The 111,191-nt window shown below is 58.0% G+C and carries 112 protein-coding genes and 2 pseudogenes (2 of these 114 cut by a window edge); 68 read left to right on the forward strand and 46 right to left on the reverse strand.

Translation table 11 applies throughout. The features are described 5' to 3' along the window. A protein-coding gene (locus SP68_RS12585) for a helix-turn-helix domain-containing protein (protein ID WP_022065814.1) crosses the window boundary here: on the forward strand, window positions 1-559 show its 3' portion. The gene continues 71 nt to the left of window position 1, outside the view; the window shows 559 of its 630 coding nt (coding positions 72-630); its start codon lies off the left edge, out of view; its stop codon occupies window positions 557-559. Between the two features lie 70 nt (window positions 560-629). On the opposite strand, the gene SP68_RS12590 is transcribed toward SP68_RS12585, so the two are convergent. Next, window positions 630-1,838: an MFS transporter gene (locus SP68_RS12590; RefSeq protein WP_040968512.1), complete on the reverse strand. Its 1,209-nt coding sequence runs from the start codon at window positions 1,836-1,838 to the stop codon at window positions 630-632. Between the two features lie 103 nt (window positions 1,839-1,941). On the opposite strand from SP68_RS12590, the gene SP68_RS12595 reads away from it, so the two are divergent. After that, window positions 1,942-2,844 carry a LysR family transcriptional regulator gene (locus SP68_RS12595; protein WP_016161050.1) on the forward strand — a complete coding sequence of 301 codons (903 nt, stop codon included), beginning with the start codon at window positions 1,942-1,944 and terminating at the stop codon, window positions 2,842-2,844. 41 nt (window positions 2,845-2,885) lie between these two features. On the opposite strand, the gene SP68_RS12600 is transcribed toward SP68_RS12595, so the two are convergent. Further along, window positions 2,886-3,773: a LysR family transcriptional regulator gene (locus SP68_RS12600; RefSeq protein ID WP_040968511.1), complete on the reverse strand. Its 888-nt coding sequence runs from the start codon at window positions 3,771-3,773 to the stop codon at window positions 2,886-2,888. A gap of 160 nt (window positions 3,774-3,933) precedes the next feature. Here SP68_RS12600 and ahlK point away from each other — a divergent pair, with 160 nt between their 5' ends. Then, entirely contained in the window at window positions 3,934-4,728 is a 795-nt protein-coding gene (gene ahlK, locus SP68_RS12605; RefSeq protein WP_162499967.1) for an N-acyl homoserine lactonase AhlK, read from the forward strand. A 104-nt stretch (window positions 4,729-4,832) separates the two neighbouring features. Here the strand turns inward: ahlK and tolA are convergent, their stop codons facing one another. The 7 genes from tolA to SP68_RS12640 form a co-directional block, all read right to left on the reverse strand. Beyond that, a complete protein-coding gene (gene tolA, locus SP68_RS12610; protein WP_008804864.1) occupies window positions 4,833-5,261 on the reverse strand; it encodes a cell envelope integrity protein TolA in 429 nt (142 codons plus the stop codon). A gap of 111 nt (window positions 5,262-5,372) precedes the next feature. Next, window positions 5,373-6,515, reverse strand: a complete 1,143-nt coding sequence (locus tag SP68_RS12615) for a M20 family metallopeptidase (RefSeq protein ID WP_032733043.1) — start codon at window positions 6,513-6,515, stop codon at window positions 5,373-5,375. Continuing rightward, a complete protein-coding gene (locus SP68_RS12620; protein WP_032733042.1) occupies window positions 6,515-7,270 on the reverse strand; it encodes a glutamine amidotransferase in 756 nt (251 codons plus the stop codon). Before SP68_RS12620 ends, SP68_RS12615 begins: the two co-directional genes overlap by 1 nt. Before the next feature lie 14 nt (window positions 7,271-7,284). After that, a complete protein-coding gene (locus tag SP68_RS12625; RefSeq protein ID WP_040968510.1) occupies window positions 7,285-8,364 on the reverse strand; it encodes a phosphotriesterase family protein in 1,080 nt (359 codons plus the stop codon). Window positions 8,365-8,367: 3 nt separating this feature from the next. After that, a complete protein-coding gene (locus tag SP68_RS12630; protein ID WP_016161045.1) occupies window positions 8,368-9,369 on the reverse strand; it encodes an ABC transporter permease in 1,002 nt (333 codons plus the stop codon). 18 nt (window positions 9,370-9,387) lie between these two features. Then, the gene (locus SP68_RS12635) at window positions 9,388-10,134 is read right to left on the reverse strand and encodes an ATP-binding cassette domain-containing protein (RefSeq protein ID WP_004198552.1); all 747 of its coding nucleotides are present in this window, start codon (window positions 10,132-10,134) and stop codon (window positions 9,388-9,390) included. A 380-nt stretch (window positions 10,135-10,514) separates the two neighbouring features. Continuing rightward, window positions 10,515-11,537: a LacI family DNA-binding transcriptional regulator gene (locus SP68_RS12640; protein ID WP_004190069.1), complete on the reverse strand. Its 1,023-nt coding sequence runs from the start codon at window positions 11,535-11,537 to the stop codon at window positions 10,515-10,517. Window positions 11,538-11,882: 345 nt separating this feature from the next. Here SP68_RS12640 and SP68_RS12645 point away from each other — a divergent pair, with 345 nt between their 5' ends. After that, a complete protein-coding gene (locus SP68_RS12645) occupies window positions 11,883-12,836 on the forward strand; it encodes an ABC transporter substrate-binding protein (RefSeq protein ID WP_004190071.1) in 954 nt (317 codons plus the stop codon). Between the two features lies 1 nt (window position 12,837). Here SP68_RS12645 and SP68_RS12650 read toward each other — a convergent pair whose 3' ends face one another. Beyond that, a complete protein-coding gene (locus SP68_RS12650) occupies window positions 12,838-13,710 on the reverse strand; it encodes a PfkB family carbohydrate kinase (RefSeq protein ID WP_040968509.1) in 873 nt (290 codons plus the stop codon). A 26-nt stretch (window positions 13,711-13,736) separates the two neighbouring features. Between SP68_RS12650 and SP68_RS12655 the strand changes: the two genes are divergently transcribed. The 6 genes from SP68_RS12655 to SP68_RS12680 all read left to right on the forward strand — a co-directional run bounded on the left by SP68_RS12655 (window position 13,737) and on the right by SP68_RS12680 (window position 20,680). Beyond that, window positions 13,737-14,582 (forward strand): BtpA/SgcQ family protein, encoded by an 846-nt coding sequence (locus SP68_RS12655; RefSeq protein ID WP_004176161.1) that lies wholly within the window; start codon window positions 13,737-13,739, stop codon window positions 14,580-14,582. Next, window positions 14,582-15,226 (forward strand): TenA family protein, encoded by a 645-nt coding sequence (locus SP68_RS12660; RefSeq protein WP_002904912.1) that lies wholly within the window; start codon window positions 14,582-14,584, stop codon window positions 15,224-15,226. The genes SP68_RS12655 and SP68_RS12660 overlap by 1 nt, the downstream gene beginning before the upstream one ends. A gap of 377 nt (window positions 15,227-15,603) precedes the next feature. Next, complete coding sequence (locus SP68_RS12665) at window positions 15,604-17,214, forward strand: ABC transporter substrate-binding protein (RefSeq protein ID WP_008804870.1); 1,611 nt, start codon at window positions 15,604-15,606, stop codon at window positions 17,212-17,214. Beyond that, window positions 17,192-18,154 carry an ABC transporter permease gene (locus tag SP68_RS12670; RefSeq protein ID WP_008804871.1) on the forward strand — a complete coding sequence of 321 codons (963 nt, stop codon included), beginning with the start codon at window positions 17,192-17,194 and terminating at the stop codon, window positions 18,152-18,154. Before SP68_RS12665 ends, SP68_RS12670 begins: the two co-directional genes overlap by 23 nt. Then, a complete protein-coding gene (locus SP68_RS12675; protein ID WP_012968221.1) occupies window positions 18,147-19,010 on the forward strand; it encodes an ABC transporter permease in 864 nt (287 codons plus the stop codon). Before SP68_RS12670 ends, SP68_RS12675 begins: the two co-directional genes overlap by 8 nt. Next, window positions 19,007-20,680 (forward strand): dipeptide ABC transporter ATP-binding protein, encoded by a 1,674-nt coding sequence (locus tag SP68_RS12680; protein WP_012968222.1) that lies wholly within the window; start codon window positions 19,007-19,009, stop codon window positions 20,678-20,680. The genes SP68_RS12675 and SP68_RS12680 overlap by 4 nt, the downstream gene beginning before the upstream one ends. Before the next feature lie 184 nt (window positions 20,681-20,864). Here SP68_RS12680 and SP68_RS12685 read toward each other — a convergent pair whose 3' ends face one another. From SP68_RS12685 to SP68_RS12700, 5 genes and pseudogenes are all read right to left on the reverse strand, one after another. After that, the gene (locus SP68_RS12685; RefSeq protein ID WP_022065821.1) at window positions 20,865-22,403 is read right to left on the reverse strand and encodes a DHA2 family efflux MFS transporter permease subunit; all 1,539 of its coding nucleotides are present in this window, start codon (window positions 22,401-22,403) and stop codon (window positions 20,865-20,867) included. Window positions 22,404-22,413: 10 nt separating this feature from the next. Next, entirely contained in the window at window positions 22,414-23,592 is a 1,179-nt protein-coding gene (locus SP68_RS12690) for an HlyD/EmrA/EmrK family protein (protein ID WP_022065822.1), read from the reverse strand. A gap of 15 nt (window positions 23,593-23,607) precedes the next feature. Continuing rightward, window positions 23,608-24,063, reverse strand: a complete 456-nt coding sequence (locus SP68_RS12695; RefSeq protein WP_012541719.1) for a MarR family winged helix-turn-helix transcriptional regulator — start codon at window positions 24,061-24,063, stop codon at window positions 23,608-23,610. A 120-nt stretch (window positions 24,064-24,183) separates the two neighbouring features. Next, window positions 24,184-24,746, reverse strand: a pseudogene (locus tag SP68_RS29205) (transposase family protein); the annotation flags it as partial. A gap of 498 nt (window positions 24,747-25,244) precedes the next feature. Next, window positions 25,245-26,030, reverse strand: coding sequence for a MipA/OmpV family protein (locus tag SP68_RS12700; protein ID WP_012968225.1), 786 nt, complete (start codon window positions 26,028-26,030; stop codon window positions 25,245-25,247). Between the two features lie 124 nt (window positions 26,031-26,154). On the opposite strand from SP68_RS12700, the gene SP68_RS12705 reads away from it, so the two are divergent. The 4 genes from SP68_RS12705 (at window position 26,155) to SP68_RS12720 (ending at window position 32,392) form a co-directional block, all read left to right on the forward strand. After that, complete coding sequence (locus tag SP68_RS12705; protein ID WP_022064721.1) at window positions 26,155-26,850, forward strand: response regulator; 696 nt, start codon at window positions 26,155-26,157, stop codon at window positions 26,848-26,850. Next, window positions 26,847-28,043 (forward strand): sensor histidine kinase, encoded by a 1,197-nt coding sequence (locus tag SP68_RS12710; protein ID WP_040968508.1) that lies wholly within the window; start codon window positions 26,847-26,849, stop codon window positions 28,041-28,043. The genes SP68_RS12705 and SP68_RS12710 overlap by 4 nt, the downstream gene beginning before the upstream one ends. A 78-nt stretch (window positions 28,044-28,121) precedes the next feature. Beyond that, entirely contained in the window at window positions 28,122-29,270 is a 1,149-nt protein-coding gene (locus SP68_RS12715) for an efflux RND transporter periplasmic adaptor subunit (RefSeq protein ID WP_022064719.1), read from the forward strand. Next, window positions 29,267-32,392, forward strand: coding sequence for an efflux RND transporter permease subunit (locus SP68_RS12720; protein ID WP_022064718.1), 3,126 nt, complete (start codon window positions 29,267-29,269; stop codon window positions 32,390-32,392). Before SP68_RS12715 ends, SP68_RS12720 begins: the two co-directional genes overlap by 4 nt. Here the strand turns inward: SP68_RS12720 and SP68_RS12725 are convergent. Beyond that, window positions 32,328-33,281 (reverse strand): helix-turn-helix domain-containing protein, encoded by a 954-nt coding sequence (locus tag SP68_RS12725; RefSeq protein ID WP_032730996.1) that lies wholly within the window; start codon window positions 33,279-33,281, stop codon window positions 32,328-32,330. The genes SP68_RS12720 and SP68_RS12725 overlap by 65 nt on opposite strands. 408 nt (window positions 33,282-33,689) lie before the next feature. Between SP68_RS12725 and SP68_RS12730 the strand changes: the two genes are divergently transcribed. From SP68_RS12730 to SP68_RS12775, 10 genes and pseudogenes are all read left to right on the forward strand, one after another. Further along, window positions 33,690-34,583, forward strand: a complete 894-nt coding sequence (locus tag SP68_RS12730) for a transporter (RefSeq protein ID WP_040968507.1) — start codon at window positions 33,690-33,692, stop codon at window positions 34,581-34,583. 60 nt (window positions 34,584-34,643) lie between these two features. Beyond that, window positions 34,644-35,126 (forward strand): group I truncated hemoglobin, encoded by a 483-nt coding sequence (locus tag SP68_RS12735; RefSeq protein ID WP_040968506.1) that lies wholly within the window; start codon window positions 34,644-34,646, stop codon window positions 35,124-35,126. Between the two features lie 136 nt (window positions 35,127-35,262). Further along, window positions 35,263-36,777: an amidase gene (locus tag SP68_RS12740; RefSeq protein WP_012541727.1), complete on the forward strand. Its 1,515-nt coding sequence runs from the start codon at window positions 35,263-35,265 to the stop codon at window positions 36,775-36,777. A gap of 24 nt (window positions 36,778-36,801) precedes the next feature. Next, window positions 36,802-37,409: pseudogene (gene nthA, locus SP68_RS12745) on the forward strand (nitrile hydratase subunit alpha). Between the two features lie 15 nt (window positions 37,410-37,424). Continuing rightward, a complete protein-coding gene (gene nthB / locus SP68_RS12750) occupies window positions 37,425-38,078 on the forward strand; it encodes a nitrile hydratase subunit beta (RefSeq protein ID WP_012541728.1) in 654 nt (217 codons plus the stop codon). After that, entirely contained in the window at window positions 38,075-38,542 is a 468-nt protein-coding gene (locus tag SP68_RS12755) for a nitrile hydratase accessory protein (protein WP_023322614.1), read from the forward strand. Before nthB ends, SP68_RS12755 begins: the two co-directional genes overlap by 4 nt. Next, a complete protein-coding gene (locus SP68_RS12760; RefSeq protein ID WP_008804893.1) occupies window positions 38,539-38,748 on the forward strand; it encodes a CbtB domain-containing protein in 210 nt (69 codons plus the stop codon). Before SP68_RS12755 ends, SP68_RS12760 begins: the two co-directional genes overlap by 4 nt. 10 nt (window positions 38,749-38,758) lie before the next feature. Beyond that, window positions 38,759-39,514, forward strand: coding sequence for a CbtA family protein (locus tag SP68_RS12765; RefSeq protein WP_008804894.1), 756 nt, complete (start codon window positions 38,759-38,761; stop codon window positions 39,512-39,514). 6 nt (window positions 39,515-39,520) lie between these two features. Next, entirely contained in the window at window positions 39,521-40,108 is a 588-nt protein-coding gene (locus SP68_RS12770) for a histidine phosphatase family protein (protein WP_023340136.1), read from the forward strand. A 182-nt stretch (window positions 40,109-40,290) separates the two neighbouring features. Next, window positions 40,291-41,760: an alpha/beta hydrolase gene (locus SP68_RS12775; protein WP_012968232.1), complete on the forward strand. Its 1,470-nt coding sequence runs from the start codon at window positions 40,291-40,293 to the stop codon at window positions 41,758-41,760. 52 nt (window positions 41,761-41,812) lie between these two features. Here the strand turns inward: SP68_RS12775 and SP68_RS12780 are convergent, their stop codons facing one another. Continuing rightward, on the reverse strand, window positions 41,813-42,688 hold the full coding sequence (locus SP68_RS12780; RefSeq protein ID WP_008804897.1) for an NAD(P)-dependent oxidoreductase: 876 nt from the start codon (window positions 42,686-42,688) through the stop codon (window positions 41,813-41,815). A 112-nt stretch (window positions 42,689-42,800) separates the two neighbouring features. Next, window positions 42,801-43,685, reverse strand: a complete 885-nt coding sequence (locus SP68_RS12785; protein WP_012541733.1) for a LysR family transcriptional regulator — start codon at window positions 43,683-43,685, stop codon at window positions 42,801-42,803. Window positions 43,686-43,796: 111 nt separating this feature from the next. Here SP68_RS12785 and SP68_RS12790 point away from each other — a divergent pair, with 111 nt between their 5' ends. Further along, window positions 43,797-44,540, forward strand: coding sequence for a sulfite exporter TauE/SafE family protein (locus tag SP68_RS12790; protein ID WP_012541734.1), 744 nt, complete (start codon window positions 43,797-43,799; stop codon window positions 44,538-44,540). A gap of 5 nt (window positions 44,541-44,545) precedes the next feature. Here the strand turns inward: SP68_RS12790 and SP68_RS12795 are convergent, their stop codons facing one another. Then, entirely contained in the window at window positions 44,546-45,244 is a 699-nt protein-coding gene (locus tag SP68_RS12795) for a GntR family transcriptional regulator (protein WP_012541735.1), read from the reverse strand. Between the two features lie 255 nt (window positions 45,245-45,499). Between SP68_RS12795 and SP68_RS12800 the strand changes: the two genes are divergently transcribed. The 7 genes from SP68_RS12800 (at window position 45,500) to SP68_RS12825 (ending at window position 52,941) form a co-directional block, all read left to right on the forward strand. Then, the gene (locus tag SP68_RS12800; RefSeq protein ID WP_016161017.1) at window positions 45,500-47,038 is read left to right on the forward strand and encodes a PTS transporter subunit EIIC; all 1,539 of its coding nucleotides are present in this window, start codon (window positions 45,500-45,502) and stop codon (window positions 47,036-47,038) included. Between the two features lie 11 nt (window positions 47,039-47,049). After that, window positions 47,050-48,378: a 6-phospho-alpha-glucosidase gene (locus SP68_RS12805; protein ID WP_022066174.1), complete on the forward strand. Its 1,329-nt coding sequence runs from the start codon at window positions 47,050-47,052 to the stop codon at window positions 48,376-48,378. A gap of 731 nt (window positions 48,379-49,109) precedes the next feature. Next, window positions 49,110-50,555 carry a sugar porter family MFS transporter gene (locus tag SP68_RS12810; protein WP_022066173.1) on the forward strand — a complete coding sequence of 482 codons (1,446 nt, stop codon included), beginning with the start codon at window positions 49,110-49,112 and terminating at the stop codon, window positions 50,553-50,555. Next, window positions 50,545-50,988: a PTS mannitol transporter subunit IIA gene (locus SP68_RS12815; protein ID WP_008804904.1), complete on the forward strand. Its 444-nt coding sequence runs from the start codon at window positions 50,545-50,547 to the stop codon at window positions 50,986-50,988. Before SP68_RS12810 ends, SP68_RS12815 begins: the two co-directional genes overlap by 11 nt. 432 nt (window positions 50,989-51,420) lie before the next feature. Beyond that, the gene (locus tag SP68_RS12820) at window positions 51,421-51,660 is read left to right on the forward strand and encodes a hypothetical protein (RefSeq protein ID WP_012541738.1); all 240 of its coding nucleotides are present in this window, start codon (window positions 51,421-51,423) and stop codon (window positions 51,658-51,660) included. A 24-nt stretch (window positions 51,661-51,684) separates the two neighbouring features. Beyond that, a complete protein-coding gene (locus SP68_RS28340; protein WP_012541739.1) occupies window positions 51,685-51,825 on the forward strand; it encodes a hypothetical protein in 141 nt (46 codons plus the stop codon). Between the two features lie 189 nt (window positions 51,826-52,014). Further along, the gene (locus SP68_RS12825) at window positions 52,015-52,941 is read left to right on the forward strand and encodes an alpha/beta hydrolase (RefSeq protein ID WP_022066172.1); all 927 of its coding nucleotides are present in this window, start codon (window positions 52,015-52,017) and stop codon (window positions 52,939-52,941) included. 33 nt (window positions 52,942-52,974) lie between these two features. On the opposite strand, the gene SP68_RS12830 is transcribed toward SP68_RS12825, so the two are convergent. After that, on the reverse strand, window positions 52,975-54,630 hold the full coding sequence (locus SP68_RS12830) for a putative bifunctional diguanylate cyclase/phosphodiesterase (RefSeq protein WP_008804907.1): 1,656 nt from the start codon (window positions 54,628-54,630) through the stop codon (window positions 52,975-52,977). Window positions 54,631-54,926: 296 nt separating this feature from the next. Between SP68_RS12830 and SP68_RS12835 the strand changes: the two genes are divergently transcribed. From SP68_RS12835 to SP68_RS12865, 7 genes are all read left to right on the forward strand, one after another. Beyond that, window positions 54,927-55,175, forward strand: a complete 249-nt coding sequence (locus SP68_RS12835) for a hypothetical protein (protein WP_008804908.1) — start codon at window positions 54,927-54,929, stop codon at window positions 55,173-55,175. Window positions 55,176-55,485: 310 nt separating this feature from the next. Next, complete coding sequence (locus SP68_RS12840) at window positions 55,486-55,704, forward strand: ParD-like family protein (protein ID WP_002904808.1); 219 nt, start codon at window positions 55,486-55,488, stop codon at window positions 55,702-55,704. Then, window positions 55,685-56,467 (forward strand): type I methionyl aminopeptidase, encoded by a 783-nt coding sequence (gene map, locus SP68_RS12845; protein WP_008804909.1) that lies wholly within the window; start codon window positions 55,685-55,687, stop codon window positions 56,465-56,467. The genes SP68_RS12840 and map overlap by 20 nt, the downstream gene beginning before the upstream one ends. A gap of 260 nt (window positions 56,468-56,727) precedes the next feature. After that, window positions 56,728-57,843: a serine hydrolase domain-containing protein gene (locus SP68_RS12850; protein WP_040968505.1), complete on the forward strand. Its 1,116-nt coding sequence runs from the start codon at window positions 56,728-56,730 to the stop codon at window positions 57,841-57,843. Then, window positions 57,830-58,174 carry a hypothetical protein gene (locus SP68_RS12855; protein ID WP_012968238.1) on the forward strand — a complete coding sequence of 115 codons (345 nt, stop codon included), beginning with the start codon at window positions 57,830-57,832 and terminating at the stop codon, window positions 58,172-58,174. Before SP68_RS12850 ends, SP68_RS12855 begins: the two co-directional genes overlap by 14 nt. 28 nt (window positions 58,175-58,202) lie before the next feature. After that, a complete protein-coding gene (locus SP68_RS12860; protein WP_004205916.1) occupies window positions 58,203-58,736 on the forward strand; it encodes a DUF2975 domain-containing protein in 534 nt (177 codons plus the stop codon). 2 nt (window positions 58,737-58,738) lie between these two features. Continuing rightward, window positions 58,739-58,945 carry a helix-turn-helix domain-containing protein gene (locus SP68_RS12865; protein ID WP_004205917.1) on the forward strand — a complete coding sequence of 69 codons (207 nt, stop codon included), beginning with the start codon at window positions 58,739-58,741 and terminating at the stop codon, window positions 58,943-58,945. 159 nt (window positions 58,946-59,104) lie between these two features. Here the strand turns inward: SP68_RS12865 and SP68_RS12870 are convergent, their stop codons facing one another. Beyond that, window positions 59,105-59,392, reverse strand: a complete 288-nt coding sequence (locus SP68_RS12870; protein WP_008804913.1) for a type 1 fimbrial protein — start codon at window positions 59,390-59,392, stop codon at window positions 59,105-59,107. Window positions 59,393-59,837: 445 nt separating this feature from the next. On the opposite strand from SP68_RS12870, the gene SP68_RS12875 reads away from it, so the two are divergent. The 5 genes from SP68_RS12875 to SP68_RS12895 all read left to right on the forward strand — a co-directional run bounded on the left by SP68_RS12875 (window position 59,838) and on the right by SP68_RS12895 (window position 66,108). Further along, a complete protein-coding gene (locus tag SP68_RS12875; RefSeq protein WP_012968240.1) occupies window positions 59,838-60,401 on the forward strand; it encodes a fimbrial protein in 564 nt (187 codons plus the stop codon). A 77-nt stretch (window positions 60,402-60,478) separates the two neighbouring features. Beyond that, window positions 60,479-61,174: a fimbrial biogenesis chaperone gene (locus SP68_RS12880; protein ID WP_008804915.1), complete on the forward strand. Its 696-nt coding sequence runs from the start codon at window positions 60,479-60,481 to the stop codon at window positions 61,172-61,174. Window positions 61,175-61,189: 15 nt separating this feature from the next. After that, window positions 61,190-63,691, forward strand: a complete 2,502-nt coding sequence (locus tag SP68_RS12885) for a fimbria/pilus outer membrane usher protein (RefSeq protein WP_040968504.1) — start codon at window positions 61,190-61,192, stop codon at window positions 63,689-63,691. Next, window positions 63,679-64,683 carry a fimbrial protein gene (locus SP68_RS12890; protein ID WP_008804917.1) on the forward strand — a complete coding sequence of 335 codons (1,005 nt, stop codon included), beginning with the start codon at window positions 63,679-63,681 and terminating at the stop codon, window positions 64,681-64,683. Before SP68_RS12885 ends, SP68_RS12890 begins: the two co-directional genes overlap by 13 nt. 132 nt (window positions 64,684-64,815) lie before the next feature. Next, the gene (locus SP68_RS12895) at window positions 64,816-66,108 is read left to right on the forward strand and encodes a glycoside hydrolase family 10-like protein (RefSeq protein WP_016161010.1); all 1,293 of its coding nucleotides are present in this window, start codon (window positions 64,816-64,818) and stop codon (window positions 66,106-66,108) included. A gap of 16 nt (window positions 66,109-66,124) precedes the next feature. On the opposite strand, the gene SP68_RS12900 is transcribed toward SP68_RS12895, so the two are convergent. From SP68_RS12900 to SP68_RS12920, 5 genes are all read right to left on the reverse strand, one after another. Further along, on the reverse strand, window positions 66,125-67,447 hold the full coding sequence (locus tag SP68_RS12900; RefSeq protein ID WP_008804919.1) for a type II toxin-antitoxin system HipA family toxin: 1,323 nt from the start codon (window positions 67,445-67,447) through the stop codon (window positions 66,125-66,127). Beyond that, a complete protein-coding gene (gene hipB, locus SP68_RS12905) occupies window positions 67,447-67,713 on the reverse strand; it encodes a type II toxin-antitoxin system antitoxin HipB (protein WP_008804920.1) in 267 nt (88 codons plus the stop codon). Before hipB ends, SP68_RS12900 begins: the two co-directional genes overlap by 1 nt. A 265-nt stretch (window positions 67,714-67,978) precedes the next feature. Further along, complete coding sequence (uraH, locus tag SP68_RS12910) at window positions 67,979-68,305, reverse strand: hydroxyisourate hydrolase (protein WP_008804921.1); 327 nt, start codon at window positions 68,303-68,305, stop codon at window positions 67,979-67,981. Further along, window positions 68,302-68,802: a 2-oxo-4-hydroxy-4-carboxy-5-ureidoimidazoline decarboxylase gene (uraD, locus tag SP68_RS12915; protein WP_008804922.1), complete on the reverse strand. Its 501-nt coding sequence runs from the start codon at window positions 68,800-68,802 to the stop codon at window positions 68,302-68,304. The genes uraH and uraD overlap by 4 nt, the downstream gene beginning before the upstream one ends. After that, on the reverse strand, window positions 68,780-70,159 hold the full coding sequence (locus SP68_RS12920) for a nucleobase:cation symporter-2 family protein (protein ID WP_032730340.1): 1,380 nt from the start codon (window positions 70,157-70,159) through the stop codon (window positions 68,780-68,782). The genes uraD and SP68_RS12920 overlap by 23 nt, the downstream gene beginning before the upstream one ends. A 345-nt stretch (window positions 70,160-70,504) precedes the next feature. On the opposite strand from SP68_RS12920, the gene hpxO reads away from it, so the two are divergent. Then, window positions 70,505-71,659, forward strand: a complete 1,155-nt coding sequence (gene hpxO, locus SP68_RS12925) for an FAD-dependent urate hydroxylase HpxO (RefSeq protein WP_040968503.1) — start codon at window positions 70,505-70,507, stop codon at window positions 71,657-71,659. Here the strand turns inward: hpxO and hpxR are convergent. Beyond that, window positions 71,640-72,563: a LysR family hpxDE operon transcriptional regulator HpxR gene (hpxR, locus tag SP68_RS12930; RefSeq protein WP_038422542.1), complete on the reverse strand. Its 924-nt coding sequence runs from the start codon at window positions 72,561-72,563 to the stop codon at window positions 71,640-71,642. The two genes, hpxO and hpxR, sit on opposite strands and share 20 nt — an antisense overlap. 125 nt (window positions 72,564-72,688) lie before the next feature. Between hpxR and hpxD the strand changes: the two genes are divergently transcribed. Next, window positions 72,689-73,726 carry a molybdenum cofactor-independent xanthine hydroxylase subunit HpxD gene (gene hpxD / locus SP68_RS12935; protein ID WP_004148366.1) on the forward strand — a complete coding sequence of 346 codons (1,038 nt, stop codon included), beginning with the start codon at window positions 72,689-72,691 and terminating at the stop codon, window positions 73,724-73,726. 11 nt (window positions 73,727-73,737) lie between these two features. Beyond that, window positions 73,738-74,712: a molybdenum cofactor-independent xanthine hydroxylase subunit HpxE gene (gene hpxE, locus SP68_RS12940; RefSeq protein WP_023322602.1), complete on the forward strand. Its 975-nt coding sequence runs from the start codon at window positions 73,738-73,740 to the stop codon at window positions 74,710-74,712. On the opposite strand, the gene SP68_RS12945 is transcribed toward hpxE, so the two are convergent. Beyond that, entirely contained in the window at window positions 74,689-75,927 is a 1,239-nt protein-coding gene (locus tag SP68_RS12945; RefSeq protein WP_023340123.1) for an MFS transporter, read from the reverse strand. The two genes, hpxE and SP68_RS12945, sit on opposite strands and share 24 nt — an antisense overlap. Window positions 75,928-76,032: 105 nt before the next feature. Here SP68_RS12945 and SP68_RS12950 point away from each other — a divergent pair, with 105 nt between their 5' ends. After that, window positions 76,033-76,977 carry an AraC family transcriptional regulator gene (locus SP68_RS12950; protein ID WP_008804928.1) on the forward strand — a complete coding sequence of 315 codons (945 nt, stop codon included), beginning with the start codon at window positions 76,033-76,035 and terminating at the stop codon, window positions 76,975-76,977. 9 nt (window positions 76,978-76,986) lie between these two features. On the opposite strand, the gene SP68_RS12955 is transcribed toward SP68_RS12950, so the two are convergent. The 3 genes from SP68_RS12955 to SP68_RS12965 form a co-directional block, all read right to left on the reverse strand. Further along, the gene (locus tag SP68_RS12955) at window positions 76,987-77,742 is read right to left on the reverse strand and encodes a VOC family protein (RefSeq protein ID WP_012541755.1); all 756 of its coding nucleotides are present in this window, start codon (window positions 77,740-77,742) and stop codon (window positions 76,987-76,989) included. 177 nt (window positions 77,743-77,919) lie between these two features. Further along, window positions 77,920-78,231 (reverse strand): cupin domain-containing protein, encoded by a 312-nt coding sequence (locus tag SP68_RS12960; RefSeq protein ID WP_004205936.1) that lies wholly within the window; start codon window positions 78,229-78,231, stop codon window positions 77,920-77,922. A gap of 21 nt (window positions 78,232-78,252) precedes the next feature. Further along, a complete protein-coding gene (locus SP68_RS12965; RefSeq protein ID WP_002904643.1) occupies window positions 78,253-78,516 on the reverse strand; it encodes a VF530 family protein in 264 nt (87 codons plus the stop codon). Between the two features lie 283 nt (window positions 78,517-78,799). On the opposite strand from SP68_RS12965, the gene SP68_RS12970 reads away from it, so the two are divergent. Genes SP68_RS12970 through SP68_RS12985 form a run of 4 tightly spaced genes read left to right on the forward strand, consistent with a single transcriptional unit; the run spans window position 78,800 to window position 82,102 of the window. Then, window positions 78,800-79,828 (forward strand): isopenicillin N synthase family dioxygenase, encoded by a 1,029-nt coding sequence (locus tag SP68_RS12970; protein WP_016161003.1) that lies wholly within the window; start codon window positions 78,800-78,802, stop codon window positions 79,826-79,828. A gap of 23 nt (window positions 79,829-79,851) precedes the next feature. After that, window positions 79,852-80,658 (forward strand): MetQ/NlpA family ABC transporter substrate-binding protein, encoded by an 807-nt coding sequence (locus SP68_RS12975; protein ID WP_002904638.1) that lies wholly within the window; start codon window positions 79,852-79,854, stop codon window positions 80,656-80,658. After that, a complete protein-coding gene (locus SP68_RS12980; protein ID WP_008804932.1) occupies window positions 80,655-81,446 on the forward strand; it encodes a methionine ABC transporter ATP-binding protein in 792 nt (263 codons plus the stop codon). Before SP68_RS12975 ends, SP68_RS12980 begins: the two co-directional genes overlap by 4 nt. Beyond that, complete coding sequence (locus SP68_RS12985) at window positions 81,443-82,102, forward strand: methionine ABC transporter permease (RefSeq protein WP_004217626.1); 660 nt, start codon at window positions 81,443-81,445, stop codon at window positions 82,100-82,102. The genes SP68_RS12980 and SP68_RS12985 overlap by 4 nt, the downstream gene beginning before the upstream one ends. 10 nt (window positions 82,103-82,112) lie before the next feature. Here SP68_RS12985 and SP68_RS12990 read toward each other — a convergent pair whose 3' ends face one another. Next, the gene (locus tag SP68_RS12990) at window positions 82,113-83,171 is read right to left on the reverse strand and encodes an NAD(P)H-dependent flavin oxidoreductase (protein ID WP_022066158.1); all 1,059 of its coding nucleotides are present in this window, start codon (window positions 83,169-83,171) and stop codon (window positions 82,113-82,115) included. Window positions 83,172-83,260: 89 nt separating this feature from the next. Here SP68_RS12990 and SP68_RS12995 point away from each other — a divergent pair, with 89 nt between their 5' ends. After that, window positions 83,261-84,106, forward strand: a complete 846-nt coding sequence (locus SP68_RS12995) for a LysR substrate-binding domain-containing protein (protein WP_008804934.1) — start codon at window positions 83,261-83,263, stop codon at window positions 84,104-84,106. Here the strand turns inward: SP68_RS12995 and SP68_RS13000 are convergent. Continuing rightward, complete coding sequence (locus tag SP68_RS13000; protein WP_023322597.1) at window positions 84,103-85,260, reverse strand: YbfB/YjiJ family MFS transporter; 1,158 nt, start codon at window positions 85,258-85,260, stop codon at window positions 84,103-84,105. The genes SP68_RS12995 and SP68_RS13000 overlap by 4 nt on opposite strands. A gap of 208 nt (window positions 85,261-85,468) precedes the next feature. On the opposite strand from SP68_RS13000, the gene SP68_RS13005 reads away from it, so the two are divergent. Next, window positions 85,469-85,894 carry a VOC family protein gene (locus SP68_RS13005; RefSeq protein ID WP_040968502.1) on the forward strand — a complete coding sequence of 142 codons (426 nt, stop codon included), beginning with the start codon at window positions 85,469-85,471 and terminating at the stop codon, window positions 85,892-85,894. Window positions 85,895-85,932: 38 nt separating this feature from the next. Here SP68_RS13005 and SP68_RS13010 read toward each other — a convergent pair whose 3' ends face one another. Next, window positions 85,933-86,379 carry a VOC family protein gene (locus SP68_RS13010; RefSeq protein WP_008804938.1) on the reverse strand — a complete coding sequence of 149 codons (447 nt, stop codon included), beginning with the start codon at window positions 86,377-86,379 and terminating at the stop codon, window positions 85,933-85,935. Between the two features lie 229 nt (window positions 86,380-86,608). Between SP68_RS13010 and SP68_RS13015 the strand changes: the two genes are divergently transcribed. The 5 genes from SP68_RS13015 to SP68_RS13035 all read left to right on the forward strand — a co-directional run bounded on the left by SP68_RS13015 (window position 86,609) and on the right by SP68_RS13035 (window position 90,115). Beyond that, a complete protein-coding gene (locus SP68_RS13015; RefSeq protein ID WP_008804939.1) occupies window positions 86,609-87,796 on the forward strand; it encodes an MFS transporter in 1,188 nt (395 codons plus the stop codon). A 216-nt stretch (window positions 87,797-88,012) separates the two neighbouring features. Then, window positions 88,013-88,303 carry a hypothetical protein gene (locus tag SP68_RS13020; RefSeq protein ID WP_008804940.1) on the forward strand — a complete coding sequence of 97 codons (291 nt, stop codon included), beginning with the start codon at window positions 88,013-88,015 and terminating at the stop codon, window positions 88,301-88,303. A 202-nt stretch (window positions 88,304-88,505) separates the two neighbouring features. Then, window positions 88,506-89,267 (forward strand): trans-aconitate 2-methyltransferase, encoded by a 762-nt coding sequence (gene tam / locus SP68_RS13025; protein ID WP_040968501.1) that lies wholly within the window; start codon window positions 88,506-88,508, stop codon window positions 89,265-89,267. Window positions 89,268-89,423: 156 nt separating this feature from the next. After that, window positions 89,424-89,744 (forward strand): carboxymuconolactone decarboxylase family protein, encoded by a 321-nt coding sequence (locus SP68_RS13030; RefSeq protein WP_008804942.1) that lies wholly within the window; start codon window positions 89,424-89,426, stop codon window positions 89,742-89,744. After that, window positions 89,735-90,115 (forward strand): tautomerase family protein, encoded by a 381-nt coding sequence (locus SP68_RS13035; protein WP_012541763.1) that lies wholly within the window; start codon window positions 89,735-89,737, stop codon window positions 90,113-90,115. The genes SP68_RS13030 and SP68_RS13035 overlap by 10 nt, the downstream gene beginning before the upstream one ends. A gap of 210 nt (window positions 90,116-90,325) precedes the next feature. Here SP68_RS13035 and SP68_RS13040 read toward each other — a convergent pair whose 3' ends face one another. From SP68_RS13040 to sad, 7 genes are all read right to left on the reverse strand, one after another. Next, a complete protein-coding gene (locus SP68_RS13040; RefSeq protein WP_040968500.1) occupies window positions 90,326-90,772 on the reverse strand; it encodes a GNAT family N-acetyltransferase in 447 nt (148 codons plus the stop codon). A 255-nt stretch (window positions 90,773-91,027) separates the two neighbouring features. Further along, a complete protein-coding gene (locus SP68_RS13045; protein WP_023297591.1) occupies window positions 91,028-92,479 on the reverse strand; it encodes a tagaturonate reductase in 1,452 nt (483 codons plus the stop codon). Window positions 92,480-92,592: 113 nt separating this feature from the next. Next, a complete protein-coding gene (locus tag SP68_RS13050) occupies window positions 92,593-93,123 on the reverse strand; it encodes a GNAT family N-acetyltransferase (RefSeq protein WP_032735551.1) in 531 nt (176 codons plus the stop codon). A gap of 77 nt (window positions 93,124-93,200) precedes the next feature. After that, window positions 93,201-94,625 carry a GGDEF domain-containing protein gene (locus SP68_RS13055; RefSeq protein WP_008804947.1) on the reverse strand — a complete coding sequence of 475 codons (1,425 nt, stop codon included), beginning with the start codon at window positions 94,623-94,625 and terminating at the stop codon, window positions 93,201-93,203. Between the two features lie 114 nt (window positions 94,626-94,739). Further along, on the reverse strand, window positions 94,740-95,108 hold the full coding sequence (locus SP68_RS13060) for a DUF4186 domain-containing protein (protein WP_040968499.1): 369 nt from the start codon (window positions 95,106-95,108) through the stop codon (window positions 94,740-94,742). Beyond that, complete coding sequence (glsB, locus tag SP68_RS13065) at window positions 95,108-96,010, reverse strand: glutaminase B (protein WP_223168521.1); 903 nt, start codon at window positions 96,008-96,010, stop codon at window positions 95,108-95,110. The genes SP68_RS13060 and glsB overlap by 1 nt, the downstream gene beginning before the upstream one ends. A gap of 105 nt (window positions 96,011-96,115) precedes the next feature. After that, a complete protein-coding gene (sad, locus tag SP68_RS13070) occupies window positions 96,116-97,501 on the reverse strand; it encodes a succinate-semialdehyde dehydrogenase (RefSeq protein ID WP_023297590.1) in 1,386 nt (461 codons plus the stop codon). Window positions 97,502-97,607: 106 nt separating this feature from the next. Between sad and ptrR the strand changes: the two genes are divergently transcribed. Then, entirely contained in the window at window positions 97,608-98,486 is an 879-nt protein-coding gene (gene ptrR / locus SP68_RS13075; RefSeq protein WP_008804951.1) for a putrescine utilization regulator PtrR, read from the forward strand. Here ptrR and SP68_RS13080 read toward each other — a convergent pair. Next, entirely contained in the window at window positions 98,440-98,922 is a 483-nt protein-coding gene (locus SP68_RS13080) for a GNAT family N-acetyltransferase (RefSeq protein ID WP_008804952.1), read from the reverse strand. The genes ptrR and SP68_RS13080 overlap by 47 nt on opposite strands. A gap of 145 nt (window positions 98,923-99,067) precedes the next feature. Here SP68_RS13080 and SP68_RS13085 point away from each other — a divergent pair, with 145 nt between their 5' ends. Continuing rightward, the gene (locus SP68_RS13085; RefSeq protein WP_040968498.1) at window positions 99,068-100,012 is read left to right on the forward strand and encodes an L-lactate dehydrogenase; all 945 of its coding nucleotides are present in this window, start codon (window positions 99,068-99,070) and stop codon (window positions 100,010-100,012) included. Between the two features lie 14 nt (window positions 100,013-100,026). Here the strand turns inward: SP68_RS13085 and SP68_RS13090 are convergent, their stop codons facing one another. The 3 genes from SP68_RS13090 to dtnK are packed head-to-tail and all read right to left on the reverse strand — an operon-like array spanning window position 100,027 to window position 103,004. Then, window positions 100,027-100,788: a DeoR/GlpR family DNA-binding transcription regulator gene (locus SP68_RS13090; RefSeq protein WP_012968265.1), complete on the reverse strand. Its 762-nt coding sequence runs from the start codon at window positions 100,786-100,788 to the stop codon at window positions 100,027-100,029. A gap of 1 nt (window position 100,789) precedes the next feature. Further along, the gene (locus SP68_RS13095) at window positions 100,790-101,776 is read right to left on the reverse strand and encodes a D-threonate 4-phosphate dehydrogenase (protein ID WP_012541770.1); all 987 of its coding nucleotides are present in this window, start codon (window positions 101,774-101,776) and stop codon (window positions 100,790-100,792) included. Next, the gene (gene dtnK / locus SP68_RS13100; protein ID WP_040968497.1) at window positions 101,769-103,004 is read right to left on the reverse strand and encodes a D-threonate kinase; all 1,236 of its coding nucleotides are present in this window, start codon (window positions 103,002-103,004) and stop codon (window positions 101,769-101,771) included. Before dtnK ends, SP68_RS13095 begins: the two co-directional genes overlap by 8 nt. A 175-nt stretch (window positions 103,005-103,179) precedes the next feature. Between dtnK and SP68_RS13105 the strand changes: the two genes are divergently transcribed. The 6 genes from SP68_RS13105 (at window position 103,180) to SP68_RS13130 (ending at window position 109,026) form a co-directional block, all read left to right on the forward strand. Next, complete coding sequence (locus SP68_RS13105; protein ID WP_040968496.1) at window positions 103,180-104,328, forward strand: iron-containing alcohol dehydrogenase; 1,149 nt, start codon at window positions 103,180-103,182, stop codon at window positions 104,326-104,328. A 13-nt stretch (window positions 104,329-104,341) separates the two neighbouring features. Continuing rightward, on the forward strand, window positions 104,342-105,226 hold the full coding sequence (locus SP68_RS13110; protein ID WP_008804958.1) for a dihydrodipicolinate synthase family protein: 885 nt from the start codon (window positions 104,342-104,344) through the stop codon (window positions 105,224-105,226). 76 nt (window positions 105,227-105,302) lie between these two features. Then, a complete protein-coding gene (locus SP68_RS13115) occupies window positions 105,303-106,712 on the forward strand; it encodes a sodium:solute symporter family protein (RefSeq protein ID WP_004151621.1) in 1,410 nt (469 codons plus the stop codon). A gap of 3 nt (window positions 106,713-106,715) precedes the next feature. Beyond that, the gene (locus SP68_RS13120; protein ID WP_016160991.1) at window positions 106,716-107,882 is read left to right on the forward strand and encodes a sialidase family protein; all 1,167 of its coding nucleotides are present in this window, start codon (window positions 106,716-106,718) and stop codon (window positions 107,880-107,882) included. Continuing rightward, window positions 107,879-108,352 (forward strand): NanQ anomerase/TabA/YiaL family protein, encoded by a 474-nt coding sequence (locus SP68_RS13125; protein WP_008804960.1) that lies wholly within the window; start codon window positions 107,879-107,881, stop codon window positions 108,350-108,352. The genes SP68_RS13120 and SP68_RS13125 overlap by 4 nt, the downstream gene beginning before the upstream one ends. Beyond that, the gene (locus SP68_RS13130; RefSeq protein WP_004183978.1) at window positions 108,349-109,026 is read left to right on the forward strand and encodes an SDR family NAD(P)-dependent oxidoreductase; all 678 of its coding nucleotides are present in this window, start codon (window positions 108,349-108,351) and stop codon (window positions 109,024-109,026) included. The genes SP68_RS13125 and SP68_RS13130 overlap by 4 nt, the downstream gene beginning before the upstream one ends. Before the next feature lie 63 nt (window positions 109,027-109,089). On the opposite strand, the gene SP68_RS13135 is transcribed toward SP68_RS13130, so the two are convergent. Then, window positions 109,090-109,881 (reverse strand): PhzF family phenazine biosynthesis protein, encoded by a 792-nt coding sequence (locus tag SP68_RS13135; protein ID WP_012968269.1) that lies wholly within the window; start codon window positions 109,879-109,881, stop codon window positions 109,090-109,092. A gap of 201 nt (window positions 109,882-110,082) precedes the next feature. Here SP68_RS13135 and SP68_RS13140 point away from each other — a divergent pair, with 201 nt between their 5' ends. After that, window positions 110,083-111,191 carry the 5' portion of a sugar transporter gene (locus SP68_RS13140; protein WP_008804962.1) on the forward strand. Its footprint extends 91 nt past the window's final position, so the window shows 1,109 of its 1,200 coding nt (coding positions 1-1,109); the start codon lies at window positions 110,083-110,085; the stop codon falls past the right edge of the window.

A 111,191-nucleotide genomic window follows, 5' to 3' on the forward strand; every position in this document is an offset into this window, starting at 1 on the left:
TTGCACACCACGTAAAACTGAAAGAGGGGAGCAACTGGATTTCAAGGTGAACGGCCAGGGGGTGTGTTACTTGATCCTCGAGGGAACCGTAGCGGTTTATCGCCGAAACGATAACATGATGCTGTCCACTGCACGCAGTCCCGCCGTGTTTGGTCTTGCCAATCTGACGGATATTTACTTCGATGACTATATCAAAACCATAAACCCCTGCCTGATTGGCGAGATCTCCACCGCTCGTGTTAATGACATTATTAAAGAAAAATCGTTATGGGGACTGCTCTCAAAGCAACTGATGTTTGTGTATGGCCGACTATACAACAACGTGATGCCGCAGGGCGCTCCTACCGCGTATGAAATGATCCGCCAGCAGTTGCTCAATCTCATAGAAGAAGATGAGAGTTATCGCGCGGCAGTCACAGCAGAACTCTACATACGCGAGAAAACCCATCTGTCTCGCAGCGGTGTCATGCGTATTCTTGCGGATTTAAAAACGGGTGGTTTTATCGAAATGGAGGAGGGAAGACTCATCAAAATCCATAAGCTTCCCGCCAGGTACTAAATAACGCCCCTCATCTCAATTTAGCGACCACACCTGGGTTTTAAATGTCCAGGGCAGGGCGCGCCCTGTTCTACTCAGTGGTGAAACGATCGGGCTCGAACGTACGTTTAGCCAGTTTCTTTTGCAAAACGATGACAATAATTGGGGTTCCTGATGCGGTAATTGCACATACCGCCAACAGCATGTCCATATTTTGTAGCGCCATGCGATGGTCGGGTAACAAAAAAGCAGACAGGAAAAATGCGGCAGTTGTCATCAGATACATCATGGATGTCTGTAATGAAGAGAATCCCGCTCGTTGCTTGTTATCAGGAAACTGAATCGTCACCGCCGACGATGACACCAGACGACTGTAAGCTGCGCCGAGAAATAACGTAATAAATAGCGCTGGATGCGGATAGCCCATCAGGGGTATCAGTAAGCTCAGGATAAAAACGAGGGTCGACCCGGTCGCCAAACTCAAAGCAGAAACACGAGAGGTTAATGCGCCTGTCATTCTGGTAGACAGATACCCCGCCAGGCCCCCGCCGAAGAACAACCAGGGCAGCAGACCTTGAGAAGCCCCCAACAGCTGCGTCATTAATGGCGCCAGGACAGGAATGATCAGCATTGGACTAAACTGTACCAGCGCATTACCGGAAGCAAACAGTAAAGTATCTACATCGAGGGGCAGCGCGTGGGACGTGTCGAAAGTGACGGGATCCTGAGGGATGATGGAGACGATCAGTGGCAATGCCAACCAACACAGTGTACAGATTAACCACAACGCGACATGCCAACCGTAATGAGTACACAAAAATAATACAGCGGGCATCCCCACGATGCTGACCATCGAAAATGACGCAATCACCGTCGCCAACATTTTTCCTCGCAAGTCAGCCGGCGTGTGGTTTATCAAAATAGTGATCCCCACCCCCATTGTCGTACCGCCAACCAGTCCTGCGAAAAAGCGCAATGTAAGAAGAAGAGGAAAACTGGTGGTCAATGTCGTCAACAGTGTCGCCATGGCTAGCAGTACCATATTAGCGATTAAAAAACGTTTCTTATTGCAACGGTCAACCCAGTAAAAGGCGATAATTCCCGACAGGACGGCTCCAGATGTGTACATACCGGATACATAGCCTGAGAAGGTGACGGGAACAGCGAAATCTGCAGCCATAAATGTAAAAACAGGGCTGAACATCATATATTCCAGCGCATTAGTAAACTGGACAAAAGCGATTACCATAGCAATCCGAATGAGCGTCTTTTGATTAAATGTTGTGGTGACCAGTGGCATAGCAAGCGACCTGTGGATGAAAGATATCCTAGCTTAACTGCTATCAAACTTGTCGATTAGGTGGTAAAAATGGCACTCATTATTATCATATGTGGGATAGTTGATGCGGCCAGTTCTTGACTTTAATGCGCTGAAAATCTTCATTGCTGTGGTGGAACGAGACAGTTTTGTCGGGGCATCGAAAGCCCTGGAAATGCCGACATCAAATGTGAGCCGTTGCATTTCTCAGTTAGAAGACAAACTGAACCTTCAGCTCATTGAGCGCAGTACCCGACATATGAAACTCACACAGGCGGGGCATCTACTCTATACCCGGGCGAAGCCATTACTGGAAGCACTTGAGCAAACTGAAACCGAATTAACGTTGCGACAAATGCAATTCAAGGGGCCATTACGTATCTGTATTCCCAATGAAATCGGTCCTGTATTGCTGGGCTCTGTTGTTGCTGATTTCGCCTGTCAGCATCCGGACCTGGAGATAAGTTGCGTCACAAATTTGTCGGGTTATGAATCCCTGCGAGATGATCTGGATTTAGCTGTCATTGTTAGCCGTGGTCAGATGGATGACAGTGACTACATCGCCCGTCATCTGGTGACGATCCCTTGCACCATCGTTGCGGCCCCCTCCGTCATCCAGCGTTATGGCACGCCTTCTCGAATACAGCAATTTGAAGAGTTACCCTGTATTACAACGGTGAATGCGCTTAAAGGCGCTCCCTGGCAGTTTGTGAATAAAAAGGGCGGATTCGAGACGATCAAGGTTAACGGTCGTTATCGGGTCAACAGCGGAGAGATGGCAGGGCGGGCGGCCATCTCAGGTGCCGGTTTTGCCATCCTGTCGAAACAAGCCTGCCAACCCTATATTGATGATGGGCGGTTAATCGAGATTGAATTTGAACAATCGGCAGCCCCCTTGCAATTGTTCGCTCTGTATTCAGATCGGCGTTACTTGCCGGCAAAAACAAGAGCGCTTATTGATTTCATGCATCAGAGATTGAGTCATTAACAAGAGGCCATCTTCAGCGCGCCAGGGAGGCGCTGTTCTATTCAGCCGGCCGGCTCAAGCAACAAATCTCTGAGATAGCCCTCCAGCAGGGAGGCACAAATTCGCGTTTCATACGACATCATCCCAGCTGGTGGATGGAGCAACCAGGCACTAAATGGCGGGATCGGATAGTGGCTTAAGAGGGGGATGAGCGCGCCGTCTGCCATTTCTTTTCTGCAAACCGGACTTTGCAAAACACCAATGGCATGTCCCGCTAATAACCAGGAGAGGACACTCCGCCAGTGCGTGGACTGAAATTGAATATTGACGGGAACATTAATGAGTTGATCTTCGGAAGCGATCAATTGAATGCGATTACTGGCGAATACACCGGAAACAGCAGCAAATGGATAATCTGTCAGCGCTTCCGGCGTGTCAGGATGACCCATTTTCGCCAGCAGAGCCGGAGAGGCCACTAGCACTCTGCGCACGGCGCCAAGCGGACGTGCGACAAAAAAGCCTTCGGAGACATCACCTAACCTCAGTGATAAATCGACCCCCTCGGTGACGGGATCGATGACGCGGTCGTTAAAAATGACATCGACCTGCAGCTCCGGATGCTCGTTCTGAAGCTGCAACAATGCAGGCATCAGCAGGCTTTCTCCGGCGGAATAGGGCGCGGCAATACGGATTTTGCCTTGCAGCCCCTGATTTTCCTCATTCACAGAAAGAGCATGCTCTGCCGCCTGAACGGCCGCTTTGCTTCGCTCGTAAAACACGTTACCGCTGTGCGTTAGAGACATGTTACGCGTGTTGCGCCTAAGCAAACGTGTCCCAAGATGTGCTTCCAGTTTTTCTATTCTTTCACTCACGGCGGGCTGGCCAATGCCGAGATCACGGGCTGCAGCCGACATGCTGCCCCGTTCAACCACCCTGATAAATATGCGCATTGCTGAGAAGAGATCCATTCACCAATTATATTGGCTTTACCGATAAATGTAAGTGGGGACAGGCATCTACTGCTTTCCTGCGAAATGATGAAAAATCCAGACTCAAGGCCTGAGTCAGGCTAAATTTCAATCTATTTAATTGATTTATTGGTGGAAAATAATGATGCCAGAGATAAAGCTTTTCATGTTCCAGTCAGGAACACAGCATTGTCGATATCAGCATATCCGGATGAATCAGGGCGTGGGAGAGCATTATGAGATCCCTGTTCCCTGGTTTCTGCTGACCCATCCGGATGGGTTTACGCTGATTGACGGCGGTCTGGCTGTCGAAGGATTGAAAGATCCCAGTGGTTATTGGGGAAGTGCTGTAGAGCAGTTTAAACCGGTGATGTCAGAAGAACAGGGCTGTGTGGAACAACTTAAGAGGATTGGCATTGCTCCTGAGGATATCCGCTATGTGGTCCTGTCCCATTTGCACTCTGATCATACGGGAGCAATTGGTCGCTTCCCCCATGCTACGCATGTTGTCCAGAGGCAAGAGTATGAATATGCCTTTGCCCCTGACTGGTTTACGTCAGGAGCCTATTGCCGACGCGATTTCGATCGTCCCCAACTTAACTGGCTTTTTCTGAACGGGTTGTCCGATGATCACTATGACCTTTACGGTGATGGCACGCTGCAGTGTATTTTCACCCCAGGGCATTCACCGGGCCATCAATCTTTTCTTATCCGCTTACCGGGTGGTACAAATTTTACGCTAGCGATTGATGCGGCTTATACCTTAGATCATTACCATGAGAAGGCGCTCCCGGGGCTAATGACGTCTGCTACTGATGTCGCTCAGTCAGTGCGAAAGCTGCGTCAGCTTACCGAGCGATATCATGCGGTATTCATACCCGGCCACGATCCTGAAGAATGGAAAAAAAACAGGCTTTCGCCAGCCTGTTACTATTGAATCATTCCTCGCTGATCGCCAAAAAGCGTCTGTTAAACAGGGCTGTCAGCTTATCTTGTTCGAAATGGCCCTGGTGATGGCCGGGGCCATTTCTGCCGGCAAGCTCAGGGCTTCACGTCCAGCACGACATGACTGAATGTTTGATAGGTTTTTTCGTCCGGCGCGGGCGGGATGTTGGCTTTTTTCAGCGCGGACATCACCTGCGCGCAGAATGGCCGATCGCCGCTCTCGACCGTCGGATCCTGCACTGTCCCGTCACGCTGTAGCGTAAAGCGCACCGAGCATTTTTGCCCTTGCCAGGAGGCCGGCTGGTCTATGTTAGCGAAGATAGCCGCCTGGATCCGCGCCAGATAGCGTGAGGCATTGGCCTGGGGTGAAGTATCGGAACCCGTTTGATAATCGCGAAGTATCTTATCCACTTCAGCCGATATTTTAGCGTCTTCGGCGCTGTCCGGCGCAGAAGCACCACCCGAGCAGGCGGAAAGAAGTAAAGAGAGGGTGCAAACGAGCACAGCGTTGGTTTTCACGGACATGCTAAGCCTCCTTGCTGGTGGGGATACCGTCGTGTACGAGGCGGTTATCCTCTGTTATTCCGCGAAATTATTCAAACGCTGAATGCATGGCACGCGCTTTCAGTGACAGTGTCACTCATTTTTTACTTTCGTCGCGGGCGGTGATGCCATCCAGTCGCGAATAATGTCACCGTATAGCTGTTCTGCCTCCGCCAGTCGGCTGAGCAGGCAGTACTCGTCGGTTTGATGCGCCATCGACGGCTCGCCGGGGCCGAGAATAATACAGGGCGGATCGCCCAATGCAGGCAGCAGCAGCGAGGCGTCGGTAAAGTAGGGCACCACGCGCGGCGCAATCGGCTCAGCGTGCAGCGGCTGACAGCGTTGGTAAACCTGCTTAATCCACGCGTGATCCTCCCGGCTGAGGACGGCGGGCAGGTCGACCAGCGTGGAGACGGTGACGCTTTCGCCAAGCAGCGTCGTCAAGCGCTCCCGGATAGTGGCGTGCTGTAAATTGGGCGCGCTGCGGATATCGACATCAAAACGCGTGCGGTCCGGTACGGAATTAATATTGAGTCCGCCTTCTATGCGTCCGACGTTGAGGGTGGGTTGCTTCATTAGCGGATGCGGCGCGCCTGGCGAAAAATGCTGAATCTTACCCAGCGCATCCGCCGCAAGATAGATAGCATTGATCCCCAGCTCCGGCATCGCGCCGTGGGCGGTTTTCCCCCGCGTTTCGCAGCGTAGCCAGAGCGCGCCTTTATGGCCGATAACCGGATAGTTGGCGGTGGGTTCACCGACGATCAGCGCGCCCACCTCCGGCAACGTTGCGGAGGCGATCAGCGCCCGCGCGCCGTCGCAGCCGGTCTCTTCTCCGCCGGTTATCAGCAATACCGCGCCGCGTCCGGCGAGGATCGCTTCCCGCTGATGAACGCAGGCGACGGCAAACGCCGCTATCGCCGCTTTCATATCGCTGGATCCGCGGCCATAAAGACGCCCGTCTTCCATCTGCGAGCCAAAAGGATCGTACTGCCAGCGGGCATTTCCCAGCGGGACGGTATCCAGATGTCCGGTAAAGGCCAGCGGTTTACCGCTCTTCGCCCCGGGCAGGCTGGCAATAAGATTGCAGCGTCCCTCGCCGAACGACGACAGCGAAACCTCAAAACCGCTCTCGTCAAGCCAGTCGGCGAAGAACCGCATGCAGTCGGCTTCGCTGCCCGGCGGGTTGATGGTGTTAAAGCCCAGCAGCTGCCGGGCGAGCTCAAGGGGCGTGGTCATCAGCGGCGTTCCGTCAGCCAGTCGAGGCAGTTAATCCATAGCTGGCGATAGCCGGGCCATTTGGCAAACTCTTCCGGCAGCCAGTGCGCCGACATGTCGCTGGTCCACACCAGTGAGCGACCCTGCTGATATTCGCGAACAGCCAGTAGCGGATGATCGGTACCGGCCACGGTCGCCAGCAGTTTGCCTTCCGGGTGCATTTCAACTTCGTTATAGCCCAGCAGCCACGGCCATTCGCCCGGAATATCGTTAAACAGGGGGTGAGACTCCGTCACTTCGGCATAGCAGCCTTCCGGGGTTTCAATGCGATCGTCCCAGGCCAGGCAGCGTACCGGCAGCACTTTCTCCACCGCGGTATGGCGGTAGCGCGCGCCGCCGTTGATTCCCTGGAAGCTGTAATAGCCGCCGATCATCATCAGCGCCCCCCCGCCGGCCACGTAATCATGCAGGAGCGTTAAACGGTTGGCGGTTCGGCGGCTCTTCAGCCAGGTGTCCGGATGCAGCAGCAGCGTATTGGCGCCAATGTCCGAGAGAATAATCGCATCCCACTCCTGCAGCGCTTCCAGCGTCAGCGGAAAGTCGGTCGCCGCCGCGTGGGCGGGCATATAGGTAATGGCATAGGGACTGTCGGCGAGCGCGGCCAGAAAGTCCGTTGCGCCGGTGTGCCAGGTGGCGGTGGCAAACTGGTCGAAGCCTTTAACGTGCGTTGACGTGCTGGTCCAGGACTCACCGACCAGTAAGATTTTTTTCTGCATGATGACGTTTCCTTTTATCCGCCAAAGACCCGCTGGGGGTTTCCAATCATTAAGGTTTCAAGTTGTTCGCCGCTGACGCCGTGGCGCCGCAGACGGGGAACAAAATGCTTGAGTATGTAGCCATAACCGTGGCCGCCGTAGCGGGTGAGCATGGTTTTCAGGAAGACGTCCTGCGACAGCAGAATTTGCTGGATGTAGCCGTCGTCAATCAGCTCGCGGATCGCGCGGGCGTTCTCCTCGTCGGAGGGCGACTGCGCCGACTCGTCGGCGTAGTAATAGCTCATGCCAATCATGTCGTATTCGAGAAACGCCCCGCGCTGCGCCAGTTCGCGCTGGTAGCGCTTATCGGCAAAGCTGGGATTCATATGGCACAGCACGGTATGGCGTAAATCGGCGCCTTCCTGCTCGAGAATATCCAGCACCCGATGGCCCAGCCGCTCCCAGCCAGGCAGATGGACCTCGATCGGCACGCCGGTCGCGGCGCTGGCCCGACCCGCAGCGCGCAGGGATTTCTCCTCATCCGGCGTAAAGCGGCTGGAGATACCGATTTCGCCGATAAGTCCGGCGAGCACCTCCGGTTTCTCCTCCGCGCCGCCAAGATCGTAAATCAGCCGTTCGGTCAGCTGTTCGACGCTGCTGATTTTTACCCACTCAGGGTGCGAAGGTTCCAGATAGAGCCCGGTCCCCATAATGATATTCAGACCGGTCAGACGCGCGATGCGCGCCAGCGCTTTCGGATCGCGGCCAATGCCGATATTGGTCGGGTCGACCACCGTTTCTCCGCCAAGGGCTCGATATTTAGTCAGCTCGTCAATCGCAACGTCGACATCAAACAGCTGACAGTTATCGCGGCTCATCAGCGGGTTGAGCGACAGTTCGCCAAGGTTTTCCATTTTCACCGGCATTTCGGCAAGACGGCGATCGCTGCAGCAGCAGGGCGGCACCCATTTGCCGGAGGCATCCAGCAGAATATGCTCATGCATCAGAGTAACGCCCATTTCGTTAATCGGTAGTGGGCCAAGCACAGTCATTACGTAACCGCTGCTGACGCCAACCGGCAGCGGGGAGGGATGGCGAAAAATTGATCCTTTCATCAGCTATCCTTTTGCCGCGGAGCGCGTCGGGTTGAGAATGCGGGTGTTCAGCCAGATAGCCAGCAGGATAATGGTGCCGGTGGCTATCTGGGTGTAAAACGGCGAAATATGCGACAGGATCAGCCCGTTCTGAATGACCGCAATCGACAGCGCGCCCAGCAGCGTGCCAATAATAGTCCCGAAGCCGCCAAACAGACTGGTGCTGCCTAGCACAACGGCAGCAATGACCTGCAGTTCAAAGCCTTCGCCCTGGTTGGAAGAGCCGCTGCCGAGGCGTGCGGTAATGATCATCCCCGCCAGCGCGGCGGCCATTCCGCTGATGATATAGACCTTCATGGTGACCGCTTTGGTGTTAATGCCGCTGCGCCGCGCGCCTTCGGCGTTGGCGCCGATAGCGGTCACGTAGCGGCCAAAGCGCATATGGTTGAGAACGATATGCCCGATCACCAGTATCATCATGCCGATCAGCGCGGGCATGGGGATACCAACTACCCACGCGCGTCCGATAAAGGTAAACAGGCTGTCAGCCGGCACCGGAATCGAGTAGCCCTGGGTGACCAGCAGCGCGATGCCGCGAACTACGGCCAGGGTGGCGAGCGTGACGATGAACGCCGGAATGCCTTCATAGGCAATAAAGAAGCCGTTGATGGCGCCAACGAATCCGCCGAGCAGCAGGCCGCCGAGGAGTACCACCGGCCACGGCAGCCCCCAGTTATTCAGAGCGATAGCGGAGAGCGCGCCGACCAGCGCCAGGGTGGAGCCTACCGACAGATCGATACCGCCGGTGGTAATGACCAGAGTCATTGCCGTCGCAACGATCAGCAGCGGGGCGCTCTGACGGATAATGTTGAGCCAGTTGGTGCCGGTGAGAAAGTTGCTGGTGATCAGCGAAAACACCACGCAGCAGAAGACGAAAAAGAGCGCGATGCTGACCACGCCTGAGTGGTTATGCAGCAGGCGGCGCGGCAGCGAATGCTGGATCATGCGGGAGCTGCTTAAGTTCATGATACTCATCCTGTTACCTCAATGTGCTGCCGCAGAGCGGGCGGTGAATTTTTCGCCCACAATCAGGTTAACGATATCGCTCAGGCTGGTGTCGGACACCCGTCTGTCGGCGACGTTCGTACCTTCATACATCACCATGATCCGGTCGCAGACCAGGAACAGGTCCTGCAGGCGGTGGGTAATCAGAATCACGCTCACCCCGCGAGCGGAAACGCGGCGAATGAGTTCCAGAACCGCTTCAACTTCCGCGACGGCCAGCGCGGCGGTGGGTTCATCCATAATCAGCACTTTCGGGTCAAAGGCCGCGGCGCGGGCGATGGCTATAGCCTGGCGCTGGCCGCCGGAGAGATTTCGCACCAGCAGGCGAGTATCCGGAATGGAGATCCCGAGCCCTTTAAGCATCTCTCTGGCATCGGCGTGCATTTTGGCCTCGTCGAGAAAGGGGATGCCGAGGACCGATTTCATCGGCTCACGGCCCATAAACAGATTGCCCGCGACGTCGACCGTGTCGCAGAGCGACAGATCCTGGTAGACCATCTCGATATGGCAACGGCGCGAATCGGCCGGATTCGTAAACTGTTGCTGTTCACCGTCGATACGAATCGTGCCGCTGGAGGGGATCACCGCGCCAGAGAGCACTTTGGTCAGGGTGGATTTCCCCGCGCCGTTATCGCCCACTAAGCCCAGCACTTCGCCCGGGGCCAGCTCAAGGTTGACTCCGCGCAATGAGCGTATCGACCCGTAGGTCTTGGTGATATTGATCATCTCTACCCTTGGCGGGGTAGTTTGTGGCTGCTGCATCTGATAACTCCCATCGCTGTGGCCGGGAAAATGTTCGCCATCCTGCGGGAGGGACTCTATCCGACACGGTTTACAATCTAGTAAACCGGTTTACCTGCGGAATAGAGCACTCGCCAGGGCAGTCAGGACAAACGCTATGTAAGATATTTGTTCGCCAGTAAGAACATTGCAGCATCCGTGCCAGGGCTGGAACCACACAGCAGCCCTGTAACTTAACCTTATGTATTCAATACACTTAATTGAATACAATCCGGTAAACCGGTTTACTGATTATAGTGAATAAATTGTTAATTGATCGTTTTTTGCGCCAAAAGCGGGCGCTTTTGCGCCATTTTGGGACGGGCTTAACAGATCTTGATCGAGTCGCGGCCAATCCATTCAACCGGCAGGCGGGTTTCCGCAGGGATGTCCGGATCGTCGTTTAGCAGGCGCATCATGATGTTCACCGCGGTACGGCCCAGTTCGCGGGCGGGCTGACGGATAGTGGAGATCCGCGGCTGGGTAAAATCGGCGTAGTTGGCGTCATCGAAGCCGACTAACGAAAGCGCCTCCGGCGCCTGGAGCCCGCTGGCGCGCAAGCCATCGAGCAGGCCGAGCACCAGATAGTCGCTGGCCGCGAAGACGGCGGTGGGGCGAACCGGTTGGCTGAACAGGTACCGCAGCGCCTGCTGGCCAAACTCGCGCTGGTAGTCGCCATACATCACCCATTCGGGCGGCCAGCTCAGGCCCGCTTGCTCCATCGCGGTGCAAAAGCCCTGATAGCGCTCACGGACGCTCATCAGCTTGTCCGGGCCACCGACGAAAGCGATATGGCGATGCCCGGCGGCGATCAGTTTTTCGGTGGCGATCCGCCCGCCCTGGACGTTATCGGCAAACACTTTCGGTACCTTACTGCCGGGAATATCTTCATCCAGCAGGACAATGCGTTCGTGACGCTGGACTTCCTTGCGCAGCAGGCCATTATCGGGGCGGTTGGTGGTGAACAGCAGACCGTCGACCTGGCAGGTATCCAGCCAGCGAATGAACTGGCACTCTTTTTCCGGGTTGTTGCGGGTGATACACAGCACCAGGCTGTAGCCGCTGGCAGAAGCAGCCTCTTCGGCAGCGTCGGCCAGTTCGGCAAAGAAGGGGTTGGTAATATCGGGAAGCACCAGGCCAAGCGTTTCGCTGCCGCCTTTGCTAAGACGGCGTGCCAGGCTATTGCCGCGATAGTCCAGTTCGCGAATGGCGGTTTCGATGCGGTCGATGGTGTCCTGCGGCAGCACAATACTGTTGTTCATATAGCGCGACAGGGTCGCCTTCGACAGCCCCGCCAGCTTTGCCACATCGGATAACAATACGCGTTTTATACTCATTTCCTGCGCCATTTCTGCCAGAATCGGCTATCTGTAACATAGTTAAGCGCGGTGGATACAGCAATTTCTCTGCGAACAATCACCAAAAATAAATGCTTGACAAATTTTAATCAGCAGAGAATTGTATAGGCAGTTTACCGCATCATCCGGGAAGTCATTCCCAACCCCGTTTAAGTTATTCCAGTCGCGCACCGACACGGACCGGTTGCCGGGATGACATTAAGCAGGTATCCGCCGAACGTTCAATGATTGTTCTGGCGATATAGACGATATTTGCCCGCCAAAAAAATAATCCTTCTGCGTTCGCATGCGGCGCGGAACTCTGCTGGCTATCAACTATTCCCGACGAGGATACTGATGATGTTATTTCACACCGGAAAACTGCGTTTCCTTGCTGTCGCCACGACCATGCTGGCATCAATGAGTTTTATTTCTGCCGCCAGCGCTGCCGGTCCGACTTATGCGCTGGTACAAATCAACCAACAGGCGCTGTTCTTTAATCTGATGAATAAAGGCGCACAGGATGCGGCCAAAGCCAGTGGCAAGGATTTAGTTATTTTTAACTCTAACGATAATCCCGTGGCGCAAAACGACGCGATAGAAAACTATATTCAGCAAGGCGTTAAAGGCATTCTGGTTGCTGCTATCGACGTTAACGGGATCATGCCAGCGGTTAAAGAAGCCGCCGCCGCAAACATTCCGGTGATTGCGATTGATGCCGTATTACCGGCCGGGCCACAGGCAGCTCAGGTCGGCGTTGATAATATTGAAGGCGGCAGAATTATTGGTCAATACTTCGTAGACTACGTGCAGAAAGAGATGGGCGGCCAGGCGCGACTGGGTATTGTCGGCGCGCTGAATTCGGCCATTCAGAACCAGCGGCAGAAAGGGTTCGAAGAGACGCTGAAAAGCAATCCGAAGATTACTATCGCTAACGTGGTCGACGGGCAGAATGTGCAGGATAAAGCGATGACCGCGGCGGAAAACCTGATCACCGGTAACCCGGATCTGACAGCGATTTATGCCACCGGCGAACCCGCGCTGCTCGGCGCTATCGCCGCCGTAGAAAACCAGGGGCGGCAGAAAGATATTAAAGTCTTTGGCTGGGATCTGACGGCGAAGGCGATTTCCGGTATGGACGGCGGCTACGTCACCGCCGTACTGCAGCAGGACCCGGAAAAGATGGGCGCCGAAGCCCTGAATGCGCTGAACAGCATCACGTCGGGTAAAACCGTGCCGAAAACCATTCTGGTTCCGGCGACGGTGGTGACCAAAGCGAACGTCGATTCATACCGTCCGCTGTTTAAGTAGGTCAGCGCGCGCCGTCCGTGGTTAACAGGGCGGCGAGCTCATGGCTGCCGGGAAACGCTCTGAGCGTCCCCCGGCGGCTAACGGTAATGGCGGCAGCGCGACTGGCGTGCGCCAGCGCCAGCGCATCCGGCGCGACGCCGCGCAGCAGGGCGGAGGCCAACATGACGGCGAGGAACGTGTCGCCCGCGCCGGTAGTATCAAGCGCCTCGGCGGGCACGGCGGGACAAAACTGACGCTGGCCCTCCTGGACCAGCCAGGCGCCTGCGGCGCCCTGGGTAATCACTAAGGTTTTCACCCCGTATGGCTGGAGCAGCTCGGCCTCGGATTCATTGACCACCGCGATGTCGATGAGCGGCCACAGATGGCAAAAGTCAGGATTGACAGGTGAGGGGTTGAATACCGTCGTCATGCCGCGGCTTCTGGCGTACTGGAACAGCGCCCGCGTTTTATCGAGGGAGAAATTGCCCTGCTGTAGCAGAATATCGCCAGCGACGGCATCCGCCATATGCGGAATAATTTCATCCAGGCTGAATGTATCGGCCGCCGCCGTAGTGGTAATGATGGCGTTGTCGCCATCAGCGCTATTTAAAATAATCGAGGTATCGCTATGTTGATTGAAATGGCCGTCGGGTAGTAGCGTCAGTGGTTCATTTTTTATCTGCTGGCGGATCCACGCGCCGTTGCTGTCATTTCCCGTGGCGGCAATTAAACGCGTCTCTATTCCGCAGCGGGATAATATAATCGCCTGGTTCGCGCCTTTACCGCCGATATCCTGCGACACTTTAACGCCGTGAATGGAGGCTCCTTTTTTCGGTATATCCGGAATGGACCAGGTTTCATCTACGGTAATATTACCAGTAACGTAAACACGCATAGTGTTCCCTTAACAGGATGGATAAGATGGTTGCTATCTCAGCAGAAAAAACGAACGCAATACAAGCTATTTTTTCACGAAGCAAGGCTGTTATTGGTGTTATTCATTGTGACCCATTTCCTGGCTCGCCAAAATATCGAGGAAAATCAGTCTCTGATATTGTTGAACGTGCACTTCGCGATGCTGAAAATTATATTTCAGGCGGTGTTCATGGTCTGATTATTGAAAACCATGGCGATATTCCTTTCTCTAAACCTGAGGATATCGGCCATGAAACCTCAGCGCTGATGGCGGTCATTACCGAGAAAGTTCGTGAACGTTTTGCTGTGCCGCTGGGCATTAACGTTCTGGCTAACGCGGCGATCCCGGCAATGGCGATCGCCCTGGCGGGAGGCGCCGATTTCGTCCGCGTAAACCAGTGGGCCAACGCCTATATCGCCAACGAAGGATTTATAGAAGGGGCGGCCGCTAAGGCGCTGCGCTACCGCAGTATGCTGCGCGCTGAACATATTCGCGTTTTTGCCGATAGCCACGTTAAGCACGGTAGCCATGCCATTGTCGCCGATCGTTCGATTCAGGAACTGACGCGCGATGTCGATTTCTTCGAGGCTGACGCGGTGATCGCCACCGGCCAGCGTACGGGCGATAGCGCCACGATGGCGGAAATTGACGAGATCCGCGCGGCGACGGAACTACCGCTCCTGGTGGGCTCCGGGGTGACACCGGCTAACGTGAAGCAGATCCTCGGGCGGACTCAGGGGGTCATTGTGGCCAGTACAATGAAGGTCGATGGCGTCTGGTGGAACGATGTTGAGCTGGCCCGGGTGAAACATTTTATGTCGGTCGCGCAGGCCGCGCTGGAGGAAGCTTAATGGAAGCGTTTAGCGAACGCCTGCTGCGCGAACATCAACCGGCGTGGCAGGCGATGCAGCAGCACCCGTTTGTGACTGATATCGAACAGGATCGTCTGCCGACAGTCGTCTTCAACCGCTATCTGGTGTTTGAGGGCAACTTTGTCGCGACGGCGATCGCGATTTTTGCCCTCGGGGTCAGCAAAGCGCCGGGTATTCAACAGCAGCGCTGGCTGATTGGCGTGCTGAATGCCCTGGTTGATATACAGATCGCGTGGTTTGAACAGGTGTTGTCAGCGCGGCAGATCGATCCCGCTGAGTACCCGGATGATTTGCCCGGGGTACGGCGCTTTCGCGACGGTATGCTGCGGACCGCCCACGAGGGCAGCTATGAGCAGATTGTGACCCTGATGTTCGGTGCGGAATGGATGTACTATTTCTGGTGCCGACGGGCGAGCGAACATTATCAGAGCGATGCTGATTTACGACGCTGGGTGGAAATGCACGCGGAGGACGAATTTTATCAGCAGGCTCTCTGGCTAAAAAACGAACTCGACCGCTGCGCCATGGCGCTGAGTGAAGACGAAAAGCAGGCGTTATCGGCGCTTTACGGCGAGGTGCTGCAGTGGGAAATTGATTTCCATCACGCGGCGTACGAGGAGTAGCCGCGAGGTGGATCACAGGGGGCGCCGGACGCGGCGTCTCCTGAATACGGGTTATATCTCGACGTTCTGCGTCTTGTTGGCGAAACTTAGCATTACCGTTAATGCCGATTCTTATTTCACATTTTTATCTTAATAAAGTCGGAGGGTTAATTTAGCTGCCTTCTGACTCTTTTGAGAGAAATTATAGAGGACGAGCATTTATGTTATTTTATTCGGGCCTGTAGCTCGGGGCTCTCTTTTTTCTTTTCTTCCCACCTGAAGAAAAAGCTATTTTCAGAAATAGATATAAATTATCCATCGTTACTCGACGGCGGCTCTCCCCCTACAATGGACTTTAATTGCCAGATATTTAACAAAAACCAGGCCAAGGAAAAGGGATGAAACGAAGCATTTATTCACAGAACAGTTTATTGCGCATCAGTCTGCTTTCCGCGCTAACGCTTACTGCCAGCTTCACCACTCACGCACAGGATAAACCTGTCGCGGGGGGTGTGCTGACGGTCGCTCTGGGCAGCGATACCCCGATTATTGACCCCTCTATTACCGCTTATTCCGTCACCGCTCTGGTTACGCGTAACGTGGTGGATTCTTTGGTCGGCCAGGCGGAAGATAACAGCTTTACACCATGGCTGGCGGAACGCTGGGAAATTAAAAACAATAACCGCGAATACACCTTCCATCTTCGCAAGGATGTGACTTTTAGTGATGGCACGAAACTGGATGCTGCGGCGGTAAAATATAACTTTGAACGCATACTCGATCCGAAAACCACCTCCAGTTACTCCAAATCGTTGTTGGGGCCGATTGACGCGATCACTACGCCAGATGAGTACACCGTGGTGATCCGCTATAAAACGCCTTTCGCACCGCTGCTGCAGGGGCTGAGCTTGCCGTATCTCGGTATTCAGTCACCGGCTTATCTGCAGAAAACGGCGAATACCAGCAATACCGTGGTCGGTTCCGGTCCCTTTATCCTCGAATCGTTTGTCAAAGGCAGCGGGAGTAAACTCAGCAAGCGCGCCGATTACAACTGGGGTCCGGGCTATGCCACCCATAAAGGCCCGGCATGGCTGGATAAGATCGAATTTAAGTACCTGCCGGAGTCAGCGGTACGTCTTGGCGCGCTGAATAGCGGGCAGGTACAGGTGATCGATGCCATTCCGCCGGTGAATTATGCGCAGGTAAAAAATAACCCGAAGCTGGATGTGATCACCAGGGAAAACCCCGGCGTTCCGCGCGTCCTTTATTTGAATAGCGACACAGGGATCTTCAGCGACCTGAAAGTGCGGCAGGCCTTCCAGAGCGCCATCGATCGCACTACTGCCGTTAAAGCCGCGTTCTTTGGCATCCTGAAACCTGCCGACAATATTCTTGGACCCGCTACGCTGGATTACGATCCGGCCATTGCCAGCCAGTGGGGGTTTGATCTGCAAAAAGCCCGCCGTCTTCTGGATGAAGCCGGCTGGCAGCAAACCGATAGCGAAGGCTACCGGGTAAAGGAGGGTAAACGCCTTACTGTGCAATTTACCTACTCTTCAAACGATGTCGAAGCCGCTGACGTGACGCTGTTCCAGGCAATTCAATACCAGGTAAAACAAGCCGGTTTTGAACTGAAACTCGATCCGGTGGATTCAGGCATTCTCAGCAGCCGCACGGCGGCTAACCAGTACGATATTATCTCGAACTATTTTGTTCGCCCGGAGCCGGACATCCTGCGTACCGTTTTTCACTCCAACTATATTCCGCCGAAGGGGAACAACTTCAGCCGCGTTAAAGCGCTGGATAGCCAACTGGAAACCGCTGTCGGTGCCAGCGAAGCCGAGCGTAAACGCATCTACTATGCCATCCAGCACCAGATTATCGATCAGGCCTGGGCGGTGCCAATTTACATCCCGGCATATCAGTTAGGGAAAGCCAAACAGGTGCAGGGCATTAGCTGGGCCACGAACGCGAAGCCGAATTTCTATGATGTCTGGATCCAACGCTAAGCTGCTGGCAGCAGGCAAGCGCCTGCTGACCATTTTCGCCGTGTTGTGGGGTGCGGCAACGCTGACCTTTGTTGCGGTAAAACTGATCCCCGGCGATCCTGTGGCAATTCTGATAGGCAGCGCCAACAGCGTTGTGGATGATAGTTTTCGCGAGACACTGACCCGCCAGTTCGGCCTGGATAAGCCACTGTGGTGGCAATATTTGCGCTACTGTGGCGAGGCGCTGACGGGCAACCTTGGCGTGAGTTATCAGTATCGCCAGCCTGTTGTGCAGGTGATTAGCGCAGCGTTGAAAGAGACGGTGCCGCTGGCCGTCAGCGCCCTGGCGCTGGCACTGGTACTGGCGGTATTTAACGCATTACTGACAGCCGGACGTCATCCGCGTCTGCGGTCTCTGCTTGCCGGGTTGGAGCTGATGCTGCTTAGCACACCGGTGTACTGGATCGGCATCGTGTTGTTGAGCATTTTCAGTTTCAAACTGCAATGGTTTCCGGTGACCGGTAACGATGGCTGGATCGCCCTTGTGCTGCCGGTGGTGACGCTCAGCCTGCCGCTGGCTGCGACACTCAGCCAGGTGCTGCGTGATGGGCTGGAGGAGGCGCTTTCGCAGCCGTTCGCCATGACCGTGCGTACGCGAGGGGTGAGTGAAACTGCGCTGCGCTTACGGCATGCGTTGCGCCATGCCTCGCTGGCGGTGTCGACGCTGACGGGGACGCTGCTGGCCAGCGTATTAGGCGGCTCAATTCTGACCGAAACAGTATTTGGTCGGGCGGGGCTGGGGCAAATCACTCTCGGTGCGATTGAGAACCGAGACATGCCCCTGGTGCTGGGGGTGGTGATGTTCTCCGCGCTGTTGTTTGTGGTGATTAACCTGCTGATTGATACCCTTTATTTACTGATCGATCCCCGTCTACGTCTGCGAGGGCATGCTGATGAGTGATCTTTTACTGCGGGTGGCCCGCCGCGACGGGGGGCGCTATCGTAACCCGTGGCTGGCGCCGGGTACCAGCATTCCGTTGTTACTGGTGCTACTGCTCGTGGTGGCGGTGTTTTTTCCATCGCTATTCACGCCGTACACCCCCGAACAGATGGATTTCAGCGCGATTTTGCAGCCGCCGGACCTCAGACACTGGTTCGGTACTGACCAGTTGGGGCGTGATGTGTTTACCCGCGTGGTGTATGGCACCTCGCTGTCGCTGAGCATTGGGGTCGGCGCGACCCTGATTGCCAGCGCGGGCGGTATTGTGCTGGGGACACTGGCAGGTCTTGCGCCCAGGGCGGTACGGCAGTTACTCGTACGGCTACTGGACATTATGCTGGCGTTCCCCGATTTGCTGTTGGCGCTGCTGGCTATCACGGTGTTGGGGCGTGGGCCAGAGAATACCCTGCTGGCGGTCGGACTGGCCGGCATTGCTGGCTATGCCAGGCTGGTGCGCGCGCAAGTGTTGCAGGTCAGGTTATCGGGGTATGTGCAGCATGCGGTGGCGTTGGGGGAGCCGCCAATGGTGATTATTTTGCGCCATATTGTGCCCAATACGCTGCGCCCGCTGCTGGTACTGGCAACGGTGGGGATAGGGTATTCCATATTATCCGCCTCGGCCCTCAGTTTCCTTGGACTTGGGGTGACTCCGCCGACGGCGGAGTGGGGCGCATTGCTCTCTGAGGGACGTAATTTTCTCGATAGCGCCCCATGGGTCAGCCTGCTGCCCGCCAGCGTTGTCGCGCTGTCGGTGATTGCCATTACGCTGCTGGGCCGACGTGTTCAAACCCTTATTGCCAAAGGCGGGATCGCATGACTTCAGAGACCTTCCAGCAACCGCTGTTACAGGTGGCGCAACTGAGCGTCAGCTTCCCCTCGCCGCAGGGGCTGATTGAGGCGGTTAACGCCTTATCGTTTGACGTGCATGCCGGTGAAGTCCTGGCTTTGGTAGGCGAGTCCGGTTCGGGTAAATCCGTCACGGCCCGGACGCTAGTCGGGCTGGCGGGGGCAGGGGCGGCTGTTCGCGCCGAGTCCCTGATATTGCATGGGCACGATGGCCTGTCGCAGAATTTACTGGCGTGCGATGCCCGCCGTTGGCAGCAACTACGCGGGCGCGAAATTGGTTTTGTTTTGCAGGATGCACTGACCTCGCTTGACCCGCTGCGCCGGATTGGTCAGGAAGTCGCGGAGCCGTTGTTGACGCACCGCCTGGAACGGGGGGCGGCAGTTCGCGAACGCGTGGCGGAGCTGTTAACGCAAACCGGCATCCCCGATCCGCATAACCGGATGGCGCAGTACGCACATGAACTCTCCGGTGGCTTGCGCCAACGAGCGCTCATCGCGTCGGCGCTGGCGGCGGGGCCGCGATTACTCATTGCCGATGAACCTACTACCGCGCTGGACGCCACCGTACAAAAACAAGTTTTGAATGTATTCAGGGCCCTGGCGGATGCCGGGCATGGCGTGCTGCTGATCACCCATGATTTATCGGTGGTGGCGGATATTGCCGACCGTGTGGTGGTGATGCGGCAGGGCAAAGCAGTGGAGAGCGGCAAGGTGCGACAGGTGCTGCATGCGCCGCAACACCCTTATACCCGCCGTCTGCTGGCGGCCATTCCCTCTGCCGGTACGCGTGGGACGTGGTTAACAGGAAACGATCCGCTGGGTCAAACGGTAGTGCGGGAGAACATCAGTACTGACAGCACCACACCCGTGCTGGCTGCCGATAACGTATCACTGGCGTATGTTCTGCCGGATGGCCGTCGCTTGCAGGCCGTCAATCAGGTGACGTTAGAGGTCGCGCAGGGCGAAACTCTGGGCATTGTGGGCGAATCCGGTAGCGGGAAGACCACGCTAGGCAAACTGGCGCTGGCGCTGCAGGCACCGCAACAGGGCGAGATCCTTCTCGCTGGGCAACCATGGAGCAGGCTGACAGAACGTCAGCGGCAGCCGTTGCGGTCGCGTATCCAGACGATTGTGCAGGATCCGCTGGGTTCATTTAATCCGCAATATAACGTGGCGCAATTGCTGCAACAGCCTCTGCGCCTGCATACGACGCTCACAGCCGCGGACCGGTTGTCACGTGCGCAGGCGTTGCTGGCGCTGGTTGGTTTAAGTCCTGATCTGCTGACGCGACGTCCGGCCACGCTTTCCGGTGGGCAGCGGCAACGTATCGCCATCGCCCAGGCCCTGGCCTGCGAGCCGGATATTCTGATTTGCGACGAGCCGGTGTCGGCGCTGGATGTCACCACCCAGGCGCAAGTGTTGGATTTGCTGGTAGCGCTGCAACGCCGTTTGCATCTGTCAATGCTGTTTATCTCTCATGATCTGGGCGTGGTGCAGCATATGAGTCATCGTATTGCGGTGATGAAAGACGGCGAGGTAGTCGAAAGCGGCAGTGTGGATCAAATTTTTCGGGCGCCACGCCACCCGTGGACTCGACAATTGTTATCAGCTGTTGGGCAGACGCCGTTGCGATATAACTGAGCAGTAAACGTCAAACACCGTTATCAGAAATGGGGTCATGTTATTCAACACTCTTATCATCTCCAGAGCCCGTTCCAGGCGGTCTTACGTGATAGAGGGCAGGGAAGAGGCACTGGCCCGGCGCTCGATAGTGCCATCCGTACGCAGTGCTCGTTCAGCTAAGTTTGCCTATGTGAATTTCAGTTTAGTGACCTGCTGCGGGGGCGCCTGGCATACCCGATTTCACGAACGGCGGGCGGGTGAACCAGATGATGATAATCAGCGCCATAAAACCCCAGCCGAGCACCCAGAAATAGTCGATTGTCGACATCATGTAGGCCTGCTGGGTAACCACCTGGTCAATCATCGCAAGATGCTGCTGCGTCGGGCCACCCATCTTATTTACGTAATCCATAGCCGCTGGGTTGTACTGTGTCACGCTCTCGGTCAGATTCGCGTGGTGGAAAACTTCACGTCGCTGCCAGATCCATGTGGTTAACGATGAGGCAAAGGAGCCGCCGAGTACGCGAAAGAACGTGGCCAGTCCTGAGCCTTCCGCCACTTCGTTACCGTGCAGATTCGACAGCACAATGGTGGTCAGCGGCATGAAGAAGAAGGCCACGCCAATCCCCATAAACATCTGCACGCTGGCGATGGTGCGGAAATCCACGTCAGTATTGAACTGCGCGCGCATCAGACAGGATGCCCCCATTGTCAGGAATGACACTGAGCATAAAATTCGCAAATCCACTTTGGTGGCGTAACGTCCGATGACTGGCGTCAGCACCAGTGGTAAGAAGCCCATCGGCGCAGCGGCGAGACCGGCCCAGATAGCCGTGTAGCCCATCTGGGTCTGCAACCACTGCGGCAGAATAATGTTGATGGCAAAGAACGCGGCATAGCCCAGCATCAGCGCCAACGTGCCGATGGCGAAGTTGCGGTCTTTGAACAGCCGCAGGTTCACAATCGGGTGACGTTCGTCCAGCTCCCATATCACAAAGCAAATCAGGCTGATCGCCGAGACAATAGACATCACGATAATGGGCGTAGAAGAGAACCAGTCTTCGTCGTTGCCCTTATCCAGCACCACCTGCAGCAGGCCCACGCCAAGCACCAACAGCGCGATGCCACTATAGTCGACAGGCGATGACTGCGTTGTTTCTTCACGCATGCGCAGCTGCGACCAGACCACGATGGAGGCGAAAATCCCAATCGGCACGTTGATGTAGAAGATCCACGGCCAGGAGTAGTTATCGGTAAGCCAGCCGCCGGTGATAGGCCCCACGATAGGCGCCACCACGGTCACCATCGACAGCAGCGCCAGCGCCATGCTGCGTTTCATCGGCGGGAAGATAACCAGCAACAGCGTCTGACACATCGGGAACATCGGCCCGGCGAAAAAGCCCTGCAGCGCACGGAAGATGATGAGCTCCGTCATGCTGTGGGCGAAGCCGCACAGAAATGACGTCAGGGTAAAGAACATCACCGAGGCGATAAACAACCGCAACTGCCCGAATCGGCGGGTAAACCAGCCTGTCAACGGTAGAGCAATAGCGTTACACACCGCAAAAGAGGTGATAACCCATGTCCCCTGATCGGCGCTAACGCCCAGGTTGCCGGAGATAGTCGGCAGCGCCACGTTGGCGATGGTGGAGTCCAGCACCTGCATAAAGGTCGCCAGCGACAGGGCAAGCGTCGCCAGAAACAGGCTGGGGGGCGTAAAGGCTGCCTTCGGCTCTGACATAGCTTCTCTCTTAGCGCTGGGCTACAGCGCTGGTGTTGTCATGAAGGATTTTCGCCACCAGTTTATCGGCTGCTTCCATTGGCGTTTCATACACATCGGTACGGAATCGCGGCTGTTCGACGGTTTTTTGTGGCAGAAGGTGACCACCCTGATTGCGGATATCCACCTCAGCGTTCATCGACAGACCCACACGCAGCGGATGCTTCTGCATGTCATGTGGATCAAGCGTGATGCGTACCGGCAGGCGTTGGACGATTTTGATCCAGTTGCCGCTGGCGTTCTGGGCTGGCAACAGTGAGAATGCGCTACCGGTACCAATGCCGAGACTTTCGATGGTGCCGTGATATTTCACGTTATCGCCATAGAGATCCGCATTCAGCTCTACTTTTTGCCCAATGCGCATGTCCTGCATTTGGCTCTCTTTAAAGTTGGCATCCACCCACACTTCATTCAGCGGCACGATGGCAAGCAGCGTGGTGCCGGAGGTGACACGCATCCCGAGCTGCACAGCACGTTTAGCGACGTAACCACTGACGGGCGCAACAATGGTGCTGCGGGAGTTATCGAGATAGCGTTGGCGCAGCGTCGCAACGGCGGTTTTGACTTCAGGATGGTTATCCACCACGGTGTCATCAACCATCGCCTGATTGGTTTTGAGCGCTTGCTCTGCAGCCAGTAAATCGCTTTGCGCGCTGGTCACGGCATCACGGTAGTGCGCCAGATCTTCCACCGCAATGGCGCCGGAACTGACAATTTTTTCCCGGCGCACGTAGTCACTTTTCGCTGTTTGCAGGGCTACTTTTTTGGCAGCAACTTGTGCACGGTAGTTGTCGGCAGTGCTATAGAGACCACGCACCTGACGCACTGTGCTGGCGAGATTGGCTTCAGCCTGCTGCAGGGCGATGGCGGTATCGCTTGGGTCCAGCAGAACCAGGGGCTGGCCTTTTTCGACATAATCGCCTTCATCCACGGTCACCTGAGTCACGGTACCGGTGATTTGCGGTGTCAGGGTGACCTGATTTCCGTTGACGTAAGCATCGTCGGTGCTCTCGTAATAGCGGGCGTAAAGCAGATACCAGGCCAGACAGCCTCCTGCCGCGAGGATCAGGATCAGTAATAAAATGGCGAAGTTTCTTGTACGCTTGCCTGGGCGCTTGTCAGAGGGAGGCGCGTTATTTTCCATAGACATAACCGGTGACCTTAATTAGCGATGGGGGGCCGTGAATTCATCGGGCAGCATTTTGATAAGAATATCTGCGAGCTGCCGGGATTCTTCGGGCGTCAGACGCGCCGTTAAGTCCGCGAGGATGGTATTCAGTGCTTCATTCTGAAACGTATTGCACAGCGTCTGACCTTTTGCCGTCAGGGCCAGGATCACCTGGCGCTTGTCGTGCGGATTCGGGCGGCGCTCGATCAGGTCGTTCTTCACCATACGTGCAACCATACGGCTCATTGCCCCGGTATCCATCTGCAGGCTCTTGCAGATTTCTGCCGGGCTGGTGTTACCTTTAAATATATTAATCAATACCTTAAATTGCGGTGCGGTAATGCCGCTGTCGGCAAAGTAATGGCCGATAAGCAGGTCCTTAAACTGGTTTGCCAGATGGAACAGCAAACCCAGATGCAGGTTTTTATGGGAAGAGTCGATTGGGGTATTCATGATAGCTGCCTGGTCAGTAATTAACATGATAATTACTGCCTGGTCACCAATTGTCAAATTAGGTCAACAGAAAGCACACATATTGACAAATGGAGGAGGGCGATAAGCGAATTACGATCACTCGAACCCGTGATGCCCGCAGACATCAATTTGGATGCGCTCTGGGGTACAGGCCCGACGCAGGCGTGATTGATGTACGCGCGGCCGTAACTTGCCAGGGTTCCCTGAACCAGTCGGTGTCATCAGCTGGCGTACTGTCGGACCAAAATCAGCGTAATGTTCGCGGATAGTACGCAGTGCTCGTTCAGCGAGGCCCGGCATGAGTTGCCGGTTGCCAGGCTGGCTACGACGACGGTTAACAAGTGAAAGCGGCCCATGTTCACGATAGCGCTCCAACAACCGTCGGCAGTGTCTGTCAGATATCTCAAGCGGATAATATTGAGTACGTACCGGGCAAGACCATCAGGTCGTTGGTTATTGCTGGGTTTTCAACGACGACGGCTAGCCATACCCAGCGGGCCAGATTCACGGTAACGCGACAGAAGGCATCGGCACAGGCTGTCAGATATGCTCAGGCGCTGTGTGGCCATCAAGTGTAGTCAGACGTCGAACGATAACGTCCTAATAACTTTGAGTCGGTTAACTTTATCCAAAGCAAAAAACTCCGCCGCATGAGCCGTCATCAGAATCTATCGATGCTGAATCTACGAGTACTTATCCAGGAGAAAACCTAACAACTTAGCCACCACAATATGAGTGCGCATAATGTATATTATGTTAAATATGATATCAGGGCGCGTAATCCCCCCATAGCGCCAACTCTTCCCCATGAAATCCATAAACACCATCTTGTCATTCAGCGGCTGCTGACACGTTTGGATATGGCCCCTTCCATCACGTGCCGCTCTCACTCAGGGGACTCTGATGCCGACCGTGAACGACGTATACGAAAACCTCCCGGCGGACCAGCTATGGCGTTTTGGCATAAACTCCTCCAGCACGCATGTGGCGCTCTCGACCGTCGTTGGGTTCTTTAGCCGAACGCACGCCGGTGACACGAGGACCGCACCAGGTCTTCCGGCGCCGTTAACATCATGTCTCGTTTCTGGTTCCGTATCTGCCAAACAATGCCGACTCACTCAATGCTAACCCGGCAAACCGCACGCCGCGCTTTCTCCGCCCTAAAATGTCCAGATGACAGCTGCTGTCAGTGCCGCCTCGTTACGTCGTAACACGATCGGGCTCTCATTTGCATGCTCCCCAAGCCAGGTATAGTCAGCGCTCAGGAGCGTACCCCAGTGGGCATCAAACTGGTGGCTCCAGGTCAGACTGTTGTCTATGCCATAAAATCCCCCCGGTGCTGAATAGCGGCTATAACCTGAGCGCTGGCTCTGCTGCGGATCCACCCCATACCAGGTATTCAGGTAACGGTTGTCGCCAAACAGGGCCGCCGTCTGAAAGGCGACCGTGTCATGGTCAGTTTGTACAGGGAGCAACGTCAAGGATGCCTGGTAGCTTACCCCCTGGCTGTCCGTTAAAGGCAGCGTCGCTTTACCTTCAACACTGAGCCACGAAAGCGCCTGCCAGCCGACGGCAAGGGCCGTGTTCAGGGAGGCGTCAATGTCTCCCATCCCTTTCAGATTATTTGCCCCTGCCCGCCAGCTGGCGTTTTTATCCGCCCTACCCAGATCGTATCCCAGCGTATGTTCGAAGTACCAGCCGCTGGCGTTCTGCAGGTCATATCCCACCCCTTTCTGCGTATCAATAAAAAATGCGCCGTTACGCCCCTGAAGTACAGGAACCACCTGCCATACCTGCTTGTCTGAACCTGAATATCGCGGAGTGTAGTGGCCTCCCAGCCCAATGGTGAAGGTGCCGGAGGAAGTGTCATCATTTGCTTGTACGCAGGATGTCATGGCCGTCAAAAGCGGTACGGTCATATACAGGGCTTTTTTTATCGCTATCATACTGTTCTCCCCACAGACGCCGGCTTCTCCTGAGGCAGGAGCTGCCACAAAATGTTGGCGCAGTATGATTTGGCAAAATCAATGAATCGTCGGGATAGTGTTAAGAAACGGTCAAGGTGAACGGATGTTGTCCAGAAGAGTGCTGATTATTGAAGATGACGCCGATGCGGCTGGCGTGCTCGAAGCCTATTTACGCCGTGAAAATTACGATGTCGTCATTACCGGAGACGGTCTTTCCGGGCTGGATATGGCGCACCGGTGGAAACCCGATCTGATCCTGCTGGATGTGATGCTTCCGGGGCTTAACGGCACCGAAGTCCTGGCTGGCCTGCGCCGTAAAAATGATGTTCCGGTGATCATGGTGACCGCCATGGGAGATACTCCCGATCGTATTGGCGCCTTGCGCTATGGCGCTGATGATTATGTTGTTAAGCCTTACCATCCGGGAGAAGTTGTGGCTCGGGTGCAGGCGGTACTGCGCCGCAGCAATCAAACAGAAACAAAGGAAGAGATCCTTCGCTGGCAATCGCTTGAAGTGAATGTTACGGCCATCGTGGCGAGCATTGTCGACGGGGACACCACACCGCGCACGTTGGATCTGACCCCAACCGAATTTTCACTACTGACCACGCTTATGCGCTCTCCTTCACGTCCTTTTTCCCGCCAGCATTTACTGGAGAACTGTTTGCCGGAAAGTGAAGCCCTGGAGCGCGTGGTGGATACCCATATTTATAACCTGCGTAAAAAACTCGAGGCGGCGGGTATTTCCGGCGTGCTGGTTAACGTTCGCGGCGTAGGCTACAGGTTCAGACAACCATGACAAAAACCCGCTACTCCTCCCTGTGGCGCTGGATTTGCGCACGTATATTAGCGCTGGCCATCGGAAGCGTAATTGTCATTGCGACCTGTATGTGGCTACGTTATGCGGTGCAGAATTACTGGAACCTGGGCAGAATGCCGGTATCGGTCCGGCAAGAGTTTCTTGCGCTCAGCCAGAACCCGCAGGCCAACCCGGCGCGCTTCCATCAAATCGTCGATACCTGGTGGGGGTTGAGTTATTCAACCCCATCCATCGCCTCGGCGGACTGGGTCACCGTGGCGTTACTGGTCCTGGTCATGATCCCTTTTATTGTGGTGATGGGATTGCGATATGCCAGGCCACTGGCGCTGCAGTTCAGCCGGCTGCGTGATGCGGCAAAGGACGTCGCCGAAGGGCAATTTGGCCGCCAGGCTGAGCTCATCAGGAATGCGCCGGCTGAAATGGTCAGCTTTGCCAGTGACTTTAATGCCATGACGGGGAAACTGGCCCGCTATGAAAAAGAGTTACGTACCTCTCATGTGGCCATGGCGCATGAACTTCGCTCCCCCCTGACTGCCGCTATCGGACGTTTGCAGGGCATGCTGGATGGCGTGTTTGATGCCAGCCCGGAACAACTGGCAATGGTAATGAAACAGCTTCAGCACCTGAATCGCCTGACCGATGAACTTCATCTGCTCTCGCTGTCTGATGCCGGGAATTTGGTGCTGGAAAACGAACCCTTTCGTCTGGATGAGCTGCTTAAAGAACGGGCGACATGGATCATGCCCCAGGCTGATGCACATCGTTTTACAATCAGGCTTCATCATTCTCAGGCGTGTCCCTTCAAAGGCGATACGTTCCGTATGGGCCAGGTTTTCACCATTCTTATGGAAAATGCCCTCCGTTACGGGCGTGATGGCGGTTATCTTGATGTCACGCTGCACTACGCCAGCGGGCAATATTGCCTCGAATTTCGCGATGACGGTCCGGGGGTATCCTCCCAGTTCCTGCCGGAAATGTTCAACCGTTTTAGCCGGGAGGAGCAGTCGCGTGCCCGCCACTCCGGCGGCAGCGGTCTCGGTTTGTCGATTGCTCGCGCGATTTGTCAGGCCCATGGTGGCAGTATCAGCGCGTCGTTACCTGAAACCGGCGGACTCGCAGTCACCCTTTTGTTACCCTGGACGTCGTCTGAGATGGAAAATAGCGGCTCTTGATAATACCTTGACGAAACGTCGAATCTTTCTCGACTAAGCGCGCATTTAATAACGCCATCACCTTTATGGAGCGGCGTTATGTCAGATGAATTTTTACTCTCCCTCCGCCACAGTCTGCACCATTTGTACGACGTGGCGCGCACCCTTTCCTGGCTGCACTTTCTCCCCCTGACCATTCTTTCGGTAGTGATTTTTCTGCTGCCCGGATGCGGGGACAACCAGGGTAATACGACTGATCCTGTGCGAACGGTGCGCTACGTTGTTGTTGGCTCAGCGCAAACCCTTCCCGCGCTGGAAAGAACCGGAGAGATCCATGCGCACGATGAAACGATTCTGAGCTTTCGTACCGGCGGCCGGATAGTGACGCGTAGCGTCGATATTGGCGATCGGGTCAATGCAGGGCAACTGCTGGCCACGCTTGAAAATACAACCAGTCAGAATCAGCTCGATGGCGCACAGGCTGATTATGAAGGAGCCAAAGCCTCTGCTCAGGTTGCTGCACTTAACGTCAACCGAATGCAAAAGCTTATGCCAACAGGCGCGATTGCCCGCACGCAGCTCGATACCGCCCGCGCAGACTGGCTTGTCGCCCGCGCGCGTTTAAAAAACAGCGAGTCCGCGTTGCGTAATGCCCGGGAAAGCCTTGGCTGGACGCGTCTGATTGCGCCGCGAAGCGGCGTGATCACCGAAGTAAGCGCCTCTGCGGGTCAGGTGGTCAATGGTGGTCAGTCGGTGTTGACGCTGGCGACCGGTGAAGCCCGCGATGTGGTGTTTGATATCGCTAAACCCGAGGCGATCCCGCCACAGGAACAGGCTGGCTTGCGAGTTTCCCTCCTCAGCGACCCGTCGGTGCAAGCGTCCGCCGCGGTAAGAGATATTAGCCCGCAGGCCGATCCTCAGACCCGCACATGGCGCGTCAGGGCTACCCTGCAAAACCCACCGCTGGCAATGGCGCTAGGCGCCAGCGTCACCGTCACGTTACCCGCAACGGGTCCGCATGGATACGCCCTTCCCGCTTCAGCGCTGAGCCGCGTCGACGACAAACCGGCGGTTTATGTGATTAACCCACAGTCGCAGGCGCAGCTTCGCGTGGTGGTACCAGCATACTATACCGCCACCACGGTCATTATCTCCGGCGGCCTTGAACCAGGCGACCGGGTGATTACCGCCGGCGTGAGTAAATTACGCTCCGGCGAGCCGGTGATTGCCGGGGAGTGCGAATCATGAAACCCGTATTGAATGAGAAATTTAACCTGTCCTCCTGGGCGCTAAATCATCAGCAGATGGTCAGTTTCTTCATGCTGCTGATCATTGCTATGGGCGCGTTCTGTTATGAGAACCTGCCACGTAACGAAGATCCGGCGTTTACGATTAAAACGGCCGTTGTTTCTGCGCAATGGCCCGGGGCATCCGTAACGGATACCACCCGACTGCTGACCGATACGCTGGAAAAAAAGCTGCAGGAAACCCCTTGGCTTGATTATCTCGAAAGTGAGACCCGCGCCGGGAGCTCCGTTATTCATGTCAATCTTCGTGACGATACCCCGCCGCAAAAGGTGCCGGATATCTGGTATCAGGTACGTAAGAAAATGCAGGATATTGCCCCCTCTTTGCCAGAAGGCGTTCAGGGCCCCGCCGTCGACGACGAGTTTGATGACACGTACGGTACGATCTATGGCTTTATACCTGAGGGCTATACCCTGCGGGAGGTCCGGGACCGTGTTGAGACAATCCGCCGGGAGCTCATGTCGTTACCGGATATCGGAAAAACCAGCCTGCTGGGTGAGCAGCAGGAACAGATAGTCCTCTCTTTTTCTCCAGCGCGTCTGGCAGGTATGGGGTTGAACATCCAGCAGGTAGCGGATGCCCTCAGAGCACAAAATGCGGTTGTCCCGGCAGGTATGATCCGCACCGGACAGGAAAATATGGCGATAAAGGTCAGCGGGGAACTGACTTCTGAAGCGAGCTTACGTGCCGTCACGCTGCATATTAACGATCGTTACCTTCCTCTGACGGATATTGCCACCGTTAGTCGGGAAAACGCCGAGCCTCCCCAGCCGGTTTACCGGGTCAACGGCAAACCCGCCATCGGGCTGGCTATCTCGATGGCGCCGACCGGTAATATGCTGCGTTTCGGCGCCGCGCTGAATGCAAAAATGCAGGCCATCAGCGTCACGCTGCCGCACGGTATTGAGATGGTCAAGGTTGCCGATCAATCAGCGGTGGTCAGCGACGCCGTAAGCGGGTTTATCCGGGTGCTTATCGAAGCCGTGGCGATCGTCCTGGCCGTTTCGTTTGTATCGCTGGGTTTACGAGCCGGATTGGTAGTGGCTGCGGCCATTCCACTGGTTCTGGCCATGACCTTTACGGGAATGATGCTGGCAGGAATAGGTCTGCAGCGTATTTCTCTCGGCGCATTGATTATCGCGCTGGGTCTGCTGGTCGATGACGCCATGATCACCGTGGAAACCATGGTCTCTGGTCTGGAAGCCGGGGATTCCCGCCGGCAGGCGGCGACCCGGGCTTTTAAAACGACCGCATTTCCGATGCTGACGGGCACCCTTGTGATGATTGCCGGGTTTATTCCCGTGGGATTTGCTGCGTCCAGCGCCGGTGAATATTGCTTTTCCCTGTTTGCCGTGGTGCTCATCGCCCTGCTGTGCTCATGGGTTGTCGCGATCCTGTTTTCACCGTTAACCGGGACGTGGCTGTTATCTGACAACATCAGACAGAAGGCGAAAGGTCCTGGACGGATGGCCCGCGGATACCAGTGGCTACTGCGCAAGGCGTTGCGTCACCGCTTCGCCACCGTGTGTCTTGCTCTCATTGCGCTTGGTCTGTCCGTTTACGGAACAACCTTTATGCAGGGGGAGTTTTTCCCCGCCTCCGACAGGCCAGAATTGCTGGTAAGCCTGACGCTACCGGCAAATGCCTCGCAGTCGGAAACGCAAAATACGGCTGAAAAGCTGGAGAAGGCCCTGGCAGGCAACCGCAACGTTGAGCGCTTTTCGACATACGTTGGGTCGGGAGCGATCCGTTTTTACCTGCCTATGGATGTGCTTCTGGCAAATGAAAATATCGCCCAGATAGTGGTGGTGGCTAAAGATCTTAAAGCGCGGGATCGTCTTCATCGACAGTTAAACAGGATACTGGCTACGGGCTTTAGCGACATCATCACGCGCGTATCACCCCTGGAACTTGGGCCCCCCGTCGGCTGGCCAGTGAAATACCGGGTGAGTGGGCCAGATTATCTGAAAGTCAGGTCGATCGCGAACCGCCTGAGCGATGTCATTGGCCGGTCCCCCTCCTCTCGCGAGGTTAATCAGACGGCAGGCGAACCGGAGAGAGTCATTACCCTCAAGGTCAATCAGACCGCAGCCCGGGCTGCGGGCGTGTCGTCAGAAAGTCTGGCCCGGATGCTCAATACCGTCTGGTCCGGCAGTATAGTCACGTCGGTTCGCGATAATGACCGCCTTGTCGATGTGGTGCTCCGGGCCAGGGACAATGAGCGTCTTAACCTTGCCACCTTCTCTTCGCTGACTATTCAGGGGAATGACGGTAAACAAATCCCCCTCAGCGCCTTTGCCACGCCAGTCTGGGGCGTGGATGATCCGGTTATCTGGCGTCGACAGCGTTTGCCTTTCATCACCGTGCAAACTGACCTCGCCCCGGGACTTCGCGCCGAAGCAGTATCCGCAGCGTTGCGACCTGCGGTAGACAGGTTGCGCGCGGAACTGCCTGAAGGCTACAGCATTGAAGAAGGGGGCGCGGTTGCTGAGTCTGAAAAAGGTAATAGTTCGGTCTATGCGATTCTGCCGGTGACACTGGTCATCATGCTCTTGCTGTTGATGCTCCAGTTGCGCAACTATTCCCGTATGGCGTTGGCTATACTGATGGCCCCGTTTGGTTTACCGGGTATCGTGCTGGCTATGTTGCCTGGCGGAACACCAATGGGATTTGTCGCTCTTCTTGGCGTGATTGCGCTCGCTGGCATGATCATTCGTAACGCCGTCATACTGATTAGCGAGGTTGACAGCAATCTTGCTCAGGGAATGGCAAGCGATGCCGCTATTATTGCGGCCGCAGAGCATCGTGCGCGCCCCATCTGCCTGACTGCCTGTGCCGCCATTCTGGGAATGATCCCCATCTCTCATCAGGTATTCTGGGGACCGATGGCCTATGCGATTATCGGGGGACTACTGGTTGCCACGCTGGTTACACTGACCGTTTTACCGGCATCGTTTAGCCTGTTGTTACACCTGAGAATGACGTCCTCAGGCGAGTTTACTGCTTCTTCGGCAGCAGAGAGCGAGGAGAAATGCCGAAGGCTTTGCGGAAGGCATGGCTGAAATGAGAGAAATCAGAGAAGCCGAAATCCAGCGCCGCCTGGGACACGCTACTGACTCGTCCGCGTTCGATAGCCTCTCGGCTCGCCTGCAGCCTCTCCTGCCAAATCACTGCCATCGGCGTTTTTTTATGGCGGGCGAAAGCACGCGTGACGGTGCGAACGGAAACGTGGTGCGCCCGTGCCAGGCTTTCGATGTTCAAATCGGGATCGACAAGTTGCCGCCGGATGTAGTTCATCATCCGGGAATACAGATCGCGCTCAACACCAACGTTGTTCAGGTCCTGTAGCTCCAGGCTCAGTACCAGTAGATCCAGCAACGTCTGGGAGAAGCGGCCGGAGATATCCGCTGTGTTCAGACAGGCGGGCATCGCTGCCGCCTGACGCAGCATTTCGCGCAATGGGATCACGCCCGGGCGGCGGTCGTCGAGCACCATCGCGGTGAGGTGTTCGACCCCAGGTAAATGACAGCTCAGCAAATGGCGGGGGATCCGCACCAGATGATTATCGCGCCCGCCAAGACTGAAGCGGAATGTCTGGGCGGCATCGTAGAGCACCAGACTGTCCGCTGCCAGCGTCGCCTTGCGTCCCCCCTGTTCAAGCTGACCGTATCCATCCTGCATATACCCCAACCACAGATCGTCGTCGGGGCCCTGGCGCAAATAACGTGCCGTGCGATCCCAGCTGTGTAGCGGCGCGGACAGTGAACACATATCCACCAGACCCACTCCACGTACCGTCAGCCGTGCATCAAAGTCGACCCCAGCCAGAGGGGCGCTGGCGGCTGGAATACAGTGGCGTAACACTACGTCGTTCCAGTACTCGAAGCGGCGCGACTCGGTAACGCCAACGGTTGAATAGTGGAGACTGCCCGCAGACTGCATGCTATTCATCATCATTCACCTCGCGCCGGGTATTCCGCCAAAACGACAGAAACGTTTCCGCAGACAGCAACTATCATGCCAACGAGCTAATACGCCCTCTTTCAGTTACGCCGATCGGCGCTAAGTTACCGGGAACTATCACTGAAAATCCGCGCCCCCCCTTTTCTGCTGGCATATAGGGCGTCGAATAGCGGAACGACAAAACGTGGAACCGCACCCTAAACGTGCGGCGTCTGCACTATGGCGGACCATCACACGACGAGGGGCAGGCCCGCAACCGAATGTCCCTTCCAGCCAAACGACTGTCCTGCTGAAGCAAGTACGCCGCAAATTTCTCCCTAGTATCAGTAAGCGTAAGGTCTTCCGGCCACACCGTGCTCCGGACATAACACGACATCAGACAAGAGGGGGAACGTCATGACTTTCAGTAACGCTACGTTTCGCACCAGCCTGGCCGCCTGCACACTGTGGCTGGCAACCGGCCCGGCCCATGCGGTCGATCTCAATTCGCAGGACCTCATTCCCGCCCCCGCCGGCACCGATGCCGTTCTGGGATATTTCACCTACGCGACGAGAGATAGCTTCACCCCCACCGGGGGCGGTGAACTTAAGCAAGAGACCGGGCTCGACTCCTTCGTCAGCATCTTTCGTTACGTTCACTACATGGACGTCGGTGGCTTTACGGTTGCGCCGCAAGTGCTGCTGCCTTACGGACGCCTTTACAATGGCTCACTAAACGGCGTTCGACTTGATTCAGCCGGCGGCCTGGGCGATCCCATCCTTGCCGCGCCGGTCTGGCTGGTCAACAACCCCAGCACAACCTTTGCCATTGTGCCTTACCTGTACCTCCCCGCGGGCTCCTACGACGCCGGACGCACGCTAAACGTCGGTGAAAATCGCTGGAAGTTCGACCTTCAGCTCGGCGGCGTGCAGCAGCTGGGTAACGGTTTCGCCACCCAACTTTCCACGGACGTGATGTGGTATGGCGTCAACGACGACGCCTCGGGCATCGGCACCGGTCGACTCAAGCAGGACAACACCTATCAGTTTCAGGGCTGGGTGACCTGGACGCCGCCCGCCGATAAGAGCTGGACCCTGGCCGCCGGTTATTCCCAATACTGGGGCGGCAAACAGCAGCTTGACGGTATCGAGAACGGACAGGCGACGCGCGTCGATCAGGTCAGGCTGGAATTATCGAAATTCGTCACCCCCACGGTGCAGGTACAGGGTCTGCTCCAGCGCGACCTCAACGTCGATGGCGGTTTTAAGGAAGATCTACATACCACCCTGCGCGTGATGAAACTGTTCTGATGCGAATCGGCACAGAGACATCCCCAGACTCACTACTCACCCGCAACGGAGAAATCCATCATGACCGATCAGCAGCAAAAACCCACACTTTATGAACGTCTCGGTGGTTATGACGCCGTTTACGCTTTCGCAGGAGAAGTGTTGAAGACCTGTATGAAGCATCCCGATATCGGCCATATCTGGGCGCACGTATCCGAATCGTCGTTCCAGAAAGAGCATATCAACTTTGTCGATTTTCTGTGCAAGCACTGGGTCGGCAACACGGTCTACCGGGGACGAGATATGGTGACCGCGCACCGCGGAATGGGGCTGACCGAAGTGCACTGGAAAGCCGTATTCGAGGCTATTGATGAATGCTACGAGAACTTCAACGTTCCGCAGGATATCCGTGAAGAGGTTACCGCATTCCTGACCCAGTTCAAACCCGCCGTCATCGGCAGCCCTTCATACCGGGATGTGGTACTCGCGCACCCTGACATGGACGTCACCAAAGGGATGAAAAGCGTCGGCATTCACTGGCCGAAAACAGATAAACCGTCTTAACCGAGGAAGGACATCCGCGCAACAGGCGGGTGTCCGTCTCAGCCAAATGACTGACCTGCACAACCATGTAGTGATGACATTTCGGGCTTATGTTGAAGGCAGGTTGCATTGGCAAACACCATATAAAGGGAACTCCATGGCTATTGAACGTCCTACCATTGAACAGCTGCAAGCGCTCGCCAGTCGGCTAAACATACGATTGACGCCTGCACAAGCCGAAGAATATCTGGCGCTGATGCAGGCCAATTTCGACGCCTATGATCTCATCGACGCCCTGCCCGACGAGATCCCCGCGGTGCACTACCCACGCGCCGCCGGCTATCGTCCTGAAGGCGACGAAAACCCGCTTAATGCCTGGTATTACAAGACCGAGGTGACAGGTGCAGCAACCGGTAAACTGGCCGGCCGCACCGTGGTGCTCAAGGACAACATCGCGCTGGCTGGCGTACCAATGATGAACGGCGCCTCGACGCTGGAAGGTTTCGTCCCCCTCTACGACGCCACCGTTGCCACCCGACTGCTGGATGCCGGCGCGACTATTCTCGGCAAAGCCACCTGCGAGCACTTCTGCTTGTCGGGAGGCAGCCATACCTCCGATCCGGCGCCAGTGCATAACCCGTTGCGCCGCGGCTACTCGGCCGGTGGCTCATCTTCTGGCAGCGCCGCTTTGGTCGCTTCCGGGGAAGTCGATTTGGCCATGGGGGGCGATCAAGGGGGCTCGGCGCGTATTCCCGCCGCATGGTGTGGCCTCTATGGCCTGAAACCGACCCACGGTCTGGTGCCTTATACCGGCATCATGCCGATCGAAGCCACTTTCGACCATACCGGGCCGATGACCCGCAGCGTAAAAGACAATGCCTTAGTCCTTGAGGTCATTGCCGGCGCGGACGGATTGGACCCACGTCAGTATGCTCCCAAAGTGGAAGCCTATACCGAGGCGCTCGGTAAGGGAGTCCGTGGCTTAAAGATCGGCATTATGGCCGAAGGTTTTCAGTTGCCGAACCTGGATGCGCGAGTCGCGGAGAAAGTTCGCGCTGCCGTCGCCCGTCTGCAGGAATTGGGCGCGACGGTCGGCGAGATTTCGGTACCGGAGCATAGCCTGGCGGGGGCGCTCTGGTCCCCTATCGGCTGCGAGGGGCTGACCGCGCAGATGATGCATGGCAACGGCATGGGCTTTAACTGGAAAGGACAATATGACGTAGCGCTGCTGGACAAGCACGCCCAGTGGCGTGACAACGCCGATGCGCTTTCCCCATCGCTGAAGATATGCATGTTCGTCGGCCAGTACGGGCTGGAACGCTACCATGGCCGCTACTATGCCAAGGCGCAGAATATCGCGCGTCGCGCGCGTGCGGGCTATGACCGGGCGCTGGCGGACTTCGACCTGCTGGTGATGCCCACTGTACCGCTTGTCGCTCAGCCATTACCGGAACCTGACTGCTCCATTACCGAATACATCTCCCGCGCATTTGAAATGATCGGCAATACCGCGCCGCAGGATATTACCGGCCATCCGGCAATGACTCTCCCTTGTGGGCTGGTCGACGGCTTACCGGTAGGAATGATGTTGGTAGGACGCCACTTCGCCGAAAGCACCCTTTATCAGGCCGCCGCCGCATTTGAAGCTTCCGGCGACTGGCGGATGTTTTAACCCTTAACTATCGGGAACCATAAAATGAGCCATCAACACGACCACGACCATACTGAACCGCCGGCGGACATCGAGCTACGCGTCCGGGCGCTGGAATCCCTGCTACAGGAGAAAGGACTGATTGACCCGGCGGCACTGGATGAACTGATTGACACTTATGAGCACAAGGTCGGCCCCCGTAACGGCGCGCAGGTGGTCGCTAAAGCGTGGAGTGATCCGGAGTATAAACGTCGGCTGCTGGCGGACGCCACAGCCGCCATCGCCGAGCTGGGTTTCTCCGGCGTGCAGGGTGAAGACATGCAGGTAGTGGAGAACACGCCGGACGTGCACAACGTGACCGTCTGTACATTATGTTCCTGCTACCCCTGGCCGGTGCTGGGTCTGCCACCGGTGTGGTACAAATCGGCCCCCTATCGTTCGCGTATCGTTATCGACCCGCGCGGCGTTCTGGCCGAATTCGGGCAAACATTCCAGAAAGTAAAGAGGTGCGCGTCTGGGACAGCAGCGCGGAACTGCGCTATCTGGTCCTGCCAGAACGTCCGGCGGGTACCGACGGCTGGAGCGAAGCGCAGCTGATCGAACTGGTCACCCGCGATTCCATGATCGGCACCGGCCTGGTCGCCGCGCCATAATAAGAGGAGAAAACCATGAACGGGATACATGATCTGGGCGGTATGCACGGCCTCGGGCCGATCCTCAACGAGGAAAATGAGCCGTATTTCCATCATGAATGGGAGCGCCGGGTATTTCCGCTGTTCGCCTCGCTGTTCGTCGGCGGACATTTCAATGTGGATGAATTCCGCCACGCCATTGAACGCATGGATCCAGCCCACTACCTGGAGGCGAGCTACTACGAGCACTGGTTGCACGCATTTGAAACGCTGCTGCTGGAAAAAGGGGTGATCACCGCCGATGAACTCTGGGGTGGCTCGACCCCTGCCCCCTGCGCTCCGGGCACGCCGGTGCTGACGCAGGACATCGTGGCGATGGTTGTCAGTACCGGCGCCTCCGCGCGCGTCAGTCACGATATTGCTCCCCGCTTTAAGGCCGGAGACCGGGTTCGGGCAAAAAACATCAACCCAACCACCCACACCCGCCTGCCGCGTTACGTGCGCGGGAAAATCGGCCGTATTGAGACCGATCATGGCGTGTTCATCACGCCGGACACCGCGGCGCACGGTCTGGGCGAACATCCTCAGCACGTCTACAGCGTCAGCTTCACCGCGCTGGAACTGTGGGGCACGCCGCGCCCGGACAACGTGTACATCGATCTGTGGGACGACTATCTGGAGGAAGCATGAGCATTGCGACACAGCATGATTACGCCGCCGTCGGGTTACCCCGCGACGAGGAGGGGCCGGTTTTTGATAAGCCCTGGCAGGCGAAAGCATTCTCCCTGATCGTCCATCTGCACCGGGCGGGGCTGTTCCCGTGGGCAGAATGGGTACGGACGTTCAGCGAAGCGATCAAGGCGGCTCCGGCGCAACCCGGCGAAAGTGTGAACGATGCCTACTATCGCCAGTGGGCGACAGCAATGGAGAACATGATCACCGCCCTCCACCTGACCGCACCGGATGACATTGGCCGACGGACCCAGGAATGGCGACTGGCGTATATCAACACGCCGCATGGTCAGCCGATCGTCCTGGCCAATGCCAGCTGTCCGCCGGCGCATAACCACCACTCGCTTCCACTCGGCGTTCCGGTCACGGTGAGCCCGGCACAATCTTCCATCAGCCAAATTAACAACGGAGTCACATCATGAGCGATATTACCCTTACCACCAACACCCCGGCCACTCCGATACCGGTCGCGGCGCTGTTGCCCTGGGCACTGTTTACCACCCTGCTGGCACTGTTAGCGATCTATTTCGTCGGTGCGGAACAAGGTGCGACGTCGATGTTTTCCGGCACCCAGGTGCATGAATTCTTCCACGACGCACGACATCTGCTGGGTTTTCCCTGCCACTAAGGAGGCGGACATGATTGGGAAACTATTATTCAAGGGGATGATAGCAGGCATACTGGCTGGACTGGTGGCATTTGCTTTTGCACACCATTTCGGCGAGCCGCAGGTCGATCGCGCTATCGGGATTGAAGAAAGTCTGGCCACTCATTCACACCAACACAGCGCGTCGGCTGACGGCGGTGAAGAAGAGGTGTTTAGCCGTCAAACCCAGTCTGGGATCGGGCTAATGGCCGGCATGGTGCTGTTCGGCGCAGCGCTGGGCGGCGGTCTGGCGCTGAGTTGGGCCTTTAGCTATCAGCGCTTCGGACCATCGAACCCGCGTCTGTTAGCGTTAGGCCTGGCGCTGGTCGGCTTTCTGGTCATGAGCCTGATGCCTGGTCTGAAATACCCACCCAATCCGCCCGCGGTCGGTAACCCGGAGACCATCGGCTATCGTACCGAACTGTACTTCGTCATGATGTTGCTTTCCATCGGCATCGTCATCGCGGCCGCGTGGTTATCACATCAGCTAATACCGCGCCTCGGTAGAGGGAATGCGATGATGTGGGCAACGCTGTTCGCGGTGGCGCTGATGCTCGTGGTTTGTGCCCTGATGCCGACAGTGAACGAAGTGCCCGAACACTTCCCGGCGGACCTGCTATGGCGTTTCCGTATCAGCTCCTTCGGCACGCACCTGGTGCTCTGGAGCGTCATCGGTGTGGCGTTCGGTGCCTTAGCCGAACGCACGCCGGCGACAGGTGTGCAGCGCCCAGCCTTCCGCCGCGGTTAACACATCATGAGAGCGTCGCTAACGTTGATTTGTCAGGGAGAAACGGCAGCGTCCCGAGGTTCACATTTCCCCTGTGATGACCCTCTGGAGGCGCGGGAATGGCAGCGGGCGCGTCAGTTACAAAGCCGTGTCGCCCGTTGTCACCGCGTCTGGATCTCCCCGGAGACCGCCGCCCGACAAACTGCCGCAGCGCTCTCTTTACAGGGTACCCCGGTGATGGAGCTGGCGGAACCCGACTACGGCATCTGGGCCGGTCGGCCAGTACGTGAGGTGATGACGCAAGACGCCGACGCTTTCCTGGCCTGGCTGGAGGGCGATCCGCCGCCGGGCGGAGAGTCACGTGCTCAGTTGCTGGCGCGCTGTGGCCGTTGGCTGGCAAAACACGTCGATATTCCAGGCCGACACGGTGTAATTGCGTCTGCCTCCACTATCCGTGCCATGATCCTCAACGTTCTCGGCGCCCCACTTCACTCATTTGCACGTATCGACGTTCACCCGCTCAGCATCACCGAGTTGCGCAGTGACGGACGGCGCTGGAATTTTTGTTTATTAAGAGATGACATAAAGGGCGAATGTTCGACGCTGTCCCGCTGAAGCCGTCAGCCAGTAAGCGCCTTTGGCCATTGATGGATCCCTCCACTGGTCTTGCATCGCTAAACCCAATACCATAGGACCGCTCAGCGCGCTTCACGCCCCGTCCTGCGTAAAAAAGTAAATCTCCCTGACCATGTTTATTTATACTCAGAAAACATGTCATTAAGAAAGGAAGCTACGCGTTGAAATGGGTAACCTGGTTAAAACGTATCGTGTTGTCCCTGCTGCTGTTGATCGTTGGCGCTCTGGGACTACGCCTTTATGACATTCAGCGCGGACCCGAGCTGCAGCTCTGGCATACCTGGGTTCCGCATGAGATGGACGCGGATGAAATCGACAATGCTGACTGGAACGATTACATCAACAAAGAGAATGCGCTCTTCAGTGAGGTAAAACGCCAGGTTACCGATAAGCTGGACGCTGAGCAGCAAACCGAACTGAATCGTTACTATAGTCACAGCCCCATCTATCCGGACTCGTTTCCAACCAACTGGAATCGGTCATATATCATGATGCCGGATGGCAAACCGAAAGGCGCCGTGGTGTTGCTGCATGGTCTGACAGATACCCCCTACAGCCTGCGGCATATCGCTGAAAATTACCGGCAACAGGGGTATGTCGCCATCGGTATCAGATTACCGGGCCATGGGACGGTTCCCGCCGGGCTGACCGATGTGGACTGGCAGGACTGGCTTGCCGCCACGCGCCTTGCGGTGAGAGAAGCGAAACGACTGACGGGTAATGATGTGCCCCTGCATATCGTCGGATTTTCCAACGGCGGCGCGCTGGCAATGAAATATTCGCTGGACGCGCTGGATAATGCCGAACTGGCAAAACCCCAGCGGGTGATCCTGATTTCTCCGATGATCGGTATTACCAGCTTCGCGCGTTTTTCCGGCCTCGCTGGCTGGCCCGCGTTTCTTCCCGCCTTCTCGAAAGCCGCATGGTTAAACATCATGCCCGAGTTTAATCCGTTCAAATATAACTCGTTCCCGACGAACGCCGCCCGGCAGTCCTTCCTGCTGACCAAAGCGCTGCAAAAGCAGATAGTGACTGACTCGAGAAATCACAGACTTAACAGCTTACCGCCGGTATTGACCTTTCAGTCCGTTGTGGATTCAACGGTCAGTACGCGGGCGATCGTGACGGCGCTGTATAACCGTTTGCCGGAAAATGGCAGTGAAATTGTCCTCTTCGATTTGAATCATGCCGTCAGGTTTAATTCATTATTACGCCGGACGTCTTACACCGCGCTGGCGCGGTTGCTGCCCGCGCCGCCACGCGCTTATCAGACCACGATCATCACTAACGCGAATTCAGCCAGTACCGATATGGAAATCCGCACAACACCTGCCGGGAAAACAGACACCACAGTGGAAAAGCTGCAGGGAATGCGCTACCTGCCGGACGTATACTCCCTTTCTCATGTCGCGCTCCCCTTCCCGTTAAGCGATTCGCTGTACGGGCGCTATCCCCATCCGCTGAATCAATATGGGATCAGCCTCGGCACTTTTGCTGCTCGCGGCGAGCGTTCGGTGCTGGTTGTGGGTCTGGACTCGCTGATGCGTCAGTCTTCCAATCCGTTCTTTCCCTATATGATCAAGCGCATTGACGAAGGGATCGACACTCGCCCGGCTCTCTCCGGGAAATAACTCTTCTCTGGATAAGTGGCCACCACGGCCACTTTTTCCTGAGGATGCGGTACTACGCTTTCGCCGACGTCGACAGCCACTGATATACCGCTGACAAATCCTGTCCGGCATATCCCGCGTCCGCCGCCTGCTGCCACAGTTCGGCAATGTTATCCAGCCCCGGCATGGTGTGCGGCTCGGCCAGGGATAGCGCCAGCCGGGCATCTTTCAGCGCATGCGCCAGTTGCATCTGCGGCGCGAATTGCTCGCTGGCGATGGCATCCAGTTTCACTTTGACATACGGTGCGGCCAGCGGGCCGCCTTCCAGAGCGCTCCAGAGCTGGTCGGGGGTAAAGCCCAGCGTCTTCGCCAGCTGGGCGCTTTCCGCGATGCCCTGCATCATCGAAATCAGCCAGGCATTGAGGACCAGCTTCATTTTCTGGCTGTTGCCGGCCTCGCCAAACCACTGCGTCCCGCGGGAGATAGCCGCAAACACCTGTTCGGCAGCGGCACACTTTTCACGATCTCCGCTGGCGAGCACCAGGATCTGCGCCTTCTCCGCCGGGGCTTTGGTCCCTGAAACCGGGGCATCGACGAAGGTCATCGCCGGCTGAAGCGCCCGCAGCAAGGCGATAGCCTCCTGCGTCTCCGGCAGGCCAATGGTGCCCATCTGACAATAGATCGCCTGCGGCTGACAGGCTGGCGCTATTTGCGCCAGTACCTCGAGGGTAGCCTGACCGTCGGCGAGCATACTGATGATCACCTCGGCATCAGCGACCGCCTGCTGCGGCGTGGTATGCAGGGATAATCCCTGCGCCTGTAAATCTTCGCCGCGTGCTGGCGAACGGTTCCAGCCTGCGACGGTAAAGCCCTTCTTCAGCAGATTGCTGGCAAAAGCATGTCCCATGGCGCCGAGTCCCAGCACCGCGACCTTTGGTAATGTACTCATCTTGTCTGTCCTGATTCGCGTGTTAATAAATGTCGGACGTCTACTATCGCATCTCTGACACGGATGTCAGTAGCAATAACCGCCATAAAAAGTGACGCTGTCACTCATGGTCTCACGGCTGTCGGAGCCACGCCAGCAAACGGCGCATCGCTGGCGTCAGCCGGGCATCATCCTGATAACACAGACACAGGCGGCGCTGTGCCCAGCGATCCTGCAGCGCGATGACGGCAAAACGGTAGCGCTGCTGGTAGCGTTCGGCAATGACGCGGGGCAGGATCGCCCCGCCGGCGCCGTGCGCCACCATCTCGCAAAGCCCTTCAAAATGGCTCATCCGGACCCGGACGTTTAGCGCCTGGCCGAGCCCGGCGGCATGTTGTTCAATATGCTGCTGCAGTGCGCTGGTCTGGTAGAGGGCGACCAGCGGCTCGTTGATGACCGCCGCAAACGCCACTTCATTCGCGCCGGCCAGAGGGTGAGTCGGCGGCACAATCAGCACCAGGGGATCATCGGCGACAGGATCCAGATGCAGCGGCCCGGGGTCGACCGCATCGGACACCACTCCAGCCTGCGCCACACCCGCCAGAATGCTGCTGACGATATCCGCGCTGGTGCGCTCTTCGGTGTCGATCTGCACCGCCGGATGCGCTGCCATCCAGGCGGCGAGCTTGCCCGGCAGAAAAGCCGACATCGCCGAGGTGTTGGCGAACAGCCGCAGCGTCCCCTGCTGACCGCGGGCGAAGGCGCTCATCGCCTGGCGCAGACGCTGCTGCTGCGCAAGAAGCGGGCGTGCATGGCGCGCCAGTACCTCCCCGGCCTCAGTCAGCGTCACGCCGCGAGCATGACGCTGCAACAGGGGAACACCGACCTCTGCCTCCAGCTTGCGCACTCTTTCGCTGGCGGAGGCCAGGGCGAGATGGGCCATGGCGGCCCCACCGGTAATACTGCCGCTATCCACGATGGCGATAAACAGTCGCAGATCGGCCAGATCCATCCGCATCACACCCTCCCCACCCTTCGGTTTTCCCGTAGTCTTAGGGCAACATACCGCATTGTGGCTTTAGCCACCAGTGGTTTCAATGTCACTTTCTATCCTGAAAAGTGAGCCATGATGTTCGATCTCCACATCTTTTATTTACTGCTGATCTTTATCGCCGCCGGACTGGTCAAAGGGGTGACCGGCATGGGATTACCCACCGTGGCGATGGGCCTGCTTGGTCTGCTGATGCCGCCGCAGGCCGCAGCGGCGCTGCTGGTACTTCCCTCGCTGTTAACCAATCTCTGGCAGTTGCTGGCTGGCCCCGCGCTGGCGCAGATTGTGCGCCGCCTCTGGCTTATGATGACCGGGATTATTATGGGAACGCTGGCGGGGTCGTCACTGCTGATCAGCCTCAATCCTCGGTGCTCAGCGCTGGCGCTTGGCACCGTGTTGATAGCCTATGCCGGGTATGCGCTCTGTGGCCCGGCGTTGCAGGTTTCCGCCCGCGTGGAGAAGTGGCTGTCGCCGCTCATGGGCGGTCTGACCGGCGTTATCACCGGGGCGACCGGGGTATTTGTTATTCCGGCCGTTCCCTGGCTGCAGACGCTGGGCTTTCGTCGAGACGAACTGGTGCAGGCTCTGGGGTTGTCGTTTACCCTCTCCACCCTGGCGATGGCGGCCGGCCTCTCCCTGCACGATGGCTGGCATGCTGATTCGCTGCTGCTGTCGGGGCTGGCGCTGTTGCCCGCGCTACTCGGCATGTGGCTGGGACAGTGGATCCGCTCGCGTCTCAGCCCGCGACGCTTTCGTCAGGGCTTTCTGCTGTTCCTGCTGGCGCTGGGAATGGAGCTGATCGCCAGGGGATGGCTGACCTGAATCCGCTAGCGGCGGGTAATGTGCTTCACGTTGTACTTACTGGTGTTCTGGTAGATCTCTGAGAAATCGACGATCGCCCGGTTTTGCGCATAACTCACCGATTGCACCCGCAGCAGGAGGCTGTTTGGCGCTACCTGCAGCAGCTCGGCCTGCTCGCGGGTCGCCAGCACCGGCGTATAGCTGCGGTGGCTCTCGATGATGGTGATATGACACTCTTTTTTGAAATAGTTGAATTTAGACTGCTCGAGGTTACCCACGCTGAGCCAGGGAAAGGTGGCGAATGGAATATAGCTGTTTTCCACGAGGATCGGGACCTCATCAATCAGCCGCAGCCGCCTGACGTAGTAAACTTTTTCCCCCGGCTGGATCTTTAACTGCTGGGCGATGGCCGGAGGAGCATCAAGCAGCGTGAATTCAATGACTTTGTTACGGTAGTTGGTGACGCCTACCACCTGCATCTGGTAGTTAAAGCCCTCCAGTTCTCCCCCGTGATAGTTACTTTTACGCACAATGCAGGTTCCACTGCCGTGCCGCCGCGCGATCAGCTTTTCCTCCTCCAGTAGCGCCAGCGCTTTGCGCAGCGTCATCACCGAGACCTGCAGTTCCGCAGCGAGCGCTTTTTCGCTGGGCAGCATATCGCCGACGGCATAGTCGTCGCTGTTGATGCGGGCCTTCAGTTCAGTGGCAATCTTTTTATAAATCACTTTTAGATGTCTCGCTAAGGTGGCGCTCGTCAAACAGCTAAGCGAATAATTTAATGTAAATAAAAGATTATTTTTACATTGCAGCGAAAATTTCAACACTAACTCATCTATAAATCTCGCCATATTTATATATCTGTCCGACAACAATATATATGACTTTCATCACAGATGGCCCTTTTCCTGCTCGGGATCCCGGTGGTCTGCTCCTAGTCTGATAAGCCTATTCATCAGGTCTGCGAAGACGAGAGGACAACCATGATTGGCGTGAAAAAGCTTCAGGACTTTTCCAAAGCAATGATCGGGCCGGTGCTATATCTGCCGGCTATCGGCCTGTTGATCGCCCTGTTCAGCATGACCACCAACCGGCTGTGGGTGGATGAAAGCAGCGCGCTCTACCTGTTGGGGAAATTCGTCTCCAGCATGCTCTGGGCGCTGATGAACCATCTCGGGTTTCTGTTCTGCCTTGGGCTGGCCAGCGGCCTGGCGAAAACCCGCAAAGCCGAAGCGGCCTTCGTGGCGGCGATGACCTGGCTGGTGTATCTGGCGGCGAACAATAGCTGGCTGACCCTGACCCATCGCCTGGCGTCCGGTGCCACCAACGCGCAACTGTACGGCAGTGGACAAACCTTTATCTTTGGTTTTCAGGTCATTGATATGGGCGTGTTCCTTGGGATTATCCTTGGCTGCGCCGTCGCCTTTGTCCACAACCGCGTGGTCGGCATTGAGTTTCGCGGCGCGCTGTCGATCTACGGCAACAGTAAGCTGGTGCTGATCGTGATGCTACCGCTGGTTGGCCTGTTTGCTATCGCCACCGTCTATCTCTGGCCGGTGGTTGAGCTGGGCATTTCGGCGCTGACCGGCTTTATGAAATCCTTTGGCGCCATCGGGGTCTTCCTGTACGGTTTTCTCAACCGGTTCCTGATCCCCACCGGGTTGCATCATCTTATCTGGTCACCGTTTGTCTTTACCTCGATCGGCGGACAGCTGCTGATTGATGGTCAAACGGTTATTGGCGCCAAGCCTATTTTCCTTGCCGAAATCGCCCGTCATCCCATCGGGGCGCTGAGTGATTCCGCCCGGTTTTTAACCTACGGGATGGTGAAGATCTTCGGCACCGCCGGCATGGCGCTCGCCTTCTACCGTACGGCGAAACCGGAGAATAAGCAGCGGCTTAAAGTCACGCTGATCCCCTTAATTGTGACCTCCGTTCTGGTGGGGATCACCGAACCTTTTGAGTTTCTCTTTATCTTCACCGCCCCGCTGCTGTGGCTTATCTACTCCCTGCTGGACGGTTTGTTCCAGATGCTGGCCTGGCTGCTTCACGTGCGGGTCTGCGCCACCAACGGTCTTATCGATTTTGTCGTCTATAACCTCCCTGCCGGCGCCAGCGTGACGCGCTGGCCGGTATTTGTCGCCCTCGGCCTGCTGGAGACCGCCACCATGTACCTGGTCGGCACCTTCTGTATTACCCGTCTGCGGATGCTCACCCCTGGCCGTGAAGCGGCTGCCGATGCGGAGCCTTCCGAGCAGACGGGCCAGGCAAGCGAGATTGCCGATAAAGGTACGCTGGTGATTGCGGGACTGGGCGGAAAAGAGAATGTCTGCGTAGTGGAAAACTGTTTTACCCGTCTGCGGGTCGATGTGCGCGACCCCGCCCTCATCCAGCAGTCGCTGTTGAAAGAGAGCGGCGGGAGCAGCGTGCTGATTAAAGGCAACCATGTCCAGGTGATCTATGGCCTGGGGGTTAACAAAATTCGAACGGCGGTCAACGCCAGTCTGGGTGTTACTGAATAACGAGGTGGTAAATGAAAGATAACTTTGTGGTCACGATTGCCGGCGGCGGCAGTACTTATACCCCTGGGATTGTGATGATGTTGCTGGAAAATATGTCGCGCTTTCCCCTGCGGGAGATCCGTCTGTACGACAACCATCGCCAGCGTCAGAAAACGATCGGCGACGCCTGCGCTATTCTGGTGGCAGAACGCTTCCCGCAGGTGAAGTTCAGCTATACCACCGATCCGCAGGCGGCCTTCACTGACGTCGATTTTGTGATGGCGCATATTCGCGTCGGTCTGTATGAAATGCGGGAAAAGGATGAAAAGATCCCGTTAAAATATGGCGTGCCGGGACAGGAGACCTGCGGTCCGGGTGGGATTGCCTACGGCATGCGCTCCATTGCCGGGGTGCTGGAGCTGGTCGATTATATGCAGCAATACGCTCCGAACGCCTGGATGCTCAACTATTCCAATCCGGCGGCCATCGTCGCGGAAGCCACCCGTCGCCTGCGACCCGACGCGCGCATCATCAACATCTGCGATATGCCGGTGGCTATCGAGGGGCTGTTTGCCGACATCCTCGGCCTGCCGTCGCGCAAGGCGCTGAACGTCCGCTACTATGGCCTGAACCATTTCGGCTGGTGGACCCGTATCACCGATAAAGCCGGTAACGATCTGATGCCGGCGCTGAAGCGTCACGTGGCGGAACAGGGATACAGCAGTCCAAAAGAAGATTTTCAGCATAAAGCGCCAAGCTGGATCGAAACCTTTAAAAAGGTGAAGGATGTGTTTGCCCTCGATCCGTCGACACTGCCTAACACCTATCTGAAATACTACCTCTATCCTGACTATGAGGTGGCGCACGCCGATCCAGAATTTACGCGGGCGAACGAGGTGATGGCCGGACGTGAAAAAGAGGTCTTCGATATGGCCCGGGAGATTACCCGTCGGGGCACGGCGGAAGGCGCGCATTTTCATGCCGGGGCCCATGCCACCTTTATCGTCGACCTCGCCTGCGCCATCGCTTTTAACACCCAGGAGCGGATGCTGTTGATCGTTGAGAACAACGGGGCGATCGCCAACTTTGATGAGACGGCGATGGTGGAAGTCCCCTGCCTGGTGGGCGTCAATGGCCCGGAGCCGCTGTCGATGGGGAAAATCCCGTCGTTCCAGAAAGGGTTGATGGAGCAGCAGGTGGCGGTCGAAAAGCTGGTGGTTGACGCCTGGGTTGAGGGTAGTTACCAGAAACTGTGGCAGGCCATCACGCTATCGAAAACGGTGCCCAGCGCCGCGGTGGCGAAAGCCATCCTCGATGAACTGATCGTCGCCAACGAAGGCTACTGGCCCGCACTGCACTGATCTTTTTCGTGATGGGTAAAATGCAGAGGATCCCCCTTCTCTGCATTTTTACCCAGCGTTCCCGCCGGCCACACATTCATCCTATAACCTCCCCCACGGGCTTTCTTCCCCTCCAGACCGTTGCCAGAAGGCCGCCATCCTCGTTTTACCCTGATCACAGTAATGAAATATAAATTCTATTCCAGGATATTATGGCGTAAAAATGTGATCTGCGTTGTATTCTTTGATTTACATTAACCTACTGAAAACAACATCATTATTACCGGCCTGTAAATTTAACCTGGTTTTCATGGGGATATGCTCCCTCCATCCTTTGTGATTGGCTTCATGCATTTACCATTCTGCAACACCAATTTGAAATTAAATTTTCATAATGTGATCTTGTAGCATTCTCATTCCATTTCTTTGTGCCATATTCTTATCACGATAAATCGCCGCAACGACAGCAACGTGCCACACCAGGGCGCTGTCCACCGGCAGACGTCGGCGCTGCCGACGCACTGAAGACCGCTAACCCGAAAAGGAGAACGGATATCGACTACATCCATGTCAACACCAAGCCGTAAACCTCTTTGACCGCCATTGCTGAGCGTACCCTGCCTTGTGCTTAGCAATTACACAAAGAAGAAAAATCATTTAGTTCAGTTAGATACGACAACACAGGCGTAATAAATCCTGACTGGGGAGATGTATTTTTATCTTGTGTCGTTCAATAAAATAAAGGGACTACCATGTCATTTATAACAAACCTGAACCAGCAACAGAGAAAACGACTTCATCAGATCACCTTAGTGGCCACCTTCGGCGGCCTGCTTTTCGGTTACGACACCGGCGTTATCAACGGCGCCTTTTCCTCACTGAAGCAGTACATGGCGCTGACCCCGACTACCGAAGGGCTGGTGATGAGCGTCCTGCTGATCGGCGCCGCGCTGGGCAGCGTGTTTGGCGGCAAGTTTGCCGACTTCTTCGGCCGGCGCAAATATTTACTCTTCCTCTCTTTTATTTTTCTTATCGGCGCCCTGCTTTCCGCCGCAGCTCCCGATATCACCACCCTGCTGATTGCCCGCGCCCTGCTGGGCTACGCCGTCGGCGGCGCGTCGGTCACTGCCCCCACTTTTATTTCGGAAGTGGCGCCTACCGAGATGCGCGGTAAGCTGACCGGCCTGAATGAAGTCGCCATCGTCATTGGCCAGTTGGCGGCGTTTGCCATCAACGCGATCATTGGCATCATCTGGGGCCATCTGCCGGACGTCTGGCGCTATATGCTGCTGGTACAGGCCATTCCCGCTGTCTGCCTGTTTGTTGGCATGTGGCGCGCGCCGGAAAGCCCGCGCTGGCTGATCAGCAAAAATCGCCACGAGGAAGCGCTGCATATTCTCAAACAGATCCGCCCGGCGGAACGCGCGCAGAAGGAGTATGACGACATCTCCACCCTGATCAAAATTGAAGCCGGCAATAAGTACAGCGCTCAGGGCACCTTCACGACTATCCTCAAAACGCCATGGATCCTCAAAATTTTGCTGGTCGGTATTACCTGGGCCGCGTTGCAGCAAACTACTGGGGTTAACGTCATTATGTACTACGGCACGGAAATTCTGAGTGCCGCCGGCTTCTCAGAACGTACCTCGCTGATCTGTAACGTGCTGAACGGTGTCTTCTCCGTCGGCGGTATGCTCATTGGCGTGCTGTTCCTTGTCGACCGTTTCAAACGTAAGACGATCATTATCTACGGCTTTGCCATTATGGCCACGCTGCACCTGATTATCGCCGCTGTCGATTACACCCTGGTGGGCGATCTGAAAGCCACCGCCATCTGGCTGCTGGGCGCGCTGTTCGTCGGTGTGATGCAGGGTTCCATGGGCTTTATTACCTGGGTGGTATTAGCTGAGCTGTTCCCGTTGAAATTCCGCGGGCTGTCGATGGGGATCTCGGTATTTTTCATGTGGATCATGAACGCGGTGGTCAGCTACCTGTTCCCGCTGCTGCAGGCGAAACTGGGCCTTGGGCCGGTCTTCTTCATCTTCGCAGCCATCAACTACTTAGCGATTCTGTTCGTGGTCTTCGCCCTACCGGAGACCTCCAATAAATCGCTCGAGCAGTTAGAAGAAGAGCTGTCAGCGAATCATGAGGGTAAAAAATCTACGCGTCTCACCAGGGAGGTTGGCTATGATCGATAACATCACGCTGGATAATCTGCATATCGGCTGCAAGGCCAGTAATAAAGCGGAAGTGATCGCTATGATTGGCGCGGAGTGTAAAGCCAAAGGATATGTGAATCAGGAGTGCGTTCACTTTCTGCTGGAGCGTGAACATCAGGTTTCCACTTTTTTGGGGAATGGCATCACCTTGCCACATTTGCCGAAATCCGCGACGGATATCATTCTCAAAACCGGCATTGAGATCTTTCAGTTCCCTGATGGCGTTATCTGGGATCGCAGCAACGTGATGTTTATTGCCATCGGCGTCATCGCGAAAGAAAAAGAGCATATTGATGTGCTCAAAGAAATTGCCTCGATATTTAGCGATGAACTGATCGCTAACGCGCTGTCATTAATTTCAGACAAAAATGACTTCCTGAAAATTCTGCAACATAATGCCTTGCCTCATTAGGTATGACGCCAGCCGGAGCCTTGGCTCCGGCTGTTTCAGACCACTCCCGCAAGCGGCCAGCGGTGAATAGTGAATAGGTTTTAATTTAGCTGGTGATAGAGCCACATAAAATAATAACAATGGAAATTACCGTCATATTGTTAAATGGGCCATGGAGAATATTTCACTGCCACAATAAATTTTAAAAAACACCTATAAAAACAAGTGATTTCGTTTTTTTTACCCACCATTCTCTACGCCTTTCCATTGCCATGCTGCGATCGCTGCATGCCAGTGATTACTGCGCTATTCCATTAATTTTGATTTATATCAATACCTCGTCGGGCATTAAGCTGCATTTTACAGCGCGATTATTTTGGCAAGGTGTATACGACATTGGTTTTACGACTTGGATATTTCTTTAGCCGTCCCTCAAGCCTGTGGGGATGGTTGATGTGTAACGCGCTTAACGGCATCGCGATTGTGCTTTGCTTTCGCGCGATAAGCATCGTGACGGGCTTTAGCGAAGTGGTCTGGCAGGTCATCATCACGCTGGCTATTATTATATCAACCTGGTACAGCGCTAATTATTTCGCTGCGCTGGAAGCTCGACGCGATAAACGACGCTTTATGCTGCTGGCCTGGGTGGTCATCACCATTCTGTTAAATTTCATTCACCTTGGCGGTGGTTAACGCTGTTAATGCAAGGATCATCTCATGACGCTGGCGATGCTGTGGGTGCTTATCAGTCATCATAAAGGGCTGACGCTGTTACTGATCGTGGTTATTGCGCTGGTGCTTATTGCGCTCATCCCGCTGGTAAAAAGGCTGTTGCGTAGCATCAACGGCGATCCCTGACCGTGTCCTGATGGCCGCCGACAGGCGGCCATGTATCCTGCGTTTTCGCTTCGCCCCCCCACCAGCCCCGTCCGGTATCCCACGCAGATCCAAAGCGCACAAAAGAAATGAGAACCATTATCAAACAAGCTGTGTTACCGTGTCAGCCCAACAAAATGACAGCTCAAAGAATACAGGGGGTTAGACAAGGTGAAGCGGAATTCAAGGAGCATCCGGGCGCGCGGGCTGCTGACGCTGGCGGTTGGCGTGCTCTTCTACAGTAGCGGTAGCACCGCCCGACCGGATCTTCAGCCGCTGGGGCCAAACATCGCCGATAAAGGGTCAGCGTACTATCATTTTACGCAACGTCAGTATGACTCCGCCGATGGCGAACGCCACTACCGGGTGTGGACTGCCGTGCCGGACAAAGCCCCGCCCGCCGCCGGCTATCCTGTGCTGTATATGCTGGATGGTAACGCGGTGATGGATAAGCTTAACGACGCCCTTCTGCAGCAGCTCTCCGCCGGCTCCCCGCCGGTGATCGTCGCTATCGGTTACCAGACAACGCTGCCCTTCGATACCGCCGCCCGGGCCTGGGATTACACTCCTCCGCTAAAGGCCTTCAAACCGCAAGTCGGGAAACCCGCGCTGCCGCCGCGAAAAACCGGAGGTAATGACCTGTTTCGTCAGTTGCTGACCGAAACAATGGTGCCGCAAACGGAAGCTCACCTGAAAATAGATCCCCACCAGCGCGCGATCTGGGGCCACTCCTACGGCGGGCTGTTTGTGCTCGACGCGTGGCGGAAGACCTCGCTGTTTCATCTCTATTATTCGGCCAGCCCGTCACTGGGCCAGGCGCAGGAATCTCCTCTGAAGGGCAGCGAAGCCTTAAGCGCCACCGCCTTCTCCGGGAAATCGCTGTATCTGCTGGAAGGTGATGGCAAAGCTGCCCGGGAACCCACCGGCCACGTGGCTTCCCTGAGTCTGTTGCGACACACTCAGCAGCAGCTGGCCGACAAAGGCCTGACGGTGGCTTTCTGGCGCTACCCTGGTATGACGCACGGTCAGATGTTTGACGTCTCGCTGCAGTCGGCTCTGCTGCATCTTTCCGGGCAGGCTCCGCTGGCGCATCAGTAATGACGCAGCGCCCACCCGCAGCCGGTGGGCGTATCAGGACGACGGAGGCAGGTGTTTAATATCCACCGGCTCGCCGAACAGAAAGCCTTGCATCTCGTCACACCCTTCCTCTTCGAGGATCTGCAGTTGCCCGGCGGTTTCCACACCCTCGGCGATAAGCGGCGTATTAATTGAATTTCCCAGCGAAATGATGGCCCGCACGAATGAGCGGACCTGGGGATTACTCTCCACATCAAGCATAAAACTTCGGTCGAGTTTAATCACGTCGAAATGGAAATCGCGCAGCATGCTCAGGGAGGAGTAGCCGGTACCGAAGTCATCGAGTGCGATGCTGATCCCCATTTTTTGCAGATGATGCAGGACGCTAAAGGCCAGCTGCTTATTGATGATGAACGCCGTCTCCGTCACTTCAAACTCAAGCAGGCTGACCGGATAGGCGGTACGCATCAGGATCTCGCGGACTTTTTCAATAAAGCTGCGGTGACGCAACTGCACCGGCGAGATATTGACCGAAACTTTTCTGTTGAGACCCTTTTCCAGCGATTCGTTACACACCTGCTCGAGCACCCAGTAACCTAAGGGCACGATGGCGCCGCTCTCTTCGGCGATGGGAATAAACACGTCAGGCGGGATCGGCCCCAGCTGCGGATGCTGCCAGCGCAGCAGCGCCTCGTAACCGGTGATCCGGCGATCTTTGATGTTGCGGATAGCCTGATAGTGGAGCGAAAATTCTCCTGCGTGAATACCGCGCCGGATGTCGGCGGCCATCATATTGCGCTGCCGCGTCTTGTCATCCATTTCACGTTCGTACCAGCAAATCTTGTGGTCGAGACTGCTCTTTGCCCGATACATGGCCAGATCGGAATTGCTCAGTACCGTGTTAATATCCGTACCGTCCTCCGGGTAGACCGAGATGCCAATGCTGGCGGAGAGAACCACTTCCGTCGCGGCAAACGTCTGCTTACCGCTGAAGCAGTGCCAGAGGCGCGCAGCAAAGGCATCCACTTCACCCTCATCGGCAAAAGGTTTAACGGCCACAAACTCATCGCCGCCAAAGCGCGCGACCATCTCCTCCTTCTGCAGCGTTTTCAGCACGGCGCCTGCCACACGCTGCAGCAGCTGGTCACCAATCAGATGGCCCTGCAGGTCATTAATCTCTTTAAACTTGTCTAAATCGATGGTGAAAATGGCAAAGCGGCGGGCATCATTACCGGTGATCAGCTTTTCCACCCGCTCAAAGAACTCCACCCGGTTAGGTAAACCAGTCAGCGCATCGTAGCGCGCCATCCATGCGATGCGGTCATTAATCGCTTTTTGTTCACTGATATCGCGGGTGATTTTGGCAAAACCCAGCAGGGTGTTCTGCTCATCGCGGATGGTATCGATCATGACATGCGCCCAGAATCGGGAGCCGTCTTTGCGGTAACGCCAGCCTTCCCCTTCGAACTGCCCGCTACGCAGGGCGATTTCCAGGTTTTTCGCCGGTACACCGGAGAGTTGCTCAGCTTCGCTATAGAAGAGACCGAAGTAGCAACCGATGATCTCGTCGCTCAGGTACCCTTTTGCCCGGCGGGCACCTTCGTTCCAGCTGATGACCGTACCGTCAGTGCTCAGCATGTATATGGCATAATCTTTAACACTTTCAATAAAGTGACGATAGGCGATATCCGTCAGGTGATCGTTACTCATGGTACAGCGCTCTCTGTGGCTCGGTCGTGGCAAAACGCACTAGATATAGCAGAACAACGCCCATGATGAATACAAGGTTAAGACGTTTTGTTGCCGCCTTTCTGGCCCTGGCAACCGCAGATAGCGCGCCAGACAGCTCTGTTAAGCGTAGTGGAATCCACTGCGCCGGGTAATGACAATCTGACGATTTTTGCACTTAGGTCGCCCACTAATAGTTACTTTTATTGATTAAAAAGTTTGATTGAAAGAATAAATAAAAGGAGTAATGTTAATAATACTTTCTATGGAGGTTAAATATGTTGCGTGATTATTTAAAAGTGGAAAAAGAAGACCAGCTTGTTGAACAACAGAGCCGTCATGACAATAGCCAGCATTATTCTGCGGTGACTGAATGGGTTATTTTGAGTAAAGATGGTCAGCGTAAAGGTCGGGTATCCCTGTTCGACCGTTTCACCACCCGCCGCTCCTGGAGCGACAGCTTTCGCATTACGCAGTTCGATAATGCGGGTAAAGTGGTGGTGGATAAACTCACTGACGCGCTGTAACTCCCCCGGATTCCCGGCCTGACGGGAGAATATTCATACGCAAAATTAACACCTGCATTAAATATATTGATGCGCCGCGCTTCGCCGCCGTCATGTTATTTTCATTCTGCATACCGATAATCTAATGGGTATTTTCGCCATGGTGAATGGCGCGAATGATTAACCCGAAAAAAATGCTGAAAATAAGCCCGCTGGTCGGGCTTTTTTGCGTGGGCCTCTCGCCTCCCCCCCGGTCACGACACAAAATGCCCATGACATCCCGTGCCGGTCTGTATACGATGCATATACGAATCATATATGGACTGTCTCTATGGGAATCGTCAAAATCTCCGATCTATTGCACGATGATATTCGTGATGCCAGCAAAGCTATGTCCCGCTCCGTCAATGCCCAGGCGGAATACTGGATCCGTCTGGGCATGATGAGCGAGCTCTACCCCGAGCTTAACCACCAGCAGATCAAACTGCTGATGCTGAAATCCGGCTCTGACCGTCTGCTGGAGGTAATCAATGCCATCAATAATCATTAAAACCGCCGATGAACTCGCACGTCAGCGCCATGCCGGCCAGCTGCTGGCGTCGGTGTTTGATATGCTGGATACCTTTATCGTTCCCGGCGTAACGACGATGGCGATTAACGATCGAGTGGAAGATTTTATCGTCAACCAACTGCATGCCCGCCCGGCCAGCAAGGGGCAATACGATTTTCCCTATGTGTTGAACACCTCCATTAACGATGTGGTGTGCCACGGGATCCCCAAAGCGACCGAACATCTGCGCGCCGGGATGATTGTTAACGTCGATATCACCCTGGAGAAAGCGGGCATGATTGCCGACTCCAGCAAGATGTACCTGATAGGCGACGTCTCCCCGCTGGCCCGCCGGCTGGTAAAGACCACCTATGAAGCGATGTGGAAAGGCATTGAGGTGGTGAAACCTGGCGCGACGCTGGGCGATATTGGCCACGCTATTCAGCGCTGGGTCGAGGACCATGGCTACAGCGTGGTCAGAGAATATTGCGGTCACGGCGTCGGCCAGGAAATGCATGAGGAACCGCAGGTGCTGCATTACGGCCGCCCCGGAGAAGGCGCCGTGTTGCGCGAAGGAATGGTGTTCACCATTGAGCCGATGGTGAACCAGGGCGACAGCCGCATCAAAACCAAAAAAGATGGCTGGACGGTCGTCACCCGCGATAAAAAACTCTCCGCGCAATGGGAGCACACCGTGGCCGTCACCGCCAACGGATTTGAGGTGCTGACGCTACGCGACGACGAGCAGTCGCGGATCCGCTAAGTTTTCTTCTCCCGGCATAGCCGACATTTCTCGCTGGCGAGTACCTCTCTTCGTCAGCGCACTTTATTCCCTGGCCTCTATTGCCCCCCGCGTTCTCCACACCGCGCCGGGAGTGTCTGCTTTACTCCTCATAAAGTTAATCATAAAACGATAAATATTTATTGTAAAACGATAAACACCAGGCTAACCTGCGCTCACTTTAACACCAGGGAGAAGCGGTATTCCCTCACCTGGATGTCGTACCGCGTTAAGGAGAAAACATGCGCTGGAACCGCTATCGCCGGGACAGACAGATCATTGCCGCCGTGCTGGTTTTTACCGTCATCGTGGCGGCGGGGATCGCCCTGCAGCCCGGCTTTCATCCCCCCAGCTCCCGGACGACGGGGGATAAACAGCTGGTCTCGATATTAACGCCCCTGCTTCATGGTGCCCGCGGACAGGTCGCCGCAGCGCTGATTACGCCTCAGGGGGTGCGCTACGGTCTGTGGGGGAGCGAGTATACGACACAGTATGAGATCGCCAGCCTGAGCAAAACCATGACCGCCAGCCTGCTGCTGGAGGCTATTCGCCGCGGCGAAGTCACCGCGCAGACGCCGGTGTCGGCGCTGGTCCCGGAGATTGTCAGCCCGGTGCGGGATGTTACCCTGGAGCAACTGGTTTCTCACCGTTCAGGACTGCCACCGCTCACCGCGTCGGTTGGGCAGCGGCTGGCTATTCTGAGCGATATTGCCCGGCGGCAGAATCCCTGGCGCTACGATCGACCCGCGCTGATCGCGATGATGAACCAGGCCACCCTGCAGCCGACGAAATGGTTTGATTATTCCAACGCCGGGTTTGCCCTGCTCGGACTGGCGCTGGAGCGGGCGTCCCATCGCGATTTTGCCACACTGATGGCGCAACGGGTCTTTACCCCCGCCGGAATGCAGGGCGCGGAAGTGGCCCGGCACAATACTCCAGCCTCGCCGACGTTTACCATGGGCTGGTCAGCCCCTGGTTTCCCTCAGCAGCCATGGGTGATGGACGCCTTCGCCCCCGCCGGCGGCGTCCGCGCCACGATTGTCGATATGGCGAAATATGCCCAGGCGCTGCTGGCAGCAAACCTGGCGGGCAGTGAAGGTATGCACTCCCTGTTCGCCACCGATGATCCCGATTCCCGGGTGGGTTATGCCTGGTTCACTACCCGCGTCCGCGGACGGGAGATCGTCTGGCATGACGGGCAGAGTGGCGGCTTTGCGGCAATGATGGCCTTCGACCGACAGCGACAGACCGCGGTAGTGATCCTCTCCGATACCGCCTGGCCGGTGATCGGACCTGCCATCAAGCTCTTACTGGCTGCCACCCCTGATGAACAGGAGGCGCGTAATGAACGGAATTGACATCCTCTGGGCGCTGTTAACGCTGTTGTCGGTGATCCTGTTTATTTCCGGCGACTGGCTGGCGCAGCGAAAAATACGCCTGCTCAATTATGTTTTGCTGGCGACCGGGGTTATTTATCTCGCCGAGGTTTTCCAGACCCTGCAGAATCTCGGCAAAATGGGCTACCTGTTTCGGATGCTGACCTGGACCATCCAGGCGTCGTTCATCACCCTCAGCCTCTACCGCGTCTGGACCCGTCCGTGGTTTGCCAGCCGTCGTCGCGGCGTCCGGGCGATGAGCGTTGTCTTCGCCGTGGCCCTTATGTCATGCCTGGCGCGGCTGGTGCTTTAATTATTCTCATCAATCAGGAAGGTAAATTGTGAAGCAATCCAGAACCCGGCTGAGTCTGGCTATTATTAGCGGCATACTGCCCCTCTTTTTTATGCTCGCCCTGATCGTGCCGCTGTGGATTTTCTTTACCGGCGAACGATATTTTCTTTCCACCCTGCTGCACTTTGCTGAAGTGCCGTTAACCGACAACCCGGCCCAGGCGCCGGGGATGGCGAGACGTTTGCTGCTGCTGGCCCTGCTGTATCTTCCGGCCGGGCTGTTCGCGTTCGCTATCTGGCAGGGCATGAAGGTAACCCGTAGCGTCCGCCAGCGCAGCGTGCTCAGCCTCTCCCTGGCGCACAGCGTTCGTTACATCGCTCTGGCCATGGTGGGCATGGGGATCCTGTTGCCGGTGTGCCGCTTTCTGATCCCGCTGCTCGCCTGGTGGCCGCAGCCTTATTATCAGGTGGTGTTTCTGCTCAGCGACGGGGTGCTGCTTCTGACAGGAAGCTTGCTGTTTGTGACATTTCACGCCATGCTCCACGGGATCCGTGCTGAAGAAGAGAATAAGGAGTTTATTTAACGATGGCTGTGGTGGTGAATCTGGACAAACTGCTGGTGGAAAAAAAGATGACGTCCAGGGCGCTGGCGGCCTTTGTAGGCATTACCGAACAGAACCTGTCGCTGCTCAAGTCGGGAAAAGTCAAAGGCATCCGTTTTGATACCCTGTCCCGCATCTGCGAGGCGCTGGAATGTCAGCCCGGTGATATCCTCGCCTGGGAACCCGACTGAGGCGATACTCTGCTGTCGGACGACGGCAAGGATTGTTTTCATGAAATGTACTCTACGTGCGCGTCACCCCAGTAGTCACTGCTGACGCGCGCTGAAACCGCCCAACGCGTTACCCTTTACGTCCTGCATCCGCTTACCCTTCACCGCGTTTTTCTTACCTTAGCGATAGCGAATAATGACATCCGCTTCACTGTGCTGTGCATTTCGCCAGTGGAGACTGACCTCACCGCGATCATCCGGCATGGCATAGCGAGGGGGGTTGTCTGTCAAGGCGACCTGTTCCGGTGAACGGTGCTGGCACGAAACATCGATACGATTGCGCTGCGGCGCGATAAGACAGGCCGGATTGATGACACGTCCCGAAAAATGAACCTGACCGGAGAGCGCAGCAGACGACGCCAGCGGTGCCAGACACAGACATATTAGAGCGAGACGGAGCGGAGACATAGCAATCTTCCTTGATAGCGAGTGACACTGCGCGGCACAGAATCGTTCTGTGCCATCCAACCTGCGGCTTCCTGCCGCGATCTTCACGCTACGGCAAAATAGCGGCAGCGTAAACGATTATTCTGCCCTCTCCGGTCAACTGCCGGGAATAACAGCAACTTTTTGCCAGAACTTTGCCAAAACAGGCGTCCCCGGGAAATAATACATTCTGTATATAGAACCCAATTACAATATTAAATGAGATTATACTTACACCAAAAAATAAAGATTGTTACAGCTTAACACACCTTATCCATGGGCCTTTACGACGTTCTCCGTATAATCCCGCCCCCGACGGCAGTATACATTAGTGATGCTTACCGTTTTTTGTGAACAGAAATAAAAAACATGCATTAAAAATGTTAAACGATTTAATTAACTTGTGATTATTTAATAAGGTTTGAGTATGAAAGAAAAAGGCACCCTGCTGGTTGTGGGTTCACTGCTGGCCTTCAGTCTGGCTACTGTGACCCCCGCCCGCGCGGCGGGCACACTGAATTTCACCGGTAAAATTATTAACGAGTCGTGCCAGATCGCCAACAACGGTGGCGATGTGAATGTCGATTTTGGCAACGTCGATATGTCGGCGCTGAAATCACATGAAGCGAAAACCGCAGAAACACCGTTTACCATCAACCTGACCGGCTGCCCGCTGGCGCAGAATATCAGCATTAGCCTGGAGGGTACCCCGGACACCAATGCTAACGGCACCAGCGCCGCCGTGCTGGCGCTCTCCGATGCCGCGGATACCGCCAAAGGGGTGGGCATTGAAGTCTTCTCTTCCCCTGACGGCTCAACGGAAGGCACTCAGTTGACCTTTGACAAACAGAGCAAAACGGCGGTTTCGCAAGCCGACGAAAACGGTGATATTGCCTTTAATTTTATTGCCGATCTGAAGAGCGATTCCTCCCTGGATGTCACCGCCGGCAATATTAATGCCACGGCCAATATTGATATTGTATATGAATAGAATGTGCTGATTGCCGCTTTTACCGAGGGCAGCATCCCCTGCCCTTATTTTCATTCCTCGTGACCGGATCCTCAATTATGCAGTGTTATAAAATGGCTTTTTTCCTGAGCCTTCTCTTTTGTCCGCTCCTGGCGTCTGCTGCCGGGGTTGCCATTGCCGGCACGCGTGTCATTTATAATGAACAAAGTCATGAGGCCGACATCACGGTAAAAAACACCAATCCTCACGATCCGGTACTTATTCAGAGCTGGGTAGACGATCTGGCTGATAATAATAAATCACCGTTTATCGTCACCCCGCCATTGTTCCGTCTGGATGCCGGAGACAGCAACGATTTGCGCGTGTTATTAACCTCGGCGCAACTGCCAAACGATCGGGAAAGTTTGTTCACCCTGAATATCAAAGTGATTCCTGCCAATACCGCGCCGGCTGGCGAGAACATTCTGCAATTTGCTATTAAGAATCAACTTAAGCTCATTTATCGCCCGGCAGGACTCCCGGGCTCGGCGCTCGACGCGGCGCAGCACCTGCGCTGGCACGTCAGTGGCAACCACCTGCAGGCGGAGAATGCCTCCCCCTATTATGTGACTATCACCACGCTCACCTGCGCGGGCCAGAACCAGAAAACACCGCTTGAGCACAGCGTGATTGCCCCTCACAGCCGTGAAGAGTACGCCCTGCCCGGCGAGGCCTGCACCCGCCAGGTGAGCTGGCGCATTTTGGATGATTTTGGCGCTGTGCAGACGTTTAGCGCTCCCGTTTCGGCGCACTAAAAGCCTGATGTCGCGATGCGCCACGGCCCGGCTCATACCGTTACCGTCGTCAGCCTCTCCATCCTGCTGGGCGGACAGAGCGCGCCCTTGCACGCCCAGGCGACCTTTAATATGGATCTGCTGGAAAAAAACGACCATTTGCCGGCGGTGGATCTGCAGCGCTTCAATCAGCAAACGAGCCAGCCGCCTGGCGACTATCCGGTCAGCTGGCAGGTCAACGGCGTCACCCTGGATGCCCGTAAGATCATCACGTTTCGCCAGAATGACCGCGGGCAGCTGACGCCCTGCCTTAAGCCGGAAGATCTGCTGCAGGCCGGTGTTAATCCGGCCGTGCTATCCCAGGCGTCCGGCGCAACCTCCCGCTCATGTCCCGAACTCGCCACGCTGTTGCCGGGCAGTACGGTCAATTTCGATTTTGCCCATCAGCGGCTGGCAATGACCCTTCCCCAGGCGCTGATGACGCGCCAGGCGAGGGATAATGTTCCTTCTGCGCTGTGGGATGAAGGTATCAGCGCCTTTCAGAGCAATTACCGCTATTCAGGCGCCAGCCAGCGTACCCGCGAGGGCAACACTGAGCGCGATAACTATCTGATGTTGAAAAGTGGCGTGAACGCCGGCGCCTGGCGCCTGCGCGCCAGCAACAGCCTGACCGCCAACAGCGACGATAAGCCCCACTGGACCACCAGCGGCGCCTGGCTTGAGCGCGATCTGACGCGCTGGCGGAGTGAACTGACGCTCGGGGATACCTTCACGTCGGGCGATGTGTTCGACGCGGTACAGTTTCAGGGAATTGCCCTCGCCTCCAGTGATGCGATGCTCCCGGACTCGCAGAAAGGTTTTGCCCCGACCATCCGTGGGATAGCCAGAACCAACGCCCAGGTCACGGTTCGGCAAAATGGCTACGTGCTGTATCAAACCTACGTCACCCCTGGCGCGTTCGTGATTGACGATCTTTATCCCACCGCCAGTAGCGGCAATCTTGAGGTTGCCGTCAAAGAGTCGGATGGCGAAATCCGCCGCTTCACCCAGCCGTATGCATCGGTCACCAGCATGCAACGCGAAGGCAGCCTGAAATACAACCTGGTCGCCGGGCGCTATCATAGCGACGATGCCAGCCAGCGGCCGTTGATGATGCAGTTGTCGCTGATGCGCGGGTTCGCCCACAACCTGACACTGTTTGGCGGACTGCAGAGCGCGGCGCAATACCATAACCTCTCGTTCGGCGCGGGACAGGGGCTGGGTGATGCCGGGGCGCTCTCGCTGCAGCTGTTAAACGCCTGCGACCAGCACCAGCAGGATCCGATCGATGGCCGGGCCTGGCAGCTCCAGTACAGCAAAGGTTTTGAACGTCTTGGCACGCAATTCACCTTCACCGGCTGGCGTTATTCGCATCAGCGCTATGCCACGCTGAGCGAGGCGTATTCCAGCCCGGATCCCGACGCCGACTCGCGGGATAACGACAACAAAAAAACGACCCTGCAAATCACCGCCAGCCAGAGCCTGCCGTACGATATCACCCTCTATCTGAGTCTCGACCAGGACAGCTACTGGTCAGGGGGCGCCCCACAGCGTACCGCCAATATGGGGATCAGCAGCCAGGTTCACGGTATCGCGTGGTCGCTCAGCTACAGCGATGCGCACAGTAGCGACGGAGAAGAGGAGAATGACGAGCCGCATTCCGATAAAGTGGTGACGTTGTCACTTTCAGTAGCACTGAGCCACCTGCTACCGGGGAGCTATGCCGGCTATACCCTGACCTCCTCCCGCCACAGCGCCGACAGTCAGATGGTCAGTCTCAATGGCACCATGCTGGATAATCACGCGCTCAGCTACGCCGTCAGCCAAACCCTCGATCAGCAAAACGGGCACAGCGGCAGCCTGACGGCCGGCTACAGCAGTGGAAGAGGCGATCTGAATATCGGCTACAGCCGTGACTCGCAGGCCACTCGCCTGAACTACGGCGCCAGCGGGGGTATCCTGATTCACCGCCACGGGGTGGTCTTTACGCCGGAAATGAATGGCGCTGTCGTCCTGATTGACGCCGGTGGCGCAGGCGGTGTGACCCTCGCCAACCAGAGAACCATCGCCACCAATCGCGACGGGTACGCCGTGCTGCCCTTCGCTACCGCCTATCACCGCAACGACGTCGCCCTCGACAGCCACTCGCTACCGGAGAATGTGGATCTGGATAACAGCACCGTGACGCGGGTGCCCACTAAGGACGCGGTGGTGCTGGCGCGTTTTCACACCCACGTTGGTTATAAGGCGCTGTTTACGCTGCAGTCGCAGGGACAACCGCTGCCCTTTGGCAGCGAAGTGCGCGCCAAAGACACCAGCAGCATCGTTGCCAGCGAGGGTCAGGTGTACCTCGCCGGCCTGGCGCCGAAAGGCACCCTGTATGCACAATGGGGGCCAGGCCCTCAGCAGCACTGTACTGCCCGCTACGATCTCACCCCGACGCTGGCGCAGACACCCCATCCACTCATTTTACAGCAGACGTTAACATGTCCTTTTTAACTCTCCTGCGTCGGGCCACCCTGACGCTGTTACTCGCCCTGTTACCCCCCGCCAGCGGATGGGCCTGTACGCCGGTGTTTGTCCGCGGCCAGGCCACCACCCTTCGGCTGAACGTAGGGCAACTCACCGTGCCGGCTGACGCCAGACCGGGCACCCCGCTGTATCACAAAAGTTTCGCCTGGAACCGCCTTAGCGACGGCGGCGAACAGTGGATCCGCTGTGCGGACGACCCGCGTGGGCTGTCGCCGCTACAGCTGAACAGTTTGCTGTCCGGGGGAGCGACGCGACCGACGGTTTATCAAACCAATCTCGCCGGCATTGGCGTTCGCGTATCGCTGCGCGCTATCGGCGGCTATGGCGGTTTTCCTGACCGGCCGACGCCCTCGCCGTTTAGCCAACGGGTGAACAATCCGGCCATATTGCCTGATGCGGTGTGGAAACTGGGCTATTTCCGCCTGACGATTGAGCTTATTAAAACCGGTCCCGCGGCGACACCGGGCGAGCTTGAGTATCACAGCGAGCACTTTTTAATGGCAGAGCATACCCCGCTGGCCGCGTTAGACTTAAGCGGCAGGGTCAACACCGCGGGATGTTCCGTGAATGACGCCACGCCAGCGCTGATTAAGCTGCCCGCCGCGATGCTTGACCACTTCGGCGGCGTCGGCAAAACCACCGGCGACACGCCTTTCGCGCTGCAACTGGATTGCAACAGCGCTGTGACTATTTCCCTGCGTGTTGACGGCGCGGAGCCCCTCACCGCCCGGGGGCATGGCGTTCTGCGCAATGACGCCACGGACGATCGGGCGCAGGGTATCGGTGTGCAACTGCTTTACCATCGCCAGCCGGTTTCCCTGAATCATGAGATGACGCTGGGCAGCGCGAGTGCGGGCCGGTTTATCCTGCCGCTCACGGCCCGCTACTACCAGACCCGTCCCCGGATCACCGCCGGTCAGGTGTCGGCCGTCGCGACCTATACCTTACATTATGACTAGGCGATGGCGAACCGACGGATGAAGGAATTGCTCTGACCCACGAATCGTAAGAGAATAGCCGCTACACGCGACGATCTGATTACACGGGAGTTCATCATCAGCCATTCTCGTCGATTCCCCTTAGCCAGCAAAGTGGCGCTGGCCGGTGCGGCCGTCATTGCCGTGGGCATGCTGTTCAGCTGCACCAGTAAGGCCCCTAAATCCCTTGTCACGGCACCGAACACTACCGCCGTCAAAGCCAGCCAGACGCACCGGGAGCCGGTACGCGGCGTGTGGCTCACCACCGTGTCGCGCCTTGACTGGCCGCCGGTCGGGTCGATTATCGCCAGCACGCCGGAAAGCCGCATCACGCAGCAGAAGCTGGCGCTGATCGCCAAACTCGATAACCTGCAGCGCCTGGGTATCAACACCGTCTTTTTCCAGGTGAAACCCGACGGCACGGCGCTCTGGCGGTCGGACATTCTGCCGTGGTCCGATATGCTGACCGGCAAAATCGGCGAATACCCCGGCTACGATCCGCTGCAGTTTATGCTGGATGAAGCGCACAAGCGCGGTATGAAGGTTCACGCATGGTTTAACCCCTATCGTGTCTCAGTTAACACCAAACCGTCGACCGTTGCCGAGCTGAATAACACCCTCACGCAGGTGCCGGCCAGCGTGTTCGTCCTGCACCGTAACTGGATCCGCACCGCCAGCGATCGCTTTGTCCTCGACCCGGGCATTCCCGAAGCACGGGACTGGATCACCAGCATCGTCGCTGAAGTGGTGCAGAACTACCCGATTGACGGCGTGCAGTTCGACGACTATTTCTACACCGAAACCGCCTCTTCCCCGCTTAACGACAATGAAACCTTCCGCCGTTACGGACAGGGTTACGCCTCGAAGGGCGACTGGCGCCGGCATAACACCCAGCAGCTCATAGCCCAGGTTTCCACTACTATCAAAAAGCTCAATCCGAACGTCGAGTTTGGCGTGAGCCCGGCCGGGGTGTGGCGCAACCGCTCGCACGATCCGGCGGGGTCCGATACCCGTGGCGCGGCCGCCTATGATGAGTCCTATGCCGATACCCGCAGCTGGGTGCAGCAGGGACTGCTCGACTACATCGCGCCGCAGATCTACTGGCCGTTTGCCCGCGATGCCGCGCGCTATGATGTGCTGGCCAACTGGTGGGCCGAGGTGGTTAAGCCGACGCATACCCGGCTGTATATCGGCGTGGCGCTGTACAAAGTGGGTGAGCCGTCCAAAAATGAGCCTGACTGGACGGTGGATGGCGGCGTGCCGGAGCTGAAAAAGCAGCTCGACCTCAATGAAACTCTGCCGCAGATCCAGGGCACGATCCTGTTCCGCGAAAATAACCTCAATCAGCCGCAAACCCGGCAGGCGGTCAACTATCTGCGCAGCCGCTGGGGGCAACCGCAAAGCTAACCGCCAACCGGTTCTGCTATAGCGCCTGCAGCCCTTGCTGCAGGCGGGCGTGCAGCTTCAGCATATTTTCCGTAATGGCCCGCCAGACGTGGGTGGAAAAGTCCGCCGGCAGCGTCCGGCGAGCGCTTTCGATTGCCTGCGGCACATGCCCGGCAAACTCCTGGAGGATCGCCAGCATCTGCTCCCCAGGAAAGTTCACCGCTTTGGCGGTTGCCAGAAAATGACGCGGATAGATAGCGTTAATCTCTGTTTTCCGCCCTTTTGTGGCATTGAGCCCCATCGACAGCTTCAGGTCGCGCAGATGCAGTCCCGTGCCTCCCAGCACCGGAAACGCCGAAATGATGTCGTAGAACGGCGTTAGACGGTAGCTGCCACCGGGCAGCAAAAAGAGCGAGAAGTTCTTCGCATGCCCGTCCGTTGCCCCAACCAGCCACTGAAAAACCATGAATTTCATAAAGTCTGCGCGATCTTTCAGGGCTTCACTGGAGCCCAGCAGAAAGGCCATGATTGCCGCAATACCCGGCCCGCCGTCAGATTCATATTTCATCGACGACGGGATGCCAAAGGCCTGACACAGATCCTCCTGCGGCAGACGCAGCAGCACCCGTCCCTCCTGCGCCCAGCGCCGGTCAAAGCGGGTCACCGCCAGCGCGCGGATCCGCGGCGTGGTGATAATCTCTGCCTCCGGCACCGCCAGGCCCAGTTCCCTGGCCAGCGCCAGGCACAGAAACTCGTTATCCACGCTTTCACGCAGATCCAGCGTCGCATTAGGCTGCTTTATCTCGCCGATGGGCAGTTTAATGATATGCGTGGTCGGCGTGGTGCCCTGCGGAATACACCAGTGCCCGCCCATCCGCAGCAGCGCCGTTTTCTCCTGGGCGCCGGCCACCGAGATACGGAAATCATCCTGGCCGGTAATCATCCCGAGAGGGATATCCGACTGGTAGGCGGTCAGCAAAGCGGTGAGCTGCGCCTCATCCAGCGTCTGCCAGCGCAACCCCTCAAGGTGCGCCTCTTCCCCCGGCGGTAGCAGAGTCACCGCCCCTACGCTATCCCGTCCCACTTCGGCCAGCAGATCGAACGGCTGCTTCGAGCGCGCCTGATAGCGCCTGACGATCCGATCGCGGACCTGCGGGCTGTCGGGCAGCAGATTATCAAAATAGTGATACACCGCGTCGGCGGTGATATTGCCATACTGCAGCGGCAGCGAGAGGGAGAGCGGTCTGGCGCGCGGGCTGCGCAGCCACTCTTCGTCATAGCGAAAACTGTGCGCCCCGTTAGCCTGGCGGGTTAAGGTGCCCACGCGCACATTGTTCATCCAGGTGGTAAGCGTCGCCATTACCAGTCAAGGTCCGTGTTGTTATCGGGAGCCGGCGCCGTCTCTGTGGCTTTGGCGTTCAGCGTCATCACCACCCCTAGCGACTGGAGGATCTTAAACAGCGTGGTTAAGGTGGTTTTGTCGGGGTGATTTTCAAAATTGGACAGTGTGGCCTGCTTAATGCCGATCCGCCTGGCCAGCGCATCCTGGGTCCAGTGGTTCTGCTGGCGCAGCAGCTTCAGATAATTGGCCAGCTGCACGGGACTGTATATCTGCGGGGAATTCATCGCCTTGTTCCTCACCATCATTTATCCCCCTATCGGGATAAATTTGGTTTTATACCCTGCAGGGGATAATGTCAAGATTATACCCTGGTGGGGATAGGTGGGTGATTATCCTTGAGTGGGGATAAAACAGGAAGGATGGTGGCCAGAGACACCTTTACATGCCCGGTGACGGCTGCGCCTTACCGGGCCTACGAGCTGTCTCTGCCCGCGCCGTAACGATCCAGGCCGGGCAAACGCAGCGCCGCCCGGCATCGGGCAGCCGGGTTTAGCTGCCGCGGTAGGTCGACCACCCGCCCGGGGCGATGAGAAACGGCAGATGGAAATGGTCATCTGCCGCCTCGCCGATAACAAAATCAATCTGCGCCCGGGTAAAGACGCTCTCCCGCCCGGCGCGGGCAAACCACGCCCCGGTTTCCGCCGTTAAGCAATAGCTCCCCGCCGGCAGCGGTGCGGCGCTAAAGGTGGCGATACGCCCCTGGGCGTTGGTCACCAGGGTCACCAGCGTCTCGCCCTCCCGACTCAGGCTGACCGTCACGCCTTCCGCCGGCCTGCCGGTGGAAATATCCAGAATATGGGTGCTCAGGGTACTCATTCGCCAATCACTCCTTCCAGTCTTAACATCGTAATCTCTCGCAGCTGGGCAAGCGCCTCAGTCACTTCTTCGTCGGCGGTATGCTGCAGTCGGCGCGTCAGCGCCTGTAAAATCGCTTCGCCGCTGCGCCCTTTGGCGCGGATTAAAAACACCCGGCCAAAACGGGCCTCGTAGCGGGCATTGCCCTCCTGCAGGGCCTGCGCGAGCCGCTCATTCTCGCTGTCCACCGCCGACTGCTCCTGGCGCGACAGCGCCGCGTGCGCCTGGCCGCCGGTCGGCTTTTCACCGATCCGCGGATGGGCGCTGAGCGCCGCGTTCAGCTCGTCCTCTCCCCAGTAATCCATCGCCTCACGGGCGGTCTGCAGTAGCGCATGACGGCTGGCAAAAGGTCGCAAGTTCACCAGCGTCTCGCCCCAGGCCGGGATCGCCACGCAGGGGGCCAGCAGCCCCACTGCCTCATCTTTACTCAGGCCGTTAAACTGACTCAGCGCGATCATCCTGACTCCTTATCGTTTTCGTCGCCGCCTGCTCCTGCGGCAGAATAAGGTTCAGCGCTATCGCTACCAGCCCACCGCTGGTGGCCGCCGAACCGAACAGATCGCCGACCATCGGCGGAAAATGGCTGAGAAACGCCGGCACTGACTCCACGCCAAGGCCAGCACCAAACGCCAGCCCCACAATCAGCACATCGCGACGGCTCAGCGGGGTCTGGGTAATAATCCGGATCCCGGCCGCCACTACACAGCCAAACATCACCATCGTGGCGCCCCCCAGCACCGGCGCCGGGATCTGCCGCAGCAGTTCGCCCACCGGGGGAAACAGTCCAAGCAGGATCAGAATCACGCCAATGTAGCGTCCGACATAGCGGCTGGCCACCCCGGTCATCTGGATCACGCCGTTGTTCTGCGCGAAGGTGGTGTTCGGAAAAGCACAGAGCATGGCGGCCACCATACAGCTGACACCGTCCGCCAGGATACCGCCCTTCAGCCGGTTACGAAAAGCGTGATCATCAATAGACTGTTGCGAAATCAGCGAGTTGGCCGTCAGATCGCCCACCGCCTCCAGAATACAAACCAGCGACACCAGGGCGACCGGCAGAAATATCGCGCTGTTAAACTGAAAGCCGAACGGAAACAGCGTCGGCAGGCGAAACAGAGTGTCGCCCAGGCTGTGAAGATGGAACTGACCGCTCAGCCCTGCCGCGACGCAGCCCACGGCAATGCCCACCACCACCGAGGAGAGACGCAGCCAGCGGTTTTTGGCGCAGCTCAGCAGGACGATAACCCCGAGGGTGCCCGCCCCGAGTGCGATGTTGCTCATGCTGGCGAAATCCTCGGCCTTTTCCCCACCGCACCAGTTGATGACGCTGACTTTGATCAGACTGATGCCGATCAGCGCAATCACGCTGCCGGTGATAATGGGGGTAAAGATTTTTTTCAGCGGCTCAATAAAACGGCTGACAATCACCGGCACCAGAGCGGCGACAAAGTTAACGCCAAACAGCATTGCCATCATATCCTGCGGCCCGCCGCCCTGCGCTTTTACCCACATCCCTCCGGCCACCGTCACGCCGAGGAAGGCGAAGCTGGTGCCCTGCATGCAGATCATCCCGGCGCCAACGCCCCCTACCCGATTGGACTGCAGAAAGGTGCCAATGCCCGAGGCCAGTAGCGACATACTGATGAGATACGGCAGCCAGTCGCCAAGCCCGAGGGTAGCGCCGATGATCAGCGGCGGCGTGATGATCCCCACCAGGCCCGCCAGCACATGCTGGAGAGCGCTGAAAAAGGCCGGAAGCGGTGGGATCCGCTGTTCAAGGCCGTAAAGCAAGCCACTGTAATGTTCGTCAGACATGGTGTAATCCCATAGCAAAGAGAAGTGCATGGGCTAGTGCACAAAGCAGGCCAGAGACGACAAAAGCGACCAGAAAATTTCATTAATGCTGCAAAATCATTAACTTAAATTACTCTATTTACCTATACCTCCCCACCGATGCTGAACCAGAGTGATGAAACGATAGATTCTCAATGCGACATTGAGAAACTTTTGATTCATAAAAAGGCAACCAATACGTCACATTGCACCGATGCGGTGCGTCATGACCTGTCTCTGTGCCTCTGGCAGGCGGTTTTCCTCCCTCCGGCGAACTGGTACGCAAATTGCTGTAGTCAGTCACAACATCGGGAGAAGGAGAAAAAAATGAAAGCAATCGTGATTGGGGCCGGCATCGGCGGCTTAAGTGCGGCAGTGGCGCTCAAACAGTCGGGGATCGACTGCGACGTCTATGAAGCGGTGAAGGAGATCAAACCGGTCGGCGCGGCGATTTCCGTGTGGCCCAACGGCGTGAAGTGCATGGCCCACCTCGGCATGGGCGACATCATGGAGACCTTCGGCGGGCCGCTGCGCCGGATGGCGTATCGTGATTTCCGCAGCGGCGAGAACATGACCCAGTTCAGTCTCGCCCCGCTGATCGAACGCACCGGCAGCCGCCCCTGCCCGGTCTCCCGGGCAGAGCTGCAGCGGGAAATGCTGGATTTCTGGGGACGGGAAAGCGTGCAGTTCGGCAAACGCGTCACCCGCTGTGAGGAAGATGCCGACGGCGTGACGGTGTGGTTTACCGATGGCAGCAGCGCCAGCGGCGATCTGCTGATTGCCGCCGACGGCAGCCATTCCGCACTGCGTCCGTGGGTGCTGGACTTTACCCCGCAGCGCCGCTACGCCGGGTACGTCAACTGGAACGGTCTGGTGGAAATAGATGAAGCGCTGGCGCCCGGCGACCAGTGGACCACCTTTGTCGGCGAAGGCAAGCGCGTCTCGCTGATGCCGGTCTCCGCCGGCCGGTTCTATTTTTTCTTTGATGTGCCGCTGCCGGCGGGTCTGGCGGAGGATCGCGACACTCTGCGCGCCGACCTCAGCCGCTACTTTGCCGGCTGGGCGCCGCCGGTGCAGCAGCTTATCGCCACCCTCGACCCGCAGACCACCAACCGTATTGAAATCCATGATATCGAGCCGTTCAGCCGCCTGGTGCGCGGCCGCGTCGCGCTGCTCGGCGACGCCGGACACAGCACCACCCCGGATATTGGCCAGGGAGGCTGCGCGGCGATGGAAGATGCGGTGGTGCTGGGCGCCGTTTTCCGCCAGACCCACGATATTGCGGCCGCCCTGCGCGAGTACGAGGCCCAGCGCTGCGACCGGGTTCGTGACCTGGTGCTGAAGGCGCGCAAGCGCTGCGATATTACCCACGGGAAGGATATGCAGCTCACCGAAGCCTGGTACCAGGAGCTGCGCGAGGAGACCGGGGAGCGCATTATCAACGGCATGTGCGACACCATCCTCAGCGGGCCGCTGGGCTGACCGTCGCCATGGATTCAATCACCGCACTCAGCGTCTGAATGGCCATTTGCGCGGGCCGCGAAAGCTGACGCGAGGGCGCGGTACACAGCGCCAGGGTCAGCGGTCGCAGCAGCGTACTGCGCAGCGAGATAAAGGCCAGCTGTCCGCGCTGGACTTCGTCCAGCACGTCGAGCAGGCTGAGGAGCGTCACGCCGCTGCCGCGCAGCACCAGCGACTTGATGAGCCGGATATCATTGCAGCTGATGGTATTCTCCGGCGCAAAGTCATGGTGGCGATAGAGGAGCGCCACCCGCTCATGGACGATCAGCGGCGCGCCGGGCACGATATGCCGCTCCAGGCTGAGCTCGCCCAATGACAGCGCTTTCGCCCCCGCCAGGGGGTGGTCCGGGCGCATCACAATCCCCACCTCCAGTTCGGCAAAGGCCAGCACGCTGAGTCCGGCCTGCCCCTGCGGATCGAGGATCAGGCCGACGTCCAGGTCCGCCTGACGCACTTTCTGGCTGACGGTGTGGCTGTCCGCCACCTGCAGATCCAGCTCCAGCCACGGCCAGCTGGCGATGATCTCCGCCAGCGCGGCGGCGAAGCCCCCTTCCGCCAGCGCCTGCACCATCCCAACGCTGACGCTTCCGCGCTTCATCCCCTGCAGCTCATCAAATTTCTGTCGGGTCTGACGAAATTCCTTCTGCCAGCGCAGCAGATTGTCATACAGCAGTTCACCGGCGGTGGTCATCCGCAGTCCCTCCGGCAGGCGCTCGAACAGCGGGGTGCCGAAGGCCTCCTCGGCCTGCAGGATCTGGCGGTTAATTGCCGAGGCGGAGATATGCAGCTGCTCGGCGGCCCGGCGCAAGCTGCCGCAGCGGGCCACGGCGATAAAATAGTGGGCGAAACGGGAAAAAGGACTCATGGCACCTCTGTACTCTTTTTTGCAACAGCAGAGTGAATTAATGGTGATGGATGTGAACACCCTAATATGACAACAATAATCTCACAACAATAAAACAATCACCGATGTGAGCAGGAAGAGAAATCATGAAGACAATCACCCCCACGCCCCCCGCCCATTGCACCTTTGATCCAGAGGACTGGCTGCGGCTGGCCCGCTGCTGGCACCCGGTGGCCCGCGCCTGCGATATTACCGGCGCCCCGGTGAAAGCCACCCTGCTGGACGAACAGCTGGTTATCTACCGTATTAAAGGCCAGGTGGTGGTCGCCCGCGACGTCTGCCCGCACCGCGGGGTGCCGCTGACCCTGGGGTTTCATGAAGAGGAAGGCATCGTCTGCCCCTATCATGGCCTGCGCTTTGGTGAGGATGGCCGCTGCAACCGTATCCCCTCCAGCCCGGGGCAACCCATTCCGGCCAAACTGCATCTCACCAGCTTCGCCGTGGAGGAGCGCTACGGGCTGATCTGGACCTGCCTGGCCTGCGATCCGGACAATCCGCCGCCGTTACCGACCATGCCGCACTGGGACGACGCGGGATTTCAGCAAATCAACTGCCCGGCCTTCGAGGTGAAGGGATTTGCCGGCCGCCAGGTCGAAGGCTTTCTCGATGTCGCCCACTTCGCGTGGATCCACACCGACACCTTCGCCGATCCGGACAACCAGCAGGTGCCGGACTATACCCCGCAGGAGACGCCGTTCGGCTTTGTTGCCGACTACTGGAGCTCGGTGGGCAATTACCCGGCCAGCTCCGATTTCCGTGCGCCGGAAGGGTTCCAGTGGCTGCGTCACTTTGAAATGCATCTGCCGTTCACCGCTACGCTGACCATCCATTTTCCCGCCGACGCCAGGCTGGTGATCATGAACGCCGCCTCGCCGGTGTCGTCACGGGTAACGCGGATGTTTGCCCCTATTGCCCGCAATTTCGACCTGCACGTGCCGGTGGAAGACGTACATGCGTTCAACCTGCGGGTGTTCGAAGAGGACCGCCTGATGGTAGAAACCCAGCGTCCGGAGCGGCTGCCGCTGGATCTGACCCTTGAGGCGCATATTCCGGCAGACCGTAGCTCCATCGCCTACCGGCGTGGGCTGAAGAAAATGGGTTTTGGCGATTTCTTTCTGGTATGAGTGGAGGTCATATGCGCGACATATTCCCCGTGGTGGTCGATGGCCTGTGGCGTCAGGGCGCGAAAAATCTGGCCGTTCGTCTGGTGAGCGCCGAGGGGCAACCGCTGCCGGCGTGGACACCCGGCGCCCATATCGATCTCCATCTTCCCTGCGGGCTGATCCGCCAGTACTCCCTGACCGGCAGCCCGGCCGAACGGGATCACTATCTGCTCTGCATCGCCCGCGAGGCGCAGTCCCGCGGTGGCTCAGGCTATGTCCACGACACCCTGCGCCCGGGACAACCGCTGATGATCTCTGCCCCGCGCAACCACTTTCCGCTGCACGAGGGCGGCCATGTGGTGCTTCTCGCCGCCGGGATCGGCATTACGCCGCTGCTGGCGATGGCCCACGCCCGGGCGGCGTCCGGCGCCAGCTTTACGCTGCACTATTACGTTAGCCGTGCGCAGGAGGCCGCCTTCGCCACCGAGATCGCCCGCCAGCTAACCGGTGGAATCTGCCAGATCCACTGCTCAGACGAGGGGCAGAGTCCGCGCCAGCGGCTGGCGCAGGATCTGGGGGCTCCGGACGCCGACACACGGGTCTACTTCTGCGGTCCGCCAGGATTTATGGCCCGGGTTCGCGATACCGCGCGGGCGGCCGGATGGGAGGAGGCGCAATTGCACAGCGAAGCGTTCCAGCCGCCCGCCCCGACGGCAGCGTCGGCGGCGGACGGAACCTTCACCATCACCCTCGCCTCCACCGGGGAACGCTGGCCGGTCCCGGGGAACAAAACCATCGCCCAGGTGCTACAGGAGCATGGCGTCGCGGTGCCGCTCTCTTGCGAGATGGGGATCTGCGGCGCCTGCCTGACGCCGGTGCGGGAGGGAACCGTCGACCACCGGGATACCGTGCAGTCGGAGGCGGAAAAACAGGCCGCAGAGCAGCATATTGCGCTGTGCTGCTCCCGCAGCCTGTCGGCCAATTTAGTTATCGATCTCGCGGGATAAGCGGCCCGTCTCCGGCCGGTCAGCGCTGGCAACCGGTTTCACCCGCACGGCGGCGAAGACAATCACCATCGCGCTCAACAGCAGCAGACCGCTGCCGGTGAAGACGCCGCTGGCGCCGTGCAAATCAAACACCGCCCCGCCGCCGGCGGCCCCGGCGCTGATGGCCAGCTGAATAGAGGCGACCAGCAGACCGCCCGCGCTTTCTGCTTCATCCGGCACGGTGGTGGCAAGCCAGGTGGACCAGGCCACCGGCACCAGACCGAAGGCAAATCCCCACAGGGCGACCAGCAGCCCGTCCAGCATGGTCAGATGGCCAAACGTCACCATCAGCAGCGCCAGAACGCTCATCATCAACGGCACCAGCGCCAGGGTCAGGCGCAGGCTACGGCTCAGCAGATAGCTCGCCACCGAGGTGCCGATAAAGTTAGCGATACCGAAGCCGAGCAATATCAGCGAGACCCCTTCGACACTGGCCTGCGCCACGGTCTCAAGGAACGGCCGCAGGTAGGTAAAGAAGGCGAAATGGCCGCTAAAAATCAGGATTGTCGCCAGCATGCCGCCCAGCATACCGGGACGGCGCAGCACCCTGAACAGCGTGGAGAAGGTCCCGACGCTCTCCGGACGCATGGAGGGCAGCACCCACAGTTGCCAGAGCAGCGCCAGCAGGCTGGGTATCGCACAGAGAATAAATACGTTGCGCCAGCCGATCAGCTCGCCAAGATAGCTGCCGAGCGGCGCGGCTACCACCGTAGCGACAGACACCGCGGAAAAGATGATCGCCAGCGCCTTCGGCACATGGGCCGCCGGCACCAGACGCATCGCCGTGGCAGTGGACATCGCCCAGAAGCCGCCGATGGCGACCCCCAGCAGCAGACGGCCCAGCAGGAGAAACGCCAGCGAATCGGCAAAAGCGACCATCAGGCTGGAGACTATCTGCAGCACGGAAAAGAACATCAGCACCCAGCGGCGATCGATATTGCGGGTGGCGGTGGCGATCAGCAGGCCGGTGACTAACGCCACCAGCGCCGTCGCGGTGACCGCCTGTCCGGCCATCCCTTCACTGACCCCGAGGCTGCTGGCCATCGGCGTTAACAGGCTGGCGGGCAGAAACTCGGCCACGATCAGGCCGAACACCCCGAGGGCCAGGGCATAGACGGCGCGCCAGGCAGGTTTGGCGGGTGACAAGCTCGCGTCAGCAGCTATGCAGGAACTCATATACATCTCTCCAGGTTTATTAACATCCTGGTCATCTTAGGGACTTACCTTTGGACGATATATGATGCATACTCTTCAGTTATTGATTATTCGTCCGGAATTACCATGAGCCAGCCTGGCATCGACCTGACCAGCGAACTGTTGCGCGGGATGCGCCTCTCCGGCGTTAACTACCGGCGCATCGAAACCGCACGCCCGTTCGGCGTCGGCTTTAGCGCCGTGGCGGGTAAAGCCCAGTTCCATTTCATCAGCCGCGGGCCGGTGCTGCTGCGCATGGCCAGCGGAGAACAGTTCACCCTCGAGAGCGGCGATGCACTGTTTATTCCCAACGGCGACGGGCACGCCCTGCTTTCTGATCCGCAGGCCACGGTGGTCAATGTGGCCCAGCTGCCCAGCGAAACGGTGTGCAGCACGGTAAGCTGTATCAACGCCGGCGGCCGCCCGGATTGCCCGGAGCGCGCCGTCATTTTCAGCGGTTGTATGGATTTTGAGCTCGGCGGCATGCAGCCGCTGGTGAAGGCCATGCCCGAGGTGATGCGGGTCAGCAGCCTGCTAAACACCTGGCCGGAGATCCAGCCGCTGTTGGTAGCGATGGAGCGGGAATCCCTCACCCGCCAGGTAGGCTATGCCGGGATCCTCGCCCGGCTGGCGGACGTGGTGGCCGCGCTGATTGTCCGCGGCTGGGTAGAGTGCGGATGTGGCAACGCCACCGGTTGGGTACAGGTCCTGCGCGATCCCCGGCTGGCAAAAGCGATCTATGCCATGCATCAGCGCCCGGGGGTCAACTGGAAAGTGGAAGATCTGGCGCGTGAGGCGGGGCTTTCACGCTCGCTGTTCGCGGAACGTTTTCTCGCCGCGACAGACACCACCCCCGCCCGCTATCTGACCGAGCTGCGTATGCGGCTGGCGGTGCAGTACATCACCCACGAAGGCCAGGCGCTGGAAACGGTCGCCTTCAGCCTCGGGTATCAATCGCTGGCGGCCTTCAGCCGGGCCTTCAAACGCATCACCGGCCAGCCGCCGGGGGCCCTGCGCGCCACGGCACGCTAGATTCAGCTTTTATGTAAAGCGATACACGCCGTTGCCGACGCGAAAGCGCTGCCCCTTAAGCGCCGGGTTGGCGACGCGAAACACCAGTTCGGTCAGCTGGTTAGCGGGTCCTTCGCGGAAAGTAAACCACTGGCCGCCCACGTCCAGTCCCTGCTCCCCCTGTGGCGGGAAGCCCAGCAGCGCCTGCCAGCGATCGCGTACCGCCTGCGGATTGACCACCTCGAACACCGCCTGCTCAAGCGCAATGTCGCCCAGCGGGTGCGGCACGTCCAGTTCCTGAGCGCGCAGCCGCGCCAGCCGGGTGGTATCGTCTTCTCCCCACTGCAGCACAAATGGATAGACCAGCCCGTCAGTGTCGCCATCGATGGTGAAGATCCGCCAGCGGATGATATTGCCCTGCGGATCGTTGCGCTGACCATCGACAATCGGTGATACCGCCAACCCCTTGCGACGCAACTGGTCATGAGTGGCCTCGATGTCGTCGCTGCGCAGCGCCACCCGAAACAGCGCTTCGTTCTCCGGCAGCAACCGCTCGGCATCCCGCGAAAGCAGGAACCTGTCCGTCGCGGCGCGCAGTTCGTCCGGGTCGGAAATGGCGAGGAATTCGATATAGGTCAGGCCAAAATAGCTCAGCGCATTGCGGGTTCCCCACCCCGGATGTCGCCCTCCGGCCACCGCCCGCAGCTGCTGGTCGGCAAAGGTCTGAATGGCCGCGTCCGGCTGATTCACAAACTGTACTGCGTGGTCCCACTGCAAGGTTGCCATGATCTCTCCCGCGATTGTGCCTGTTCAGGCGCCTGCGGCAAAAGATAGTGCTGGGGTGAAGGGAATGGCAAACAAGAATTAAATATATCGAAAGCTGGATAAGTGATTTATATCAACGCGGTATGTTGAGTCTAACCGGTGATGAAACGGCGGGCTAAGAACCGCCCGCCGGAGGGATCAGACCGACCCTTCTTTCTCGATCACCAGAATACGCGCCGCCCCCTGCGGATGGGCGACATGCTCGCATCCCACTTCGGCGTAGAAGATATCGCCGGCGTTCAGCATGATGACCTGCTCCTCGCCGTCGACTTTCACATGCATCGCCACCTGACCATCCATCACGGCAAACACCTCCTGACCATCGTTGATGTGCCAGATATAGGGTTGGTCGGTCCAGTGCAGACGCACGGTGGTCCCGGAAAAATTGGCGATATCCAGCGCGCCCCACGCGCGGTCGGCGGTGAAATCTTTACTGCTCCAGCTCTGCATGATGGTGTCCTGTGGTAAGGGTTATTTTTTCTGCCAGTTTGCCCAGGGATCCGCTTTCTCCACCGGCGCGTCATCATCAAGGGAGGCGAGATACATGGCCTCCACCTCTTTGCGCGCCCACGGCGTCCGGCGGAGAAATTTGAGGCTGGACTTAATGCTGGGATCGCTTTTAAAGCAGTTAATGTTGACCTGGCGGGCCATTTCCGCCCAGCCATAGCGCGCCACCAGGGCATTGAGCAGCGCTTCCAGCGTCACGCCGTGCAGGGGATCTTTCGAGCTGTGCATTACGATACGTCCGTTCCGCATTAAAAAAGTGCGCCTACCTTACTGGCTCTGACCGACGGGCGCAACCGGCTTCATTACGCGCTTTGCGCCTATATCTATTTAACGCAAAAGCACTGAACCCCGCGCGGTCATAAATTAGAAAATAACGTTATTGGTTGCTTATTTGGCCTTGAGGCAAGCTGTGTTCAGCCCCGGACAGAGGAAATCACCATGCGCTGCTGTTGTGCCCGAACCCTGAACCTGAATCAACCCATAACTTATTACCCCGTTTTCGGAGAACACAATGAACGCGACCACCCTGCCGATTCTCGACCTGGCCCGCTACGCGGACCCCGCGAATAAAGCGGCCTTCCTGGCCGACCTGCGTCACGCCGCCCGCGACATCGGCTTCTTCTATTTGATCAACCACGGTGTGGACGACGCGCTTCAGTATGAAGTTCAGCGCCAGTCTCAACGCTTTTTTGCTCTCGATGAGGCGCAGAAACAGCAGGTGGCAATGATCCACTCCCCCCATTTTCGCGGCTATAACCGCGCGGCCTCAGAGCTGACGCGCGGCCAGCCTGACTGGCGAGAGCAGTTTGATATCGGCGCCGAACGTCCGGCGCTGACCCTCAGCGACGACGCCCCGCGCTGGCAGCGCCTGCAGGGTCCGAATCTGTGGCCTGCCGCCCTGCCGTCGCTTAAACCAGTATTACTTCACTGGCAACAGCAGATGACCCAGGTGGGCATCCGCCTGCTGCGCGCTTTTGCCGAAGCCCTGCAGCTCCCGGAGAATGCCTTTGACCGGCTCTACGGCGAGAAACCCAACGAGCATATCAAACTGATCCGCTATCCCGGCCAGCAGGAGACCCAAAGCAGCCAGGGCGTCGGCGCCCATAAAGATTCCGGTTTCCTCAGCTTCCTGCTGCAGGACGAACAGAAAGGACTGCAGGTAGAGGTCGCGCCTGGACAATGGATCGACGCCGTGCCGCTGGCCGGCAGCTTTGTGGTCAATATTGGCGAACTGCTGGAGCTGGCGACCAACGGGTATTTGCGCGCCACCGTCCATCGCGTGGTGTCGCCGCCGGCGCAGCAGCAGCGCCTCTCCATCGCTTTCTTCCTCGGCGCCCAGCTTGACGCGGTGGTGCCGGTTTACACCCTGCCGCCCGAGCTGGCGCGTGAAGCGCGAGGTCCGGACAGCGACCCGCACAATCCGCTGCTACGCGATGTCGGCTGGAATTATCTCAAGGGCCGTCTGCGTTCCCATCCGGACGTGGCGGAACGCTACTATCAGGACGTGTTTCGCGAACGCGCCGAGCAATTGATCGTTTAACCATAACTAAAAAGGAACACACCATGAAATATGCCGCTTTTAAACTGGCAGGGGTCGCACTGTCTCTTTCTCTGGCATGGACGTCTGCCCAGGCTGCCGCGCTGCGCGTCGCCGCGGACCCGGTTCCCCACGCGGAGATCCTCAACTACATCAAAAAAATCGATCCCAGCCTCGATCTGAAGGTGGTGGAGCTGACCAGCGGGGTCAACGCCAATGAACTGCTGGCCAGTGGCGATGTGGATGCCAACTACTTCCAGCATGTTCCCTATCTGAAGGATCAGGAAAAAGCGCTGGGTAAAACCTTTGCCGTCGCGGCCACCGTGCATATTGAGCCGCTGGGAATTTACTCGCATAAGCATAAAGATTTCTCATCACTGCCGGAAAACGCCACCGTGGCGGTGCCGAATAACACCACCAACCTGAGCCGGGCGCTGTTCCTGCTGCAGGCGCAGAAGCTTATTAAGCTGGATCCCAAATTTACCGACCCGGCCACCACCCTGGCGACGCCGAAGGATATTGTCGAGAACCCGAAACACCTGAAGATTCTGGAGATTGAATCACCGCAGATCCCGCGTTCCCTCGACGATGTCGACCTGGCGGTGATTAACGGTAACTACGCGCTGGAAGCCGGCCTGGTGCCAGCGAAAGATGCCCTGGGGCTGGAAAGCGCCGAGCATAATCCGTACGCCAATATTCTGGTGACCACCCCAGCCCTGGCGAATGACCCGCGCATTAAGGCGCTGGCGAAAGATCTGACGTCACCGCAGGTGGCGGAGTTTATCCGTAAAACCTACAACGGCTCGGTGATCCCGGTGGCCCCTCAGTCATGATAACCATCGAAGGGCTGAGCAAAACCTACGCCGGAACCGGCCGACCGGCGCTGAACGATATCGCGTTGCAGATACCGAAAGGGGCAATATACGGCATTCTCGGGCGCAGTGGCGCCGGCAAAAGTACGCTCATCCGCTGTCTCAATTTACTGGAGCGGCCCACCTCGGGCCGCATTCTGGTGAACGGACAGGATATTACCCAGTTGAACAAGGCGGCGCTGCGGGATTATCGCCTGCGCACCGGGATGATTTTCCAGCACTTCAATCTGCTGCATGCCCGCACCGTCGCTGACAACATCGCGGTGCCGCTGGAGATTGCCGGAGTGCCGAGGGCCGCTCGCGAGGCCAGGGTGCGCGAACTGCTGGAGCTGGTGGATCTCAGCGAAAAGGCCGCCGCCTTCCCGTCGCAGCTTTCCGGTGGGCAAAAACAGCGCGTCGGCATCGCCCGGGCGCTGGCCGCCCGGCCGGAAGTGTTGCTGTGCGATGAGGCGACCAGTGCGCTGGATCCCGAGACCACCGCCTCGGTGCTGGCCCTGCTGGCGGATATTAACCAGCGCCTCAATCTGACCATCGTGTTGATTACGCACCAGCTGGAGGTGGTGAAAACCATTTGTGACCACGCGGCGCTGCTGGAACAGGGCGAGATTGTCGAGAGCGGTAAACTCGCCGACCTGCTGGTGACCCCATGGTCGCGGCTGCGCCAGTCGTTGCTGCACGACCCGCAGGCTGAACAAGATTTTCTTACCCGTCACGGCGTTCAGGGGAGGCCATTATGCGGAGTAGCATGAGCTGGGAAGATTTGTGGCCGTTATTACTCGACGGCACGCTGGATACGCTTTATATGGTGGGCCTGGCGGCCCTGTTTACCGTTCTGATCGGGCTGCCCACCGGCGTGCTGTTATTTATTTCCCGCGCCAACGGGCTGGCGCCGATGCCGAAACTGAACGCGCTGTTAGGCGCGGTGATCAACATCGGCAGGTCGCTGCCGTTTATCGTGCTGCTGATCGCCCTGATCCCCTTTACCCGCCTGATCGTCGGCACCACGCTGGGCAGCACCGCCGCCATCGTGCCGGTGACCATCGGCGCCTTTCCGTTCTTTGCCCGTCTGACGGAAAACGCGCTCGACGAGGTGGACTACGGGAGAATCGAAGCCATTCTGTCGATGGGCGGTAACGTCTGGCACGTGATTTTTAAATCCCTGCTGCCGGAAGCCCTGCCAACGCTGCTGGCCGGGATCACGCTGACCATCGTGATGCTGATTGGTTTCTCCTCCATGGCCGGTGTGATCGGCGGCGGTGGACTCGGCGACCTCGCCATCCGCTACGGCTATCAGCGGTTTAATAATGAAGTCATGTTTGGCACGGTGCTGATCCTGGTGGCGATGGTGCAGGGCGTGCAAATGGCCGGCGATCGGCTGGTGCGCAGCCTGGCCCACCGTCGCTAACCGTCAGACACTAGTTCCAGCCGCACTCTGCCGCCAGCTGACGAACCAGACTGGCGGCGTCACACTCGCGGATCAACCCCACACCCTGCCCGGCCCAGTGGGCGCCATACTCATGAACGCCCTGGGCTTTCGCGGCGGCGGCCAGCGCTTTGCCGATATCATACGCCAGCGGATAATCCGGCACGGCGCTCGCCGGACAGGCTTCCCCCAGCGCACAGAAGGCATTCGCCAGACAGCGTGCCGGGCGCCCGGATATCGCGGAGGTCAGCACCGTACGTCCGTCAATGCTGTTGTTGATCGCCGCGCGATAACCGGCGTCGGCGGCGGATTCCGGACACAGTAAAAACGCCGTACCGAGCTGAACGCCTTGCGCCCCCAACTGCATTACGCTGGTGATCCCCGCCCCGTCCATGATGCCCCCGGCGGCTACCACCGGGATGGTTAGCCGACGCCGCAGAAGTTGCACCAGGGTGAACGTGCTCAGTTGGGCATCAGGCTCCTGCGGAGCAAAGATCCCCCGGTGTCCGCCCGCCTCATAGCCCTGAGCGACCACTACGTCGATCCCCTGCTGTTCAATCAGCAGCGCCTCCTGGAGCGAGGTTGCCGTCGCCAGGGTGACAATCCCCTGCTGTCGCAGACGCTGGATCGTCTCACGTTCAGGAAGACCAAAATGAAAACTCACCACCGCCGGCGACAGGTCGAGAAGCAGCTCCAGCATCGGCGCATGACCGATAAATGTCTGGTAGATCTCGCTTAACGAATCCGGTGGCGTACTGCCATAGCGGGCAAAATGGGGTCGTAAAGTTGTTGCCCAGTCGGCTTCCCGCCGGGCGTCGCGCCGGGGCGGCGCATGGCAGAACAGATTGACATTGAACGGACGGTCCGTCAGCTGGCGGGTGGCGACTATCATCGCTTCCGCCTGGGTAACGGTTGAAGCACCCAGCCCCAGCGAGCCCAGCGCGCCGGCATGACTTACCGCGGCAGCCAGCGCGGGGGTGGAGACGCCCGCCATCGGGGCCTGAATCAGGGGATAATCAATATCAATAAGCGAAAGCAGCGGGTTGCTCATGGTTTCCTCATGCATTAGCGGTGCCGGAGGCTTACCATCTCCTTTAAAGATGGTAAGATCAACATCATTATCGTATTGAGAAGAAAAATATGAACCACAGCACACTAGAGATCTTCATTCAGGTGGCAGAAACGCAGAGCGTCACCCAGGCAGCAAAACGGCTGGGCCGCGCACAGTCCAATATCACGACCCGCATTCAGCAGCTGGAAGAGGAGCTTGCCGTTGAGCTCTTCGTTCGCGGCAACAAAAAAATGGTGTTGTCCCCGGCAGGCGTGCAGTTTCTCAGCTATGCCCGGCGGATCCTGAGCCTGGCGGAAGAGGCAAAGCAGGCTCTGCATCCGACAACCCCAGGCGGCAGTCTGCGTCTGGGCGCGATGGAGGCGACCGCCGCCAGCCGGCTGCCGCCGCTGCTTACCCGCTTTCAACAACGGTGCCCGCAGGTAGATATCACCCTTATCACCCAACCGACCCGCCAGTTAACCGAGGGAGTGTTAACCGCCGCCCTCGATGCCGCGCTGGTCTGCCTGCCGCCTGGGGCCGATGGTCAACCGGCCTGTCCCGCCGAGCTGGCATGCACCCCGGTGTTTTATGAAACGCTGATGCTGGTCCGTCCGCAGACCCCGGGCCCGCTGCGGTTCGCGGCATTCGCCAGCGGCTGCAGCTACCGCGCGCTGGGCGAACGCTGGCTGGCGGAGCAGCAGGCGGCCGTCGAGGTGCATGAGGTCAACTCCTATCACAGCATGCTCGCCTGCGTGGCTTCCGGACGCTACGCCTGCCTGCTGCCGCAGAGCGTGCTGTCGAAGATGACGCTTCCCGAAAACTGCCTTAGCGAACCGCTGTGCGAGGCGACCACCCAGCTTATCTGGCGCAGCGGCTTGAACGCCCCCGCCCTGAGCGAGTGGCGCAAGCTGCTGCAAAGCGTGGCGATTGGCTAAGCCTGGCGTTCGGTAAAGACCAGCCCTGCGGCAATCAGCAGCGCCAGCGCCGCGGCATAGAGCGCCGGGTTAAATGAAGCCGCGATCTGATACAGCGCGCCGGCGATAAGCGGCCCGGCAATCTGTCCCACGCCGTACAGTGCAGTCATCGCGGCAATCATATTGAAGCTCACCTGATGGCTGAGACTTTTCGCCTTCGGTAGCGCAATGGTGACGGTGCCCATAAAGGTAAAGCCCACCAATAGCGCGCTTAGCACGCAAAACAGCAGTGAAGCGCTGCAGGCTGGAAGGATCACGCCAAGCGCCTGGACGATCAGGTTGCGGGTCAGCGCCTGCCGGTACCCCCACTTTAGCACCAGCTTATGCCAGATAAGGCAGGACGGCGCGGCCGCCAGACCAAACAGCGCCCACAGATGGACCGGGTCAACGCTCTGCAGCGAACCAGACAGAAACAACGGCAGATAAGTGGCGGTGATGATATAGCCGAAGCCCGCCAGGCCGTAAACCATCAATAGTCGCCACGCCGCGCGACGCGTATCGCTCCCGGCCTCAGGCAAGGAGGTCTCAACATGGGAAACCCTCACCAGTGCAGCCGGCGGAGTCAGCAGCCAACGGATCGCCAGCGCCAGCAGCAGACCAGCGCATAATGCGCAGAGCAGCCAGATCTGCTGGCTGGTGAGGCTCAGGGCATGTCCAAGGGCGATCCCCTCCGCAGAGATAAATATCCCCAGCCCCACCCCGGCATACAGCAACGGCGCCCCGTGATGATGGCCCATATGTTCCAGCAGCCACAGCGAACCAGCAATCAGCGTTATCGCGCTCAGCGCGCCGGCGACGGCGCGCAGCGCAATAATGGTCCACGGCGAGCTCACCCAGGCCAGCAGCGCCAGGCTGGCGATGGTCAACCCGGCGGAGATAATGCTCAGTCGGCTGGCGGCCCCAGGCTGCACCCGCGCCAGCAGCAACGCGCCGACCAGATAACCAGCGTAATTGGCCGACGCGGCGAGATTGCCCTGGTGCAGGGTCAACAGACCTTCATTAAGCATCAGCGGCAGCACGCCGGTGAAGGCAAAGCGCCCGTAGCCCATGCCGATCATCAGTACTATCGACCCAGCCAGTGCCAGCCATATGGCCTGGCGCGATCTGTTATTCATCCACCACCTCATAATGATTCTCATATTAAGAACAATAGTATTTTATAATTCTTTTTTTATTATGATTAAGAGAGAATGTCGGCGCAAGGCGGACGTTAATCCGCTATGGTATTGACAGAGAGAAAATGGCGCCCGGGCACGTCTTAACACACGCCGGGCCGATTTACCGGTACAGTATCAACTTGAGCTTTTGCTTACGGGAGCCATTATGTTGTTCAGCCATATGCGTATTGCCAGACCGGTCAGTGAACTGGACGCCACCGCCAGCATGTATTGCGCCGGGCTGGGGCTTCAGCAACTCGGCAGCTTTACCGATCATGAAGGATTCAGCGGGATTATGCTCGGCGCGCCCGACGCGGGCTGGCATCTGGAATTCACCCACTGTCGCCACCATCCCGTCACTCCCTCGCCAGGAGATGAAGATTTGCTGGTGCTGTATTACCCACAGCAGGCGGAATGGCAAGCACAGTGCGCCGCCATGGACGCCGCCGGCTTTCTGCGGGTCACGGCGTTTAACCCTTACTGGGAAGTCAATGGCGTCACTTTCGTCGACCGCGACGGCTATCGCACCGTGTTGCAAAACCGCGCCTGGGGAGAAGTACGAAGCGCTTCCGATCACGAGGAGAGTCAATAACCTCTCCTGTGTGTCCTGCACCGCGTCCGGCGCGGGCGCTATGGCTCTTCCGCCCGCAGCCACGGCGTCACCGTGAGTCCGGCCAGCAGCCCTTCCGGACTGAGCAGACGGGTGACCGTCTGTCCCCACGGTTCGTCGCGCGCCGCGACGAGCAGGCGGTATCCCTGCTGCTGCAGCCGCGCCGTCGCCGCAGCCAGGTCGCGGACCTCAAACTCAATCCATGCCTGCGGCACCGGCTCCGTCTCCGGCCACTGGTCCTGACCAAAACAGGACTGCGCCGCCTGCGCCAGCGGCCACAGCGCAAAATGTTTCACCCCGCCGATAGCATCCTGCTCGCTGAGGAGATACGCCTCGTTACCCGGCATCGGCTTTAGCGGCAAACCCAACGCCTGACAATAGAAGTCACGGCTTTGCGACGTGCTGCGGGTGATGGGACCGAAGCCCGCAATGAACAAAACGTCAATATCAGCGAAATCGTGGGACATGTTCTCTCCTGAACGCGGCGGTAAGCTAACGCCATCATGCCCGTACGCAGGCGCCAGCGGCAAACCCGATTAATGGCGGGCGCATGCACAACATCATCGACGGTACAGACCGTTGCGCCCCTTCGGACAGACAGCGACTTCATCGGTGACAGATAAAACGCCCTCGCGACTCGCCAGCGTCCTCGCGGCGCGCTATGCTAAACATCCCTTGTATTAATCACTTATCCCTATGAGCACTTCCGTCAGCACCACGCAACTCAATTTGCGCATCATTTCGATCGTTGTCTTCACCTGTATCTGCTATCTCTCCATCGGCCTGCCGCTGGCCGTACTGCCGGGATACATTCACTATCAGCTGGGCTACAGCACCTTTGTCGCCGGGATTGTGATCAGCCTGCAATACATCTCAACGCTGATCAGTCGACCGCACGCCGGGCGCTATACCGATATCTGGGGCCCGAAAAAAGTGGTCAGTCTCGGGATCATCTGCTGTCTGCTGAGCGGAGCATTCACCCTGCTGGCGGTGCTTTTGCAGGCGACGCCGATGCTGGCCATCGCCGCGCTGCTGGCGGGCCGGGTGTTTCTTGGTGTCGGCGAGAGCTTTACCGCGACCGGCGCCACGCTCTGGGGGATCAAAACCGTCGGCGCGATCCATACCTCGCGGGTGATCTCCTGGAATGGCGTGGCGACCTATGTCGCCATGGCGATCGGGGCGCCGCTGGGGGTCACCCTTAACCACTATTTCGGCATTAGCGGATTTGCCACGGTGGTGGTGGTGGTGGCCGCCATCGGCCTGCTGTTCGCCCGCACCCGCCAGGATGTCAGCGTGACTGCCGGTGTCAGAGCGCCCTTTCACGCAGTGGTACGAAAAATTTGGCCTTATGGCCTGGGGCTGGCCTTTGGTACCGTTGGCTTCGGCGTTATCGCCACCTTCATCACCCTCTATTTTGCGGCGCACAGCTGGCAGGGCGCGGCGTTTACCCTCTCCCTGTTCAGCGTCGGCTTTATCTGCGTCCGCCTGGTGCTGGGAAATACCATTACCCGCTATGGCGGGGTCCCGGTCTCGCTGGTCTGCTTTGTGATCGAGTGTCTCGGCCTGCTGCTGATCTGGCTGGCGCCGTCAGCCTGGGTGGCTGGCGTCGGCGCCTTTCTCACCGGCTCGGGTTTTTCCCTGGTCTTCCCGGCGCTAGGGGTCGAGGCAGTCAAACAGGTGGAAGAGCAAAACCAGGGGACCGCCCTCGGCACCTACTCGGCGTTTCTTGACCTGGCGCTGGGACTCACCGGGCCGCTGGCCGGATGGGTCGCCGGCTTCTACGACCTCGCCACGCTATATCTGTTGGCGGCGATTGTCGTGGTGTTCGCTTTCCTGCTCATTTTACGCGTCCAGCGACAACAGCGAGCCGTCTCAGGAACGTAGTCAGGCCTGGCCCGCGGATCGCCGCGGGCAAAAAACGAATCGGCAATTGACGACGATTCGGCTTCCATGCCAACATCCTCCTCAGCGTCTGACAACAGATGCAAGGACGGTAGCGGAGAACAACAGAGATCGCACAACGATCCAGCCCGGCGCCGTAGTCCAATCCGAATCACTGACCCACACGGTGAATTCCTGATTCTGGCGGGAAACACAGACATGCACCAAAGTTTTAATCAGCGCGTTCATTTCTATTACTGCGTCCTGGTCGCGCTGAAGATGCACGGAAAGTCGAAAAAATCGGGCGGTATCAGAGGAAAGAATAACTTTCTGCTGAAATGGCTGCGCCGGGCGCAGGATAACAACATCTTCCCGCCCGATATCACCAGCGAAATTGAATGGCTGCGAGGTAAAATCATTCAGGCCGGTTACGACACCGATCTCGAACCGATGCTGGATTTTGTTTACGCCACCGCCAGCCGCGCTGAAGCGCTCAAGAACGCCGAATAAGTCACTGCGCCCGCAACGGGCGCAGTGACTGTCCATCCCACCGCCTCCCTGAGCGTACCGACCAGACGCGAAAAGCCCACTGATGTTTATTCTTTTTGTGACACTGTCACGAAGTGGGTTACCGCTGGTAACATTCGGCGGCTGACAGGCTGCCAGTAGCGTTCTATGCTTTGCCCAGTCTTCCCTCACACAGGACCGCGCTATGGCTGACTGGAACCCTTCTTTGTATCTGCAATTTGACGCTGAACGTACCCGCCCCGCGGCCGATCTGCTCTCGCGTATTGCCCATCTGCAGGTTGAGCACGTTGTCGACCTTGGCTGCGGGCCGGGAAACAGCACCCGCCTGCTGCGCGCCGCCTGGCCGCTGGCGGCAATCACCGGTATCGATAACTCCCCGGCCATGCTGGCTCAGGCGGCACAGGCCTTACCCGACTGTGAGTTCATCGACGCCGATATTGCCCGCTGGCGGCCTGCGCAACCGGTAGACGTGATCTATGCGAACGCCTCTCTGCAGTGGCTGGCGGATCATGAGACGCTGTTTCCGCATCTGGTGGCGCAGCTGGCCGTCAACGGGACGCTGGCCGTGCAAATGCCGGATAACTGGCAGGAACCCTCGCATACCCTGATGCGCCAGGTCGCCAACGAACAAGGATTACCGGACCGCGGACGCCAGCCCTTACTCCCGCCGGACGCCTGGTACGATATGCTGACCCGCCAGGGTTGCGAAGTTGATATCTGGCGCACCACCTATTTTCATCCCCTCTCTTCCCATCAGGCAATAAGCGACTGGCTGCAGGGGACCGGATTGCGTCCCTATCTGGCCGGCCTGGACGAGCAGTCCAGAAACGCGTTTCTGACACGCTATGTCGAATTGCTGACCGCCCACTATCCGTTACAGTGTAACGGAAAGGTGCTCCTGCGATTCCCCAGGTTGTTTATCGTGGCGCGAAAAATCGACGTCTAACCGGAATGAGCGCTTAAGCGTGGCAATGAATAAGGAGAACAGGGTGAAAAATCATCCTGTTTATCAGGACGAAATATCCTGAACATTGCGATATTCAACCTTTTTCCCGGCATGCGACAGTGATTGCCATCTCAACACCCAATAACGGGAGTCACTGTGGAAAATAGCGCTGTTAATCGCAACACCCTGGCCGCCATTGCGCCAAAACTGGCCGAACTGACCGAAACGGTACTGTTTGGTGATATCTGGGCACGCCGCGATCTGTCGCCCCGCGAACGGAGCCTGATCACCCTTTCAGCCCTGACGGCGCTGGGTAAAACCCAGCAGCTGCCGTGGCATATCGCTCTCGGCTATCAAAATGGCCTGAGCCAGGCCGAAATCGTCGAGCTGTTCACCCACCTGGCGTTCTATGCCGGCTGGCCAGCGGCGGCCAGCGCCCTGACCTGTCTGAATGAGCAGGAGACACCATGCCCCTGACCCGCATATCGCTTGGCACGGCCTGGCGTCCCACGGAGTTTGCTCAATTGTCGGCGCTCTTTCATGAGTGTCTGGTGGCAGAGTTCGACGTGCCGTCAGCAGATAAATTTCAGTTTATCGAGCAGGCCGCCGACGAGCAGCGCATTTACGACCCGAACTACCTCAGCGACGGACGCAGCGCCCGCTTCGTGCTGTTTCATATTTTCGCCGGTAAACCGCGCAGCCGGGCGCAGAAACAGGGGCTTTATCGTCGGCTCTGTGCGCGGTTAGACGATGAGATGGCGGTCAGCCCGCAGGACGTGATGGTGGTTATCCAGTTTAACCAGCGGGAGGACTGGAGTTTTAGCGCAGGGAAGATGGCGGATGAATAACGCCGGCGGCGCCGCATGAGGCGCCGCGTTTCAGCACGATATCTTTGCTACCAGGCGAGATGATGCACCAGTGAGAGATCCCAGGCCGTAGCCAATAGTGAAAGAAACATAATCAGATTGACCACTGTGTCGAGACGTTTTTCCATCGTTGCTTCTCCTGAGCCGGTTTCCCCTGTTATAGCGGGAAAAGCTTAACAACCTCTTACCGCTTCAGGACCCAAGCGTGATCCTGTAGCGCACATAATCGTCAGCCGGGGTAAACTCATCATACAGATGACGGGCCGGATTATCACGACGCGTATGCCAGTACAGCCGCGACCAGCCTTTGTCTGCCCCTTCGGTTTGCAGCGACTTAATGATTGTTCTGGCAATGCCTTGTCCACGGAAGGCAGGATCGACAAACAGATCCTCCAGATAGCAGATGGGCGTGGTGACCCAGGTTCCCTCGTGAAGAATGCAGATGGCGAACCCCACCACCGTATCATCGACCACAGCCACCCTGCCCAGCACCGGGGAGTTCTCGTCCAGCATTCGCTGCCAGGTGCATTCGGTCACCTCTCCCGGCTGCGGGCTGCCATAGAAGCGGGTATAGCCTTCCCAGAGATTAAGCCATTCGGCTTTGTCGTGCGGCCGTATTTCCCGGATATCGATGACCATGCGAGTTTCCTTACAGATGAATGAATTAGCCTGCGAACATTGGCAGGGAAAATGGGTTCGAACCATTATTTTCCTGTGCAGCCACATGTTCAAGCGGCATAGCGGCAATTCTCTCCTTGCAGGGGGCGATTTGGCACTAAAAGGCTTTTTTGCAGCGGAGTGACCGAGCGGCTTGATAGCCGTGATAAAAAAGCATGTTGTAACTAATTAAGGGGCTTTAAAACCCGGCCGCAGCCGGGTGAATGACGTCCGCTATCAGCACAAGGGCTGTACAGCATCGCGCATACCGCGAGACAGGATAGCATCGAGGTCGGCAGTCACCTGCTCCACCAGACCCGGGATCTGGCTTAAATCCTGCTCCCAGTGAGCTTCCACACTGAGCACGGCAGTCACCAGCTCACGGGTGCTCATCTGGCGATCGCGATGACGGGCCCACAGCGTCTGATATCGCGCCAACCATTCGGCGTCATCCTGTACCGGATAGCTTTCACCCTCCCGCTCTCCCCGGTAGAAGGCGATCAGCGCTGCCAGGGCAAAAGTCAGCCGCGGCGGCAGTTGCCCACTCTTTTGCTGCCCTGCCAGCAGTTGCGGCAGAATGCGAGTGCGGTATTTGGTCATGCCGTTGAGCGCAATCGAGAGCAGCTGATGTTTAATATACGGGTTACGGAAGCGCCCGGTCACGGCGCTGGCAAATGACTCAAGCTCATCGCGCGGCAGATCCAGCACCGGAATAATCTCGTCATAAATCGCTTTTTCGACAAACGCGCAAATCTCCGCATCGTTCATCGCCTCACCCACGGTGTCGATCCCGGCCAGGAAGGCCACCGGCACCAGCGCGGTATGCGCCCCGTTGAGGATCGCCACTTTGCGCTCTTTATACGGCTTGATATCGTCCACAATGCGCACATTCAGCGGTAGTTTATCGAGACGCAGCTCGGCCGCCAGCGAGGCAGGCCCCTGGATCACAAACAGGTAGAAATGCTCGGCGGTATCAAGGAAGGCATCTTTATAGCCAGTCTGTGCCTCAAGGGCCGCCACTTCATCACGCGGATAGCCGGTTACGATGCGATCCACCAGCGTTGAACAGAAGGTATTCGCCGAGGTCAGCCAGCGGATAAAAGCCTGCGGCAGCTGCCACTCAGCAGCATAGCGCAGCACCAGCGCCTGCAGCGCCTCGCCGTTATAATCGATCAGTTCGCAGGGAATAATCACCCATCCCTTGTCGGCCGCACCGGCGAAATGCTGGTAGCGTTCAAACAGCAGACGCGTCAGTTTCGCCGGATAGCTGACCGGCGGCGCGTCGTCAAAACGATCCCCGGCATGATAGCTGATGCCCGCCTCAGTGGTATTGGAGAAGACAAACCGCATCTCCGGGTTATGCGCCAGACGTAAAAAAGCGTCGAAGTCAGCGTAAGCGCTGATCTCCCGGTTGACCGAGCGGATCAGGCGCGCGTCGCTCACCGCCTCACCCTGCTCGTTCAGACCGCGAATAATGGTGGTGTAAAGACCGTCCTGGGTGCTCAGTGAAGGCGGGAAATCCGTCGCAATAGGACGGACGACCACGATGCCCGCATTCAGGTCGGTATGCTCGTTGAGGAGATCTATCTGCCAGTCAACGAATGCGCGCAGGAAATTGCCTTCACCAAACTGGATGATACGGTCAGGGTACTGCGCGCCGGGGAAATCACGACGGTTTAATGTTTTCACAATGGGTTCCCTCTAATAGTAGTCATACAACCTGAGTAATTGGTCCAATAAGTTATCAGGTTTTTCTACCAGTGAAACCCCGTTTTGATCAAAGCATTCTGCAATAGCGACCGTCAGGGCAAAAACTTATAGAACAGTGAGGTGGCGGTCATCTCTCCGTCAGGCATCAGCGCATAGCGCGGGATTTCCCCCACTTTTTCCCAGCCACAGCGGACATAGAACTGCTCCGCCCCGCTACCGGCTGCCGTGTCCAGCACCAACACCGTCTTCCCTTCCTGTCGGGCAACATGCTCTAGCTCGCTCATCAGCGCGTTGGCAATCCCCTGGCGACGGGCATTTTGGTGAACCAAAAGTTTGGCGACATCCGCACGATGGGGCTGGTTTTCCGGTTGGCGGGTAATAAGTTGCACGGTACCGATGGGTTGCTCGCTGGCGTCGAGGGCCGCCAGCACGATGCGCTCGCCGGCCGCCACGCTGTCGGCGGTGTGTTGCCAGAAAGTGGTGGCCGTCTGCGCGCTAAAGGGCAGCATAAAACTTACCGAGGCGCCGCCGTTGACGCAGCTTGCCAGGATATCGCTTAATGCCGGGAGGTGGTGCAGAATATCGTCACGCGACAGCGTGCGCAGTGAAAAGGATGTGGTCATGGAAGCTCCCTGTAATTGACCACATCACTATGTTTTTAACCAAAAATTAACACAAGCGGATTCCGTATAGGATTTTCTTATGGTGCACTTTCGGTTAGCGCTGGCATACAGATGCGATTGCGACCGGTCTGTTTGGCTTTGACCATCTCCTCGTCTGCCGCCATCAGCAATTGGTTAAACAGCTCCGTGATGCGAGCGTGCCCCACCTCGCGCGTCTCCAGCCCCATGCTGATGGTCAGGTGGATTGGATTCTGCCCCAGGCCGAAGGGTTGCGACTCCACCCCGTGGCGGATTTTTTCCGCCAGTAAATAGCCCTGCTGGGTACTGTCGACGACCGCCGCCACCGCAAACTCTTCACCGCCAATGCGGGCAACCATCCCCTGCTCGTCCACCAGCTGCCGAACCTGCTGGGCAAACTGGGTCAATACGCAATCGCCGCCTTCATGGCCCAGAGCATCATTCACCCGTTTGAAGCCATCGATATCCAGCACCATCACCGTCAGCAGCTTATCGGCGGGCAACGCCTGACGCTTCAGCGCCTCGCTCAGTCCGGAACGGGAATACACCCGGGTCTGAAAATCAAAATCGGCACGCAGGGCCAGCTGTTTCACCAGCGTGTTAATCGCTTCGACACTGGAAGCGACAATCACCGGGCTAATCAGCATAGCGGCAATGCCGAGGCGGGTGGAGAACAGCTGCCACGGCTGCATTCGCGCATCCGGCGAAAAGTGAATTAACGAGTTGGCGACCAGCAATATCTCGCTGATGCCGGTGAGAAAGGTTAACAGGCAGGTCAGCGGCAGCGGATAACGAACGGCGCACCAGATCAGGGCCGGCAACGGGAAGGTAATGCTGCCGGCGCCGCCCACCGCCACGCCGAGGGCTATCGACAGCACCAGCGCCAGCGCGGGCAGCAGTTGGCGAAAACGAAAACCGCTTAATGCCGAAGGCAACGTCAGGGTCAGAATAAACGGCAGGATCAGCACCGCTGTCGAGAACTGTTCGCTAAACCAGTCTGCCAGTTGGGGAATAAAGGTGGCGCGTTCAACATCCACCGACCCCAGGGCGCCGACGGCGGCGCACAATAAGGCGGCAAACAGGCAAAAACAGAATAAATTAAGCGCATTAATCGGGCCGGGCATGGAGTCGGCGCGTCGCTTATCCCACAGCACCAGCTGCGCCAGCACCACAATAAAGACAATATTGGAGAAATTAATCAGCAATGAGGCAAAGCCCATCCCCCAGCGCGAAGTGAGTCCGTCATAAACCAGCATTGCCGCAAAACAGACGGCATAAAAATAGCTGCGATTAAGCCAGACATAGCGCGCAAAGATCCCGGCCATCACGGCATTGAGCGGCCAGAAGAATGAGAGCTCCTGCACCAGGCGCAGCATAGCCCCCAGAAAATGCAGTAGTAGCGTTAACGTGAATAATACCAGTGCGTCGCGCACGGGCTGCTCTTCACGAAACAGCGTAAATGACCGAATCGACAGTGAAGACATTCAGTAATTATCCGTCTAATTGTTTCAGGCAATTATTATGTTAATAATTAGTTAGCGGATTATCATAACATGAGAATATTTATCAGGCATACTCCGGCGCCGATCAAATGCAGATTACCGCACAGACGGGCCGTTCATCTGCAGCACCAGCCAGTGATGGATCACCTGCACCAGATAGCGCTGCTCCTGCTCGCTCAGCGCGCGGCCGTGGGGAATGGCGTGCCATTTTTCCAGACAGCCGCGGCAGCAGGTGGCGGTCGCATGCTGGGCGATAAATACCGGATGGCCGCGCATCGGCGTCTGCTTACCGTCGTTCATCGGTTCGGCGGGCGCCAGCCGCTGGCGGATAAAATCCGCAGCGTGCTGGTCGATGATCTCCGGCCCCTTATCAAGACAGTATTGCCGCTCTTTGACCCCGAGTCGAAAGCGTGAACGAAACGTCGAGCGCGCCAGACGGGCAAACAACCGATCCTGCTCAACCATCAGAACACCGACCTCCCCATCCGCTGAGTCAGTTTTTCCAGCAGCGCCACGCCGGCCAGCGAGTTCCCGGCGTCATCAAGCTCCGGGCTCCACACGGCGATCGCCATCTCCTGCGGCACAATCGCCACAATTCCGCCGCCGACGCCCGATTTCGCCGGCAGGCCAACGCGCCAGGCGAATTCGCCGGCGTTCTGGTACATGCCGCTGGTCATCATCAGGGCATTCACCTGACGGGACTGAATGGGCGCGATAACCGGTGCCTCCAGGTGCGGGGCGATACCGCGATCGGCGAGGAACAGGAAGGTTCGCGCCAGCTCAACGCAGCTCATCTCCAGCGAACAGTAGTGGAAATAGTTCTGCAACACGGTGGCGACGTCGTTATGGAAGTTACCGAAGGATTTCATCAGCCAGGCGATGGCGGCGTTGCGCGCCGAATGCTCGAACTCAGAACGGGCCACCACCGGATCGTAGGCGATATCGGCCACGCCGCTCAGGCGGCGGACAATCTCCAGCATCCGCTGACGCGGGGCGCTGAGCCGGCTCTGCAGCATGTCGCAGACCACCAGCGCCCCGGCGTTGATAAACGGGTTTCGCGGTTTGCCCTGCTCGATCTCCAGCTGCAAAAGGGAGTTAAAGGGTTGGCCGGAGGGATCTTTGCCCACCCGCTGCCAGATCTCCTCTTCCTGATAGTGGTTCATGGCCACCACCAGGCTCAATACCTTGGAGATAGACTGGATGGAAAAACGTTCATGCGCATCGCCGGCGGCGAAGTGCTGCCCGTCTACCGTACTGATCGCAATGCCAAGCTTATCGCCGCTGACGCTGGCCAGCGCCGGAATGTAATCCGCCACTTTACCGCGGCCAATCAGCGGCCTGATTTCTGCCAGAATGGCTTCCAGCATTGCGTTATTGATCACCGCCGCCACATGCATCTCCTTGCCCACCATCGAAATTTGGTGGGCGAGTATAGCAGACGTGGACGACGGTCGTCAGGGGGCTAACGTTGATTAGCGACGGTCTTTCCAGACGGTCTGCGCATTACAGAACTCGTGCAGACCAAAATGTGACAGCTCGCGACCAAAACCACTCTTCTTCACGCCGCCGAAGGCCACGCGGGCGTCGCTGGCGCAGTAGCCGTTGAGGAAGACGCCGCCGCACTCCAGCTCGCGGGCGAAGCGCTGGGCCTGCGCCTCGTCGGTGGTATATACCGTTGCCGACAAACCAAACTCGCTGTCGTTGGCGAGGGCCAGCGCATGGTCAGCGTCGCGAGCGGTGGTCAGGGTTGCTACCGGACCAAACAGCTCCTGACGAAAACCGGTCATCCCGGCGGTGACATTGCCCAGCACCGTTGGCGCATAGTAGTTGCCCGCTCCTTCGATTTTTTCTGCGCCCAGCAGCAGAGTTGCCCCTTCATCAAGGGTCGCCGTTACCTGCTGGTGCAGTTCATCGCGCAGGTCGAAACGCGCCATCGGTCCGACGTAGTTTTGCTCATCGCGCGGGTCGCCCATCTTCAGCGCCGCCACGGCGTCGACGAATTTGCGGGTGAAGGCCTCGGCAATACCGGCTTCGAGGATGAAGCGTTTCGACGCGGCGCACACCTGGCCGCTGTTCTGATAGCGGCCGGTGACGGCGGCCTTTACCGCCTCATCCAGGTCGGCATCGTTGAGCACGATAAAGGGATCGGAGCCACCCAGCTCAAGCACGCATTTCTTCAGCGCCGCCCCCGCCTGGGCGCCAATCGCCTTGCCGGCGCGGACGCTGCCGGTGACGGTCACCGCCGCGATGCGGTCGTCATTGATGATCTGCGAAACGCCGTCATTGGTGGCGTTCACCCAACCGAACACGCCATCCGGCAGGCCGGCGGCGGCAAAAATCTCGCCCAGCAGGCGGGCGCTGCCCATCACGTTCGGGGCATGCTTCAGCAGGTAGCTGTTGCCGGCCAGCAGGATCGGCACCGCGCCGCGCAGCACCTGCCAGACCGGGAAGTTCCACGGCATGACCGCCAGAATGGCGCCCAGCGGACGATATTCAATCACCGCCTGATTATTTTCCACCTGCGTGGCTTCCGTCGCCAGCATCGCCGGGCCGTGCTCGGCGTACCAGTCGCAGAGGTTGGCCGATTTCGCCACCTCGCCGCGCGCCTGAGCGATCGGCTTGCCCATCTCGAGGGTAATCATCTGGGCCACCTCTTCCCCGCGGGCGCGCAGCGCAGCCCCGATGCGACGCAGGGCGTCGGCGCGGTCGGCGAGCGGCGTCTGACGCCACTGGCGATAGCCTGCCGCGGCGAGAGCGATAGCCGCATCGACCTCGCGTTCGCTGGCCCAGGGCAGCGAGGAGACCACCTCACCGGTAGTCGGGTTGACGGAAACCGCGTGCGTTGCAGATAAATTCATCGTTATTCTCTCTCTCGTTGCTTGCGAAGTAACCGTATTCTGGCTTACCTTTCCATTCATTGAAAATGAATAATATTAAGCAACGCATTCACAAAAGAAGAATAGTATGGACCTGACTCAGCTAGAGATGTTTAACGCTGTCGCCACCACCGGCAGCATTACCCAGGCGGCGCAGAAAGTGCATCGAGTGCCGTCCAACCTCACCACCCGCATCCGCCAGCTGGAAGCAGACCTCGGCGTAGAGCTGTTTATCCGCGAGAACCAGCGCCTGCGCCTCTCGCCTGCGGGACACAGCTTTTTGCGCTACAGCCAGCAGATCCTCGCCCTGGTGGACGAGGCGCGGATGGTGGTGGCAGGCGATGAACCCCAGGGACTGTTTTCTCTTGGTTCGCTGGAGAGCACCGCGGCGGTACGGATCCCCACCACCCTGGCCCACTTTAATCAGCGCTACCCGAAAATTCACCTGGCGCTCTCCACCGGCCCTTCCGGGACGATGATCGACGGCGTGCTGGAGGGCGCCCTGAGCGCCGCGTTCGTTGACGGCCCGCTGGTGCATCCGGGTCTGGAGGGGCTGCCGGTGTTCCCGGAAGAGATGATGATCGTCGCCCCGTACGGCCACGCGCCCATCGACCGCGCCAGCGAAGTGAACGGGGCCAACGTTTACGCCTTTCGCGCCAACTGCTCCTACCGCCGGCATTTTGAGAGCTGGTTCCATGCCGACAGAGCAACCCCGGGCAGGATCCACGAGATGGAGTCTTACCATGGGATGCTGGCCTGCGTGATCGCCGGCGCGGGCCTGGCGTTGATCCCGCGCAGTATGCTGGAGAGTATGCCCGGTCATCAGCAGGTTTCCGCCTGGCCGCTGGCCGAAGAGTGGCGCTGGTTAACCACCTGGCTGGTGTGGCGCCGGGGCGCCAAAACCCGCCAGCTGGAGGCGTTTATAGCGCTGCTGAACGAAGATCGGCAAACAGCGGTTTCTCCATAAACACGCTGAGCGGATCGGGCTGATACGGCGCAAACGCGCAGCGGGTCTGGTAGCCGTTGCGCGTGTAGAGGGTGATGGCCGCATGCTGATGGATACCGGTTTCAAGCCGCAGCGTATGACAGTCGCGCTGGCGCGCTTTCGCTTCCAGCGCCGCCAGCAGCTTTTCTCCCAGCTGCTGTCCGCGGTGCTGCGGATCGATATAGACCCGCTTCATCTCGCCGAAACCTTCCTCACTGAGGACGATAGCCCCGCAGCCAACGGCCTCGCCCTGCGCGCTGCGGATGACCAGGGCGATCACCGTCTGCGGCGGCAGCTGGCTGAGGTCCAGCAAATGGTTGCTCTCTGCCGGATAGAGTGTCTCCTGCCAGGCGTCGAGAGCGGCAATCAGGGCGGTAAATTCTGCGTCGGTGGGGGCGATGTCGGTAACGGTATACATAGGTGAACTCCTTTTTTTACGCCACTGTAGCGCGCCCTCGGCCCGTTTCCGCCATAGCATTAACTTATATTGCTGCCCACCTCTTGCGCTAACTCGCTGAAACACAGTAATTTTATCCCCTGCCGTTCGTACTTGAGATCTGAATATGCACACCAAAGCCCGTAAAGTGATGATTATTGGCGCCGGCAATGTCGGCGCGTCGGCGGCCTACGCCCTCCTCAACCAGAGCATTTGCGAGGAGCTGATCCTCGTCGACCTTAACCAACAGCGTGCCGAGGCCCATGCCCAGGATCTCAGCGATGCCGCGGCCTATCTGCCGGGGATGATGACCATCTCCACCCGGGAAGCCAGCGACTGCGCTGATGTCGATATCGCGGTGATCACCGTTTCCGGCGGCGCGCTGCGCCCCGGTCAGAGTCGGCTGGATGAACTGACCACGACGGCGAAGATTGTGAAGAGCATTGTGCCGGCGATGATGGCCAACGGGTTTAACGGCATCTTTCTGGTAGCCACCAACCCCTGCGACATCATCACCTGGCAGGTATGGCAGCTCTCTGGCCTGCCGCGCAGTCAGGTGCTGGGCACCGGGGTCTGGCTGGATACCACCCGCCTGCGTCGCCTGCTGGCGCAGGAGCTGGATATTGGCGCCCAGAGCATCGACGCCTTTATCCTCGGCGAGCATGGCGATACCCAGTTTCCGGTATGGTCACACTCTTCGGTGTATGGCTCGCCGATCGCCGACCTCTATCAGCAACGTACCGGCCGGCCGCTCGACCGCGAGGCAATGGCCGAAAAAGTACGAAAACTGGGGTTTGAGATCTACGCGGGCAAAGGCTGCACCGAATATGGCGTGGCAGGCACCATCGCCGAGATCTGCCGCAATATCTTCACCGGCAGCCACCGCGCGCTGGCGGTCTCCTGCATTCTTGACGGTGAATACGGGGTCAGCGGCGCGGCGGCTGGGGTGCCGGCGGTGCTGGCCCAGGGTGGCGTGGAGCAGATTATTGAACTGCAGCTGGCCGCCGAGGAGCAGGCGAAGTTCAGTCAGTCGATAGCGGTGATCAAGGCCAATATCGCCCGTCTGCCCTGACGGCAGCCTGCAAGTCAGTCAGCAATGATCAGCTGTGGGGAAAGGGTCACCAGCGCCTCGCGGGTCGCCTCCGGCAGATGGGCGTCGGTGACGATATCGGTCAACGACTCCAGCGGGGCAATATTGAACAGTGACCAGGCGCCGTATTTGGAGCTGTCCGCCAGCAGGATGCGCCGCCGGGCATTAGCCATCAGATCACGTTTCAGGGCAGCCTTCTCCTCCGTCGGGGCGGTGATCCCCTTCTCGAGGTCCCAGCCGTTGCAACTGACGAAGGCAAGGTCCGGCCAGATGGTCTGCAGCAGGCGGCGGCCGTGATCGCCGATGCACGACTGGCTGCTGTCATCGATGCGCCCACCGATAATCGTCACTTCTATCTGCTTAAATTCCGACAAAAACAGCGCGATATGTAAATCGCTGGTGATCACCCGCAGCGGCAGATGGGTGATCTGCCGCGCCAGCTCAATCATGGTGGTGCCGGCGTCAAGCACAATCGCGTCGCCGGCCTTCACCAGCGCGGCCGCCGCGCTGGCGATAGCCTGCTTTTCCAGCGGACTGCGCTGGGCTTTCTCCAGCGTCGTCGGCTGGGAAGGAATAAACCGGTTCAGCGTCACCCCGCCATGTGTACGGCTGATCACCCCTTCCTGATCGAGTTTGATCAGGTCGCGACGAATGGTGGCCGGCGAGGCGTTGGTCGCCGCCACCAGCTGGTCGACTGTCACCAGATTATGGCTTTTCAGGAAGTCCATAATCTGCTCTAACCGGTTATATCCCTTCATGTTATTCCTGCGCGATGTGCATGGCGAGCTCAATGGAGGTTGCCATGCTCTCAGACTTCGCTTTACCTGTCCAGGCAATATCAAACGCGGTGCCATGATCCGCTGAGGTACGGATAAACGGCAGCCCGGCGGTGATATTCACCCCATCATAGAACCCGAGCAGCTTCAGCGGGATATGCCCCTGATCGTGGTACATCGCCACCACCATGTCGTACATACCTTCGTGACACTGCATAAACACCGTGTCCGGTGGACAGGGGCCGGTGACCTCTATCCCCTGCGCCTGCATGGCGGCGACCGCCGGGGCGACGATGCGGATCTCTTCATCGCCAAACAGGCCGTTCTCCCCGGCGTGCGGGTTAACGCCGGCAACCGCAATGCGCGGACGCTGATAGCCGACCCGGCGCAAAAACCGATCCGCTACGCCAATCACCGTCTCGATTCGCGGCTGGTTGAGGGTATCGAGGAACTGGCGCAGGGCGATATGAGTAGTGATATGGATAACCTTGAGCTTCTCGGTATAGAGCACCATGGCGTAATCGGTGGTCTGCGTCAGGTGGGCCAGCAGTTCGGTATGGCCGGGGAAAGCGTGCCCGGCGAGATGCAGCGCCTCTTTATTTAGCGGCGCGGTCGCGATGGCCGCGACCGCGCCGTCCAGCGCCAGCGCGGTCGCCCGCCTGATGCAGCGAAACGCGAGGTCCCCTGCCTGGGCCTGAACTTCGCCAGGGCGCAGCCCCTGCGGGTCGCTGAGCGGTTCATCAATAACGTTGATGGTCGCTGGGGAAAAACTCGCCTCGGCGGGATGGTCAATGATGCGCAGCTCCGCCCGCGGCGTAATATTCAGCGCCAGGATCCGCCGCAGCGTCTGCGCGCAGCCCACCACCACCACCGGCGCGCCGCTCAGCGCCCCTTCGGCGAGGGATTTGATAATAATCTCCGGACCAATCCCTGCCGGGTCGCCCATTGTCACTGCAATCATGTTAGACACTCAGTTTCTCCTCAATAAAATTCACAACATTTAACAGCGTAGTGTCGGTGCCGAATCCCCCTGCTTTGGTCATCACCGGCCGTGACCAGCGACCGCCGAGAAAGTGCCCGTAAGGCACACACTGCGCCACCCGCCCACGGATCTGAAATCCGGTGGCGCCGAGCGCGTGCGCGACGGCGATGGCTACATCGCCGCCAGAGAGGTACAGGGCGCCCGGTGGGCACAGCGCCACCGCCTGCGCCGTGACGTCGGCAAGCCAGGCGCAGATGTGCTCCCCGTAGGCTGCGCGGCTGAGACCGCGTTCGTTACACTGGGCTTCAATCCCGTGCCGGGCGGCGTTATTCGGGCGGGTGGTCACCACGCAGTGATGACCCTCACGCAGCACCTCGGCGATCCGCGAGGCTTCCTCCTTCGGCGATCTGCTAAAGGCCTGTTCGACATCTATTTCGATCTTTCTCACTCGGGAATGAGCCTGCAGCGCAGCGACCTGGCGCTGCGCCATCTCGCTCATCGAACCAACCAGCGCCAGTAGCGGCCCCTGCTCGCTGCGGCGCAGGCGGCGCGCCAGCGCCTCGCAAAGTCCCGCCGAGCCGACCAGCAGGGTCTCCCGCGCATGGGGCGCAACGGCGTCGATCACCAGGTCCAGATGGCTGTCTTCCCAGGCGTCGACAATCAACACTCGCTTCTCCTCGCCCGCCGTCGCTAATGCCTCCGGAAGCCGGGCAGCGTTCAACGTCAGACAGGGAAGACGGCTCTGCATGGCGATAATTTCGCTAATTTCCGCCCGGCTCACGGGCGTTTTCGGATCGCTGGCAAATTCGGTCTGATCGAGGGCCACCCCATGCACATAGCAGCGCCCGTCCCGGGTATGCCGCCCGGCCGCCGGATACGCCGGGGCCACCACCGCCAGCCGGCAGCCGTGCGCCGCCATCATTGCCTCCAGTTCGCCGCCAAGGTTGCCGCGCAGCGTGGAGTCGATCTTCTTTACCTGCCAGTGCGGGACAAATCTTGCCGCGCCGCGCAGCAGACCGGTGACCTTGTCCGCGGCGGCGGCGGCGCTCATTGCCCGGCTGTCGCTGTTGAGAATTAACGCCCGGGCGGTTGATGGTTGCCCGGCGCTGAAGGCCACTTCCACCGACATGCCCGCCTCAGCGAGGCTGACACCGGCGTCATTGGCTCCCGTAAAGTCATCTGCCAGCACCAGCACCTGGTTATTACCATCGTTCATTGTTCTGCCTTGTGGTCGATGAAAATCTGAAACTGATTATATTCAATCATATTTGATTAAATGTGAGCAAGCTCAAGTTATTAAACTGCCGTATAAATTATAACTTTCCCCCACCAGAAGAGTGACACGATTCATGAATGATTGAATTCAATCAATTACTACCAAGGAGAAACGCGTGGCGACGATACACAGCACAATCATCAGCGGGGCGGGCGCCTCAACGGCCCTGCTGCCGCTGTTGTCAGGTAAAACCCGCATCCTGCTGGTGACCGACCAGAACGTTGGCGCGCTGGAAGCGACCCGGGCGATCCATCGCCTGCTGGCGGCCGAAGGGCGTCAGGTTGAGGTCATTGACACAGTACCGGCAGAGCCCAGCCATCACGATGTGGCGCAGATTGTCAGCCAACTGGGCGCCAGTCAGCCCCAGATGATCGTGGGCATCGGCGGGGGGAGCGTACTGGATGTGGCGAAACTGCTCTCGGTGCTCCTGCATACTGAGGCGCCCTCTCTGACGGCCATGCTGGCAGGCGAGTTGCCGCAACGACGGATTAGCTCATTGTTGATCCCGGCCACCGCCGGCACCGGCTCCGAAGCGACGCCGAACGCCATTCTGGCGATCCCCGAGCAGCAGACCAAAGTGGGGATCATCTCCCCGGTGCTGCTGCCGGACTATGTCGCCCTGCTGCCGGAGCTGACCACCAGCATGCCGGCCAGCATCGCGGCGTCGACCGGCATCGATGCCCTGTGTCATCTGCTGGAGTGCTTTACCTCCACCGTCGCCAATCCGGTGAGCGACAACGCGGCGTTAATCGGTTTACACAAGCTGGTGCGGCATATCGAACGCTCGGTGGATCAGCCGCAGGATCTGACGGCGAAGCTGGAGATGCTCTGGGCCTCGTGGTACGGCGGCGCGGCGATCAACCATGCCGGCACCCATCTGGTGCATGCGCTCTCCTATCCGCTTGGCGGTACCTGGCACCTGCCGCACGGGGTGGCTAACGCCATTCTGCTGGCGCCCTGCATGCGGGTGGTCCGCCCCTACGCGGTGGCAAAATTCGCTCAGGTCTGGGATCTGATCCCCGACGCAGATCGCACGCTCAGTGAGGAAGAGAAATCCCATGCGCTGGTCGCGTGGCTGGCGGCGCTGGTGAAACGACTGCCCCTGCCGGACAACCTGGCCGCGCTCGGCGTGCCCAGGGAGAGCATCCCTGCTCTCAGCACAGCGGCGCAAAACGTCAAGCGCCTGATGAACAACGCCCCCTGCAGCGTCAGCCGCGAAGAGATTGTGGCTATCTATCAAACGCTGTTTCCAGAACATGCCTAACAGGAGAAAGAAAATGAGGAGAGCCATTAGCGGCGTACTCACCGCCATCGTCACCCCTTTTACCGCCGAGGGAGCCCTTAACCTGCCAGCGCTACGCCAGCAGGTGCAGCGCCAGCTCGCCGCAGGCAACGGGATTTTCTGCGGCGGCACCAATGGCGAGTTTTTTGTCCTCAATGAGGAGGAGAAGATCGCCGTCGCCAGAACCTGCGTGGAAGAAGCCGCCGGACGCGCGCCGGTGGTAGCGCATATCGGGGAGATTTCCACCCGTGAGACTCGCCGGCTGGGCCAGCAGATCGCCCGCCTCGGGGTTGACGCGGTATCGGCCATTACCCCGTGGTTCGTACCCTTGAAGCAGGAAGAGCTGATTAACCACTATACGGCGATCGCCGACGCGCTGAGCGTCCCGCTTTTTCTTTATAACATTCCCGCCCGCACCGGGAACACCATTGCTCCGGAGACGGCACGCCAGCTGGCCCGACACGAGAATATCGTCGGCATTAAGGACAGCGCCGGCAGCTACGATAGCCTGAAAGGCTTTCTTGACGCGGTACGCGACATTGACGGTTTCGACGTTCTGAACGGGCCGGACTCCCTTATCCATCAGGGGTATGTCGACGGCTGTTCGGCCTGCATCTCAGGGCTTGCCAACGTCGCCCCCGCTGAAATCAACGCGATCTGGTCGCTGTTTCACGCCGGAGATATCGCCGGATCGCGCCAGGCGCAGGAGCGCGTGACGGGCCTGCGCACCGATCTGTATAAGGTGGCGTTCTCACCCGCGGCAGTGAAAAAAGCCCTGCAACTGATGGGTCATGAGGTGGGCGACAGCCGCTACGCGGTGCAGTTCAGTGACCAACAGCTGCAGCAGATACGCGACATCATCGCTCGTTATTTAGCGTAATACTTGCTGCGCTTTTTTAATAAAACAGACCGGGTACCGCCGTGCCCAGGATTCGTACGCCCAGAGAGAGGCTAAGATGAATCATTTTACCGCTGAAGATACCTTTATTATTGTCGGCATTGTTATTGCCTATATTCTGTTTACCACCTGGCTGACATTCCGTATTCGTAGTAAAAATTCCGGGGATTTTATGGAAGGCTCGCGCGCCATGCCGGCCTTTATTGTCGGTATATTACTGATGTCAGAATATATTGGCGCCAAATCGACCATCGGTACTGCCCAGGCCGCCTTTGAGAGCGGAATTGCCGCCTCGTGGTCCGTGCTGGGGGCAGCCATCGGCTTTCCGCTGTTCGGTTTAATCCTGGTGAAACGCATCTATAACACCGGAAAAATTACCATTTCCGGCGCCATCGCTGAAAAATATGGCAACAGTACCAAAAATATTATCTCCCTGATTATGATTTATGCGCTGCTGCTGGTTAACGTGGGCAACTACGTCAGCGGTGCCGCAGCCATCTCCACCGTATTAAAAGTGAATTTACCGGTAGCCGCCTTTATTACCGCCATTGTGAGTACCTTTTATTTCGCGTTCGGCGGCATGAAGGGCGTCGCGTGGGTCACCATGTTACACAGCGCGTTGAAATACGCCGGTCTGCTGATCATTCTGGGTTTTGCCCTGTCCAAAACCGGCGGCTTCTCGCCGATGATGGAGAAGATGCCGGATTATTACTGGACATGGGATGGCAACATTGGTGCTGGCACGATCTTCGCCTGGCTCATCGGCACTATCGGCTCCATTTTTTGCACCCAGTTTGTCATTCAGGCCATTAGCTCAACCAAAGACGTTCGGTCAGCGAAACGCTCCACCTGGATCGCCTTCTTTTTCTGCCTGCCTATCGCCTTTGCCATCGCCATTATCGGCGTCGCGGCGAAATACCTGCATCCCGAGATCAACAGCCTGTATGCCCTCCCGGTCTTTCTGCAGGACATGAACCCGTGGCTGGCAGGTCTGGTGACAACGTCACTTGTGGCATCGATTTTCGTCAGCGTAAGTACCGTAGCCCTGGCCATTGCCTCGCTGGTGGTGAAGGATTTTTACGTACCATGGCGCAACCCAACGCCGGACCAGGAGTTCAGAGCCACACGCTGGGCGTCGCTCATTATCGGCTTCCTGCCGCTGATCTTTGTGCTGCTGGTACCGGAGGTGCTGAAACTCTCCTTCTTTACCCGCGCCATTCGCCTCTCCATTACCGTGGTGGCGGTCATCGCCTTCTATGCCCCCTTCTTCAGAAGCACTCGGGGCGCGAATGCCGGCCTGATCGGCGCCTGTGTGGTGACGTCCGTCTGGTATTTACTCGGCGACCCGTTCGGCATCAATAACATGTATGTCGCCCTGGCAACCCCGGCCATCATCATGGTGATTGACCGCCTGATCCCAAATAAATCACAACCATCCCCCGCCCCAGTTGAGCAACGTGGAGTATAAAACATGACCGTAATTCCGCCTTTTGACGGCGTCATTCGCCAACACCAGCAAGATGAACACATCGCATGGGCAATGCTTCCCTGCGCCTGCCCGCAGAACCATGCCGCCAATCTGCTGCCGCTGGATGACGGCAGCCTGATGTGCGTCTGGTTTGGCGGCTCCCAGGAGGGAAAAGCCGATATCTCTATCTGGGGATCGCGGTTAGCCCCCGGCAGTGACCGCTGGAGTGAGGCAGTCAAGCTATCTGATGATCCAGACCGCTCAGAACAAAACCCGGTGCTATTTCAGGCGCCCGATAACGTGCTGTGGCTGTTGTGGACAGCGCAATTTGCCGGAAACCAGGATACCGCCATTGTGCGCTACCGCCTCTCCCACGATGGCGGACGAAGCTGGGGGGCCATCGATACGCTGCTGGATCAACCGGGTACCTTTATTCGCCAGCCAATAAGCGTTATGTCTGACGGCAACTGGCTGCTGCCGGTCTTTTACTGCCGTACCGAACCCGGCGAGAAATGGGTGGGTAACAATGACGTCAGCGCGGTGAAGATCTCTTCAGACTGCGGAAAAAGCTGGCGTGACGTGGCGGTCCCGGAGAGCCTGGGTTGTGTCCATATGAGTATCACTCCGCTTCCGGACGGCAGACTGGCAGCCTTCTTCCGCAGCCGCTGGGCGGATCATATCTGGTTCAGCCAGTCCAGCGACCAGGGAGAGAGCTGGTCTGCGCCGGTACCGACGACGCTTCCGAACAACAACTCGTCCATTCAGGCGACCACCCTGGACAATGGCGAACTGGCGCTGGTGTTCAATAATATGAGCGCCGCCGGCGCCACGGAACGCCGCGCCTCGCTGTATGATGAAATTGCTGACGACGATGGCCGTAGGGAGCCGGAAGCGACCGGGAAAAGCGCCTTCTGGGGCGCACCACGCGCGCCGATGACCGTCGCTATTTCAGCCGATGGTGGTGAAAGCTGGCCGTGGCTGCGCAATCTCGATGAGGGTGACGGCTACTGCATGACCAATAATTCGGAGCAGAAGCTGAACCGGGAGTTCTCCTACCCCAGCATCAAACAGGGAGCAGACGGTAATTTGCATATCGCCTACACCTGGTATCGCCAGGCGATCAAGTATGTTCGTGTCTCGCCACAGTGGGTAAAAGGAGAAAGCGCATGATTATCGGTAATCTGCAGGCGCTGCAGCAGGCTGGTCTGCCGCCGGCGTTAAAGCAGCTATTGAGCAGCGAGGCCTGTTCGCTGGCTGCCCTCAGTGCCAGAGAGAATGGCCGCTTCCAGCCCGACGGTGCGCCGTGGTTCTGCACCCTCAGCGTGGTGCAAACCCAGCCTGCGGCCGAGCGGCATACGGAATATCATCGCCAGTGGGCGGATATTCAGGTCATCCTGGCCGGCGAGGAGCGGATCCAAGCGGGCATGGCTCCCGCGATGCGCCCGGAAGATAATGAGCTTAAGCCCGACCTCTATATATGTCAGCCGGCCCCGGAGAGTGTCTCTATTCTGCTGCGTCCCGGCGACTTCGCGGTCTTTTACCCCGGCGAACCGCACCAGGCGCTGTGTGCGGTTTCGACGCCAGCGCCGGTCAGAAAGGCGGTATTCAAAATCCCCGCTGAGATGCTGGAGGCGCGATGAAGCGGGCAATGGTAACCGGGGCCAGCTCCGGGATCGGCGCCGCAGTGGTGAGGCAGTTGCTGGCGGACGGCTGGCAGGTGATCGGCATGAGCCGTTCGCTGCCGCCCTTCTCACAGCCGAACTTTCGCCATCTGATGGTCGACGTCAGCCAACGCAGCGCGCTGCTGGCGGCGCTGGAGCAGATTGAGCCCCCTCAGGCCATCATTCACGCCGCGGGTTCAATGGCGGCCGCCACTCTGGGCAATCTGGACCCTCAGCGCAGCGAGTCGCTGTGGCGTTTACACGTCGATGCGGCTCAGACATTGGTCAATCACTTCGCCCCGACCATGGGGCCAGGCGGGAGGATCGTTCTGCTGGGAAGCCGTACGTCACGAGGCGCCGCTGGTCGCTCGCAGTATGCGGCCACCAAAGCCGCGCTGGTCGCTCTCGCCAGGAGCTGGGCGGCAGAGCTGGCGCCTGCCGGGGTGACGGTCAACGTCGTGGCTCCCGGGGCAACCGATACGCCGATGCTTCATCAGCCAGGCAGAGAAAGTTCCCCGCCGCGGCTTCCGCCGCTTGGGCGACTCATTACTCCGCAGGAAGTGGTCTCTCTGGTGAGCTGGTTGCTGAGCGAGGGCGCATCGGCGATGACCGGACAGGAGCTGGTGATGTGTGGCGGCGCATCGCTGGGCTGATGCTATGTCGCCCCGGGGAGCGGAAGTAGATTACCGCTCCCCGGGGCGATGCGGTGGCGATGATTAACGCAGGTAAACCGTTCCGCGCAGATAGGTGGTGGCCTGGCCGCTAATCAGCACCCTGTCGCCCTGCCACTGGCAGCGCAGGTCGCCGCCGCGGGCGGAGACCTGGCGCGCCATCATGGTGGTTTTCCCCAGCTTTTCGCCCCACCAGGGGATCAGCATGCTGTGGGCGGAGCCGGTCACCGGATCCTCTGGCACCCCTTCTCCCGGGCAGAAGAAGCGGCTGACAAAGTCATACTCCTCATCCGGCGCGCTGACGCAGATCATTTTGCCGAGCTTCTGCAGACGTGCCATATCGGTCTGCACCGCTTCAACCTGCTGGCGATCCGCCAGCACGACCAGATAATCACGCCCTTCCCGCACCTCGACGGCAGACTCAAGCCCCAGTCCGGCCAGCAGATCCGCCGGCGGGTTGTCCACCGGGGTGGTCGTCCACGCCGGGAAGTCGAGCGTCAGCCAGTCGCCGCTGCGGGTCACCCGCAGTTCACCGACAAAACGGGTGCTGAAGGTAATCGTCGCCGAGGGATGGTCAAGATACTCGAAAATAACATGCGCCGTCGCCAGGGTGGCGTGGCCGCAGAGGTTGATCTCGCCCAGCGTGGTAAACCAGCGCAGCTCATAGCCTTCGTCGGTGTGGACGAAAAACGCCGTTTCGGACTGGTTATGCTGTTGGGCCATTTTCAGCAATACATCGTCCGCTAACCACTCGCTGAGCGGGCAAACGGCCGCGGCATTACCGCCAAAGTTTTTATCGCTGAAGGCATCGACCAGATAAAATTGAATTTCCTGCATACACTGTCCTTACTTTTTTTACTTTCCTTCAACATGACATAAAAGCGCTCCCCTGACACTATCCATAGCAAAATTAATTGCTTAACCGCGGCCAGCCACTTGCAGCGAAATGAGATGCAGATCACAAAATGATTGTCTTTTCGCCAGTAATCGTTTTAAGATCACCGTCACATCTTCCCTTGAATCACCCGTCCAGAGCTTATGACTACGAATACGGTCTCACGCAAGGTAGCGTGGCTACGTGTCGTGACGTTGGCCATCGCCGCGTTTATTTTTAACACCACAGAATTCGCCCCTGTCGGTCTGCTGTCCGATATTGCCGGCAGCTTCGGCATGGAAACCGCCCAGGTGGGCATGATGCTCACCATTTATGCGTGGGTGGTGGCGCTGATGTCGCTGCCGTTTATGCTGCTGACCAGCAAAATGGAGCGCCGGCGGCTGCTCATCGGCCTGTTTATTCTGTTTATTGCCAGCCACGTTCTGTCGTTTTTTGCGTGGAGTTTTGACGTCCTGGTGATTAGCCGCATTGGCATCGCTTTTGCGCATGCGGTTTTCTGGTCGATTACCTCAGCGCTGGCCATCCGTATGGCGCCGCCTGGCAAACGGGCGCAGGCGCTGAGCCTGATCGCCACCGGTACAGCCCTGGCGATGGTGTTCGGTATTCCGATTGGCCGCATCATCGGCCAGTATTTTGGCTGGCGAATGACCTTCCTGGCGATTGGCCTCGGCGCGTTAGCCACCCTTGCCTGTCTGGTAAAACTGCTGCCGACGCTACCGAGCGAACATTCTGGCTCGCTGAAAAGCCTGCCGGTGCTGTTCCGCCGCCCGGCGCTGGTCAGCGTTTATATTCTGACCGTGGTGGTGGTGACCGCCCACTATACCGCCTACAGCTATATCGAGCCCTTTGTCCAGACGGTGGCGGGCCTGAGCGGCAACTTTGCTACCGTGCTGCTGTTGATCCTCGGCGGGGCCGGTATTATCGGCAGCATTCTGTTCGGTAAGCTCGGCAACCAGCACGCTTCCGGGCTGATTAGCATCGCTATCGGCCTGCTGCTGGCCTGCCTGCTGTTGCTCCTGCCTGCCTCGGACAATGCACATCATCTGATGCTGCTCAGTATCTTCTGGGGCGTGGCGATCATGATTATCGGCCTCGGTATGCAGGTAAAAGTGCTGGCTTCCGCGCCGGATGCCACCGACGTCGCCATGTCCCTGTTCTCGGGCATCTTTAATATTGGTATTGGCGCTGGCGCGCTGGTGGGCAGCCAGGTGAGTCTGCATCTGTCGATGGCTTCCATCGGCTACATCGGTGC

Origin of the sequence: Klebsiella variicola (genome assembly GCF_000828055.2) — a bacterium.
GTDB classification, from domain to species: domain Bacteria; phylum Pseudomonadota; class Gammaproteobacteria; order Enterobacterales; family Enterobacteriaceae; genus Klebsiella; species Klebsiella variicola.

What these genes read in the sequence shown, in the direction of transcription:
- SP68_RS12720 (WP_022064718.1), top strand. Translation starts at nt 29,267, where the DNA reads ATGAAACCCGTATTGAATGAGAAATTTAACCTGTCCTCCTGGGCGCTA.
- SP68_RS12900 (WP_008804919.1), bottom strand. Translation starts at nt 67,447, where the DNA reads ATGGCGACGCTTACCACCTGGATGAACAATGTGCGCGTGGGCACCTTA.
- SP68_RS12665 (WP_008804870.1), top strand. Translation starts at nt 15,604, where the DNA reads ATGAAACGAAGCATTTATTCACAGAACAGTTTATTGCGCATCAGTCTG.
- uraD (WP_008804922.1), bottom strand. Translation starts at nt 68,802, where the DNA reads ATGATCGCGCTGAGTCAGTTTAACGGCCTGAGTAAAGATGAGGCAGTG.
- SP68_RS12920 (WP_032730340.1), bottom strand. Translation starts at nt 70,159, where the DNA reads ATGTCTGACGAACATTACAGTGGCTTGCTTTACGGCCTTGAACAGCGG.
- SP68_RS12730 (WP_040968507.1), top strand. Translation starts at nt 33,690, where the DNA reads ATGACTTTCAGTAACGCTACGTTTCGCACCAGCCTGGCCGCCTGCACA.
- SP68_RS12690 (WP_022065822.1), bottom strand. Translation starts at nt 23,592, where the DNA reads ATGTCTATGGAAAATAACGCGCCTCCCTCTGACAAGCGCCCAGGCAAG.
- SP68_RS12975 (WP_002904638.1), top strand. Translation starts at nt 79,852, where the DNA reads ATGAAATATGCCGCTTTTAAACTGGCAGGGGTCGCACTGTCTCTTTCT.
- SP68_RS12890 (WP_008804917.1), top strand. Translation starts at nt 63,679, where the DNA reads ATGTCCTTTTTAACTCTCCTGCGTCGGGCCACCCTGACGCTGTTACTC.
- SP68_RS12670 (WP_008804871.1), top strand. Translation starts at nt 17,192, where the DNA reads ATGATGTCTGGATCCAACGCTAAGCTGCTGGCAGCAGGCAAGCGCCTG.
- SP68_RS13090 (WP_012968265.1), bottom strand. Translation starts at nt 100,788, where the DNA reads ATGAAGGGATATAACCGGTTAGAGCAGATTATGGACTTCCTGAAAAGC.
- SP68_RS12615 (WP_032733043.1), bottom strand. Translation starts at nt 6,515, where the DNA reads ATGACCACGCCCCTTGAGCTCGCCCGGCAGCTGCTGGGCTTTAACACC.
- SP68_RS13015 (WP_008804939.1), top strand. Translation starts at nt 86,609, where the DNA reads ATGAGCACTTCCGTCAGCACCACGCAACTCAATTTGCGCATCATTTCG.
- SP68_RS13050 (WP_032735551.1), bottom strand. Translation starts at nt 93,123, where the DNA reads ATGACCACATCCTTTTCACTGCGCACGCTGTCGCGTGACGATATTCTG.
- SP68_RS12600 (WP_040968511.1), bottom strand. Translation starts at nt 3,773, where the DNA reads ATGCGCATATTTATCAGGGTGGTTGAACGGGGCAGCATGTCGGCTGCA.
- SP68_RS12735 (WP_040968506.1), top strand. Translation starts at nt 34,644, where the DNA reads ATGACCGATCAGCAGCAAAAACCCACACTTTATGAACGTCTCGGTGGT.
- SP68_RS12960 (WP_004205936.1), bottom strand. Translation starts at nt 78,231, where the DNA reads ATGCAGAGCTGGAGCAGTAAAGATTTCACCGCCGACCGCGCGTGGGGC.
- SP68_RS13005 (WP_040968502.1), top strand. Translation starts at nt 85,469, where the DNA reads ATGTTGTTCAGCCATATGCGTATTGCCAGACCGGTCAGTGAACTGGAC.
- tam (WP_040968501.1), top strand. Translation starts at nt 88,506, where the DNA reads ATGGCTGACTGGAACCCTTCTTTGTATCTGCAATTTGACGCTGAACGT.
- SP68_RS12790 (WP_012541734.1), top strand. Translation starts at nt 43,797, where the DNA reads ATGTTCGATCTCCACATCTTTTATTTACTGCTGATCTTTATCGCCGCC.
- ahlK (WP_162499967.1), top strand. Translation starts at nt 3,934, where the DNA reads ATGATGCCAGAGATAAAGCTTTTCATGTTCCAGTCAGGAACACAGCAT.
- SP68_RS12755 (WP_023322614.1), top strand. Translation starts at nt 38,075, where the DNA reads ATGAGCATTGCGACACAGCATGATTACGCCGCCGTCGGGTTACCCCGC.
- SP68_RS13035 (WP_012541763.1), top strand. Translation starts at nt 89,735, where the DNA reads ATGCCCCTGACCCGCATATCGCTTGGCACGGCCTGGCGTCCCACGGAG.
- SP68_RS12850 (WP_040968505.1), top strand. Translation starts at nt 56,728, where the DNA reads ATGCGCTGGAACCGCTATCGCCGGGACAGACAGATCATTGCCGCCGTG.
- SP68_RS12660 (WP_002904912.1), top strand. Translation starts at nt 14,582, where the DNA reads ATGGAAGCGTTTAGCGAACGCCTGCTGCGCGAACATCAACCGGCGTGG.
- SP68_RS12705 (WP_022064721.1), top strand. Translation starts at nt 26,155, where the DNA reads ATGTTGTCCAGAAGAGTGCTGATTATTGAAGATGACGCCGATGCGGCT.
- SP68_RS12800 (WP_016161017.1), top strand. Translation starts at nt 45,500, where the DNA reads ATGATTGGCGTGAAAAAGCTTCAGGACTTTTCCAAAGCAATGATCGGG.
- SP68_RS12595 (WP_016161050.1), top strand. Translation starts at nt 1,942, where the DNA reads ATGCGGCCAGTTCTTGACTTTAATGCGCTGAAAATCTTCATTGCTGTG.
- SP68_RS12970 (WP_016161003.1), top strand. Translation starts at nt 78,800, where the DNA reads ATGAACGCGACCACCCTGCCGATTCTCGACCTGGCCCGCTACGCGGAC.
- SP68_RS12760 (WP_008804893.1), top strand. Translation starts at nt 38,539, where the DNA reads ATGAGCGATATTACCCTTACCACCAACACCCCGGCCACTCCGATACCG.
- SP68_RS12950 (WP_008804928.1), top strand. Translation starts at nt 76,033, where the DNA reads ATGAGCCAGCCTGGCATCGACCTGACCAGCGAACTGTTGCGCGGGATG.
- SP68_RS12635 (WP_004198552.1), bottom strand. Translation starts at nt 10,134, where the DNA reads ATGATCAATATCACCAAGACCTACGGGTCGATACGCTCATTGCGCGGA.
- uraH (WP_008804921.1), bottom strand. Translation starts at nt 68,305, where the DNA reads ATGAGTACCCTGAGCACCCATATTCTGGATATTTCCACCGGCAGGCCG.
- SP68_RS12995 (WP_008804934.1), top strand. Translation starts at nt 83,261, where the DNA reads ATGAACCACAGCACACTAGAGATCTTCATTCAGGTGGCAGAAACGCAG.
- dtnK (WP_040968497.1), bottom strand. Translation starts at nt 103,004, where the DNA reads ATGAACGATGGTAATAACCAGGTGCTGGTGCTGGCAGATGACTTTACG.
- SP68_RS13110 (WP_008804958.1), top strand. Translation starts at nt 104,342, where the DNA reads ATGAGGAGAGCCATTAGCGGCGTACTCACCGCCATCGTCACCCCTTTT.
- SP68_RS12955 (WP_012541755.1), bottom strand. Translation starts at nt 77,742, where the DNA reads ATGGCAACCTTGCAGTGGGACCACGCAGTACAGTTTGTGAATCAGCCG.
- SP68_RS12645 (WP_004190071.1), top strand. Translation starts at nt 11,883, where the DNA reads ATGATGTTATTTCACACCGGAAAACTGCGTTTCCTTGCTGTCGCCACG.
- SP68_RS13135 (WP_012968269.1), bottom strand. Translation starts at nt 109,881, where the DNA reads ATGCAGGAAATTCAATTTTATCTGGTCGATGCCTTCAGCGATAAAAAC.
- SP68_RS12855 (WP_012968238.1), top strand. Translation starts at nt 57,830, where the DNA reads ATGAACGGAATTGACATCCTCTGGGCGCTGTTAACGCTGTTGTCGGTG.
- SP68_RS12680 (WP_012968222.1), top strand. Translation starts at nt 19,007, where the DNA reads ATGACTTCAGAGACCTTCCAGCAACCGCTGTTACAGGTGGCGCAACTG.
- SP68_RS12870 (WP_008804913.1), bottom strand. Translation starts at nt 59,392, where the DNA reads ATGTCTCCGCTCCGTCTCGCTCTAATATGTCTGTGTCTGGCACCGCTG.
- SP68_RS12590 (WP_040968512.1), bottom strand. Translation starts at nt 1,838, where the DNA reads ATGCCACTGGTCACCACAACATTTAATCAAAAGACGCTCATTCGGATT.
- SP68_RS12820 (WP_012541738.1), top strand. Translation starts at nt 51,421, where the DNA reads ATGTGTAACGCGCTTAACGGCATCGCGATTGTGCTTTGCTTTCGCGCG.
- map (WP_008804909.1), top strand. Translation starts at nt 55,685, where the DNA reads ATGCCATCAATAATCATTAAAACCGCCGATGAACTCGCACGTCAGCGC.
- SP68_RS12675 (WP_012968221.1), top strand. Translation starts at nt 18,147, where the DNA reads ATGAGTGATCTTTTACTGCGGGTGGCCCGCCGCGACGGGGGGCGCTAT.
- SP68_RS12785 (WP_012541733.1), bottom strand. Translation starts at nt 43,685, where the DNA reads ATGCGGATGGATCTGGCCGATCTGCGACTGTTTATCGCCATCGTGGAT.
- SP68_RS12865 (WP_004205917.1), top strand. Translation starts at nt 58,739, where the DNA reads ATGGCTGTGGTGGTGAATCTGGACAAACTGCTGGTGGAAAAAAAGATG.
- SP68_RS12880 (WP_008804915.1), top strand. Translation starts at nt 60,479, where the DNA reads ATGCAGTGTTATAAAATGGCTTTTTTCCTGAGCCTTCTCTTTTGTCCG.
- ptrR (WP_008804951.1), top strand. Translation starts at nt 97,608, where the DNA reads ATGGACCTGACTCAGCTAGAGATGTTTAACGCTGTCGCCACCACCGGC.
- SP68_RS13020 (WP_008804940.1), top strand. Translation starts at nt 88,013, where the DNA reads ATGCACCAAAGTTTTAATCAGCGCGTTCATTTCTATTACTGCGTCCTG.
- SP68_RS12630 (WP_016161045.1), bottom strand. Translation starts at nt 9,369, where the DNA reads ATGAACTTAAGCAGCTCCCGCATGATCCAGCATTCGCTGCCGCGCCGC.
- SP68_RS12650 (WP_040968509.1), bottom strand. Translation starts at nt 13,710, where the DNA reads ATGCGTGTTTACGTTACTGGTAATATTACCGTAGATGAAACCTGGTCC.
- SP68_RS12810 (WP_022066173.1), top strand. Translation starts at nt 49,110, where the DNA reads ATGTCATTTATAACAAACCTGAACCAGCAACAGAGAAAACGACTTCAT.
- hpxE (WP_023322602.1), top strand. Translation starts at nt 73,738, where the DNA reads ATGCGCGACATATTCCCCGTGGTGGTCGATGGCCTGTGGCGTCAGGGC.
- SP68_RS12830 (WP_008804907.1), bottom strand. Translation starts at nt 54,630, where the DNA reads ATGAGTAACGATCACCTGACGGATATCGCCTATCGTCACTTTATTGAA.
- SP68_RS12985 (WP_004217626.1), top strand. Translation starts at nt 81,443, where the DNA reads ATGAGCTGGGAAGATTTGTGGCCGTTATTACTCGACGGCACGCTGGAT.
- SP68_RS12710 (WP_040968508.1), top strand. Translation starts at nt 26,847, where the DNA reads ATGACAAAAACCCGCTACTCCTCCCTGTGGCGCTGGATTTGCGCACGT.
- SP68_RS12840 (WP_002904808.1), top strand. Translation starts at nt 55,486, where the DNA reads ATGGGAATCGTCAAAATCTCCGATCTATTGCACGATGATATTCGTGAT.
- SP68_RS13010 (WP_008804938.1), bottom strand. Translation starts at nt 86,379, where the DNA reads ATGTCCCACGATTTCGCTGATATTGACGTTTTGTTCATTGCGGGCTTC.
- SP68_RS12640 (WP_004190069.1), bottom strand. Translation starts at nt 11,537, where the DNA reads ATGGCGCAGGAAATGAGTATAAAACGCGTATTGTTATCCGATGTGGCA.
- SP68_RS12805 (WP_022066174.1), top strand. Translation starts at nt 47,050, where the DNA reads ATGAAAGATAACTTTGTGGTCACGATTGCCGGCGGCGGCAGTACTTAT.
- nthB (WP_012541728.1), top strand. Translation starts at nt 37,425, where the DNA reads ATGAACGGGATACATGATCTGGGCGGTATGCACGGCCTCGGGCCGATC.
- SP68_RS12700 (WP_012968225.1), bottom strand. Translation starts at nt 26,030, where the DNA reads ATGATAGCGATAAAAAAAGCCCTGTATATGACCGTACCGCTTTTGACG.
- SP68_RS28340 (WP_012541739.1), top strand. Translation starts at nt 51,685, where the DNA reads ATGACGCTGGCGATGCTGTGGGTGCTTATCAGTCATCATAAAGGGCTG.
- SP68_RS12945 (WP_023340123.1), bottom strand. Translation starts at nt 75,927, where the DNA reads ATGAGTTCCTGCATAGCTGCTGACGCGAGCTTGTCACCCGCCAAACCT.
- SP68_RS12620 (WP_032733042.1), bottom strand. Translation starts at nt 7,270, where the DNA reads ATGCAGAAAAAAATCTTACTGGTCGGTGAGTCCTGGACCAGCACGTCA.
- glsB (WP_223168521.1), bottom strand. Translation starts at nt 96,010, where the DNA reads ATGCTGGAAGCCATTCTGGCAGAAATCAGGCCGCTGATTGGCCGCGGT.
- SP68_RS12990 (WP_022066158.1), bottom strand. Translation starts at nt 83,171, where the DNA reads ATGAGCAACCCGCTGCTTTCGCTTATTGATATTGATTATCCCCTGATT.
- hpxD (WP_004148366.1), top strand. Translation starts at nt 72,689, where the DNA reads ATGAAGACAATCACCCCCACGCCCCCCGCCCATTGCACCTTTGATCCA.
- SP68_RS12655 (WP_004176161.1), top strand. Translation starts at nt 13,737, where the DNA reads ATGGTTGCTATCTCAGCAGAAAAAACGAACGCAATACAAGCTATTTTT.
- SP68_RS13085 (WP_040968498.1), top strand. Translation starts at nt 99,068, where the DNA reads ATGCACACCAAAGCCCGTAAAGTGATGATTATTGGCGCCGGCAATGTC.
- hpxO (WP_040968503.1), top strand. Translation starts at nt 70,505, where the DNA reads ATGAAAGCAATCGTGATTGGGGCCGGCATCGGCGGCTTAAGTGCGGCA.
- SP68_RS12685 (WP_022065821.1), bottom strand. Translation starts at nt 22,403, where the DNA reads ATGTCAGAGCCGAAGGCAGCCTTTACGCCCCCCAGCCTGTTTCTGGCG.
- SP68_RS12965 (WP_002904643.1), bottom strand. Translation starts at nt 78,516, where the DNA reads ATGCACAGCTCGAAAGATCCCCTGCACGGCGTGACGCTGGAAGCGCTG.
- SP68_RS13120 (WP_016160991.1), top strand. Translation starts at nt 106,716, where the DNA reads ATGACCGTAATTCCGCCTTTTGACGGCGTCATTCGCCAACACCAGCAA.
- SP68_RS13115 (WP_004151621.1), top strand. Translation starts at nt 105,303, where the DNA reads ATGAATCATTTTACCGCTGAAGATACCTTTATTATTGTCGGCATTGTT.
- SP68_RS12695 (WP_012541719.1), bottom strand. Translation starts at nt 24,063, where the DNA reads ATGAATACCCCAATCGACTCTTCCCATAAAAACCTGCATCTGGGTTTG.
- hipB (WP_008804920.1), bottom strand. Translation starts at nt 67,713, where the DNA reads ATGAATTCCCCGCAGATATACAGTCCCGTGCAGCTGGCCAATTATCTG.
- SP68_RS12780 (WP_008804897.1), bottom strand. Translation starts at nt 42,688, where the DNA reads ATGAGTACATTACCAAAGGTCGCGGTGCTGGGACTCGGCGCCATGGGA.
- SP68_RS13130 (WP_004183978.1), top strand. Translation starts at nt 108,349, where the DNA reads ATGAAGCGGGCAATGGTAACCGGGGCCAGCTCCGGGATCGGCGCCGCA.
- SP68_RS12885 (WP_040968504.1), top strand. Translation starts at nt 61,190, where the DNA reads ATGCGCCACGGCCCGGCTCATACCGTTACCGTCGTCAGCCTCTCCATC.
- SP68_RS12835 (WP_008804908.1), top strand. Translation starts at nt 54,927, where the DNA reads ATGTTGCGTGATTATTTAAAAGTGGAAAAAGAAGACCAGCTTGTTGAA.
- SP68_RS12625 (WP_040968510.1), bottom strand. Translation starts at nt 8,364, where the DNA reads ATGAAAGGATCAATTTTTCGCCATCCCTCCCCGCTGCCGGTTGGCGTC.
- SP68_RS12725 (WP_032730996.1), bottom strand. Translation starts at nt 33,281, where the DNA reads ATGAATAGCATGCAGTCTGCGGGCAGTCTCCACTATTCAACCGTTGGC.
- SP68_RS13055 (WP_008804947.1), bottom strand. Translation starts at nt 94,625, where the DNA reads ATGTCTTCACTGTCGATTCGGTCATTTACGCTGTTTCGTGAAGAGCAG.
- SP68_RS12770 (WP_023340136.1), top strand. Translation starts at nt 39,521, where the DNA reads ATGAGAGCGTCGCTAACGTTGATTTGTCAGGGAGAAACGGCAGCGTCC.
- sad (WP_023297590.1), bottom strand. Translation starts at nt 97,501, where the DNA reads ATGAATTTATCTGCAACGCACGCGGTTTCCGTCAACCCGACTACCGGT.
- SP68_RS13125 (WP_008804960.1), top strand. Translation starts at nt 107,879, where the DNA reads ATGATTATCGGTAATCTGCAGGCGCTGCAGCAGGCTGGTCTGCCGCCG.
- SP68_RS12980 (WP_008804932.1), top strand. Translation starts at nt 80,655, where the DNA reads ATGATAACCATCGAAGGGCTGAGCAAAACCTACGCCGGAACCGGCCGA.
- SP68_RS12740 (WP_012541727.1), top strand. Translation starts at nt 35,263, where the DNA reads ATGGCTATTGAACGTCCTACCATTGAACAGCTGCAAGCGCTCGCCAGT.
- SP68_RS13000 (WP_023322597.1), bottom strand. Translation starts at nt 85,260, where the DNA reads ATGAATAACAGATCGCGCCAGGCCATATGGCTGGCACTGGCTGGGTCG.
- tolA (WP_008804864.1), bottom strand. Translation starts at nt 5,261, where the DNA reads ATGTCCGTGAAAACCAACGCTGTGCTCGTTTGCACCCTCTCTTTACTT.
- SP68_RS13040 (WP_040968500.1), bottom strand. Translation starts at nt 90,772, where the DNA reads ATGGTCATCGATATCCGGGAAATACGGCCGCACGACAAAGCCGAATGG.
- SP68_RS13060 (WP_040968499.1), bottom strand. Translation starts at nt 95,108, where the DNA reads ATGGTTGAGCAGGATCGGTTGTTTGCCCGTCTGGCGCGCTCGACGTTT.
- SP68_RS12875 (WP_012968240.1), top strand. Translation starts at nt 59,838, where the DNA reads ATGAAAGAAAAAGGCACCCTGCTGGTTGTGGGTTCACTGCTGGCCTTC.
- SP68_RS13080 (WP_008804952.1), bottom strand. Translation starts at nt 98,922, where the DNA reads ATGTATACCGTTACCGACATCGCCCCCACCGACGCAGAATTTACCGCC.
- SP68_RS12715 (WP_022064719.1), top strand. Translation starts at nt 28,122, where the DNA reads ATGTCAGATGAATTTTTACTCTCCCTCCGCCACAGTCTGCACCATTTG.
- SP68_RS12765 (WP_008804894.1), top strand. Translation starts at nt 38,759, where the DNA reads ATGATTGGGAAACTATTATTCAAGGGGATGATAGCAGGCATACTGGCT.
- hpxR (WP_038422542.1), bottom strand. Translation starts at nt 72,563, where the DNA reads ATGAGTCCTTTTTCCCGTTTCGCCCACTATTTTATCGCCGTGGCCCGC.
- SP68_RS12815 (WP_008804904.1), top strand. Translation starts at nt 50,545, where the DNA reads ATGATCGATAACATCACGCTGGATAATCTGCATATCGGCTGCAAGGCC.